Origin of the sequence: Shewanella sp. Isolate8 (genome assembly GCF_022398495.1) — a bacterium.
GTDB classification, from domain to species: domain Bacteria; phylum Pseudomonadota; class Gammaproteobacteria; order Enterobacterales; family Shewanellaceae; genus Shewanella; species Shewanella aquimarina.
Map to the genome: position 1 here is coordinate 980,416 of NZ_JAKEVI010000001.1, position 115,343 is coordinate 1,095,758.

Below are 115,343 nucleotides of genomic sequence, written 5' to 3' on the forward strand. Positions count from 1 at the left end.
ACCAACAACGCCTCTAAGTTGCTGGGTTACGAAGAGGTGCAGCAGCTGATGGATATGCTGGCCAAGCATTCGCCTAAGCTGGTTAGCGGCTTCATTCCCGATGTATTGCCGCTGGGCACAGTGGTCAAGGTGATGCAGAACCTGCTTAATGAAGGCGTCTCCATTCGCGATCTTAAGACAATCGTTCAGACGCTGCTCGAGTACGGGCCTAAGAGTAACGATACCGAGGTGCTCACCGCCGCCGTACGTATTGCGCTTAAACGCATGATTGTACAAGAAATAAGCGGTCCAGAGCCGGAAATTCCTGTCATTACTTTGGCGCCGGAATTGGAACAGATGTTGCATCAGTCTATGCAGGCAACGGGAGGCGAGGGGCCGAATATCGAACCTAGCCTTGCCGAGAGGATGCAAAAGTCGTTACTCGACGCATCCCAGCGTCAGGAGATGGTGGGTCAGCCAGCCATCCTACTGACTTCGGGTATGTTACGTTCGACGCTGTCGCGTTTTGTTAAACATACGATTCCAAATCTAAGGGTGATCTCTTACCAAGAGGTACCCGATGAGAAACAAATTCGCATCGTATCGGCGGTCGGCCAGTAGAGGGTATTTAAGTGAAAATTAAACGTTTTTTGGCAAAAGATATGCGCTCTGCATTGGCCCAGGTAAAAGAGACGCTAGGCTCGGATGCGGTGATCATGTCCAATAAAAAAGTCACCGGTGGCATAGAAATTGTGGCCGCGGTCGACTACGACGAGCCTAAGCCAAGCGTGGCCAAATCAAGCGATGCCGCGCCCCTGTCACCCAGCTTTCTCGATCTGGCCGAAGAGAAGGTGTCTATTGGTCGTCAGCCCATCAAGGCAGAGTCAAAAAAACAGCCATCACCCGTGGCCGATTCGCTGCAAGCGCTGCTCGAGCGTCAACAAAATCGCGTCAGTCAGCAACTAAGCCAATCGAATGAAGCACTCGAGATGCCCGCCTGGGCACAAGGATTGAAGGCGCCAAAAGAGGAGGTCCCTGCAATCAGTCAGCAGGAGAGCCCTGTCCTCAATCGTCCCAAGCGTGAAAAGAGCGGTGCGGCCAGCAGCGAGATTGAATCCATGCGTGAGGAGCTGGCCTCCCTGCGCAACCTGCTGACCCATCAGGTGACCTCACTGCTGACCGAGCAGAAGAGCCGCCTGGATCCTGTGGGTGCCATGTTAGAGAGCCGTCTTCTGGAAGCCGAATTTAGTCCTGAGGTTGCCGCTAAGTTGTCGGCCTTGAGCGAACACTATGTACCGGCGGATCTGGTGAAGGCGCTTCCGCGTAGCCTGGCGAACATGCTCGACAACCAGGGGGACGATATCGTTCGTCAGGGCGGAGTGGTTGCCTTTGTCGGTCCGACCGGTGTCGGCAAGACGACGAGTGTCGCAAAATTAGCCGCTCGATTCGCCGCGCAACATGGTTCAGATCAAGTTGCATTAATTACAACCGATCATTATCGCATTGGAGCCTATGAGCAGCTGGCAACCTATGGCAAAATAATGGGGTGTCCGGTCAAGCAAGCTCATGATCTCAATGAGTTGGAACAAATTCTTTATCAGTTCCGCAATCGCAAGCTAGTATTGATAGATACGGCGGGCATGGGACAAAGAGATGTGAGATTGTTCCAGCAACTTGATAATTTAACTGCAAATAGCAGATTACCTATTCGCAGTTATCTGGTACTGTCATCTACAAGTCAAAGAAGAGTGCTTGAAGATGCCGTCGCGCAGTTTACTCGGATTCCATTATCCGGTGCGATTTTGACCAAATTAGATGAATCGGTGGCCTTGGCGCCGGCATTGAGTGTGTTGATTCAAAGTGGATTACCCTTGAGTTATGTCACCGATGGCCAGCGAGTGCCAGAAGATATGCAAGTGGCCGACACCTTAGCCTTAGCCAACAAGGCCCTGTCGGTACTCGAAAAGAAAGTGCAACCAATACAGAATAACGAAAGGTCATATGAACAGGCCTACGCATTTGAGTAATATAATGAGTCGGGATCAAGCAAGCGGTTTACGTATGATGAATCAACCATATAACGAAAAAGTAAAAGTAATTGCCGTAACCGGTGGTAAAGGTGGCGTAGGTAAAACCAGCGTATCGATCAATACCGCCGTCTCCCTGGCCGAGAAGGGCAAGCGAGTGCTTGTGCTCGATGCCGACTTGGGTCTAGCCAACGTCGATGTCATGTTGGGCCTAAGGGCTGAGCGCAATCTGTCCCACGTATTATCCGGTGAGGCCGACCTTGACGAGATCATCGTTCGTGGTCCAAAGGGTATAGGCATTATTCCAGCCACTTCCGGTACCCAGGCCATGGTGGAGCTGACACCTGCGCAGCATGCCGGCCTAATCCGCGCCTTCAGTGAGATGAAGACCCAGTTTGATATCTTGGTCGTGGATACCGCTGCCGGTATCTCGGACATGGTGCTCAGTTTCTCTCGCGCCTCGCAAGATGTCTTGGTGGTGGTCTGTGATGAGCCGACCTCTATTACCGATGCCTATGCTTTAATTAAGATTCTGAGCCGCGAGCACGGCGTATTCAGATTTAAGATTGTGGCCAACATGGTCAGAAGTTTGCGAGAAGGGATGGAGTTGTTTGCTAAACTTAGCAAGGTAACCGACCGTTTTCTCGATGTGGCCTTGGAGCTGGTTGCGACTATCCCATTCGATGAAAACCTTCGTAAGTCAGTTCGTAAACAAAAGTTGATCGTCGAGGCGTTTCCTAAGTCGCCGGCGTCGATTGCTTATCATGGTTTGGCTAATAAGATCATTAGCTGGCCAGTGCCACAACAGCCGGGCGGCCACCTAGAGTTCTTTGTGGAACGTTTGGTACAACGTCCAGAATATCAAGAGGATCGTACGAGTGAGTAAAGCCGCTGCGTATACTTGTTTAGATAACAAAGCTTCTATTGTCGAACAGTATGCACCGTTGGTTAAAAGGATTGCTCACCATTTACTTGCTCGTCTGCCCGCCTCGGTGCAATTGGATGATCTGTTACAAGCAGGTATGATGGGCCTGCTCGAAGCCTCGGCCAAGTTCGACGGCAGCAAGGGGGCTAAGTTTGAAACCTTTGCCGGAATACGCATTCGTGGCTCTATGCTCGACGAGATCCGCCGTGGCGACTGGGTACCCAGGTCGGTTCACCGCAATCAACGCCGCATAGCACAGGTGATTGACGAGCTAGAACAAGAACTTGGACGTGACGCAAAAGACAATGAAATTGCGGATCGACTTGATATGCCGCTCGATGAGTACCATCATATTCTTAATGATGTTTCAGTCGGGAAAGTAGTTGGAATTGAAGATCTTGGCGTATCGGTCGATGTAGTAAGACAGGAAGATGATCACCAGGACGACGCATTTGAATCTCTGGCAGAGACACAGTTTCATGAGGCCCTCGTGGAAGCGATTAAATTACTGCCAGAAAGAGATGGATTAGTTTTGTCGTTATATTATGACGAAGCATTAAATTTAAAAGAGATCGGTGCCGTACTTGATGTCAGCGAATCCCGAGTAAGCCAGATACACAGCCAGGCGATGCTCAGACTCAAAGCGAAACTCAAGCATTGGACCAAAATATAACGATTACATGAGCAATATAAAAACAGCTCCGCGGAGGAAACCTTGGACAAGAATATGAAGATTCTCGTTGTTGACGATTTCTCAACAATGAGACGCATCATCAAGAACTTGTTGAGAGACTTGGGTTTTAATAACACTCAGGAAGCAGATGACGGTTCGACAGCCTTGCCTATGTTGCAAAAAGGCGATTTTGATTTTGTCGTGACCGATTGGAATATGCCTGGGATGCAGGGGATCGACCTATTAAAGGCTATCCGTGCCGATGACAACCTGAAACACATTCCTGTGTTGATGGTGACTGCGGAAGCGAAAAGGGAACAGATCATCGCAGCGGCCCAGGCCGGCGTGAATGGCTATGTGGTGAAACCTTTTACTGCGGCGACATTGAAAGAGAAGTTAGACAAAATTTTCGAACGACTCGGTTAATCAAGGTTGAGCTATGCAGGCAGAAACTTCAGGGCTGATCAATTTAGCACAGGCCAAGCAACTCGTTGATCTACTCGAGGCTGGCCAACAAGAGCAGGCCGATGAGCTAATTCGCGACATCGCCAGCCCGATTCAGAAAGAGCTGTTTGACGAGGTGGGTCGCCTTACCCGTCAGCTTCACAGTGCGATAGTGGATTTTCAGGTGGACGGTCGCCTCGTGGAGCTGGCCAATAGCGAAATTCCCGATGCCAAAGAGCGCCTCAATTATGTCATCGACATGACGGAGCAGGCGGCAAACAAGACCATGGACGCCGTCGAAGAATCTCTGCCGCTTGCAGATGCGCTAACCGCAAACGTACAGGCCGTAAAGCCTTCCTGGGATCGTCTGATGAGACGCGATATTCAGCTGCACGAATTTAAGGCGCTATGCCATGACGTTCAGCAATTTATCGAGCGCAGCGAGTCCGATTCCAATCGTTTGAAAGAGTTACTCAATAACATATTGCTGGCCCAGGACTTCCAAGATCTGACCGGGCAGATGATCCGCCGGGTGATCGAGCTGGTACGAGAGGTGGAGAGTAACCTGGTCTCCATGTTGACCGTATTTGGCGAGCAGCCTGCAACGGATAAACCCCAAGCATCAGAGAAGTGCGTCGAAGCTGAAGGTCCTATTATGAACGCTGATCAGCGTGATGATGTCGTGACAGGGCAAGATGAAGTCGATGACTTGCTGTCGAGTCTAGGTTTCTAAGTAGGAGTCATATGAATGTCCTTTGATGTTGATGAAGAGATACTGCAGGACTTTTTGATTGAAGCGGGTGAGATCCTTGAGCTTCTCTCTGAACAGCTGGTGGCGTTAGAGAATAACCCCGACGACACCGAACTACTCAATGCCATCTTCCGTGGATTCCACACAGTTAAAGGTGGCGCAGGCTTCTTGAGTCTGACGCCCATGGTGGATGTCTGTCATGAAGCGGAAAATACCTTCGACCTGCTACGCACAGGGAAACGCAGTGTCTCCGCCGAACTGATGGATATCATCCTGCAGGCCGTCGACACCATCAATTCTATGTTTGCCGAGACCCAGGCGGGTGTCGAGCAAAGCCCTGCCGATGATGCCCTGTTGGCTAACCTTAAATTATTGAGCTCTGGTGGCTTATTACCGTCGGAAATGGGCGGCGCTGGCGAGACGCTTGCCTCTGAACAGCCGGATGAAGCGCCTGTTGATGACGGTATCGAGCTGTTTGATACCCCGCTCGATGACAATGTCGAGTTGTTTGACGAGCCGGTAAGCAATGATCCCGTGACCTCCATTGTCGGTGAAGGCGATATCGATGAGATAGATGAGTCTGAATTCGAAGCCCTGCTCGATGCGCTTCACGGCAGTGGAAAAGGGCCTTCTGGTGCCAGCGCTGCGGCTAGCGCACCGGTTCAGGCCAGCGACAGTGACGACATCACCGACGATGAGTTCGAGTCACTCCTCGATGAACTTCACGGTTCGGGTAAATTCCAGGCGCCCTCTGCACCAATTGCCAAGGTGCCAGAGCCTAGCTCGCCGCCGGTGGATGCCGATGAGATCACCGACGATGAATTCGAGAAGCTGCTCGATGAGCTGCATGGCGCCGGTGCCGGTCCTGGCAGCGAGACCAGCAAGCCTGCGACTCCGGCGGCCCCTAAGGCGCCAGAGGTCTCCGCACCTAAAATGGCAGCTCCTGCGCAATCGAGTGTTAAGCCACAGCCCGTGGAGGCGCCTGCGCCTAAACCTGTGGTGAAGGAGAAGGCTGCGGCCAAGGCGCCAGCCACTAACATGCCGCAGGCGGAAACCACAGTACGTGTCGATACCGCGCGTCTCGATCAGATCATGAACATGGTCGGTGAGCTGGTACTGGTGCGTAATCGTCTGCTTAGCCTGGGGATCTCCCGCGATGACGAGGATATGTCTAAGGCCCTCGCCAACCTAGATCTGGTGACCGCCGATCTCCAGGGCGCAGTGATGAAGACCCGCATGCAGCCAATCAAGAAGGTGTTTGGCCGCTTCCCTCGCGTGGTGCGGGATCTGGCGCGCAGCCTGAATAAAGAGATCGATCTTCGCATGATAGGTGAAGATACGGATCTGGATAAGAACCTGGTTGAAGCCCTTGCGGATCCCTTGGTTCACCTGGTGCGTAACTCGGTCGATCATGGTATCGAGATGCCTGACGAGCGTGAAGCTAATGGCAAGTCGCGTACCGGGACTATTACCCTTTCTGCTAGTCAGGAAGGCGACCATATCCTGCTCAAGATTGAAGACGATGGTGCGGGGATGGATCCCGATAAGCTCAAGCAGATCGCCATCACGCGTGGCGTGCTTGATGAAGATGCTGCTGCGCGCATGTCTGATGAAGAGGCCTATAACCTGATCTTCGCCCCGGGCTTCTCTACTAAGGTGGAGATCTCTGATATCTCAGGTCGTGGCGTTGGCATGGACGTGGTGAAGACGCGCATTACTCAGTTAAACGGTACCGTGCATATCGATTCCCTGAAAGGTAAGGGGACTTGCCTGGAGATCAAGGTGCCGCTCACCCTGGCGATTATGCCGACCCTGATGGTGGAAGTTGCACAGCAGGTGTTTGCCCTGCCGCTGTCCAGTGTCAGCGAGATCTTCCATCTGGATCTGACCAAGACCAATATTGTCGATGGCCAGTTAACCGTGATAGTGCGAGAAAAAGCCGTACCGCTCTTCTATCTGGAGCATTGGCTGAGCCGCAAGGCCGCGAGCTTCAAGCATGGCGATAAGCAGCATGGTCACGTGGTGATCGTACAACTCGGCACCATGCAGATAGGTTTCGTGGTTGACTCCTTGATTGGTCAGGAAGAAGTGGTGATCAAGCCGCTGGGCACCCTGCTACATGGTACCCCGGGCATGGCTGGCGCCACGATTACCTCAGATGGTGGCATCGCATTGATATTAGATGTACCCGGCTTATTGAAACATTACGCCAAGAATAAGAAATAGCAGTTAGTGGTACAGCGAGCTAGCGGATAGGCGTGATGCCCAAGGCGTCACGCCTTGTTTCGGCAAGGATCCTGCTGTTGATAGGAATTTGAATGGCCATAAAAGTATTAGTTGTCGATGATTCAAGCTTTTTTCGTCGTCGAGTCAGTGAGATTGTTACCAAGGATGCGGATTTAGAGGTCATAGGCACGGCTTCCAATGGCGCCGAAGCGGTTAAGCTGGCGCAGCAGTTAAAGCCACAGGTGATCACCATGGATATCGAGATGCCTGTGATGGATGGTATCAGTGCCGTGCGTGAGATCATGGCGAAGTGTCCCACACCCATTTTGATGTTCTCATCTCTCACCCATGACGGTGCCAAGGCGACGCTGGATGCCTTGGAGGCCGGTGCATTAGATTTTCTTCCTAAACGATTTGAAGATATCGCCACCAATAAAGATGAGGCGATCTCTTTATTGCAGCAGCGTATCAAGGCATTGGGTCGCCGCCGGGTGTTTCGACCTATACTGCCTCGAAGTGTATCGCCAAAGCCTGCCACCACGACAGGGACGGCACCGTCTAGAGAGAGTGTGCAGCCACAACGTCCGGCTTCACGCCCGAGTGCGCCGCTTCCCAGAGCCAGTGGTAAGAAATATAAGCTGCTGCTGATCGGTACCTCGACCGGTGGCCCGGTTGCGCTGCAACGTATCTTGACTAAGCTACCGGCCAACTATCCTCATCCCATCTTGTTGATCCAGCATATGCCGGCGGCCTTTACTCCAGCTTTCGCGGCTCGCTTAAATGGCCTGTGCGCCATCGAAGTGAAAGAGGCGCAGAATGGCGATCAACTCAGGGCAGGCTGCGCTTATTTGGCGCCCGGCGGCATGCAGATGATGCTTGAACGCGGCGGCAGCTATGGTCGCATCAAGATAGTAGCGGGCAGTGCCGACATGAATTATAAGCCCTGTGTCGACATTACTTTTGCCTCGGCCTCTAAGTTGAGTGGTGGCGAGACACTGGCCGTGGTATTGACCGGCATGGGCGCCGACGGTCGCGAAGGGGCGCGGATGCTTAAGAGCGTAGGTGCAACCATCTGGGCCCAGGATGAAGCCAGCTGTGTGGTTTACGGTATGCCGCAGGCGGTAACCGCCGCCGGGATCTCGAGTCAGTCGATAGCGCTTGATGATATGGCCGAGGCCATCATACGCGAGAGTGGACGTGGCTAGGCAGCGCCAGGGCGTCAGCACCACTGTGCTGTTGCTGTTTTTTCTCTTGTTGGTCAGCTGTCTAGTCACTGGATCACTCTATCTCGACTTGCGGCATAAGAATGGGCTGCTCGAAGATAAGATAGCTCAGCTCGAGAAGACCCAGGTACTCTTGATGGTGCCCGACGAGCAGGCCGAGGCCTTGGCCGATTGGATGGAGAATAATCCTGAATTTACTCAATCTATCATCAAGCAGGCGGAACCTGGCAGCCAGGTGAGGGTGGAGATTGGCCCAGAGGTTCCCGAGTCTATTGCCAGACGTGAGGCGAAAAGCATACCGCTTGATGGCCAGGACGAGTTAACGCCTCTATTACCTGTGGAAGTGCCATCTCAGTCCGAGCAAAAGGTGGCAAGCGCCACAGATAAGGCGCAACAGAGTGGTCAAGGGTCATCTCAAGCGGTTAAGCTGTCAGAAGATAAAGATGGTGTTAAAGTAATAAGCCTGCCCCATGGCGGCATTCGAGTCACGACTCGCGAAGATAATTAAAACAATAGCCTGATGGCGATACGCGCGGCGATTTAAGGGGTTTTACTTGAAGATCTGGACCATAGCAAATCAAAAAGGGGGCGTGGGCAAGACGACCACAGTGGCGAGCCTGGCAGGCGCCATGGCTAAGCGGGGCAAGCGAGTCTTGATGATAGACACTGACCCCCATGCGTCCCTGGGCTACTATCTGGGGATAGATTCCGAAGAGGTGCCCGCCTCACTCTATGATCTGTTTTTGAAGCACAAGAGTCTGACGCAAGAGCAGGTGCTTGCCCATATTGTGCCTACCAAGGTTGAAGGTATCGATTTGCTGCCCGCCACCATGGCCCTGGCGACGCTGGATCGCTCACTCGGCCATCAGGAAGGGATGGGTTTGATCCTTAAGCGCCTGCTTAGCTTAGTCAATGAGCATTATGACGTCGCCCTCATCGATTGCCCGCCGGTATTGGGGGTGCTGATGGTCAATGCGCTTGCCGCCAGCGAACATATTATCATTCCGGTACAGACAGAGTTTTTGGCAATCAAGGGGCTAGACCGTATGGTCAAAACCATGACACTCATGGGACGCTCTAAGAATACCGACTACAGTTACACCATTATCCCGACCATGTATGACAGACGCACCAAGGCGTCGCCAGCCGCGTTACAGCAGCTGGGGGAGGAGTACGGTGACGTGCTTTGGCCTGATGTTATCCCGGTCGACACCAAGTTTCGTGATGCCAGCCTGGCACACCTGCCGGCCTCGCATTATGCCAGCCATTCTCGCGGCGTAAAGGCCTATGACAGATTGCTGGATCATCTGCTGACCAAGGAGTTTGCTCATGTCAAACTCGGCTGACGATGCGGTTTTCGATTATTTTTCGCTGCTGCTCTCGGAACCTGAGCGAGAGGAACCTGAGCAAGAGGAGCTTCAGAAAGAGAGTGCTTCGTCAGATGAGCATGAAGATAAGCGCGGTAAAGTGACGGCTAATCAAGATGGGCTAGCGACTCGCCAAGCTCCCGCAATGCAGCGCCAGACTCAGAATCAGACCCAGGTTCAGGCTCAGCAAGCGCTGTCGCGCCCAGTGATAACCCAGGCCGCGCCGCCACTGAATAAGCTCGCGCTCGAGCAACTGCTGGCGCCGGTAACCGAGATAGAAACAGAAACCGAGGCAGTAACTGAGACTGAGACAAAGCAGGAGCTCAAAACGCTCGAGCAGGTTAAGTCGGCCATTGTTGAGGCCAAGCCTGCGCAGGTTGAAACTGCCACTCAGGCGAAACCTTTGTCGCAAGTTAAGGAAAAAATAGAAGAAAAATTAGAAACTTCGGCTAGTATTAAGCAAGAGGAAGCCGTTGCCGAAAAGGTCGAACTGGCAGCCTCGGTGCAGACTCAAACCGGGGCTACACCGCCCGGGGTGACTGAGCAGTTGATTGAGCAGCTCGACGAAGAGTTTCAGGTGCTGTTTTTCAAGGTGGCAGGGCTTACATTGGCCGTGCCCCTGGTAAGCCTAGGCGGTATCGTTAAGGTGGAGCGAATTAACCATATTATGGGACGACCAGACTGGTATCTGGGCGTTCAAACTCATAGGGACTCGCAGCTCAATGTTGTCGATTCCGGTGCCTGGGTGATGCCGGAAAAATACGACGAGAAGCTGGCGCAATCTGTTGATTACCAATATATTGTACTCTTAGAGAACAGTAATTGGGGCTTGGCCTGTGAGTCTCTGGTGAATTCCGTCAAAATTTTAAAGTCAGAAGTTAATTGGCGTAGCAAAGCGGGTAAACGCCCCTGGCTGGCTGGCGTCGTAAAAGAACAGATGTGCGGCATCTTACATGTGCAGGCACTGATTGAATTATTAAATTTGGGTTTAGGTAGTCAGGACTCTATTGGCTGAGGTTGATATGGCAGATGCAAAAAACGTCGCGGCAGTTGCTGCAGGTAAAGATGATGAAGTGTTGCAGTGGGTAACCTTCCGTTTAGACAATGAAACCTATGGTATCAATGTCATGCAGGTGCAAGAGGTGTTGCGTTACACCGAGATCGCGCCTGTGCCGGGGGCTCCTCATTATGTGTTGGGGATCATTAACCTTCGTGGCAATGTGGTGACAGTGATCGATACCCGTTCGCGTTTTGGTCTGCCTTCTGCCGAGGTGGATGATTCTACCCGTATCGTGATCATCGAAGCGGAGAAGCAAGTGATCGGTATTCTGGTCGACAGCGTCGCCGAGGTGGTCTATCTGCGTGGCTCGGAGATAGATAACGCGCCGAACGTGGGCACAGAAGAGAGCGCCAAGTTTATTCAAGGGGTGAGTAATCGCGATAATGAATTGCTCATTCTGGTGGATCTCGATAAGTTACTCTCAGATGAAGAGTGGATGGAACTGGCTCAGCTTTAAACCCTTAGCCATTGACGATAAAAAGCCGTCGCCTCGTTCGATGGCTTTTTTCGTGGTGGAAAAGAGTTAGATGAGTGTAGGCGTAAAGAATAATGGAGTCGGCATTTATGATAGGCGATGAGATCTTAATCGCGGCGTTACTGTATGTGGTTGCCTGTCTTGGTTTGGTGCTGTATCAGCAGAAAATGACCAACAAACTCAGAGCCAAGATAGACGCCCTGACCTTGCTGGTTAAAGAGAACGATCGACAGCGCGAGGCAGTAAAGCAGGAGCTGCAGGAACTGAGATCCGGCACCATAGGGGTTGGTCGACGCATGCTTGAGCTCGAAAAGCGTGTGACCAAGCAGGAGGCCCGCATCGATGAGACGGTCGCGGATGAACCTCAGGCCAGGCTCTATACCCGAGCGATGAAGATGGTCGAACTCGGCGCCGATATCGACGAGCTGGTGAAGGAGTGTGAGCTGCCTAAAGCCGAGGCTGAGCTTTTGCTACGTCTACATGGTAAACGTTAAGTCTCTTTTTTAAGCTAATTGTTTGGTCCTTACACCTCTTGCATGATCCTCTTATGCATATTGTCCCAGCGCTCAGGAAACTTACCGTCAAGCATATAGACGAAGGCGATGAGTTCTGCGATGAGCAGATATAGCTCTTTGGGGATCTCTTCACCTATCTCCAGTTTTTGCAGAAAGTTACTCAAGTTGGCATCTTGATGTATGTAGATGCCAGCCTCCTTGGCGATGGCAATGATCTCCTCGGCAACTAAGTCTTCCCCCTTGGCGGTGATCTGCGGCGCCGATTTACCGTCGTAGCGCAGGGCGGCCGCCTGAGTGGGCCTGTGTGGGTTATTGTATGAGTTACTGTTTGAGTTATTGCCTGAATTTCCGTGTAACTTGTCTTCTAAATCGTCTGTTGAGCTCATCATTAGGCCTTTATTTTTACCAAATAGTGCTCACCCGGAAGTAAGGAGGCGGGCACCTGTGAGACTTGAGTGCGGATCTTGTTTGGGGTTATACCTATGGCCTGAATCTTCTGTTCGAGTCCCATGAGTCGTTGTTCGATACGGTCGAGCAGGCTCTGATCTTCAGAGGTAAAACCCAGGTTCAGTCGACCATCCTTCACGTCAGCATTGATCAAAAGTCCCGCCTGACTGAGGTTAAACTTAAGCTGTAGCCGCCAATGGGGGGAGCTGTTTTTCTCTTGCTCGTCCTGGCTGAAATGCCCCTCAAGCTCTTCGTGTCTGTGCTCAATCATGTAGGGTAGGGTAAAGTACCAATTTGTCGATTGTGGCGGGTCGCTGCTCACCTGCTGATAGAGGGAAAGATTCGATATTAACTTGCCCAGCGACTCTAGGCCGCCACTCTTTTCGAGCAAACCCAGTAGCTGACTGCCCGAGGCGAGCTGTTGCAGCCCTTGGAGCTGGCTAGATGCTTTGCCGCTCGTTTGCATTTTTACCTGTCTGCCAAGGAGTAGCTGAAACAGCACGCCTATGGTGCCGGCGTGACTCGTGATACTGCCGAGGCTAGCGACAGGCGCTGGGGGGGCAGCGATGCCGGCGAGGCTATCGATAAGCTCTTGTCTCAATGAGCTAGGACTCGCTAACTCGCTAAGGGGTCTGGGAAAGGCTAGTGGCAGAAGTTGCTGTACTAACTGCAGCAAGTTTCGCCCCTGAGCAATGGCTTTTTGTGTCTGTAGGGCTTTATCTGCAATCTGACCGAGTGCGAGGTTGAGGCCTCTATGTCCTGCCTCTCTATGCCCTACATCACTGGATTGGAGTCCATTCGGGGGTAAGCCCCTTGGGGATGACTGCGTTTGGCCTATATCTCTTGCTGCTGGCGAAGTGCCTGTAGCCGAAATTTGCCCCGCTTGTTTCTCTAGTGCCGTCAGCTTAGCCAGTGCGGCGGGGCTGAGCTGTTGTAACTGAGCCGCAGTCTTCGCCATTCCCTGTTCGAGGGGCGTCGCCTCGAGCCTAATTCCCGTTAGCCTGTTATCTGTTAGCCTGAAATCTGCGAGCCTGATATTTGAGAGCATGGCGCTGACGTTTTGATAGAGTCGGCTCTGGGCTATTTCTTTCAACAGCGCCCCTTGGAGATTTTTCGACTCACTGGCCTGCAAGGCATTATCTGGCGTTGGCGTTGAGATGAGTGCTTTACCGAGCTGAGAGCCGAAAATCGCCGCTGTCTTATCGGGTGCCTTGTCAGGCGATTGCGCGCTGGGAAGCGGTATCTGAACCATAAGGTCTCTAGGCAAAGCAGCGTTTGCCGATGTCTTGCCTGGCATGAGAATCGATGAGGAATCAACCGGACGATTTAGTGTGGTGAGCTCTCTGATGATCCCTTTTAACGATTCAGGCGTTAAGGGGGTCTTTGCCAAGGTATTTATTAATTGATGGTAAGCACTGGCTAACTCGGGTTTGCTGATAAGCGCTTGGGATGACGGTGGTGATAGATAGAGTGCGGGTGAATTGGCATTGCTCATCAGCGCATCTTTACCTGTGGGGGTCAGTTGTAGATTGACCTCTGCTAATTTTGGGGTGAGCGTTAGGGTCAATCGTCCATTTTCTATGGCAATTTTTGCTAGGTATTGGCCATCGGCAATGGAGGGACTTGGCAATCTCACAAGCTGCGATTCATTAAAAAACAGCTGATTTGCCGTTATTTTTACCTCCCCGAGGGGATAGCCCTGGGGACGACTGGCGAAGTTGGTGAGCTGTTCCAGACTTATCTGGTTGGCATTGATATAGGCAACCAGCCCCTTGGGTAAGGGGAGGGAAGTTGGCTGCCCCTGAGCCTGCACGCTGGCATTCATCATAGAAGTTGAATTAGCGGCGGCGCTTAATTGGGTCAATACTGTAAGACGGATGGCATCTCGTTTTAGGTTTTGCTGATCTTTAGCGTCAAGGTAGGTGATGGCCAGCTCGCGATGGTTGAACTTGAGCTTATCGCCCTGAGGAGTCGATACAATCTCCACCGGAATATTTTTAGCCTGAGCGCTCTTGTCTGTTTGGGCGAGAGCATCACTGCCAGAAAGAGCTGGGGCGGGCATGTCGATACGGGAATTACTCAAATGTGAACCTCAAATTGATGCGCCATGAATGTCTTATTACAAAATTCAATTTGACCTATCGCTTTTGCTGAGTATCCTTAGCGATCTGAAAAGGAAAACCAAACTGTGTAGTCTAGTATTAACACTTTATCGTCAACAATAGCTGGTGACTTTAGCCGTGTTCAATACTAATTAGGAAACTAATTTATATGAAGTGTAAATGGATTGCGTTGAGTCTGCTATTGGTTGGTGCCCAGGTGATGGCACAGACAGACACAAGCGATGAGAGTGCAACGGATAGCTCAGCCGCAGAAGTGACCATTATCTATAATGATGAGCGTGATCCTCTGGAAGGTTTTAACCGCGCCATGTGGGATTTCAACTATCAGTTTCTCGATAAGTATTTCTATCGCCCTGTGGCCCACGGTTACAACGACATCTTGCCTCGTCCGGTAAAGACGGGGGTTAACAATTTCGTGCTTAACTTCGAAGAACCCAGCTCCATGGTGAACAACGCCCTGCAGGGAAAGTGGGGCTGGGCAGCCAATGCCGGTGGGCGATTTACCATAAATACCACTATAGGTTTGCTTGGGGTTATCGATGTTGCCGACATGATGGGCCTGGCGCGAAAACAGGATCAGTTTAACGAGGTGCTCGGTTACTACGGCGTGCCTAACGGTCCTTATTTCATGGCGCCTTTCTTAGGCCCCTATGTCACCCGTGAAATCGCCTCAGATTGGGTGGACGGGCTTTATTTTCCGCTATCCGAGCTCACCATGTGGCAATCCTTGGCAAAGTGGGGGCTGAAAAACCTCCATAGGCGTGCATCGGCAATTGACCAAGAAAGACTTGTCGATAATGCACTTGACCCCTACACTTTTGTTAAGGAAGCGTATTTTCAGCATCTTGACTATAAAGTGTATGATGGCGACATACCCGTGTCGACTGATGATGACGAATTGCTCGACGAATACATGACAGAGCTTGATTAACATCAGTGTCCCGCATAACCCATTGTTTCATAATAGGCGAAGGAATCAGCGATAAGATGTTGCTTATCTAGGCGTATATGGATGTACTAGATTTTGCGGCTTAGCCAGAGTGCGAGCCTGGGGAAGCTTAATGGCGTTAGAAGATCTAGTGATTTTATTAGTGGAAGATGACCCGGTATTTCGCAGCATTGTGGCCGCCTTCCTGACTAATCGTGGTGCGACCGTTATCGAAGCCGATGACGGTCAGCAGGGATTAGAAAGATTTAGTCAGCATGATTTCGATATCGTACTGGCCGACCTCAGCATGCCTATTCTGGGTGGGCTGGATATGCTCAAGCAGATGATCAAACGTAAGCCTGATACCCTCTCAATCGTGATCTCCGGCAATCAGGTAATGGCCGATGTGGTCGAGGCGCTTAGAGTCGGCGCCAATGATTATCTGGTTAAACCGGTTAATGATCTCTGCCTTATCGAGAATGCGATTCGTCAGTGTGTTGGCGGCTCGAGTCAGCAAGATGTGCAGCTGGAGGATCTCGACGAGTTGTCATACCAAGAGCTAGAAGAGCACCTTAGCCTGCTCGAGCAAAACGCCGAGGCCGCCAAGAGCGTGCAGCAACAGCTATTCCCCCCTTCTGTGATCGACTACCCCAAGGCAAAGATTGACTATAGCCTGTTTAAACATGATGAGGTTAGCGCCTACTTTATCGATAGTGTGAATGTGGGAGAGCGTTACCTCATCATGTATATGGCGCATTTTCAGCCTCAAGACAATCGCTGCGCATTTGCCAGCGTGCTGCTAAAGAGTTTCGTCAATCAGAAGCTTAAGCGTTTTCGTAATGACAATACCGAAACCGTTATCGAACCGTTCAATATGCTGAGTTACCTTAATGAGCGGATGAGCAAGTCGGGCTTGGATATCTATGTTGATATCGTCTATGCGGTCGTTGAATTGACCCATTATCGGGCTTCTATTGCGCAGGCAGGTAAGGGCTTAAGGTGTTATATCCGCAACGAAGAAGGGTTAATGCCGCTGGCAATGCCTGACGCGCTGCAATTGGGGATTTTAGAGTGGGGCCAGCCCAGCACTCAGTTTAGAAATTTAATGCCGGGAGAGAGCCTGTGTGTGGTTTCAAGCAGCGCCGAACATAGGGAGATGTTACTCAATGATGAGTTTGTTGGTTTGAGTTACAGCCCCAAGGTAGCCCCTGGCGGCTATGTGCAGATGAGCTTTTAATTTTCTCTTAAGAATCGTTTCATTTTTACTTAATCCTAGACATAAAAAACGCCACTTAATGTGGCGTTTTTTATGATACTAACTTGCTAGTGATAAGCCATTAGCATTCTTTTCAGGTGATAAACCATTAGCGCTTGATTGCTTCATGCTCTGCAGTAATAGCAATCTCTTCCTCTAAGGCTTCTTCTTCTGTGTGGTGGCTATCTTCGGCGCCATGCATCCAGTCAACCAGTTTATCCGCCATGAAGTAGAGGATAACGCCTGACAGAGCAGCGGTGATAGCGATGCCTGCGAAGATAGACATAGCGTTGGCTAGCTGCTCTTCTTTCTCGCCACCATGGCCGATGAATGAACCGATAATACCGCCAATCTTGTTTGCTGCGGCAACAAACAGGAACCATGCACCCATCATGAGTGATGCGATACGCAGTGGAGCCAGCTTGGTGACCATAGACAGGCCGATTGGAGAGAGACAAAGTTCACCCATGGTGTGGAAGAAATAAGCACCTACTAACCACCACATGCTTGACTTAGCGTTAGCGTCACCGCCCATCTCGAGTACCGCACCGATCATGAACAGGAAGCCTGTTGCAAGCAGCACCAGACCTAAGGCGAATTTCACCGGAGAGTTTGGCTCTCTGTCACCCAGTCGGACCCAGATAGAGGCAACTACAGGGGCGAAGATAACGATGAACATGGCGTTCAGTGATTGGAACCAAGTAGTTGGGACTTCCCAACTGCCAATCATACGGTCGGTGAAGTCGTTGGTGAACAGGTTCATCAGGCCGCCGGCTTGCTCGAAACCAGCCCAGAAGATGATGGTAAACAGGCCCATGATCATGATCACCTTGATGCGATCGCGCTCAACTTTGGTTAGTGGCTCTTTACGGACTTCACCTTTTTCGGCTGCTCTTTGCTTTTCAAGTTGAGCAGCTGGAGTGCGGCCAATATCGCCAAGAAGCTTTTGTGCGAACAGGAATTGGATGATCAGTGAGATGACCATACCTATACCGGCACAGATGAAGCCTGCCTGGAAGTTGCCATCGAAGTAAGCGACGACCGAACCAACAATAATGCCTGAAAGGAAGGCACCAACGTTAATACCCATATAGAAGATGGTGAAGGCACCGTCACGGCGATGATCGCCTTCTTCGTACAGGTCACCTACCATGGTAGAGATGTTTGGCTTGAACAGACCGTTACCTAAGATGAGGACACCTAGGCCGACATAGAAGACTTCTGTTTCCATGCCTTGTACCCATGCATGAGGGGTACCCAGAATAAATTGACCTGCGGCCATTAGGGCGCCACCTATGATGATGGCTTTACGTTGACCTAAGAAGGTATCGGCGAGCCAACCACCGATGAGGGGCGTTAGGTAAACAAGACCTGTGAATGTACCGTAAAGATTTAGGGCGTCGGCCTGGGTCCAACCTAGACCATGACCACCTTGTGATTGGACTGCGTCGACGAGATATAGTACCAGGATGGCTCGCATCGCATAGTAACTGAAACGTTCCCATAACTCAGTTGTAAACAACAGGAACAGTCCCTTAGGATGGCCGAGCATCGTACCTTGGGGTTTTGCTGCACTCATGTAAGTCTTCCACCTTCAGCTTGTGATTGCCTACATAACAAAAACTATGTAGAAAAATGGTTGTTGCTAATATAGCTCGCTTGTTGAATAGAGGCGCTTGATTAGTCTAACTCAATGAAAATGTTGACCAATCGTCCTTGCCGCGTTCTAAGTTTGTTGCGAGAATTTATTATATTTTAATATTTAGGGTATTAAATTTTATCAAACCCACCTTATATACCCTTTTCATCGCCTAAAAGTCAATTTACCTGGGCTAACTGACCAACAAATCATCACTGGTTGGAGGGGCTTAGGGATGACTGATTGCGCCTCTTCGCGATGATCCAAAGATTTAACTGATGATGACGCAGTGGGTAGGTGAAATAGAGGAAAAACGCTCTTTTCTTTGCCCTAGAGTATTTGCTATGATTTCGGCCGTGAATTGGATGTCACCTGAATTATCTCGTTATCTTTGCATTGCGCGTTATTCTAAGCGTCTTGCAAACACAGTAGTTGTGATAGTAAGGCCGCATTGGTGTCAGCCATAGCGGTGATTAAGTGTTAGCTAACGATAAAAATAGGTTCTTAAGGAAATTATGAAGTCTTGGTATCTTGTGTATTGCAAACCTCGCGGCGAAACGCGCGCGCAGCAAAATCTTGCATTGCAACAGATAGAGACTTACCTGCCCACTCTCCCACAACAGATCACCAAGGCCGGCAAGACCAGTGTTAAGCGTCTGCCGCTGTTTCCCTGTTACCTGTTTATCTATTTCGACCCGCTTGAGATTAGCGTTAGTAAGATACATTCGACGCGAGGCGTGTCTCGAATCATAGGTTGTCGTGAGGAGATGACGGCGATAAACGATGCCATAGTGCACTCTATCAAGATGCGTGAGGCTAAGATGCTAAATGCTCTGCAGCTACCAAGTGACACTATGCAAGCGAATAACGGTGAGCAGGCTTTGGTTGTCGGTGACAAGGTGAAGTTCGTCGATGGACCATTTAAGGAACTTGAAGGGATCTTTGAAGAGGAGAGCGGCGATAAGCGTTGTCACATCTTGTTTGAGATCATGGGGCAGCAAAAGAGGGTGTCTGTCTCGAGGGCCAGTATCAAGGGTATTTGAGAAAGGTAGCCGATTGGGTAGCTTCTGATTGGTCAAATAGCTCTTTGAAGCAAAAGCTAGACGTTTATAAGGGATAAGAAGTAGGTCGTTGGCGCTAATCTTTGTAAGAGATCTGCTATAACGCGCGATTTGTTGTTAGATTAATCTTCCCGTTTTGTTGGCATTTTGGTTATTCGGTAACAGATTTTGGTCGTTGAAGGACTGTATTGAGTGATTTTAAGCTGATTGTACTTACCGCATTCGATTGTATTAAACGATTGACGAGTATATGAGCAGTAATTGTCATTTTGTTCCAGTACAATGAATCGCTTTTCTTCAAGATAGCGCAAAAGTACTTTGTTTAATGTGTCATTTTGTAGGGCATCTTAACCAAAGTATTTTAGTAAAGAGTGATTTAAAAGTTAGATTTCGCGTGGCGAAGGGCATGTTGGGAGCCGTAACCTATGGGCGGTAGCGTGCCCGCGGGGCATCGAATGAACACTAAGCATTTTGAGATAGTATTCGTTAAGCGATTGCCGAAGATGATTGTCAGGAACAAGCATTAACAGCTTTAGCTGGCCCAAAGAGTGAAGTATAGGATGTACTGAGTCAGATCGCCGCCACGCGGTCCTGTATCGTGTCCGAATGCCAGTAAATGTCTTAGATTTTATCTGCTTAAGCCGGAACGTTTTATTTAGACCTTGCCTTTATCAATGGAGATTATCGGTGTTACAACGAACCAAAAAAGTCATTATAACAGCGGTTGCCGCACTGTTTTTGGTGGGGACCCAGGTGCAGGCGATCACGCCTTCGCCGCAAATGATAGAGCAGTTTAAAAATCTGCCAGCTTCCGAGCAGCAAAGACTTGCACGTCAGTATGGAATCGATCCTGCGATGCTCGGTGGCGCGAGTGCCTCACAGCAAAACCTCGATAGTCCGCAGGTTGTCCAGCCTCGTGCAACTAATGAAGTGGTTGATCATTCCCACGATGCGGCTAATGAGCTTAATTTCTCACAGGATGAACAGAAGAAGCAGCTAGCACGATTTGGCTACGAGCTTTTTCAAGGAGAGCCGACTACCTTTGCTCCCGTCTCCGACGTACCAGTTCCTGCAGAGTACTTGGTCGGTCCTGGTGACAGGGTTAAGGTGCAACTCTTTGGTAAAGAGAATAAAGAGTATGATTTAGTTATTAATCGAGAGGGAAGTGTTCAATTTCCCGAACTCGGTCCAATCTCGGTCGCTGGATTAAGTTTTGCCGAGCTTAGAGAGTCTCTGAGTCACCGTATTTCTCAGCAGATGATAGGGATTGAATCGAATATCACCATGGGTGAGCTGCGCTCTATTCGTATCTTTATCGCCGGTGATGCCTATAAGCCAGGTTCTTATACCGTCTCGAGTCTGTCTACTATCACCCAGGCGTTATTTGTCGCCGGTGGGGTGAACGAGATCGGTTCACTGCGTAACATTCAGGTCAAGCGTAATGGCAAGCTAGTCGGCAGCATGGATCTGTACGATCTTCTGATGCGAGGTGATGCGTCGGGAGACATACGTTTGCGTTCAGGTGATGTAGTATTTATTCCTCCTGTAGGTGGACTGGTTAGTATTACCGGTGAAGTGCGTCGCCCTGCTATCTACGAGCTAAAACGTAACGAGACAGTTGCCGATATCGTCGCTATGGCAGCAGGCGTAAAGCCTGGTGCTTATCCTAAGAGTAGTAGCATAGAGCGATATAATAGCAATGGCCTTCGCAGTATCGTGAATGTCGATTTAACGTCTGCAAAAGGTAAATCAACAAAGGCCCAGGCCGGTGATTTTATTCGCGTAAAAAGTGCATCTAGTCAGTTTGAGGATGCCATTACCGTAGTTGGTGCTGTTGTTCGACCAGGCAAATATCAATGGTTTGATGGCCAAAAAGTTAGCGATCTTCTGCCATCACTTTGGGGGGATCTTTCGATTTCAGCCGATCTCAATTATGCGATCATTGTGAGAGAGGTGAATCGTTATGGAAAGGTTAAGGTACTTCAATTTTCTCCTAGCCGCGCCATAGCAGAAAAAGATGTCACGCAAGATTTGTTATTAGCACCACGCGATAAGGTCATGCTGTTCAATTATAGCGATGATATTCAAAATCGTTACGAGCTTAATAAGTTGGTTAAACAGAGAGTTAAAAAGGTTACCTCACTTACCGGTGATAGCCTTGTGGGTAACGATCTGTTTAAGGCTGGCTTCTCTCAGCTCGATAAGATGCAACTTTCTGAGCGTACTCAAATCGGTGGTGTCGTTGTCGCTAAAGAAGCGCCTGATGATAAAGAGCAGCTCGTTAAGGGTGAAGTCAACAAGATGCTGGCTAACCTATTTGAGGATAAGGAACTAATAAAGCTCAGTGGGTCTATGAATCGCAGCGAGCTGCTTTATCCAGTTGTTGCACAGCTAGCTGCTCAGGGTAACTCAGATAAAGGCACGCAAGTTGTCGCCATCAGCGGTAAGGTACGTCATCCTGGTGTGTATCCCCTTTCGCAAGGGGCTAAGGTTAGAGACTTAGTCATAGCTGCAGGCGGATTGGTTGAAGGAGCTTATACAGCTCGAGCAGAATTAACGACTACAGTAATAGGTAGCGAAGACTCTAGTGTTAACCATTCAAGTGTTAATTTGGATGATGCATTGGCAGGTATTGATGAATCCAATGTGGCGCTAAGTTCCCGAGATATTCTGACGGTAATGACAACGCCTGACTGGCAGGAAAATAAGGCTGTTGAGATTCGTGGTGAGGTCAAGTTCCCCGGGATGTATAACATTCGTCGTGGTGAAACGCTTGCCGATGTTATAGATCGTGCAGGTGGTTTTACTCAGTATGCCTACCTACCGTCTTCTGTGTTTGTTCGTGAGTCGGTACGTCAGCAAGAGCAGCTTGAAATTAAGAAGCTTGCCGATCAACTACGCCGAGATATTGCTACTCGCGGCGTTTCCAAAGATGGCAATGTGGTGAATTACAGTGATGCACAGATGATGTTAACCGACCTTGAAAACATCAAGGCGGTAGGTCGTTTGGTTGTTGATTTGTCTGCCATATCGATTGGTATCGAACAGGCCGATATTCAGCTTGAAGATCAGGATATTCTTTATGTACCGTCGGTTAAGCAGACGATTGCGGTAATGGGTGAGGTACAGCATGCGGCCACGCATAGGTTTAAAGTAGGCTTAACGTTAGATCAGTATCTTGAGATGTCCGGTGGTGCCAGAGAGCGCGCGGATGAAGATAGAACATACATTATTAAGGCAAATGGTTCAGTGCTCCTGCCAAATCGCTCAATGTGGTTTAGCAGTAATACAGAGCTAAATCCTGGTGACACCATTATTGTACCGTTGGATACAGAGTATAAAGATAACCTTACACTCTGGACCCAGGTTACCGGCATTATTTATAACAGCGCTGTTGCATTGGCCACTATTGCCAAGTTATAGGCTTTAATATGAGCACTTTGATGAGCTTAGTTATCAAAGTGCTTTGTTTCTTTTTAGGATAATGAGACTCAGAGACACAAATTCTATGTCCACCGAGATAAAAAACTATAGCAATGCCCAATTTTCCGATATGCGCGCCCAGGTACGACAAGCTAATGATGAAATAGACCTTAGAGAACTGTTTTCGGTTATCTGGCAAGGTAAATGGCAAATTATTGCGATAACAGCCCTGTTTGCCATAGGCTCAGTTATTTTTGCCATTTTGCAACCTAATATCTATAAATCCGAGGCGCTTTTAGCTCCTGCGAGTGAGGAGCAAGGCGGCGGTTTAAGTGCGCTTGCTTCTCAGTTTGGTGGTTTAGCCAGTATGGCGGGCATTAACCTAGGTGGCGGTGGTGGAGTCGATAAGACTCAGATGGCTATCGAAGTGATGAAATCGCGTCAGTTTGCGAGTGATTTTATTCAAAAGCACAATCTGTTACCTGACTTAATGGCCGCAGAAAAATGGAGCATGGCAGATAACAGCATTGTATATGATAGCGAGTTATATGATGCAGCATCAAAAAAATGGGTAAGAGAATTTAAAGCCCCTTTTAAGCCAGAACCATCAATGCAGGAAGCTTTTAAAGAATTTAGCAAGATAGTTAGCGTCAGTTCAGCAAAGGATACGGGAATGGTAACTGTATCGGTAGAGCATCTGTCGCCTGCGATAGCTCAGCAATGGGTAAATTGGCTAGTAGAAGATATTAACAAGGTGATGAAAGAGCGTGATGTTGCAGAGGCAATTCGCAGCAGCGACTTTTTAAACAGGCAAATTGCACAAACTAATGTTGCTGACATTCGCTCTATTCTTTACAAGCTAATCGAAGAACAAGCTAAAACCATCATGTTTGCTGAAGTACGAGATGAATACGTATTTAAAACGATCGACCCTGCTTTAGTGCCTGAAGAAAAGGCTAAGCCAAAACGTGCACTAATATGCGTATTGGGTACCATGCTAGGTAGTATGTTAGCTGTAATGTTGGTTCTTATAAGACATTTTGTAAGAAAAGAAAGTTAGAGCAAAATTTTTATGGGCCTATGGGAACCACCGCTGTTAAATATAGAGCAGAAAAGCGGTAAAACCTAGGCTCTACAAGGGATAACGAATTTTCGATTGTCTCAAAATGGATAAAAAGTGTCTCAGCTGGGTTTGAAAGTCTGAGATCCTTAAGTGAAATTTATCATTCCTAAATAGCCATTTAGCATGGCTAAACTCATCAAATTTGGTAGTAAAAAATGAAGATTCTAGTCACAGGTGGAGCCGGATTTATCGGCTCTGCGGTCGTTCGTCATATTATCAACAATACACAAGATAGCGTAATTAATGTCGACAAGTTAACTTACGCTGGCAATCTTGAGTCACTCGTAAGCATAGATAAAGATGAAAGATACGCTTTTGAGCAAGTTGATATTTGCGATCGCGCTGAACTAGATAGGCTCTTTAATGAGCACAAGCCAGATGCTGTTATGCACCTAGCTGCTGAGTCTCATGTAGACCGTTCAATTACAGGTCCAGCTGACTTTATTCAAACCAATATCGTTGGTACTTACACCCTTCTTGAAGCGACTCGTGCTTATTGGAACGAGCTATCTGCAGATAAAAAGACAGCCTTTCGTTTTCATCATATTTCTACTGATGAGGTTTATGGTGACTTACCTCATCCAGATGAAGTGCAAAATTCAGACGAGTTACCCTTATTCACTGAAACCACTCCTTATGCTCCTAGTAGTCCGTATTCGGCATCGAAAGCATCTAGTGATCATCTTGTTCGCGCTTGGTTACGCACGTATGGTTTGCCAACAATTGTGACCAATTGCTCAAATAATTATGGTCCTTACCACTTCCCTGAAAAACTTATCCCTCTAGTGATTTTGAATGCATTAGAAGGCAAGTCATTGCCTGTTTATGGCAAAGGTGACCAGATCCGTGATTGGCTATACGTAGAAGATCATGCACGCGCTCTATATAAGGTGGTTACTGAAGGTGTGATTGGTGAAACCTATAACATTGGCGGTCACAATGAAAAACAAAATTTGGAAGTAGTACAAACTATCTGTGCCATTTTAGATGAGTTAATGCCTAAGGATGCCCCTTATGCAGAACAAATTACCTATGTGACAGATCGTCCAGGTCATGACCGTCGTTATGCCATTGATTCCAGCAAAATGAGTAATGAACTGAATTGGTTGCCTGAAGAGACCTTTGAAACAGGACTTCGCAAAACGGTACAGTGGTATCTTGATAATCAGGTTTGGAGCCAACGTGTGCAAGACGGTTCTTATCAAAGAGAACGTTTAGGCGTAATCAGTAGCTCACAGGAAGGGGATAAGTAATGAAAGGGATTGTTTTAGCAGGCGGTTCAGGAACACGCTTATACCCATTGACCCGAGGTGTATCTAAACAGCTTTTACCTGTTTACGATAAACCGATGATTTATTATCCCCTTTCTACGCTTATGCTAGCGGGGATTCGTGATATTCTGATTATTACAACTCCTGAAGATAAGGATAGCTTCGAACGTTTGTTAGGTAATGGCCAAGATTTTGGCATTAACTTGCAATATGCTGTGCAGCCAAGTCCTGACGGCTTGGCACAAGCTTTCTTGATCGGTGAAGATTTTATTGGGGACGACAGCGTTTGCTTAGTGCTGGGTGACAATGTTTTCTACGGCCAGTCATTTAGCCAGCAATTAAAGCGTGCCTGCGAATTTAGTACCCAAGGGGCGGCAACAGTATTTGGCTATCAAGTGAAAGATCCAGAGCGTTTTGGTGTGGTGGAATTCGATGAAAACATGAAGGCGGTATCTATAGAAGAGAAACCACTTGAGCCAAAATCCAACTATGCAGTCACCGGTTTGTATTTTTACGATAACCGAGTAGTGGATATGGCAAAGCAAGTTAAACCTTCTGATCGCGGAGAACTTGAGATCACAACTCTTAATGAAATGTATCTCAATGACGGCTCGCTGAATGTGGAGCTATTAGGTCGTGGTTTTGCATGGCTGGATACCGGTACTCACGAAAGTTTACATGAGGCATCTTCATTTGTGCAAACCATTGAAAATGTACAAGGCCTAAAAGTTGCCTGTTTAGAAGAGATTGCTTGGCGCAATGGCTGGCTATCAAATGACGAGCTAATGACTATTGCCAAGCCGATGCTGAAAAATGCTTATGGTCAGTATTTACAGTCGTTAATTAAGTAGCAGGGCACGTGATGAAAGTATTAATTACCGGGTGTAACGGCCAAGTGGGTCACTGCTTGACAGAGCGTTTAACCAAGCAAGCAGAAGTACTGGCGTTAGATTATGAAGGATTAGACATTACTGATCATGACGCGGTGCTAAATACTGTGGCAGAGTTTCAACCCAATTATATTATTAATGCTGCGGCACACACAGCAGTTGACCGTGCTGAACAAGAGGTTGAGCTTTCGTATGCGATTAACCGCGATGGGCCAAGTTATTTAGCACAAGCGGCAAAAGAGTGTGGCGCGGTGATGCTGCACATTTCTACCGACTATGTGTTTGATGGTATGGGCGATAAGCCTTATCAAGAAAGCGACAGCACCGAACCTCAAGGTATTTATGGGCAAAGCAAACTGGCGGGTGAGCAAGCCGTCGCAGAAAGCTGCCCTGAGCATTTGATTTTACGTACCGCTTGGGTATTTGGTGAACACGGCAATAACTTTGTAAAAACCATGCTGCGCTTAGCACAATGCCGTGATGAACTGAGCATTGTAGGCGACCAGTTCGGCGGCCCTACTTATGCCGGTGATATTGCCGATGCATTGATTGCAATGGTGCAACATCTAGAGCAAGGTAAGCAGGCCAAGTGGGGGGTTTATCACTTTTCTGGTATGCCTTACGCCAGTTGGTTTGATTTTGCCAGCGCAATATTTCAAGCCGCAGAGCAGCGTGAGTTGCTCACCGGGCAACCTAAGCTTTCGGCAATTCCAACCTCATCCTATCCAACCCCGGCCAAACGTCCTGCAAATTCTCGCCTAGATTGCAGAAGAATAGAAAATCAGTTTGGTATTAAGCCAAGTGATTGGAATGCCGCATTAAACAATATTCATGCTTATAAGTAGTTAAAATTATGAAAGTTATTGATACCAAAATTCCTGACGTAAAAATTATTGAGCCAACCGTGTTTGGTGACGAACGTGGTTTCTTTATGGAAACATGGAACCAAAAGCGTTTTGAAGAGTTAGTGACAGGTAAGCCAACTCAATTTGTGCAAGACAACCATTCAAAATCGAAAAAGGGCATCTTGCGAGGGTTGCATTACCAAACTGAAAACACCCAAGGCAAATTGGTCCGTGTGATTTCTGGTGAAGTGTTTGATGTGGCGGTGGACATTCGCAAAGGTTCACCTACTTTTGGTCAATGGGTGGGTGAATACCTTTCAGCAGAAAACAAACGCCAATTATGGGTTCCGGAAGGGTTTGCGCACGGTTTTTATGTCACTAGTGATGAAGCAGAATTTGTTTATAAATGTACGAATTATTATGACCCTAACTCTGAAAGCTCTATCATTTGGAATGACACTAACCTCAATATATCTTGGCCTATAATAGGAACTCCAATTCTTTCAACGAAAGATAAATTGGCTCAACCAATGGACAATGTTAATGGGTTGTAGCATTAAAAGTCTGTCTAGAAACCCTTTTTTTTATCAAATATTGAGTATTATTTTTGCGATAACAAAAGGTTTAGTTTCTATTAAACTACTGGTTTTAATGGGTAATGTTGAGTATGTGGTAGTTACCCAAATAGCAGTCTTCGCGGCAATGTTATATCAAGTATCTATTTTTAGTTTTGATGGGCCATTTGTAAAAAGTGCGATTAACTCTTTAAATTCAGAAATTTATTCTTTCGGTCTAAATATCGTTACATATGTATCTATTTTATTTTTCCTAACTATAGGTTTGCTGGTGCCTGAATTTTATATGTTCAGAATGTGGGGAAGTGAGATCGGTATAATTTATGTGTATTTTTTTATGTTGTATTCAACAGTATATATATTGAGTTGTCGAAATTTAATTTATTTTCAATCACAAGGTGATTTAATTTCTTACGCTAAGTATCAGTTGTTGCAATACTCAGGGCAATTACTTTCAATTATCATAGGATTTGTATATAACTCTTTGGAGTTGGTTCTGGTAATGATGATAATGTTTGAGTTACTATTGTTATTGATAGGCGTGAAATACTCTAGACAAATATTTTATATCAGATCTGTTGTAAAGCCATTGTGTTGGCTACGTGAAAACTTTGAAATGGCTTTGGCGCTAATTTTATCAGTACTTGCAATCTGGCTTATTAATAATAATGGTCGACTTATTATTCCGCACTTAGGAAACTTAGAACAACTAACTGTTTATGGCGTCAGCATGTCAATTGCTTTGTTAGGGGGAGTTTTTATTAATCCATTTTGTGCAATACTTTTTCCAGTACTAGCCAAAAATGACAAAGTAATTAGTAAAAAAAATAAGACATTCATTGGTCTATTTGTTGTAAGTGTTATCACATTTCTATCCACATTATTTATATTGTTTTTTTCTTCTGAATTACAATTGATTATTTCAAAGGCTGAGTTATTTCCTGGATATATTTTTTATTCTTTATCTGCATGTACATTTATCTTGTTAGGTAATTCTAGAGTGTATTCACTTTTTTTTATAACAAATAACAGTGTACGGAAATCATCTGGAATGTATCTGTTAAATGCATCGCTAACATTTTTTTTATGCATTGCTTTATTTCAATATTTTAGTGTTTTAGCTATCCCACTTTCAATGTTGATTGGAGTTGTTCTATCTCAGATTTTTTATTTTAATGAGATAAAATATATTTACTACGAAAACCCCTATAGTAGAATAAGACATTCAGGAAGTATATTAAACTTATTTGTGATTGCTGCTCTATTTTCCCCTCTTCTATTCGATAACGCTAGTTTTATTTTTAAATTGATAGTCTTTATCGGAGTTGTTTTTATTTATTTCACTTTAATTCTTAATGTGTATCATTTTCGTAAATTATCTGAAGATTTTCAGACTGTTTTTTTTAAAAGGTAGAATAATGACTTTAATGAAGTTGGTTAAAATTGTTTTGAGAAAAATAAATAATGATACAAGTATTAAATATAAAAATTTAAGAATAGGTAAGAATTGTCAATACTCCTTAGATAATCTTGACGGAATCGCTCCCCAACTGATAAAGATGGGGGACTCATGTGTGATAGCACCTAAGGCTGTAATATTGACACATGATGCCTGTTTATTACCTAGCACCGGAAAATACATCTTTAAAGAGGTCATTATTGGGAATAGAGTTTTTATCGGTTATGGTGCTGTGATTATGCCAGGTGTAAAAATCGGTGATGATTGTGTTATTGGCTCTAACTCTGTAGTGACCAAAGATGTTCCATCTGCTTGTGTTTACGCAGGAATTCCTGCTAAGCATATTTGTTCGTTAACAGAGTTGCAGGATAAAAACAGTGAAAACTTATCAGTTGCCGCTTTTGATTGGGAAACGGAAATAACTCCTGAAAAGATCGTATTACAACAAGAAAAATTAGGGGTGCATAATAATAATGGAAAATAATGGTAAAGTAAGTATTATTGTAGCAGCTTATAATGCTGAACGCTTCCTAGAGGAATGTATCAAAAGTGTTTTAAATCAAACTTATAATAATTGGGAGTTAATTATTGTCAATGACGGCTCTACTGACTCGACAAAGGAAATTGCAGAAAGCTATTTATCTGAAAAAGTTAAAGTAATCAATCAAAGTAATCAAGGTGCTATAACTGCGAGAAACGTTGGTTTTTATCATGCTGAAGGAGAGTTTTTAGTAATATTGGATGCGGATGATATTATATATAATACTAAACTAGAAAAACAAGTTGATTATATTCGCTCCTTTGATTCATGCGAAAATGTTTCTTTAGTTTTTGGTCGCTCTCATATATGTGATGAGAATCTTCAAATTACTAGGGAGGCAGCTGTGCATATGCCTGATGAAAATTACTCTTATAGGAACAAAATATTTGAAACTAATCTATTTCCAATTCATGCTGCTATGTTTAGAAAAAATAATTTGAAAAAACTACATTCACTTGATGATATTACAATTCCAGATTGGGAACTTTGGCTAGAAGTGATTGAGTATGGAAATTTCAAATTTCATAATGATTTCGTTTGCGCATATAGGCATCATGAGTCTATGTCAGCTAAAAAGGATATGAGTGAATTTCAAATAAAGCAAAGAGAAGGTATTTTAAAAAAAATTGTTGTGTCACCTAGATTTTTAATTGCAGACGATCGGGTTAAATTCAATGTTTATTATAGTACGGCGAGGTCTATTCACAAATTTAGCGGTTTTAATAGAGCAGTGTTCTATTATAAAAGTGCACTAAAATATAATATATTCTCCATAAAGTGTATTGTCGGATTAATTTTTGCATGGTTTAAGTTTAATGTTTAGAGGTTTAGACTATGGTTTAGCAAGATTTTGTTTTACACTTGTTATGTACTTTTCCATAATATTCCCAATTGTATTTCAGTCTGTGAAATTATGCATTCTATTATTGTCATTAATCTGCTTGCTCCTATTTTTTTATCGGAAAAGGTTTAAAGTTTCTTATGCCAAATATAATATATTTTTCACATTGTTTTTTAGCTTTATTGGTCTATTGTGGAGTTATTACGGATTGTTGAGTGGTAACCCTGGTTCACTTCCATTATTATCTGTAATGTTTTTTTATCCAATACTTTTCTTGATTTTTAGTTTTCTATACCAGACAGACCTGAGAGCAGATAATGTTTTGGTTTTTTTCAAAATTTCATCGTGGTCATTGGTCATACTTCAATTGGGTTTCATTCTATCTTTTTTTGGTGCAGATGGTCAGTTATTTTATGATTTCATTCATTCAGTATACAGTGATCTTGCAGTTATAGATGCTGGAGATTCTCATTTAGTTTTCACACTACCCAACGTTAGTAGCCTATTGTTTTTGTTGCCCTTTGTTTTTTCATACTACTTATTTTCTGATAAGTCTAATTCATTGGATCTTTTACTTGTTTGTTTGATGTTTATCATTGTTATCTTGAGTGGGCGAAGAGCATTTTTTGTATCAGTATTTATATCCCTGTGTTTGGTTTTTATTTTAGCAATATGTTTTGGCTTGTATACAAAAAAAATGAATAAAAAATTGTTTATCCTAGCTGCATTTGTCTTATTATGCATTTCTTATGTCTTTATGTTTACAAGTTTTGAACTTAGGACAGTTATTGATAATATTAGTTCAATTATAGACTTCGAAAGTAACGTTGATAATATTGAACGAGTTTTACAGTTTTACTCTTTATTTAATGGCTATGCAGATAACCCTCTTCTTGGTCTTGGTGCGGGTGCGGTAGGGGATTATATAAGATCTCCGGAACAACCTTGGGCTTATGAGTTGTTCTATTTGGCATTTCTTTTTCAGTATGGAACAATTGGTAGTTTAATATTTTTATCTGGTATATGCTATATATTATTCTCACTTACTTTGAAGTTGAAATTAAATTGTATTTCTGTTTTTGATAAAACGATTATCCTTTGTGTTATCGCTGGTGTTGTCAGTTTTCTGATTGCAAATGGAAGTAATCCATATTTAGCAAAGTTTGATTACATGTGGATAGTGTTTTTTCCTTTATACTTTAATATTTATATTTCAAACATACATAATTTTCAGTTAAAAACCTTGGGCAATAAATGATATATTCTATTGTTATACTGTACAATCCTGATGTTAAAGATAACGAATATTACAATATTGTTGATAATAGTGATTACACTTATTTTGTCGACAACTCTATGGATGACAATTTAAATTTATTCAAAGGCTATGACGCTAATAAGTTCGCATATATTGGATTAAAAGATAATCTAGGTATTGCTACAGCGCAAAATGTTGCTTTAATGGAAATTTTGAAAAACTCTACTTGTGATACTGATGAGGTCATTTTTTTTGACCAAGATAGTAGAGTTAACAAAAATTTCATCAATGATTTATCAAAGTCTTATCGTACTCTTAACCATTTAAATATTTGTGCTGGTCTATTAGGTCCTCTACCTTTTAATAAAAATACAGGAGAATCGTATCCTGTAAAGTCTAAAGTAACTGAGAGGGTTATAAATCAATTGCCAAATAATTATATCGCACTTGATTGTTTGATTTCCTCTGGTTCGATTACTAGTGTCGGAGTTATCAAAAAGTGCGGTTTGATGAAAGATGAGTTATTCATTGACTCTGTAGATCATGAATGGTCATGGAGAGTTTTGAGTCATGGCTTTATAAATTTATTAGACACTAACATTTCTATGGGGCATTTATTTGGGGATGGCGATATTCAGTTCTTAGGAATTAATATTAGAAAGGGTAGCCCAATACGATATTACTATTCGTTTCGGAATTGGTTCTATCTTTTCAGATTGGAATATGTACCTTTTAAATATAAAGTTAACACCTTGATTAAGATGCCGTTAAAATTTATTGTGTATTTGTATGTATTTGACAGGAAATTGATTAGGTTTAAGTATATGTCAAAAGGTATTTTTCATGGAATAATTAATCGTTTGGGAAGGTATTAGAGGGTTGTTAATTATGAAAAGGACTGCTTTATTTGTATGTTCATATACACCTTCACTAGTCAACTTTCGAGGAGATTTGATTTCAAAGTTTCTTGATGAAGGCTGGAATGTTGTTTGCTTAGGGCCTTCTGACACTCCAGAGGTAATAGGTAGGGTTAAAGAGTTAGGAGTTGATTTTATACCTGTAAATATTGATCGAAATGGAACGAACCCTCTTAATGATATAACTTTTTTCTTCGATTTATTGTTGAATATTTTAAGGTTGAAGCCTCAGTTATGTATTTCATACACTATTAAACCAGTTATTTATACATCACTCGCGTCGCGGTTGCTTTTAGTGCCAACTCGTCTGAGTATGGTTACTGGATTAGGTGAATCTTTTGCAAGTAACGATGGTGTAAGTTATAGTACGCATATTACTTTTAAAAAGAAGTTAGTATCTTTTTTGGCCCGCAACTTGTTCAAGTTAGGTCTTCACTGCAGCACTCATATTCTTTTTCAAAATAACGATGATCGCTCTATGATTATCAAAAATAGTAGTGTGTCTTCAAATAAAATGGATGTTACAAATGGTAGCGGTGTTAATATGCGCAGTTTTCCATTTAGAGAGCGACACGTTTCAAACTCTTTAAAGTTCGTAATGGTTTCTCGTATTATAAAACCTAAAGGAATATTGCAGTTTTTAGAATGTGCTCGAAGAGTAAGAGAACGTTATAAAAATGCAGAATTTCACTTGGTTGGCTGGTTTGAATCTGGTGGAGATCTCTCTATAAACGATTTGCAATCATATATTTCTAATGGAGACATAATTTTTCATGGGAAATCAAATAATGTTTGCGACATACTGAATGAATGTGATGTATTTGTTTTGCCATCATATTACCCGGAAGGTACTCCTAGGACTATTTTAGAAGCTATGTCATGCGGCATGCCTATTATAACTACTGATTCTGTAGGGTGTCGTGAGACTGTCATTAGTGATTTTAATGGTTATTTAATCCCACCATTATCTACAGATAGCTTAGAAAGTGCTTGTTTGAATTTTATGAACGATTGCTCACTTGTTACAAAGATGGGAAAAAATTCATTTCAACTTGCTTCTGAAAAATATTGCGTCCATAAAGTTAACAATAGTATATTTAAGGCTTTAGGTATTTAAATGTTTAAACGAATATTGGATTTTTTAGTTGCATTATTAATATTGATTGTATTTTCTCCCTTAATGGTTGTAATATATTTTTCTGTTATGATTTTCATGGGGCGGCCAGTAATTTTCAAGCAAGATAGACCTGGTCTTAATGGTTCAATATTTAGTTTGTGCAAATTTCGAACAATGACTGTTGGCAATACACATGATTCTTTACGTTTGACTCCTTTCGGTAAACTATTAAGGCTAACCAGTTTAGATGAATTGCCAGGATTATTTAATGTATTGAAAGGTGATATGAGTTTGGTTGGACCAAGGCCACTACTTGTTGAATATTTACCCCTTTATAATGTTCATCAGGCTCGCAGGCATGAAGTAAGGCCTGGTATTACTGGATGGGCGCAAGTTAATGGAAGAAATGCAATAAGTTGGGAAAAGAAGTTTGAACTTGATGTTTGGTATGTCGATAATCGCAGTTTATGGCTAGATATCAAAATTCTATTGTTGACCGTAAAAAAAGTCTTCGTGAAAGAGGGTATTTCTGCTGAAGGCCATGTAACTGCCGAGCCTTTTAAAGGTAATAGCCATGACTAGGTGTGCAATTATAGGTGCAAGTGGTCATGGTAAAGTGGTAGCCGAACTTGCTGAGTTAAATGGCTATCAAGAGGTCGTTTTTTTTGATGACCGTTGGCCCAAACTCACAGAGATTGAGCACTGGTCGGTAAAAGGTAATTTAGAAAAATTGCTCACAACTGCATCCAGCTTTGATCTTACTGTGGTTGCGATTGGTAATAATAAAGTAAGGTTAGAAAAGCAGAAGAAGCTAAGTTTAGCTGGTGCCAAATTTTCTGTATTGGTGCATCCCAATGCGACTATTAGTAAGTATAGTCAAGTTGGGGGGGGCACGGTTGTGATGGCTAATGCTGTGATAAATTCTTTTGTTAACGTTGGTGAGGCTTGCATTGTTAATACTGCCTCGACAATAGATCATGACTGTCATTTAGCTGATGGCGTACACGTTAGCCCTGGATGTAATCTTGCCGGTGGTGTGACTGTTGGTGAAGGTACTTGGATCGGTATTGGAAGCCAAGTAAAGCAACTTATCTCGATTGGTTCAGGTGTCATGGTAGGGGCAGGTGCAACTGTCGTTAGCAATGTAGCTGACTTACAAACTGTTGTTGGTACGCCTGCGCAGGTAGTAAAAAAATCAAAATAAAATTTTCAAAATAATCTCTATTTAGGTGACATTGTGCTTAATACTCCATTTTCCCCTTGGCCTTCTTTTACTCAAGAAGAAGCCGATGCAGTTAGTCGTGTACTGCTATCAAACAAAGTAAACTATTGGACGGGTAGTGAGTGTCGTGAATTCGAAAAGGAATTTGCAACGTGGGCAGGGTGTTTGCACGCAGTTGCTCTTAGCAATGGCACCCTTGCGCTTGACGTGGCGCTCAAAGCATTAAGTGTTGGTGCTGGGGATGAGGTCATTACTACACCTAGAACGTTTCTTGCTTCAGCTTCTTCGATTGTTACTGCTGGTGCGACCCCTGTTTTTGCCGATGTAGATCTTAATAGTCAAGCTATTACAGCTAAGAGCATCGAAACGGTTTTAACGTCGAAAACCAAAGCTGTCATCGTTGTTCACTTAGCAGGTATGCCTGCAGAAATGGATGCCATTATGGCTCTTTCAGAAAAACATGGCTTTTATGTCATTGAAGATTGTGCGCAGGCGCACGGTGCTAAATATAAAGGCCGTAGTGTTGGTACGATCGGTCACATTGGCGCCTGGTCTTTTTGCCAAGATAAGATTATGACTACAGGCGGTGAAGGCGGCATGGTAACCACTAATGATAAAGATTTGTGGGCTAAAATGTGGTCCTACAAAGATCATGGTAAGAGTTTTGATGCTATTTATAGTCGCGAGCATCCACCAGGCTTTCGTTGGTTACATGAAAGCTTCGGTACGAACTGGCGTATGACTGAGCTACAAGCGGTAATTGGTCGTATACAATTGACTCGAATGCGGCAATGGACGTCACGTCGCCAGGCCAATGCGGCGCAAATTGAAGAAGCTGTTAAAGACTTACCTGTGGTGCGCAGGGTTGAGGTGCCTGAATATAGTGAGCACGCCGAATATAAGCACTATTTGTTTGTTCGCCCTGAAAATTTGGCTGATGGTTGGACAAGGGATAGAATTGTTGAAACTATTGTAGAGAGAGGCGTACCAGCTTATCAAGGTAGTTGTTCAGAGGTTTATCTTGAAAAAGCATTTGATAATACGCCATGGCGTCCAAAAGAGCGTTTAGCAAATGCCGTTGAACTTGGTGAAACCAGTTTAATGTTCTTAGTTCATCCTACATTGACTCAAGCGGAAATAGGTAAAACATGTGACGTTATACGTCGTGTGCTGCTGTCTGCACAAAAGTAGTCCATTGCAGCTTATTTATTATTGGAAGAGACACTGTAATGCCTTGGTTTAGCAACAATGTTGCCGATGCAAATCGGCTCAGTTTGCTATGAAAGAATGATTTAGTGTCTCATGAGCGGAATTCGGTTCCCAAAATCGGTAGCTTTGAGTTTCCTATTCTCCAAGGGGTGTTGCTCGTTATTCCTTGTAGCTTGTATCCTTTCGTAACAAGCTTCAATGGTGATCCCTATGGCATGATTGATGTGATAACATGAGTGTCTTAGCGATTGTATTGTGGTCTAGTCCCGTACTCCCGATTTCAGATAATAACTGCGACACTCATGGAAAGTTGTAGAAGAGGAAGCCAACTGCTGAAAGTGGTACGCTCTTCTTGCCAAAGAAACAAGCAGTACTACCATGAGTTATCAGCTGTTGATCGAGGGCAGAAGATACCAGATTTCTGCCCTTTTGGAACGGGGCATTTCAGTTGTAGCAGTTGCACGCACAGTTAAATGTCATCGTTCAACCATATATCGAGAACTAAGACGAGCAAACCAAGATGGCCACTATTGCTCGAGTGACGCTTCTCAGCGCACTATTCAGCGACGCAAAGGTGCAAGTAAGTACCGGATACTTTGGCAACGCATTGAGTTAGTTTGTTTGCTTTTACAGATGGATTGGAGTCCAGAGCAACTAGCCAACGTGCTAACTCACATCGGTCAAAGTGTTAGTTATGAGTGGATTTGTCGGTGTGTGACGAAAGATAAACGCCAAGGTGGCAAGCTATATCGCCATTTATGACAGGGGCATAAGCGTTATCGTCGAGGCAAGAAAGACAAAGCACCAGCGATTAAATATGCCGTGTCTATCGATGAGCGACAACTGGTGGTCGATGATAAAGCCCGCTTTGGTGATTGGCAAATCGATACCGTGTTAGCCAAACATGGGACAGGCGCGATGTTGACAATTTTAGAGTGAAAAACGCGATTTTATTTGGTCAAGAAAGTGGCCTCTAAATCAGCAGAAGATGTGACTCAAGCGACTATCGCACTACTTGAGCCTTATAAGGATTATGTGCACTCGATTACGGCAGATAATGGACGTGAGTTTGCGGGTCATGAAACAATAGTGGCGGCCTTAGATATCCACGTGTATTTTGCTCATCCACAAAGTTCTTGGGAAGGTGGAGCTAATGAAAACGCCAATGGGCTACTGCGAAAAATATCAAAAAAGGGCACAGATTTAAGGATAGTCAAAGATGAGGATATTGCTTATGCGATGTCGAGGACTAACCACCGCCTAAGGATATGTTTAGAGTTCAAGCAGCCTGCTGTCATATTTAAACAAATGACGATGGATGCTTGATTTGGCGTGTGTCGCCTTTCAGAGTTGAATTCGGGCCTGTATAAATGTAATAGGCTTTGCATTAAACAAATTTATTAGCTTTATTGATTTTAACGGCTAACTTCTTTACGACAGACAACGTCATCCAGATTGTTTTGCTTGACGGTATAATTACTATTCATTGTAGCAGATAACTGTATTTTAAGTATGTATATATAGTTCCTAATGTTTATTGAAGGAAACAAGTTTTGAAAATTGCTATTGCCGGTACGGGTTATGTTGGCTTATCCAACGCAGTTTTGTTAGCGCAGCACCATGAGGTTACTGCTGTTGATATTATAGAAGAAAAAATTGAGCTGATTAATCAAGGTCAATCTCCCATCGCAGATGCTGAAATCGAAGATTTCTTAGCGAACAAAACACTTAATTTGAATGCGACTTTGGATAAGAAGCAGGCTTATTCTGATGCTGAATTTGTCATTATTGCTACGCCTACTGATTACGACCCAAAGACAAATTATTTCAATACCACCTCAGTCGAAGCTGTGATTGCTGATGTCATGGCTATAAACCCAGATGCAGTAATGGTGATTAAATCAACTGTCCCAGTGGGTTATACAGCTAATATTAAGCAAAGGCTGGGTAGTCAAAATATTATTTTCTCTCCGGAGTTTCTTCGTGAAGGGCGTGCGCTGTACGATAATCTTCATCCATCTCGTATTATCGTTGGCGAACAATCAGAGCGTGCCAAACGCTTTGCCAATTTATTGATTGAAGGAGCGATAAAACAAGATATCCCAGTGCTGTTTACTGATTCGACCGAAGCAGAAGCTGTCAAACTGTTCTCGAATACTTATCTTGCACTAAGGGTGTCTTATTTTAATGAGCTTGATTCTTACGCAGAGTCTCACCGGCTTGATGCTAGACAGATTATTGAAGGAGTTGGATTAGATCCTCGTATCGGTACTCATTACAATAATCCATCATTTGGCTACGGTGGCTATTGTTTGCCGAAAGACACCAAGCAGTTATTGGCCAATTATCAGGATGTGCCTAACAATATTATTGGCGCTATTGTTGACGCCAATCGCACGCGCAAAGACTTTATCGCTGACTCAATTTTGAAACGAAATCCTAAGGTGGTTGGGGTTTATCGGCTGATAATGAAAGCGGGCTCGGATAATTTCCGTGCCTCATCAATTCAAGGGATCATGAAACGAATTAAAGCCAAAGGGATTGAGGTGGTAGTGTATGAGCCAGTACTTGCAGAAGATGAATTCTTTCATTCGAAAGTGATTAAAAACTTGCATGTGTTTAAGCAGATGTCCGATGTTATTGTATCTAATCGTATGGTGGATGAACTAAGTGATGTAGCTGATAAAGTCTATACCCGCGATTTGTTTGGCTCAGATTAAACTATTGGAAATATTATGAAGTATTTAGTCACTGGGGCTGCTGGATTTATCGGTAGCGCCGTTGTAGAAAAACTCACGGCGTCAGGAGTTGAGGTTGTCGGTATCGATAATATCAACGATTATTATGATGTTAACTTAAAGCACGCTAGGTTAGCTCGAATTGAACATGATAGCTTTCGTTTTATTGAAATGGACATTGCCGATAGTGCGGCGATGGATAAGCTATTTAAGGATGAAAACTTTGATAAAGTGATCCATCTCGCAGCTCAAGCTGGTGTACGTTACTCTTTGGAAAACCCACATGCTTATGCAGATGCTAATCTTGTCGGACACTTGAACGTGTTGGAAGGTTGCCGCCACACTAAAGTCAAACATTTAGTGTATGCCTCATCCAGTTCGGTATATGGATTAAATGCTAAGACGCCATTTTCAACCAGGGACAGTGTTGATCATCCGGTATCGCTTTATGCGGCGACCAAGAAGTCTAATGAGCTGATGGCCCATAGTTATTCTCATCTTTACGACATTCCAACGACAGGCTTACGATTTTTTACTGTTTATGGCAGTTGGGGCCGCCCAGACATGGCGCCGTTTATTTTTACTAAAAAGATTTTGGATGGCGAGCCGATCCAGATTAATAATAACGGTGATATGTGGCGGGACTTTACTCATGTGACGGATATAATTGAAGGTGTCGTTCGTATTGCGGATGTTATTCCTCACAGGGACAACGACTGGACCGTAGAGTCTGGCTCACCGGCAACAAGTTCAGCACCTTATTCGGTGTATAACATAGGTCACGGTTCTCCAATCAATCTCATGGAGTTTGTCAAAACCATTGAACTCGAGCTTGGAATTGAAGCGAAGAAAAACTTCCGCCCAATGCAGCCTGGTGATGTGTATCAGACTTATGCTGATGTCGAAGATCTATTTGAGGTAACCGGCTATATGCCTAAGGTGTCGGTTAAAGAAGGGGTGGCTGAGTTTGTAAAGTGGTATTGCAAGTTCTATAACAAATAGCGTTGTCTATTAGAAGAGACACTGTATCGTATTGGTTCAGCCACAATGTTCCCGATGCTAATTGTCTTCATCAGCGAGAAAAGCATGATTCAGTGTCTCATTTGGTGTTTTTGAATTCGGCGTACAAAACCGATAGCTTTAGATATTGTGTTCAACAAGGGGGCTGTTCGCTACCACTTAAAGTCTGTATCCTTCTAGTAGCAAGCTTCGATGGTTATCCCTATGGCACAATTGATGTGATAACATTAATGCCTTTGCGATTGTGGCCGAGTTAGGCACTTTAAGATGTAGTACATTATGAATTTTAATTTTTTGGAGCGAAAAATGGACTTTTTGCAAAGCTTGTTTGGTTTGAAACGCACGCAAAAGCGTGTTGTTAGTCTCATCATTGATGCATTATTTCTCAGTTTAGCTTATTGGGCTGCTTTGCTTGTGCGCATCGATGACATTGCTGTGTTGGCCAACTCCCACTACTGGCTACTACTTTTTATCGTAGTTCCCTTGAGCTTAGTGGGGTTTGCAAAGTTTGGGTTATATCGTGCTGTATTGCGGTACATGGGGTTGCAGGCCCTTACGGCGATTGGTTTCGGTGTGATGCTCTCAACCATCATGTTGGTGCTTTTCGCGTTTTATATTGATGCGCAACTGCCGCGAACCGTACCAGTAATTTATGCCGCATTTTCATTAGTGTTTATCGGTGGCACCAGGGCAATTGTTCGTTCTATGGTGGGGGCTGGCATGAAGCGTGTCGGGGAACCCGTCATTATTTATGGCGCGGGTGTCAGTGGCAGACAATTGTTAACTGCTCTAGTACAAAGCCATGAATATTATCCGTTTGCGTTTGTTGATGACGATGAAACGCTTCACGGCACTGTTATCCAAGGGGTTCATGTTCATTCTCCTTCTATCATTCGCAAGTTAATTAAGCAAAAAGCGGCGACTAAAATCTTACTCGCTATTCCAAGTGCGTCTCGCTCACGTCGTCAGGCCATTTTGGAGCAATTAGAGTCGTTAGCCGTGCAAGTGCTGACCTTGCCTGCCATGGCGGATCTGGTTAGTGGCAATAAGCTTTATAGCGACATTAAAGAAGTTGAAATTGACGATTTGCTAGGTCGAGATTGTGTGACGCCTAGAGCTGATCTGTTGGCAGCAAATATTCGTAACAAAGTGGTGATGGTGACCGGGGCCGGCGGGTCAATCGGTTCTGAGTTGTGCAGGCAGATCCTAAAGCAGTCACCTAAGAAATTGGTGTTGTTTGAATTGTCTGAGTTCGGCCTCTATTCTATTGAGCGCGAACTTAATGCCATGGCAAAAGAGTTATCTCTCGATGTGAAGATTTATCCCATGATGGGATCAGTACAACGAGAGAATCGTGTTCAAGCTGTGATGGAAGCGTTTGAGGTGCAAACTGTTTATCACGCAGCAGCCTATAAGCATGTACCTCTTGTCGAGCATAACGTTGTTGAAGGTGTTCGTAACAACGTGTTTGGTACTTTATATACTGCTCGCGCCGCTATTGCTGCTAATGTTGAAACCTTTGTGTTGGTCAGTACTGATAAAGCTGTTAGGCCAACGAATGTGATGGGGACAACGAAGCGTATGGCAGAGTTAGTCCTTCAAGCATTAGCGGCTAAAGGAAGTGCTACTCGTTTTTGTATGGTTCGATTTGGTAATGTTTTGGGCTCTTCCGGGTCTGTTGTGCCGCTATTTAGAAAACAAATAGCAAACGGTGGCCCTGTTACAGTAACACATCCAGAAATTACCCGCTTCTTTATGACCATACCTGAAGCTTCTCAGTTGGTGATTCAAGCCGGAGCAATGGGCAAAGGGGGGGATGTCTTTGTGTTAGATATGGGCAAGTCAGTGAAGATCGTTGATTTGGCCACTAAGATGATTCGTCTGAGTGGTTTTGAAGTCAAAGATGACAATCATCCTGACGGTGATATAGCCATTGAGTTTTCAGGTTTGCGTCCAGGTGAGAAGCTCTATGAAGAATTACTGATTGGCGACGACGTGGCTGGTACTGAGCATGAGCGCATCATGACGGCCAATGAAACCTTTTTAAATTGGGCTCAACTTGAAGCGATCTTGGTACGTTTAGACAAAGCATGTCATGAGTTCCAGCATGAAGTGATAAGAGATATTCTTCTTTCTACACCAACAGGATTTAGTCCGACTGATGGTATATGTGACTTAGTCTGGTTGGAGAAACATCATGATAGCAAGAACAATGACATTAAGGACAACAAAGTCATTCCTCTGGTGTCTTAATTTTTCTCTCAGTCCAATAAAACTCCTCTTATTTTGAGGAGTTTTCTTTTTCGAGTATTTTCTATGAAAGTTGTTATCCCTGTAGCTGGACTTGGTACCCGTATGCTTCCCGCGACCAAGGCTATACCCAAAGAGATGTTGCCGCTTGTTGATAAGCCGCTGATTCAGTATATCGTCAATGAGTGTGTAGCTGCTGGTGTGAAAGAGATAGTTTTGGTGACTCATGCTAGTAAGAATGCTATCGAAAACCACTTTGATACCTCCTATGAGCTTGAGTCGACGCTAGAGAAGCGTGTAAAGCGTCAATTGCTTGATGAGGTGCAATCAATTTGCCCAAAAGACGTGACTATAATGCATGTTCGTCAGGGTGAGGCTAAGGGGCTTGGTCATGCAGTACTCTGTGCTAAACCTTGTATTGGCAACAACCCTTTCGCAGTTGTATTGCCGGATGTGATCTTAGATGAGTACAGTGCCGATCAAAACTCCGAAAACCTGGCGGCGATGATCAAACATTATAAAGCAACTCAAGCTAGCCAGATCATGGTAGCGCCAGTGGCTCTAAATGAAGTAAACAAATACGGGATTGCCGATTGCGGCGGAGTGGATATCGAACCAGGTGAATCATCAGTCATTAAGGCTATGGTCGAAAAGCCGGCCATTGGTGAAGCCCCATCTAATCTTGCTGTTGTGGGTCGTTACGTTTTGTCAGAAAAAATCTGGGATTTGCTGGCTAAAACCCCCGCTGGTGCTGGAGATGAAATCCAGTTGACAGACGCAATCGACATGTTGATTGAATCAGACACTGTCGAAGCCTTCAATATGACCGGGAAGTCGCATGATTGCGGCGACAAGCTCGGTTATATGACGGCTTTTGTTGAATATGGCCTACGTAATGAAAAGCTGGGTAAAGAGTTTCGTCAGCAGTTAGAGAAACTGCTAGCGCAATAATCTTACATCGAGATGTTATGCCCACTTTGGCTTGCTAAAGTGGGCATTTTTCATTTCAGGCTAATGTATTATCTATTGAGAACTTTAAGCTAACACCAAATGAGAGGGATATAGTGAAAGGTATTTTATTAGCCGGTGGTACTGGCACTCGGATGTACCCCATCACACGTGGCGTATCTAAGCAGCTGCTTCCGGTGTATGACAAGCCAATGATCTATTATCCGCTCTCTGTCCTTATGCTGGCGGGGATCCGCGATATTTTGATCATCACGCCCCCTGACGAACAGATGCTGTTTCAGCGCTTACTTGGCGATGGCAGTGATTTTGGTATTTCGCTTTCCTATCAAGTACAGCCAAAACCTGAAGGGATCGCACAAGCCTTTATCATTGCCGAGGAGTTTATTGGTACCGACAGCGTGTGTTTAGTGCTGGGTGATAATGTGTTTTATGGGCAGGGGTTCAGTCTCACACTGAAACAGACAGTAGCTGACCTCAACAATGTAAATTCAGTGGGAGCGATTATCTATACCTATCAGGTAGACCAAGCAGAAAGATTTGGTGTGGTCGAGTTTGATGCTGATTTCTACGCCTTGGTAATCGAAGAAAAGCCAGCTATACCAAAATCTAACTGGGCGGTTACCGGGCTCTATTTTTATGACAATCAAGTTATCGAAATTGCTAAAGGCTTAAAGCCCTCAAAGCGTGGCGAGCTTGAAATTACTGAAATTAATCAATATTATCTCAAGCGCGGTGAACTAAAGGTAGAATTATTGGGACGTGATTTTGCCTGGCTCGATACCGGTACGTTTGATAGTCTGCAGCAGGCTTCATCTTTTGTTCAAACCATAGAAACAGTGCAGGGGCTAAAAGTCGCTTGTCTTGAAGAGATAGCCTGGCGCAATGGCTGGCTAGCCAATGAGCATGTTCATCGTCTTGCCAAGCCTATGCTGAACAATATTATGGACGCTATTTACTCTCTTTGATAAGCGATACAGAGTTTGTGACATAGTAAGAAGATTGAAAGCGCAGGTATCTAGGTATAAAGAGGTTCAGGTGTTGAGCAATGAATAGGATTTTAAACTGCGAGCTGTGTTATGAAGAAGTTGGGTTTAAATAAGTAGACTAGGAACGCTGTAACAGTTCTTATCTTGCTAGGTCACTTACTAACGGAATCGCCGATGAAGTTTCTTGTTGATGTTCATGCACATACCATCGCCTCAACCCATGCTTATAGTACAGTTTACGATTACCTTAGCGTTGCGAGCGAGAAGGGCATCAAGCTGTTTGCCATTACCGATCATGGACCAGACATGGCCGATGCACCTCATTTTTGGCATTTCGTTAACATGCGCGTCTTGCCTCGGATCGTCAATGGTGTCGGCGTGCTTAGAGGCATAGAAGCCAATATCAAGAATGAGAATGGCAATATTGATTTCTTCGGCGATTATCTGCAGACGCTGGATATCGTATTGGCCGGTTTTCACGAGCCTGTTTTTCCACCATCGACTGAAACCATTCATACAAAGGCATTGGTTAACTGCATTGAGAGTGGCAAGGTCGACATCATTAGTCATCCGGGCAATCCTGCCTATCCAATCGACATCAAACGCGTGGCAGAGGCCGCAGCGGCTCACAATGTAGCGCTTGAGATAAATAACTCCTCTTTTTTGACATCACGGCAAGGTAGTTTGAAAAATTGCACGGCCATCGCTAAAGCGGTAAAAGCTGCAGGCGGTGATCTTGTTTTGGGTTCAGATTCCCATGTTGCCTTCAGCTTGGGAGATTTTGATAAAGCCATCGAGGTAATTCAGTCGGTTGCATTTCCGCTTGATCGTATCCTTAACCGCAATCCACAAGCCTTGGTGAACTTTTTAACCTCCCGAGGCCATCAAGGGTTGAGCGAGTATGAGCCGCTGTTTGGCGTTGATCGCTAAGTAGCGAACGAACGGCTAGCTAACCTTTGGTTAACGGTTAACGGTTAACGGTTAACGGTTAAGGATTGTGTTACTCCTTAAAGACTAAAGGTCGCTCAGGAGTGAAGTAGAGTCCGCCAGAGCGATGCGGAGTCCCTATTCTGGTAGAGGATATTAGAATAGGAATTAACCAAAGTACTGTTGACACATCGATAGGTGAGCGTCACGCTGTCGACCCTCGACCCTCGACCCTCGACCCTCGACCCTCGACCCTCGACCCTCGACCCTCGACCCTCGACCCTCGACCCCCTCGATCCTCGACTCCCTCAGCTGCGCCAAGTGCGAACCCGTCTCCACCAACCTTCCAAATTTAAACTTACTTGTTATTTCTTTTTGGTATAAATAAATTGATATTTATAACTTCTAAAACGCTTCCGTGCTGGTATTATCCTGTTTAAGACCATTTTTGGTTAACCACTCTTAGATTTTATGTTGAATGAAATGTAGAGTAGGTTGGCGTGTTGGTTAATAGCAATTTGATAACATTGGAATAAAACGGAAAACCCTATGTCTACACAGCAAACCCATCTTAAACAACTCGAGGCTGAATCGATTCAGATCATGCGGGAAGTTGCCGCAGAGTTTGAAAACCCTGTGATGCTATATTCCGTGGGTAAAGACTCTTCTGTGTTGCTACACCTGGCGCGCAAGGCCTTTTATCCTGGCAAAATTCCGTTTCCTTTGTTGCATGTCGATACCAACTGGAAGTTCAGGGAGATGATCGAATTTCGCGATCGTATGGCCAAGCAGTATGGTTTCGATCTCATCGTGCATAAAAACCCCCGTGGCTTGGAGATGAACATCTCGCCCTTTACCCACGGCAGTGCCAAACATACGGATATCATGAAGACCGAAGGGCTTAAGCAAGCCCTCGACATGCATGGTTTCGACGCCGCCTTCGGTGGCGCGCGCCGCGATGAGGAGAAATCTCGCGCCAAGGAGCGCGTCTACTCGTTCCGTGACAGTAAGCATCGCTGGGATCCTAAGAATCAGCGCCCGGAACTGTGGAACATCTATAACGGTAAGGTCGATAAAGGCGAGAGTATTCGTGTATTCCCGTTGTCTAACTGGACCGAGCTGGATATTTGGCAATATATCTATTTGGAAAATATCGAGATCCCGTCTCTCTATCTTGCCGAGCCGCGTCCCGTGGTGAAGCGCGATGGCACCTTGATCATGGTGGATGATGAGCGTATGGAGATCGAGCCCGGTGAAACCGTAGAGCAGAAGATGGTGCGTTTTAGAACCTTAGGCTGTTATCCGCTGACGGGCGCGGTCGAGTCGCAGGCGACAACCCTGCCGGAAATTATTCAAGAGATGCTGCTTTGTACCACCTCAGAGCGACAGGGGCGGGTGATCGATAACGACTCCGCCGGCTCGATGGAAAAGAAGAAGATGGAAGGTTACTTCTAACTCAAGGGCTAATCCTCAAATCATCGACGATTAATGCATTGGCAGACTTTAGGCCTGGTACGCGGCAGATAACGAATACGAGAAACACCATGACAACTGAAAACACCCTATTACAGACCGACATCGAAGGTTACCTCAAGCTTCACGAAAACAAAGATATGTTGCGTATCTTGACCTGTGGCAGTGTGGATGATGGCAAGTCGACCCTGATCGGACGCCTGCTGTTTGATAGCAAGATGATTTTTGAGGATCAGATGGCCGCCATCGAGAAAGATTCCAAGCGTTTTAACACCACAGATCAGGCGTTTGACTTGGCTCTGTTGGTGGATGGTCTGCAATCGGAGCGCGAGCAGGGGATCACTATCGATGTGGCCTATCGCTACTTTGCCACCGAGCAGCGTAAATTTATCATCGCCGACACCCCGGGCCATGAGCAGTACACCCGCAACATGGCCACAGGAGCCTCCACAGCCGATTTGGCCATTATCCTGATTGATGCCCGTCATGGGGTGCAGGTGCAGACCCGTCGTCACAGCTACATCTGCTCTCAACTGGGCATCAAGCATGTGATCATCGCCATCAACAAGATGGATGCAGTGGACTATGACCAAGGGATCTATCAAGGAATAAAGAAGGCTTACCGCGAGTTTGCCAAGGACCTTGCCTTTACCGACGTGCGCTTCGTGCCGATCTCCGCGCTCAAGGGCGATAACGTGGTAAACGAAAGCGAGAACATGACCTGGTATCCGGGCTCGACCCTGATCAAGCTGCTTAACACGGTTTCTGTCGAGCAAGACAGGAGCGAATCGTTCCGCTTCCAGGTGCAATATGTTAATCGCCCTAACCTAGATTTCAGAGGCTTCTGCGGCACGGTTGGATCGGGTGAGATCCGTGTGGGCGATACCATAGCCGCCTTGCCATCGGGCAAAGAGAGCCGCATCAAGTCAATCGTGACCTTCGACGGCGAGCTCGAAAAAGCGGTGGCAGGGCAGGCGGTAACGCTCACCCTGACCGATGAGATAGACGTCAGCCGCGGCGACATGTTGGTGCGCCCTCACGATAAGCCAAACTCTACCACTCATTTCGAGGCAGACGTGGTGTGGATGACCGAAGAGCCCCTGTGTGTCGACCGAGAATATGCGCTTAAGCTTGGCAGTAAGGCGGTTTACGGTTATGCCGATGCTATCAATTACAAGGTGGATATCAACCATCTGACCCAGCACAGCGCTCAGCAACTTGCGCTCAATGAGATGGGCAACTGTCACTTCTCGGTCACAGAACCCGTGCAGTTTGACGCCTATGAGGAAAATCGTGCCACGGGCGCCTTTATCATCATCGACAGGCTGACCAACGTAACAGTGGGTGCGGGCATGATCCGCAGGGCCATCGACGGCGGCAAGGGGAAAAAACGCGAGATCTCGGCCTTTGAACTTGAGATGAATGCCTTGGTGCGTAAGCATTTTCCACACTGGGGCGTTAAGGATATTTCTAAGGCGTAAGCGACACAAATCTGAGGACCAAGGGCTAACGGGTAGGGCATGTGTAATCGAGTATTATTGCGCTTATCACATCTGTATATACTCGTTAGTCTGAGGCTTAAGAAAGTAAACTATGACATTTAACGCTTATCTCACCATCGCCATCTTCCTCGCGACTATCGTGGGTTTAGTACGCTTTCAAAACCGGCCGGCGCTGGTGTTTGGCGTGACCCTGCTGGTGTTGGTGGCGTTTAACCTGGTGACTAAAGAGCAGCTACTCTCCAGTATGTCGAACCCGGGTTTGGTGACCTTGGTGCTCTTGATCCTCTGCTCTTTTGCTTTGGAGAAGACCCGGCTGCTGCGGGTCATCGTCGCCAAGGTGATCGTCAGTGGTTATCGTACCACCTGGCTGCGTCTGTACGGCATGACGGCGCTGAGCTCGGCTCTGCTTAACAACACCGCCGTAGTGGCAACCCTGTTATCGCCGATTCGCAATAACCCGCACCATGTGGCGAGTAAGTTATTACTACCCCTGTCTTATGCGGCGATACTGGGCGGTACCCTGACCCTAGTGGGCACCTCGACAAACCTTATCGTCAATAGTATGGTGATCGACGCCTCAAACCAGTCGCTCTCTTTCTTCTCCTTTACCGCCATCGGTGCCTTGCTGGTACTGGGCTGTGGTCTGGTGCTGCGTATCGCCTCAAGATGGCTGCCGGATATCGCTCACCAAGAGACCTGCTCCAAGGGCTACTTCATCGATGCCAAGGTGGTGGCCGGCTCTGAGCTGATCGGCCGTTCGGTGGAAGACAATGGCCTCAGGCATCTCGAATCCCTGTTCCTGGTAGAGGTGGTGCGTAATGGCCGCCTCATCAGCCCGGTGACGCCTACCGAGGTGCTGCAGCAAGATGACAGGCTGATCTTCAGTGGCGATATCGCCAAGGTGATGCAGCTCAGCCAGTTCTCAGGCCTTGAGATGTTTGCCGAAAAAAATGGTCTGCTCGACACTAACCTCACCGAGGTGGTGGTGAAGCAGGAGAGCCTGCTGGTGGGTAAGACCATGAAGAAGGCAGGCTTTAGAGCCCTGTTTGATGCCGCCGCTGTGGCCATTCGCCGCGATGGCGAAGAGATCTCGGGTAAGCTCGGCGAGGTGCAGATCAAGGCGGGCGACTTCTTGGTGCTGGCCGTAGGTAAGGACTTCCTTACCCGCCACAACATCAGCAAGAACTTTATCGTCATCAGCGGCGTCGAGCCCGAGACCCGTAACAATGGCAAGAAGGCCTGGATCTCTATCGGCGGTTTCGTGCTGACACTGGTGCTCGCCGCCACCGGTGTGGTGGAGATGCTCCAAGGGATGTTACTGCTGCTGGGCGTGTTGATCTTCACCCAGTGCCTTAACGTCAATGAGGTGGTGCGCCGCTTCCCGGTGGATATCTGGCTAGTGGTGGCCTCGGCCATCTTGCTCTCCCATGCCCTGGTCAACAGCGGCGTGGCAGAGATGGTTGCCAATTGGGTGGAGGGCACGGCGGACAAACAGCACCTGATGCTGGCCCTGCTGCTGGTTTATTTAGCAACTTGGCTGATGACGGAGCTTATTACCAATAACGCGGCCGCGGCGCTGATGTTCCCCATCTCCTACAGCATAGCACAGGGCTTCGGGGTAGATTTCTTACCCTTCGTGATGACGGTTGCTTTTGCCGCGAGTGGCAGCTTCATCAGTCCCTATGGCTATCAGACCAACCTCATGGTGTATAACGCAGGTCGCTATCGCTTGATGGATTTTGTTAAGGTGGGCGTGCCCGTGAGCCTGACCTATGGTGCCATCGTCTTGCTGGCCGTGCCTGTGTTTTTCCCGTTTTAGGCGATAGATGAGATACCGAATCTATGCCAATTGTTTTGCTGTTAACCCGTTAAGGAAAGCCGATGTCCCCCTATAAGACTGTCGATGTTCATGTTAAATCCAGCGATGTTCAGTGGCATCAGGCCAGCGTTTCTCATGAGGAGCGCGAGCAGGCTAACGGCCATCAGGGGGTCGTGCTCTGGTTTACCGGCCTGAGTGGTTCGGGCAAGTCGACTGTGGCCAACGCGGTCGATCGTCTGCTCCATGACAAGGGCTGTAAGACCTATGTGCTCGATGGCGATAATGTGCGCCATGGGCTCAACGGCGATCTGGGGTTTTCCGATGAAGACAGGGTAGAGAATATTCGTCGTATCGGCGAGGTGGCCAAGTTGTTTGTCGATGCCGCTACCCTGGTGTCGACTGCCTTCATCTCGCCATTTGCAGCCGATCGTCAGCTGGTGAGAGATCTCGTGTCAGCTCATCAGTTTGTCGAGGTCTTTGTCGATACGCCGCTGGCGGTGTGTGAACAGCGCGACCCCAAGGGGCTCTACAAGAAGGCGCGCGCCGGTGAGATAAAGCACTTCACAGGCATCGATTCTGCCTATGAGGCGCCAATGAGCCCAGAGGTGCACGTTAAGACCGCCGAGCAGTCTGTGGAGCAGTGCGCGCAGCAGGTGGTGGACTATCTCGTTCAGCAGGGGATATTGTCTATCGCCTAAGTCTTTGGGGCGGCGAGGCAATAAGCCTGGGGCTTTTTTATCCAATGTTCTATGGCGACGAGCCTACTCGGCGCCATAATTATCGACTCTTTTCCCCTATCTAAGCCTCTGCATTAACATAATTTTCGGTTTAGAAGCGCCTCTCCCACAGGGCATACAGGCTGGTGTCCCAGTCGTGACCGCCGCTATGGACAAACTGGCGATAACTCACCGTGCCGCCGAGCTTGAGCGTGCCCTCAAGCCAAGGTCTGTGGTAGCTGGTATCGAACTGATAGACACGCTCATATTCACCGGGGGAGACGGGGTTGCCGCCGGTGTCATTGCTAGTGTCGATACCATCGGTGTTGAGCCTTAGCCAGCGCAGCTTATTGGTGATGCTGTGGCCGTCGCCCAGCTGGGTGATACCACCAAGGACCAAGGTCTCTGAATCATTATCATAGGTGCTGCCCAGACTTCTGCCGTAGTAGCGATAGCCATTCTGGTAGAAGCCATGCTCGTAAAGACAGTTATAGGCATTAGGGTCGATGCCACAGGCCACCTTGGTATCTGCATATTCGATAAAGACTCGTGTGTTAAGTCTTTGAAGCATGAAGTCTATGCCCCCCAAATTGGCCGCATTGATCAGCTTGTTCTTGTCATGGTGATAGTCTTCATGGGTTCGCTCGAAGTAGATGCCATAGGGAATGCCGAAGGCGGTGTCGGACCAGCGAAAGTCATAACCCGCGAGCATATTTTCCTGGCCGTTATCTATCTCGTTTTCTGATTTCCCGCCGTTAAACAGGCCATCCCACCAGTCACTCAGGCTGTTGCCATAACCCTCGCCGCCCCACTGCATGGTCCAGGAGAAGCCGACCTCCAGTTTTGAGATGGGTCTAAGGGTGCCTCGAGCGCCCCAGTGTTTGGTGTCTGGGACATAGCGGTCGCTCTCCATCTGGCTGAAGCTGGTGGTGAAGGTCCAGGGGCCTACCCAGCTGAGCCAAGGTGATTCGAAGGCGGCGCTGTTGTTACGGCTCAAAGTAATGCCCGGCATAGGTCGGGCGTTGGTGGTCTGGATCAGGCCCGTGTCCCAGCCCGGCCCCCAATACTTCTGCTGCGCACCGGCACTAACGATCCAGTTGCCCAGGCTGACGGCGGCGAAGCTGTTATCCAGTCGGCTGTTGTTACCGTCTATGGGGTCTTGATGGTAGCTGGCCGAGAGGCGTCCGCTAAACCACTCCTTGGTGACCTCCAGATCCACCTTGGCTTCTGCCTTATCTCGATAATCATGACCAAAGCCCAAGAAGCGTGCGCTGTCTGTGGCAGCGCCTAGGCCGATACGGGTACTGACGCCTCGATGGTCTCTGGCATAGGCGCTCATGACTCTGTCGTAGGCCGCTCCTTGAGCAGGGGAGAGGTCGGGCAACTGGGCGTTATCGAGATCTTGTTTGAGCCCCGCCCACATCAGGGGATAGGTGGTTACCGGCTGCTTAATCACCCCAGTATCGGCGAGCAGTTGAATGTCGGCGCGCAGGGGCTGGTCGGTCGGTTCTATCCACCAGGCGGCATAGGCCGAATGGCTGCTAATCAGTAGCAGGGGAACGGTTAGGTATCGTTTCATCGGGTCATCTTTATCGGTTGAACTTTTGCGCGAATATTATGATTAATCGGCTAATTAACAAGGGAAATATCGATATGTGCTAAGTAAATCAAGTTGATTGGTTTCTTTGTGTTGCTGAGGTGACTTTTAGGTAACCTAAGGGTGAGTTCAGGGTGATGGATTTGCATGAGTATGAGGGTGAAAGGTTATCGGCTTGTAACGTACTTTTCGGCGTGCTAGTAAGCTTGGAGGACAGTTGAATACGAATGCAAGGCGCGGTGAAAGGCTTTTCACCGCCGCGCCGCTAGCTTAGTATCTTTTACGCAAAGTATGATCAAATTGTTATTAAATTCTTAGGCCCAGAGATGGCATACTAAGGCAATCTAGGGCGAAGAGAATTTATATTGTGAGTCATATATTTAAGCAAGAATGGTTAGGTGAGTTGGTCGAGATTGCCAAGGTCGCGGGCGAGGCCATCATGCAGGTTTATGCCAGCGAACAGATGGACATTCAGGCCAAGGCCGATGATAGCCCCGTGACTGCTGCCGATCTGGCCAGCCACAAGGTGATTGTCGAGGCGCTGGCACGTTTGACTCCGGAGATCCCCGTGATGTCCGAAGAGGCCGCCGATATTCCCTGGGAGACCCGCAAACAGTGGCAGCAATATTGGCTGATCGATCCGCTGGATGGCACCAAGGAGTTCATCAAGCGTAACGGCGAATTTACCGTTAACATCGCCTTTATCGACAAGGGGCGCGCCATGGCCGGCGTGGTTTATGCCCCCATGCTGGACAAGTGTTATTACGGCGCCCTGCATCTCGGTGCCTGGCTGTCCAGTGCCGATGGGGTGACAGATTTGAACCAACTGGCGGTTGTGGCACCGAGCGTTCCCAGAGTTGTCGGCAGCCGTTCCCATGTGAGCCCAGGCCTTTCGGCTTACCTTGAGACCTTGGGCGAGCATGAAATGACCAGCATCGGCAGTTCGTTAAAGTTTTGCCTATTGGCCGAGGGTAAGGCGGATATCTATCCGCGTCTCGGGCTCACCAGTGAGTGGGACACGGCGGCCGCGCAGGCGGTATTGGAGAGTGTCGGTGGCAAGGTGGTGAACGCCGATAACGGCCAGGTGCTGGACTATAACCAGAAAGAAGCGATTTTAAATCCCTATTTTATCGCCACCGCAAAGCATTGGGGCGATAAGCAATAGCATTCACAGTAAGTGAGCAACAATAGCGTAACAAGAACGTTTGAAAACAAGGCAGGTTTTTTCGATAAGTAGTTATTCTACAATCAAAAATACTAACGCAGTTATCGGACGTTTTAACAAGCTAGGATGGTCAGCTATTTACTCGGATTGCTATTAGATAACGAGAAGAAGATTGGAGCAGAGTATGATGAGAATGGGTGTAGACCTGGGGGGCACTAAGATTGAGCTGGTGGCCCTGAGTGAAGCCGGTAAGGAGCTGTTTAGGAAGCGGATCCCCACACCGCGTGAATATAATGCGACCCTGGATGCCATCGAATCGCTCGTCAATGAGGCGGAAACTAGCCTGGGGCAGACAGGCAGTGTGGGCGTAGGTATTCCCGGCGTGATTTCCCCCTTCTCAGGCTTAGTTAAGAATGCCAACTCTACCTGGATCAACGGTCACCCCCTGGATCTGGATCTCGGTGCACGCCTTGAGCGCGAGGTGCGGGTGGCCAATGATGCCAACTGTTTCGCCGTTTCCGAGGCGACAGATGGAGCAGCCGCAGGTAAGGGGGTGGTGTTTGGGGTGATCATAGGCACTGGCTGCGGCGGCGGTATCGCCATCAACGGCAAGGTACATGGTGGTGGCAATGGCATCGGTGGTGAGTGGGGCCATAATCCGCTGCCCTGGATGACGCCCGACGAGTTTAACTCGACCGAATGCTTCTGCGGCAACAAAGACTGCATCGAAACCTTTATCTCCGGCACCGGCTTTGTGCGCGACTATAAGGCCGCCGGTGGCGATGCTCCGAGCGGTATCGAAATCGCCCGTCGTATGGAGGAGGGTGAAGCGTTGGCAACCGCGGCATTTGAGCGCTTTATCGATCGTCTGGCGCGCTCGCTGGCCCACATGATCAACATGCTCGACCCTGACATTATCGTTCTGGGCGGCGGCGTCTCAAATATTGACGCCATCTACCCGAGACTGCCCGAAGTCTTGTCAAAGTACGTGCTCGGCGGTGAATGTCGCACCCCCGTGGTGAAAAACATGTATGGGGGCTCATCTGGGGTTCGCGGCGCTGCCTGGCTCTGGTAACGACTTTCTCTGCTAATGACTTCCTTGCAACCCTAGGTTACACTTGCCCCCACTTTTCATTGGGGGCAAAGCATAGGGGCAAGGATAGCCATGTTCTGGGTAAAAAAACTGATTTCACAACTCTTAATGCCGATCCCGCTGTCGGTATTTTGTCTGTTTATCGCTATTCTGATCCTGCGGCGCCGCAAGTTTGTTAAGGCGCTGATCACTCTCTCTTTTACCCTCTTGTTGCTGCTGAGCAGTCAATGGGGCAGTTATCAATTGACCGCTTCGCTCGAGGGGCAATATCCAGTCAATAACGACCCGATCGAAAACGGCTGCGTGGTGATGGTGCTGGGCAGTGGTCATGACTCGACTATTGCCGATCGCGCCATCTTGCAACTCTCTGCCACGGCGCTGGCTCGTCTCACCGAAGGCTTGAGACAACTCAGCCTAGGCCAGGACTGTCAACTGGTGGTCAGCGGCTGGGGCGGTAGCGACGAAGTGCCGCAGGCCCAGGTGATGGCCAATGCCGCCATCGAGCTCGGGGTGAAACCAGAGCAGATCATCCAGTTTCCGCTGGCCAAGGATACTCTGGAAGAGGCGGAGTTTCTCAAGTGGGAGATAGGCGACAGGCCCTTTAGGCTGGTCACCTCGGCCACTCATCTGCCAAGAGCCATGATGATCTTCCATCTGGCAGGCATGAATCCTCAGGGGGCGCCGGCGGACTTTATCGCGCGGGGCGGCTATTGGTGGCAACTGGATGCCCGCAACCTGTTAGCCTCCCAGCGTTCTATCCATGAATATTTGGGTCAGACCTGGCTTAAGATTAAATTTTCACTGTCTGATTGAACAGCCTTGCTTAGCGAGGCATCAGCACTGAGGCGTTAAGGGCGCCTGGAGAAGTACTTGGAGCGTATGGAGCAAGAATCTATCGTTATTCGCGCGGTAACCAAGCGTAACGCGCGTACCTTTACCCTGATTGGTGCCATCGCCTTGTTGTGTGCCTTAATGATGTTTGTCGCCTCCAGAGCCCTGATGGGACCAGGGATGGTCAGCTTCATCTTCGGCATGATCTTTACCGTTCTCGGGATAGCCAAATGGATGCAACCCGAGGTGAGCATAGAGTTGAGGCCCAGGGGGCTGGTGTATCACCATCATAGGGGGAGTATCTATCTTGAGTGGGATAACATTCAACGGGTCGATATCCCCCGCAGCATTCAGTCGTTTGATAGCCATGACCTGCCCTACATAGGCGTCAGGCTGAAATCCCTGTTGCCGCTTATCGATGATATTCCGCCCAGGCTGGCGACCGGGCTACTGAGTGAGCAGCGTCCGCTGTTGATCTCCTCTCTTAACCTGGATGGTGAACTTGCGGACCTTGAGCACTATCTTAACTCAGAGTTCACGCCAATCACCCTGGAAGGCTGTGACTTGAGTGGGGTGCAGGCAATGTTCGCCCGGCGCTGCATGCAGCTCAACGCCCAGCTTGGCTATCATGTTTACCTGCCGGAAGATTGTTTAGACAGAGCGCCGCGAGAATTTATCGCGCTGGTTCGAGAATATAAAAACAAGGCCACACAATAGTGTGGCCTTGTTAGCTGAACTTTTACCGAAATTAGATGTTACTGTAATCAGATGGGGCTTTACTCATCTGGTCTGCATTAGGCTGATTTAGTTAGCTCTTTAAAATAATTGTCGAGCTGAGACTCGGCCTCAGGCTCGGCATTGGTTTCGGCTTCAGATTTGACGGCAGGTTTGGTACTAGTGTTAATCGCTTGGGTATCTGGTTCGCTGGCAAGTAGGGCGACCTCTTCTCGAACGCGCATACCGATAAACTGACCGCCTTCGAAGATCTCCATCGAGTTACAGGCTATCTCGCCCTCGACGCTGCCGGTGCTGGTGATGTTAAGTTTTTCACACTTCATCTTGCCCTTAAAGGCGCCGGAGACCTTAATTTCCTTACACTGCAGCTCGCCTTCGATATAGCCATCGACCTCGATCGTCAGCTTACCGGTAGCACTGATCTTGCCGTGCAGTTCGCCGCCGATAAGGGCTTCGCCAGCAAAATGTGTTTCCCCTGATAATTTAGTCCCTTGCGCAATGAAAGTGAGACCCGCTCTGTTATTTTTCTTTCCAAACATAATGATTAACTTTTTGCCCGTTTTCCCCAATATTACCCTTAAATTTTGTGTAACAAAACCACTAATATTTGGCGCAGCCTGTCAGTTTTTTGGCAATGGGTTTTACCCCATCAGCTGAGTTTTATCGATTGGTTGGGGCAGGGGGCAACGCAGGCGCCGCAGCCGTTGCATAGCTCGGTATCGACCACAGGTTTTGGCGCCTGACCTATGCTGGCGGTAAAGCTGATGGCTCTGGGATCGCAGGCATCCTTACAGGTCTGGCACCAGATGCCGCTGTTGGCCAGGCAGCTCTGATCGATACTGGCCTTAATCTGCCAGGGCATTTCTTCGATGTCGGTGAATAGTGGTTCGGGACACACCTTGGCACAGTCGCCGCAGAAGGTGCATTCGTCCTGACTGAAGCTGACCTCGGGAAATCCACCATCGCCCCGGGAGAGGATTTTCGTCTCACAGGCATCGATACACTTATCGCAGCGGGTACAGATATCGGTAAATTCGACATCTGTGCGGCTCCAGGGCGGGCGGATCACCTGGCTCTTGCGGCGACTGAAGAGGTTGCGGCGGCTTTGGTTGATTCGATTGCTCATAGATTCACTCTGGACGTAAAGGGGACCATGGCCCCCTGAGGCTGATTTAGGCCTTGTAGCCATTCGGGTTAGAGGACTGCCAGTGCCAGCTGCTGTTGGCCATATCTTCTATGGTGTGGGTGGCTTGCCAGTTCAGTTCTGTCTGCGCCTTGTGCGGGTCGGCGTAGCAGGCGGCGATATCGCCGGGGCGACGCGGCGCTATCTGATAAGCGATGGCATGGCCGCAGGCCTTCTCGAACGCCTTGACCATATCCAGTACGCTATAGCCCTGGCCTGTGCCCAGGTTATAGGTGACCAGTCCAGGTGCTGTGTTGAGTTTTTCAAGCGCTTTTAAGTGGCCCTTGGCCAGATCGACCACATGGATATAGTCGCGTACCCCTGTGCCGTCATGGGTGTCGTAATCGTCACCGAAGACGCTGAGCTTCTCACGCTTACCCACGGCGACCTGTGCGATAAAGGGCATGAGGTTATTGGGAATATCGTTGGGATCTTCGCCGATGAGTCCGCTCTCGTGGGCGCCCACAGGGTTGAAGTAACGCAGTCTGGCGATGTTCCAGCTGCTGTCTGAGTGGTGCAGATCCTTGAGGATATGTTCGACCATCAACTTAGACTGGCCGTAGGGATTCGTGGCGCCTGTGGGGAAGTCTTCCGTAATGGGCAGCGAGGCCGGGTCGCCATAGACAGTAGCCGAAGAGCTAAATACCAGGTTTTTCACATTAAACTCGGCCATTACCTCACATAGCACTAAGGTGCCGGTGACATTGTTTTCATAATAGCGTAGCGGTTGGGCCACTGACTCGCCAACCGCCTTAAGACCGGCAAAATGGATCACTGCGTCTATATCATGGTCGGTAAACACCTTCTGCAGGAAGGCCTTGTTGAGCACATCCCCCTGATAGAAGGTGACCGCTTTGCCTGTGATCTGCTCGACCCGTTTAAGGGCTTCGACGCTGGAGTTGTTTAAATTGTCTATGATGACTACCTGTTGAGCATCATTAAGTAGCTCTACGACAGTATGGCTACCTATGTAGCCTGCACCACCCGTGACTAAAATCGTCATCAGTCTTTATCCTGTTGTAAATCTGATACTAATGCTTTGAGGTAGTTAGCGAAATCCTCGCCCACCTCGTGATGGCGCAGCGCGTATTCCACATTGGCGCGCATGTAGCCTAGTTTATTGCCACAGTCATGGCTCTTACCATGCATGTAATAGGCGTTCACCGTCTGAGTATCCATTAGCATGGCAATTGCGTCGGTGAGTTGTATCTCATCGCCTGCGCCTGCAGGTGTTTTACCCAGTAGCTGCCAGATTTGCTTAGGGAGCACGTAACGACCCACCACTGCCAGGTTGGATGGCGCCTCTTCGACCTTAGGCTTCTCCACCAACTGATTGATGGGTTTAGATTGCCCTACCTCGAGCTGGTGGCCGTTTACATCGGCGATACCATACTGATCGACGCAGCTTTCTGGCACGCCTTCAACCATGATCTGGCCCACTTCTGTTTCGTCGAACAGCTTGACCATCTCTGCCAGGTTATCCTGGGTAAGATCGCAGCTGGCATCGTCTATGATGACGTCTGGTAGCAGGACCGCAAAAGGTTCGTCGCCCACAACCTTCTGTGCACACAAGATGGCATGGCCCAGTCCCTTTGCCTGGGATTGGCGCACGCTGATCACGGTTACATCGCTTGGGCAGATGGCCTGCACCTCAGCCAGTAGCTGACGCTTTACCCGGCGCTCAAGCTGCGCCTCGAGTTCGAAACTGGAGTCGAAATGGTTTTCGATGGAGTTCTTACTGGCGTGGGTAACCAGAACTATCTCGTTGATCCCGGCGGCTATCGCCTCGTTGACCACATATTGGATCAAGGGCCTGTCGACTATGGGCAACATTTCTTTAGGGATTGCCTTGGTTGCCGGAAGCATGCGAGTACCCAGACCCGCGACGGGAATAACGGCCTTGCGAACTTTGTGCTGTTTCATCCTAATCCTAGTTGGCTGCGCAAATGCTCTTTTATTCTAATAAAAAGGATATGAAAAGTCAGGAGATTTAGGCGCTTTGACCGGTGTGTTCTTGGCTCTTGCCCAAAGATTATGGCGTTAGCGATCTGGTGATGAGCAAAAGCGATGCTGATGCTTGCTAGTTTGGGATGCAATAGGTGATGAAAAAGACCTTTACATATTATTGTTCCTGCGGGCTAAACAGATGAAATTGATGTTAAAGTCGGCATTTGTGTCGAGAGTGTTACATGGCGAATTTAAGGTAACTTATTTATTTACCTTGATTTAATTTTTAAGTGTGAGCCTGATGTAAATTTTAGGTTACATCTCGGGCGGCACGGCAGCCAAATTATAAAGTGTGATCCTGTTAACAAAGTCTGGCGTTTAGTCAAATATGGAGGCAGGAGCAGTCAATTGTGTTGTATTTATCATGAGTAAACAAACCAAGTATCAGGCCAGACTGCCTGATAGCCAAGGGGTCATCCAATACCCTGACAATGAACATGAGATCTGGCAAGCGCTGTACGACAGACAGAAGGGCAATTTGCCGCATTATGCCTGTGATGCCTATCTGAAAGGCCTCGAAGATCTTGCCATGCCTACGCATCGTATTCCGCAGCTGAGTGAGATAGATGCCGTGCTCAAGCAGGCAACCGGTTGGAAGACGGCCGCGGTACCGGCACTGATCTCGTTCGAGAAGTTTTTCCAGTTGCTGGCCAACCAGGAGTTTCCGGTTGCCACCTTTATCCGCAGCAAGGAGGAGTTCGATTATCTGCAGGAGCCCGATATCTTCCACGAGATCTTCGGTCACTGCCCGTTGCTGACTAACTCTTCATTTGCCCGTTTCTCTCACGAATACGGTAAGTTGGGTCTAGCCGCCTCGAAAGAGGAGCGTGTCTTTCTCGCCAGACTCTACTGGTTTACCGTGGAGTTTGGTTTGATCCGTCAGGCCAACGATGAGCTGAAGATCTACGGCGGCGGCATATTGAGCTCGCCCGGTGAGACGCTATACGCCATGAGCGATACCCCAGTGGTGAAGCCTTTCGATCTCATTGATATCTTAAGAACCCCTTATCGCATCGATATCATGCAGCCTATTTATTACGCTATTGATTCAATTGATTATTTAGACGAAATCGTCAAAATGGACATCATGGGCGCCGTGACCAAGGCGCGCCAGCTTGGCCTGCATGCCCCCATGTTTGAGCCAAAATCGAAAGCCAGTTAGAGCCAGTTAAAGCCAGTTAAGAAAACAAAAAGGAAGAAGTATGACTGAATTAGCCCAAATGAAATGCGAAGCCTGTCAGGCCGACGCGCCTAAGGTGACCGATGCCGAGTTGGCCGAGCTGATCCGCATGATCCCAGACTGGGGCGTCGAGGTACGTGACGGCATCATGCAGCTTGAGCGTGTCTATAAGTTTAAAAACTTTAAGCTGGCGATGGAATTTACCAATAAATTAGCAGACTTAGCCGAGGAAGAGTTCCATCATCCTGGCATTCTAACCGAATGGGGAAAGGTCACTGTGACCTGGTGGTCTCACTCGATTAAGGGTCTGCACCGCAACGATTTCATCATGGCGGCCAAGACTGACCAGTTATTGGACTAAGTGAAAATTAATTTAAAAACAGCGTCATAGCCTAGCTATGGCGCTGTTTTTTTGGTTGTAGACTCAATCCGCTGTAAACAACTCTTGCCACAAATCTCATTAGGCTCTAACGTATAGGCGTTTTATCGGCATTTCTGCGTGGCGTGTCACACTTTTTCTGGCATGAGACGCAACCATGCTCGCGATAATCCCAAAAACCGTGAAGTAATAAATATAAAAAGGGACGAAAGGGTATGCGCTTAGAAGTAAGTTGCATCGACCGCGTGGGTCTAGCAAAAGACATTCTGGTGATCCTCGAAGGCTATGGCATCAACCTGATAGCCATCGACGCCAGTAATCAGGGATTTCTCTATCTGCAGTTTGCTGAAGTTAACTTCGATGTGCTCAGCGAGCTGCTGCCGTTAATCAGGAAGGTGGAAGGGGTGCACGACGTGCGCACCGTGTCATTCATGCCCTCCGAGCAGGAGCATTACGCGCTCAAGACCTTGTTGAAGACGCTGCCGGATTCTGTCTTCTCCATCGACGTCAAGGGGCGAATTCGCATCGTCAACGAGTCGGCGTTGATGACGGTTAACATGGGCGAGCACGAGGTGCTCGACGAACCGCTGAACCATTGGGTACAAGGCTTTAACTTCAATCGTTGGCTCAGCGAGCCTTTGGTGTTGGCCCAGGCCACCCGGGTCAACATAGGTCAGAGTGAATACCTGGCCGAGATGCTCCCCATCTATCTGCCCGACGAGAACGACAAGACCATCCTGGCCGGCGCCGTAGTCTCCCTCAAGTCGCCGGCGCGGGTCGGCAAGCAATTTAACGCCCTACAGAATCAGACCACAGGCTTTGAGAATGTGCTGGCGGTCAGCGACAAGATGAAAGAGGTGCTGGTGCAGGCCAGACGCATGGCCCAGCTCGATGCGCCTTTGCTGATCACCGGCGAAACCGGCACGGGCAAGGAGCTGATGGCCAGAGCCTGTCACGATGCCAGCATGCGCCGCGAGCATCCCTTTATTGCCATTAACTGCGCCGCCATGCCAGACAGCGCCGCCGAAGAGGAGCTGTTTGGTTACGTCAGCGGCGGCGAGGTGGTCAAGCGCGGTTTCTTCGAGGAGGCCAAGGGCGGCACCGTCTTCCTAGATGAGATCGCCGAGATGTCGAAGGCGGCCCAGGTCAAGCTGCTGCGCCTGCTGCAGGATGGTACCTTCCGCCGGGTGGGCGGCGATGTGGAGGTGCGCTCGGACGTACGCATCATCTGTTCGACCCAGAAGAACCTGGCCGAGCTGTGCCAGACTGGCGAGTTCCGTGAAGATCTCTACTATCGTATCCATGTGCTGAGCTTTCATATGCCCTCGCTTAGAGAGCGCAAGGTAGATGTGATCCCCCTGACCGAGATGTTCCTTGAGCACTACAGCCAGCAGCTGTCGATCCCGATTCGCCGTATCTCGGCCCCATGTCGTGAGCATCTGCTGGGCTATGCCTGGCCGGGTAACGTGCGTCAGCTGAAGAATGCCATCTTCCGTGCGGTGTCCATGTGGGATGGCTCGGCGGAGCTGACGGTGGATCAGCTCAAGCTACCGTCATATGCCGAGGGCTTTGGCTATTTCGATCATCAGTTTGAGGGCAGTCTGGATCAGGCGATGAAGCAGTTTGAGGCGAGTCTGCTAAGACGCCTCTATCCGGCTTATCCGAGCACCCGTCAGCTGGCGAAGAAGCTCGGGGTGTCCCATACGGCCATCGCTAACAAGCTGAGGGAATATAAGATCAGCAAGCAAAAAGGGATGTAAAACCTTATTGCCAGTTGGCTGGCGGTTTTCTAGGCGGAGACAAGGCCGAAACCCCATGGACTTGGGGCTATTTCTGTCTGTAATGAATTATTTACAAAATTGATTATTGAGGGAAGGAGTGTGATTTGTATCACGCTATTCCTATCTTGAGGCGCATAGGGTATTTCTATGCCAAATTGATAGTCCCAGACCCAACGGGTTGCCCCTTGGGTCTGACAAGAGAAGAATTCGATAGGAGTGGGTATGAAGTTAGCAAGTTATAACAACGGCCGTCGCGACGGTCAGCTGATGCTTGTGAGTAAGGATCTAACCAAGGCTGTTGCCGTACCAGCCATAGCACACACCATGCAGCAGCTGCTCGACGCCTGGGATCTGCTTCAGCCGCAACTGCAAGAGCTTTATGAGGCGCTAAACCAAGGCGTGCTCGACAACGCGGTGGATTTTGAGGAGAGCAAGTGTCTGTCGCCGCTACCACGTGCCTACCAATGGGCCGACGGTAGTGCTTATGTTAACCACGTTGAGTTGGTGCGTAAGGCCCGCGGCGCCGAGATGCCAGAGACTTTTTGGACAGATCCTCTGGTTTACCAAGGCGGGTCTGATAGCTTCATCGCGCCTAAGGCCGATATCGAGCTGGCCAGCGAAGAGTGGGGCATAGACTTCGAATCTGAAGTCGCGGTGATCACCGATGACGTGCCTATGGGGATAGACGAGGCGTCGGCAGAGAAGCATATCAAGCTACTGATGCTGGTGAATGACGTGTCGCTGCGTAACCTGATCCCTGCCGAGCTGGCCAAGGGCTTCGGTTTCTTCCAGTCTAAGCCATCGAGCAGCTTCTCGCCTGTGGCCGTGACCCCGGATGAACTGGGTGACAAGTGGCATGAGTCCAAGGTGCACCTACCGCTGATCACTCATCTGAATAACGAACTGTTCGGCAAGCCCAACTGTGGCGTCGATATGACCTTTAACTTCAGTCAGTTGATCGCCCACTTCACCAAGACTCGTCCATTGGGCGCCGGCGCCATCATAGGCTCGGGCACCATCTCTAACTACGACCGCAGCGCAGGCTCTAGCTGCCTGGCCGAGACTCGTATGCTGGAGACCATCAGTGATGGTAAGCCATCGACCTCATTCATGCGTTTCGGCGATCGCGTGCGTATCGAGATGCTGGATGAAAACGATAAATCTATCTTCGGTGCCATCGACCAGCAGGTGGTTGAGTACAAAGGGTAATTATCGGCTTTATTACCGATATCGGGGCAGCCAAGGTTGCCCCGTTTTTGTAACCGCCGTAAGTAAAGGCAGGTTAGTGCCAAGGAAACAGAGGAGTTGTGTGATGAAGTTATTGGGCTACTGGCGCTCCAGCGCCGCTTATCGAGTTCGTATCGCATTGAATTTAAAGGGAATGGATGCGAGTCTCGAGTCTGTGCATCTGGTTAAGAATGGTGGCGAGCAGCACCTGCCAGAGTATGCGGCGCTTAACCCTCAGGAGCTGGTGCCGACCCTTATTGAAGGCGACAACGAATTTGTTCTGTCTCAGTCACTGGCGATCATCGAATACCTCGACGAGCAGTATGGCGGCACCTTGATGTTGCCAAAGGCGCCCAAGGCGAGGGCCGAGGTGCGCGCCATGGCGCTCTCTATCGCCTGTGAGGTTCACCCGCTGAATAACCTCAAGGTGTTGCAGTATCTGACCAATACCCTGGCACTAGACGAGGACGCTAAGAATGCCTGGTACCATCACTGGATCCACCAGGGCTTTAGCGCGTTCGAGAAGCAGCTGGAAAGACACGCCGGCACCTACTGCTATGGTGATGAGGTAACCCTGGCGGATCTCTGCCTGATCCCTCAGGTCTATAACGCCAATCGTTTCAAGGTCGACTTAGGCGCTTATCCCAACATTCGCCGTATCTGGGACAACTGCCATCAGCTAGAGGCCTTCCAGTTGGCGGCGCCCGAGCGCCAGGCGGATGCCATCTAGGTGATTAGGCCCTTAGCATCTTGCTAGGGCCTGTTGATTTTTCAAGTTTAATTTTTGTTCAATCTAAACGCGTTTTGCGCGAGGCGAGAGCCATGAAGCATAGTTACTCTATGTGATAGTTACTCTATGTGATAGTTACTCTATGTGAATGGCGAACAACAAAGAAATCGTCTGGAACGATTTCTAACAGCCTAGCTGACCGCCTGCGGTGAAAGGCAAGAAGCCTTTCTTAAAGTGCAGCGCGCGTTTAGATGAACCCGTTGGGCAGCGTTTGTAGGCCATTTCTACGGTGTTATCGCCAGTTTGTGTAGAGGACTACACGACACAGGCTCTGCCTTGTATAAATCACCTTCAAACTGCTGCAAAAACAAACGGTAAAAATCAACAGGCTCTAAGGGTTATTCATCAAGAACTCGACGAACGCCCTGTCGGCCAGCCCGATGGGGCGTTCTCTATTCCAGGCGATATGCAGGTCCAGATGCACCGCAGGTGAGAAGGGGATGGCGCGGATGGGATCTCTTTCTTCGATCACCATCTCTAGCACACTTGTGATGGCAAAGCCCTGGGCAACCACCTGTTTAATCAGGTTGATTAGGTTGGTCTCGAAGGCGATATTGACCTCGAGATCCAGCGCCTTGGCTTGAGATAGCATCCATTCGCGGTGGAAATAGCCTGGCTTAAACATCACCAGCTCCTGCTCGAAGAACTGCTCCAGGGTGATCCCCGAGTGCTCCGCCAACGGGTGATCTTCACCCACGGCCACCACCATCTGCTCTCTGAGCAGCAGATGGCTGTCGAAGTTAGGTTGCAGGTCTTGCCCCGTGATGATGGCGATATCCACCTCTTCGTTTTGCAACATCCGCAGGCTGTCTCGGGTGCCGCCCTCGAACAGGGAGAGCTTGAGATCCGGATACCTGTGCCTGAAGGCCATCAATCGAGAGGGCAGGTAGTAGGAGCCCAGCATGCCGGGCACCGCGATACGCACCTCGCCCTTGGTGAGATTGGCCATCGATTTAATGTGGGCCTCGGCCTGCTTGACCTGCTTGAGGATCAGCCTGGCGTGTTGCGCCAGTGCCTCGCCTTCGGCGGTGAGGGTGAGGCGGCTGCCATCCTGACCGCGATAATGTTTGTTGCGGTTGACCAGCGTGACCCCGAGGGATTCTTCGAGGCGTTTTATCCCCTGACTCAGGGCGGGCTGGGCGAGGTTGAGCTGTTTGGCCGCCAGGGTAAAGCTGCCCTTGGTTGCCAGCGCCTCGAACTGCCTAAGCTGTTTGATATCCATCTTTCATTCCACCTTCTCGCATTTTTCTATTACGCTGAGTTAGCACCATTGTCTTAAGCGCTTTTTAGCAGATTGTTTTCAAGCATTGGTCATCGGAATTGTCTATAATAAGTTATTATCGATATCATATATATAATCTATTTTTGTTATGTTAGCGCCGGTGCTAGCCTGTGTCTATCTCTCCTTTTGAGCGCGAAATCATGACCGCCAGCCGTGCACTACAACTTCGTCTGATCTGGGGCCTGTCGCTGGCCTCTGTGGTGATCTACATCAACCTGTATATGGTGCAGGGAATGTTGCCGCTGATCGCGACCAGTTTTAGCGTGTCGCCGGCTCATGCCACCCTATTGCTGTCGGTGACCAGCTTCTCCATGGCCTTTGCGTTGCTCTTCTATGCCACTCTGTCGGATAAGCTCGGCAGGCGTAAGCCGCTGCTGTGGAGCCTGGCCTTGTTAGTGTTGGCGGATATCATGTTGATCTGGGTGCAGGATTTCTCGGCGCTGGTGGCGGTGAGGCTATTTCAGGGAGTCTTACTCGCGGCTGTGCCCGCCATCGCCATGGCCTATTTTAAGGATCTGCTCGATACCAGCGTGCTGCTCAAGGCCGGGGCCATCTATATCGGCGCCAACAGCTTAGGCGGCATCGCGGGGCGTCTGCTTGGCGGTCTGATGACTAAGTATCTGAGCTGGGTAGAGGCCATGGGGTTGGTGAGTGTCTTGACCCTTGCTGGGGTGGTGGGCGTGTTACTGTTATTGCCGCGCCTCGACCGGGTGCGGATCCGTCGTCGTCAACACAAGAGTGGCTTCGGACTTGCCGATCTTAAGGGGTTTGGCCTGCATCTTGGCGATGCCACCCTGGTGAAGCTCTATCTTCTCGGCGCGCTGGCCTTCATGGTGATGGTCAATCAGTTCAGCTATATCCAGCTGCATCTGATGCAGGCACCGTTTCACTGGGGCAAGTTTCAGGTGACCCTGATTTTCCTCTGCTATCTGAGCGGCACCTACGCCTCGTTTCGCTCGGCCAAGTGGGTGACGCGCCTGGGCCGCCAGCCGCTGTTTATCCTCTCGGCCGTGATGATGTGTGTCGGCAGCCTAGTTACTTTAGGGGATACCAGCAGCGCCATCGTTATCGGTTTCCTGCTATCGAGCTTCGGCTTCTTTACCTTCCACAGCGTCTGCAATGCCTGGGTGGCGCAGCGCGCCCAGCAGCACAGGGCCAAGGCCACGGCACTCTATCTGTGTAGTTACTATCTGGGAGCGGCGCTCGGCGGGCCTTTCCTGTTGCCGTTCTGGCAGCACTGGGGCTGGAGCGGTGTGGTTGGCGGTAGCCTGACCCTGCTTAGCGGCGTGATTTTTATCGTGGTGATGCTGCAACGCACCCACAGGCCGCGCACGCCGCTATTGGATGCGGCGGGCTAATGGCTTAACGGGCTAATGTGTTTACTGACTTAGTTGATAAAGGTCTTTCGGTTGAGGCCGAACTTCTGCATCTTGTCATAGAGGGTCTTACGTGGCAGCTCCAACTGCTCCATGGTGAGCTTGATGCTGCCCTTGTTGTTGCTCAGGGCCTCTTCGATCAGCAGGCGCTCGAAAAACTCCACCCGCTGTTGCAGCGACATGTTGGCATTGAGTTGACTGCTCTGTCCCAGAGAGGTGGCAAAGGCCGCCTCAGGGCCTAGGAGCACGTAGCGCTCGGCCAGATTACGCAGCTCCCTGACATTGCCGGGCCAGTCGTGGGAGACCAGCTGGGCCGTATATTCCGCCGTCAGAGGGATTAGCGCCTTGTGATAACGCGCCGAGGCGACCCGGGCAAAATGCAGGAACAGCAGGCCAATATCTTCGCGGCGCTCTCTCAGGGCCGGAATAGGCACAGTCACCAGGTTGAGGCGATAGAGGAGATCCTGGCGAAATTCACCTGTGTCACACAGGCCCTTGAGATCCACCTTGGTGGCGGCGATGATGCGAATGTCTAGGTCTATGCTCTTGTTGGAGCCTAGACGCTCCACCTTCCTGTCTTCCAGCACCCTTAGCAGTTTCACCTGCAGGGAGAGTGGCGTGCTCTCGATCTCATCGAGAAACAGGGTGCCGCCATTGGCATACTCGAACTTACCGATACGTGTCTTATCGGCGCCGGTGAAGGCGCCAGATTCGGCGCCAAACAGCTCGCTCTCTATGATGGTCTCGGGGATAGCGCCGCAGTTGATGGCGACGAAGTTGGCCTCGGCTCTAGGGCTGTGGTCGTGCAGGTAGCGGGCGACCAGCTCCTTGCCCGTGCCCGTCTCGCCTTCGATCAATACATCGGCAGGCATATCGATCACCTGATGGATGATGTGGCGCATCTGCTTGATCCCCGGGCTGTGGCCCAAGATACGCGGCCCTGGAGTGCTCTGGGATTCCAGCTCGCGTTTTAGGCTGCGGTTTTCCAGGGTCAGCGCACGTTTCTCCAGCGCGCGCTTGGCGATATCCAGCATATGCTCGTTGTTAAAGGGTTTCTCGATAAAATCATAGGCACCCTGTTTCAGCGCCTGCACCGCCATGGCGATATCGCCGTGTCCAGTCAGCAGTATGATGGGAATGTCCTTGTCCTGGGCCAGCAGGGTGCGCATCAAGGAGAGGCCGTCGATATCCGGCATGTTGACGTCGGAGATCACTATGCCGGGCCAGTTGTCGGGCAGGCCAAGGCCAATCTGTTTGGCGTCGGTGAGGGCCAGGGCGCGGTAGGATTCTAGTTCAAACAGCTGCACCAGCGCCGAGCCAATCAGAGGCTCGTCATCGACGATTAAGATATCGTATTGATTAAAAACTTGATTCTGCATAGTTAGTTTCCTGACGCATGTATGGGCAGTGTGATCTGGAAGATGGCGCCGCCTTGCTCTCGATTGGCAACGCTTATCTTACCCTGCATCGCCTCGACGATACGCCTGGAGATAGAGAGCCCCAGGCCCAGCCCCTGGCGCGAGCTGGTGTAGTAGGGGTCGAAAATCTTCTGCATCTGGCTCTCGTCTATGCCTGTGCCCGTATCTTCTATGGTGACCTCCAGACGATTGCTCACCACGACGCTGATGATCAGCTGTTTCGGGCTGCAGGCGCGCATGGCGACCATGGCATTGCTCATCAGATTGATCAACACCTGCTGCAGCCGGATAGGGTCACCCCAGATGAGCGTCTCACACTCTGTGTTGTTCAGCACGAGATCGATCCCCTGCTTGTCCACCTCTGGCTGGATGATGGTCAAGGCGTCCTTGATGCATTGTGCCACGCTAATCGCCTTGTCGTTGCCCTGGCTCTTACGGGTAAAGCTCTTAAACTGCGAAACTATGGCCGCCAGCCGATCGGTCAGCTCTATGATGGTCATTATGTTGCTGGAGACATCGTCCCACTTGGCGCGTGAGAGCAGTGTCTGGGTGTTCTGTGCATAGCTACGAATCGCCGCCAGCGGCTGGTTGATCTCATGGTTGATGCTGGCCGACAGGCTACCGATCACTGTGAGCTTGGCGGCCTGGATCAACTCATCCTGGGCTTCCTTCAGCTGCTGATGACTGGTTTCCAGCGCCTGGGTGCGCTCCTTGACCCTCTGCTCTAGCTGCTCGTGGGCCTGGCGCATGCGGCGGGTATTCTTACGCTTCTCTATGGCGAACAAGAGTGCCAGCGCGCACAGCAGGTAGAGGGCGCCATAGAGCAGGAGCAGCGGCGGCAGCGAGCGGTAGATGGGCGCCATCGGCGAGAGGATATGCACCTGCCAGCCGGCATCGCTCATGAAGGCGGCGTTATCCATAAACTCGGCGCCGCGCTTGTTATCGCCTATCTGATAGATCTGATAGATCTGATAGTCTGCCGCCAGGGATGGGGCGAAGGGGGGCTCGATCGCCAGCGGACTGATCTCACGGTTGGCGTAGCGTCTCGAGGATTCGATGCGCTGCTTGAGCTGATGAGTCACAGGCGTCAGCGCTGTGAGGCGCCACTCAGGCCGGCTTGAGAGGAAGATAATATGGTCCGGGTCGCTGATAGCGAACTCGTAGTTGCTGCCCCTGGCCATGCCCGTGCTCTGCTGCTCAATCTCGGTGACATCGACCTTCACCACTATGGCCCCTAACACCTTGGCCTCGCCCTGGCTGGGGGTGACCGGATAGCCGTGGCTGTAGATGGGATAGGAGAAGTAGTAGCCGCGTTTGTTGGAGCTGGTGCCGACGGCGAAATAGCGGCCCATCTTGCCCTCGATGGCATCCTTGAAATAGGGTCTGAAGGCGTAATTCTTGCCGATAAAGGAGTAGCTCTGCTGCCAGTTGCTGGCGGCGATGGCATCGCCGTCTATATTGACCAGATAGATATCCAGCGCCTCTGTGATGCTCTGGATCTCCTCCAGATAGCGATTGAGTGGCGTGATGGTATCGGGGTCGTCCTGCTTTAGCAGGGCGCTGGCCAGCAGCGGGTTGGTGGAGAGCACATGGGGGATGCTCTCATAGCGACTTAGAGACCCCGAGAGGAAGCTAAGCAGCTCTTTCATCTGAGCGTTAGATTGTTGCCGCGTCATCTCATAGCCATGTTCCAGATGGAACCAATAGGCGACGCGCAGGGTAAAGGCGAGGCCAAGGAGTATGATGAAGCCGACGCCGAGGTATTTTCTTCTTGTTATCATTTTCGACATAAAAGGCATGTCCAATTGAAAAAGCGAGCCTGAAAGGGAGTTGTTAATGACCCGTTTCAGACTCGCCCAATTGTTAAGCAAAATCAAGTGTTTTAATAACCGTTTAACTTATCAATATATTCAGGCAGGAACAGGGAGATCTGCGGAATATATGTGATCAGCACTAGGAAGAAGAGCAGCAGTGCCAGCCAAGGGATACAAGATTGGATCACCCATCCCATGCTGCGGCCCGTTATCCCCGCGGTGACAAACAGGTTGAGGCCTACGGGCGGCGTTAGCATGCCGATTTCCATGTTGACCACCATGATGATGCCAAGATGGATAGGATCTACCCCCAGCTGAGTGGCGATGGGGAACAAGATAGGCGCCATGATCAGCAAGATGGCCGATGGCTCCATGAAGTTACCCGCGGCCAGTAGCAGCAAGTTGACTATGATGAGGAAACCCCACACCGGCAGTCCCATGCCCACTATGGTCTCGGCGATCAGATGTGGAATGCGCTCTGTAGTTAATACATGGGCGAACAGCATAGCGTTGGCGATGATGAACAGCAGCATGATGCTGACCTTGGCGCCATCGCGCACCACGTGGCGTATCTCCTTGTCGGCCGGGGTCTTGAACACAGCGAGCACCATAAAGCCCAGGTTACGCAGCACGGCTCTTGGCAGCGACTCGCCGCTATCGCGCCAGCTGACGTTTTTCAGTGGGCCTATGTCGCGATAACCAAATACCGCGATGAAATAGGCGTAGACGCAGGCGACGGCTGCCGCCTCGGTCGGGCTGGCGATACCGCCGTAGATGGAGCCCAGTACGATGAGGATCAGTGCAAGGCCACCCATCGCCTTCGCGCTCGATATGGCCAGGGGGCGAAAACCGGGGAAGGGCCTTGAAGGCAGCTTCTTGATGCGGGCCACGATATAGATGGCGAGCATCAACAAGAGGCCCATCATCAGACCGGGGATAAGCCCCGCCATGAACATGCGCGCCGCAGAAACTTCGGTTGCTGCCGCATACACCAGCATGACGATAGAGGGCGGGATCAGGATCCCCAGGGTGCCCGAGGTGGTGATCACCCCAGCGGCAAATTTCTCTGGGTAGCCGGCCCGCACCATGCCGACGATGACGATAGAGCCGATGGCGGCGACCGTGGCGGGCGATGAGCCCGATACCGCGGCAAACAACATGCAGGCCATCACAGAGGCCATGGCGAGGCCACCGCGGATGTGGCCCACGCTGTCCATGGCGAAGTCGATGATACGCCGGGCGACGCCGCCGGTTGACAGGAAGGCCGACGACAGAATGAAGAAGGGGATCGCCAGCAGGGTGTAATGCTCCGAGGTGGATTCATAGAGTTTCAATGCCACCGAGGCCAATGAATCATCGGAGAAGAGCAATATGGTCAGCATACTGGAAAAACCAAGCGCGATGGCGATGGGCATGCCCAGCAGCATACAGATAAACAGGCTGATAAAGAGGGTTGCTATAGTCATTATTTTTCATCTCCAGGCTGTTTGTCGTCGGCCTGAGCCTCTTGATCGATAAGGTGCATGCTCTCCTTGGCCTCATCGGCGAAGGCGAAGCCATCTGTCTTGTCGGTGATGATGGCCAGAGCAAGTTGCAAAAAGCGCCAGGTAAGCAAAATAAAGCCGATAAGCAGTATGCTTTGGGAGATCCACAGGGGTACGGCCGGCTCCTCGACGTCGATGCGCAGGTATTCCCAGGCAAAGTCACCGTCTAATCCGCCGATGAGAAAGTGGGGCAGGTCAATGTCTTCCATCGGCACGCCGATCTGATACATCTTTGCCAGGTATTCCCAGCTGCCGAATAAGAACATGCCGCAGTAGACTAAGCAGATAGTGACGGCCAAGATGGCGGTATACTTACGTCCCCTTCTAGGCAGTTTTTTGACAAAGGCATCGACCCCTATGTGGGCGCCGACCTTGACGCCATAGGACATGCCAAATAGCACGAACCAGCCGCAGATGGTGAGCGTCAGCTCCTGGATCCACAAGAAACCTGTGTTAAAGAAGAAACGAGCGATCACCTCGACAAAGACCAACAGGGTCATTGCGGTGATCAAGGCGTTAAGTACCACCTCTTCGATATGAGAAAAAAAGCGAGACATCATCTCTAGGACTCCTCAAATAGGAAAGAGGCCGAATGCCGTGGAAACGGCCTCAATGCATTCCTATTAAATTAGGGGGTTAGCGCTTATTATTCGTTTGCGGCAACGGCGGCATCGATAAGATCTTTACCTATCTTATCTTCGAACTGTGCCCATACAGGTTTCATGGCGTTGACCCAGGCGGCGCGTTGATCTGGGCTCAGGTAGGTGATCTCAGAGCGTTTAGAGTCGATGATGGCTTGCTTGTCTTTGTTAACCTTGGCGGCGGCGATATCGTTACCGTAGGCAATCGCTTCATCCAGTGATGCCTTGATCACCTTGCGCTTGTCGGCGGGTAGCGACTTCCAGAAGGTATTTGAGGTGACCACCATGTAGTCGAGTACGCCGTGGTTGCTCTCTGTGATGTTGCTCTGTACTTCGTAGAACTTCTTCGAATAGATGTTAGACCAGGTATTTTCCTGTCCATCGATGGCGCGGGTCTGTAGCAGAGTAAAGACTTCCGAGAAGGGCTTCTTCACCGGAATGGCATCGACCGCCTGGAACTGCGCAGCCAAAACGTCTGAGGCCATGATGCGGAACTTCTTACCTTGGGCATCTTCCGGCAAGATCAGCGGGCTACTGGCCGAAAATTGCTTCATACCATTGTGCAGATAACCCAGGCCGACGACACCTTTACGCTTCATCGAATTCAGCAGCAGTTGGCCGGCATCGCTCTGTTGGAAGCGGTTAACGGCGTCCATGTCTTTGAAGAGGAAAGGCAGATCGAATATCTGCAGCTTCTTGGTGTAGCGCTCGAACTTGGACAGCGATGGCGCCACAAATTGCACATCGTTAAGCAACAGGGCGGAGAGCTCGTTGTTGTCACCAAACAGCTGAGAATTTGGGAACACGTTTACCTGATACTCACCGGGTAGACGCTCTTCTACGAGTTGCTTGAACTTCAGTGCCATTTGGCCTTTAGGGGTGTTTTCGGCAACCACATGGGAAAACTTAATTTCCGTTGGTGCCGCCCAGCTGTTCAAGCTGGTTCCCAAAATTGCGGCGATTGAGGCCATCTTGACGATCTGTTTGATAAAGGTACAGGTGTTGAGTCTGGTCATTTTGTTATCCCTATAATTGTTAATCCTTCAGTGCCTTAGGGCGACTGACGGTTCACTATGTGCTTAACTCAAAGAAATTATAGGCAAGGACCAGGCCAATAATGTTTAAATTATGTAAATGGCTTTATATCAATGTGTTGCCGCGCGTTGGTTAAATGGTAAACAGGACGACTTGGGGAGAATGTCGCCCATTGGTTGTAGTCGGATGGGTGGAAACCCACCCATTTAGGCTGGCCGAGTTGTGATGCGTGTCACGCGCTGCGGTTAACTGTGCGCTGGCCAGTATTGTCGCCTGAAGTGACCGTGATATAGGACGGCTCCGGCACCCGCCGCGCACAGGGCGCCGATCAACAGGACGATTTTAACATCGAACACGGCCAACAGTCCGCCGAGAAGTGCTGCCAGCAGGTTACCGACACAGAAGATGGTCACCAGCATGCCCATCAGCTGCCCCTGCGGCCTGTCCTGATAGGCATGGGACAGGTAACTTGGCAGGAAACTGTTATAGATGGCGATGCCCGCACCTATGGTCATGAAGTTGAGCAGATAGCTGGCATTGGTGAGATAAGGAAAGCAGGCCAGAGAGGCGCCAAACAGTGAGATGCCTACCAGACTCGCGCCGGCGTGGGTGAATCTGCGCTGTAACACAGGGGTGAACCAGATGCTGGTGGCGATCATGCAGCCGGTGAGTAGCACAGTGACCCAGCTGATCTGCGCCGGCGTAAAGGCCGCCTGCTGAACCAGATGCAGCGGATAGAATTCATAGTAGAAGTTAACCCCCATGGTCAGTAGCAGATAGAGCAGAAAGAAACGTCTCAGAGCCGGCTCTCTGAGCAGTACCAGGCTAGAGCCTTTCTCTGCGTTGGCCTTGGTTTCGTCGAGCTGACGTGGCAGCAGCCAGTGACTCAGCAGGGCACAGAGGATGCAGGTAACGGCCGCGGCGCCGAATACCATCTCCATCCCCCAATCTATGAGGTAGCCGCCCGCCAAGGGCCCAAGCAGATAACCGCCGTAACCCATGGCGCTGATTAGCGAGAAACTGCGCGTCTTATCGATTTGTGGGTGCAGATCGGCCGCTATCGCCCTGGCAATGGCGATATTGCCCTCGCATATCCCCGTGAGTAAGCGAGCGAGACAGAAGAGGACAAACTGCTCAGAATGGGCGGCGAAGGCAGTGAGCCCATAGCCCATGGCGCTGCCGAGTAGTGTAAGGCTGAGCAGGCGTTTGCGCCCATGAGTGTCAGACAGGCTGCCGATGAAGCTGCCACCTATGATGATCCCCAGCGGATAGATGCCTAAGACTATGCCCATCAAGAATTCGCTGGGCAGCCCCATAAATTGGGTGAGGGGAGAGCTGTTGTCATGAAAAAGTGGTGCCAGTACGGGATAAGGCAGTGCAATGCCTGCCACACTGATCAGGGTTACGATTAAGGTGACGCCGAGAATGCGCTGGGCCGTCTGTTCGGGAGCGGTTTGTACTGAGTCGGTCGCGTTCATGACAGCTTTTAAAAGAATGAATAGATAGCACTACTCTACATCAGCAGTCTTTTAAGTAAAGCATTTTCTTTATTTAATTGAGTAAAGGGAATTGGAGCTTTGTTAACTTATTTATTTTATTGAATTAACGTTAGAGTCATCTTATTTGGGCGGATTGATACGCTTAAGAATAGCCTCACTGGGCAGCAGTTCCAGGTGACCCTGGGCATCGAAATACCAACCCGTGATAAAGCCTTTCTGTCGCATGGTAACCAGATTTTGCATCACCTCCTTGGCTTCGATCATCGCTTCCTGCTCATCGCATTCATGGGTGAGTTTAAGGTACGCGGCAATGCTTGCCAGCGACGCAGATTGAGTGACATCGGCCATGTTCAACCACCTTGAGTAGTACTTGGTTTGAGCAAAGTCTTATACCAATCGTAATAAATAATTAATCATTCTAGCTTGTTAAAACGCTCGATAACTGTATTAGTATTTTTAATTGTAGAATAACTACTTATCTAAAAATCCTGCTTTGTTCTCAAGCGTTTTTCCTGCGCTATTTCTGATCACATATTTACTGTGATTGGTATTAATGAAGAATAGTTGAGGCTAAGGGATTCGCAATAGCGATAAGCGGCGGCAAAGGTTTGCTGCTAGGCTGTTTGATTATAAATAGGGGAGTGAAGCAATGAAGCGGAAATATGGTGGTCGATACTGGGCTCGAACCAGTGACCCCCTCCTTGTAAGGGAGGTGCTCTCCCAGCTGAGCTAATCGACCTGGGACTGTGGTGATTTATCGTTTCATAGCAATGCTATGGTGGTCGATACTGGGCTCGAACCAGTGACCCCCTCCTTGTAAGGGAGGTGCTCTCCCAGCTGAGCTAATCGACCTGGGATAAATACAGCATTTACATATTTTGATAACAATGGTGGTCGATACTGGGCTCGAACCAGTGACCCCCTCCTTGTAAGGGAGGTGCTCTCCCAGCTGAGCTAATCGACCTGGGACATTATTATATTCGACATTCTCTCATGAAGAGATGGTGGTCGATACTGGGCTCGAACCAGTGACCCCCTCCTTGTAAGGGAGGTGCTCTCCCAGCTGAGCTAATCGACCTGGGAATATCTCACAACATTAAACTCGATGCACCACATATTCAATCAAAGATAAAATATGGTGGTCGATACTGGGCTCGAACCAGTGACCCCCTCCTTGTAAGGGAGGTGCTCTCCCAGCTGAGCTAATCGACCTGGGACACATCAAATTTTATTACCATACAGTGTATGGTGGTCGATACTGGGCTCGAACCAGTGACCCCCTCCTTGTAAGGGAGGTGCTCTCCCAGCTGAGCTAATCGACCTCGCTGTGTGGGGCCGTATTATAGGGGGGAACGATCTACTGTCAACGCTTTTTTCGAGAAAATAATGAGTCCGGTTCAAATTTGTTCGGATCGTCTTAATGTTAAACAAATCAGGATGATTTATGATGGCGCCTTGGCGAAAGCCTGTACAGAAGGGGGCTTTCGCTCGCTGGTTCGAGTCAATAATCAGCAGGGGTGAGTAAGGAAAATAGGCAGGAGGGATAAAAATTGTCGTGTAAAGGGACGAACAAAAGAGAAGTTACTCGTCTTTACTGCCTACTTCTTAGTTTGGCTGGGCAAGATGATCTGGCATTAGTACAAGTAAGCTGGCTTTATAAGTAGCGGTAACTCGACGTCTGCATTATCTATAAGTCGATACAGGCCATAAGGGGAGCGAGTCATTTGCCGCTCGCGGATTCTCTACTGCTGGTACATGAGCTTTATACGGCGGTGATTAGGATGATTGCTAATATGTACTTGCTAACAGCCCATGTAAATAGGATTTGCAAATACTTACTTAATATAAGGGAGGCTCACTAGTGTCTTGAATCTGGGGAGGGCCCATAGGCGCATAGTCATCTCTTTTATCTATACTTCTTTTTCTACGCATCTTCTATCCCTACTGCTTTCTATCTTTATAGCTTTCTATCTTTACCGCTTTTATCTTTCGTCGTGCCTATTGATATGGATGAAGCCTGTCGCCTCTTAGTGACAAGGAGGGGGTTAGTTAGGTGGCAGTCTGGCGTGACTAATGAGAGCTCGGCATTTCTCTGCGGTAAGTGACCTAGACGAGCTTGTGCGTTGTGACGGGGCGGTCACCTTTTTTGGTCTCGGGCCGGGTGCTATTGGTCTGGCTATTTTCTCTTATCCCATTTGGCTGTTAGAATAGCGGCCACATTAAATAGCTCAGTCTATATTTAGACATTTCGATAACAGGTTACTGTCCCATTATGACGATTAAGACGCGTTTTGCTCCAAGTCCTACCGGTTTTCTTCACGTAGGTGGTGCTCGTACTGCACTTTATTCATGGCTCTATGCCCGCGCTAACCAAGGTGAGTTTGTGTTACGTATCGAAGATACAGATCTCGAACGTTCAACGCCTGAAGCCTGCGCAGCAATCTTAGAAGGTATGGAGTGGCTTGGACTGAACTGGGATGAGGGTCCGTACTATCAGACCAAGCGCTTCGATCGTTACAACGAGATCATCGCCCAGATGCTAGAGCAGGGCACCGCCTATAAGTGTTACTGTAGCCGCGAACGTATCGAGACGATGCGTGAAGAGCAGGCCGCGAAGGGTGAGCAGCAAAAGTATGATGGTTGCTGCCGTGATAAGGCGCCGCGCGATACCGATGAGCCATTTGTGGTTCGTTTTAAAAACCCAACCGAGGGTAGTGTAGTATTTGACGATCACGTGCGTGGTCGTATCGAGATCTCAAACGACCTACTCGATGACTTGATCATTGCCCGTACTGACGGCACACCGACCTATAACTTCTGCGTGGTGGTCGACGATTGGGATATGGGCATCACCTGTGTGGTACGTGGTGAAGATCATATCAACAACACGCCGCGTCAAATTAACATTCTTAAGGCGCTTAATGCGCCCGTGCCTGAGTACGCTCATGTGGCGATGATCTTAGGTGATGATGGTGCCAAGCTGTCTAAGCGTCATGGCGCTGTCGGTGTGATGCAGTATCGCGACGATGGTTACCTGCCAGAGGCGCTACTTAACTATCTGGTGCGCCTGGGCTGGTCTCATGGCGATCAAGAGGTCTTCTCTATCGATGAGATGAAGCAGCTCTTTAGCCTGGATGATATCAATAAGGCGGCGTCTGCCTTTAATACCGAGAAGCTTATTTGGTTGAACCAGCACTATATGAAGGAGCTGGCGCCTGAACATGTGGCCAAGCATCTCGAGTGGCACATGCAAGATCAAAACATAGACACCTCAAATGGCCCTGCATTGGCCGAAGTGGTCACCGCCCTGGCCGAGCGTGCCAAGACGCTAAAAGAGTTGGCCGCCTCTAGCCGCTACTTCTATGAAGACTTTGCCGAGTTCGATGAAACTGCAGCGAAGAAACATCTGCGTGGCGTGGCGTTAGAGCCGCTACAACTGATACAGAAGAAATTTGCCGAGCTAGAAGAGTGGAATGTTGAAGCAATTCACCAGGCGATCGAAGCCACTGCTGCCGAATTGGAGCTTGGCATGGGTAAGGTGGGTATGCCACTGCGTGTTGCCGTAACTGGTGCCGGTATGTCGCCTGCTGTAGATTTAACCGCTTTCCTCGTTGGAAAGGCCCGTTGTGAGCAAAGAATCTCCAAAGCGATTGAATTTGTAGCAAATAGAATAAATTCCTAAAAAACGAGTTGACACTTTTGGGTGTGCTGCATAGAATGCGCCTCGCAGTTGAGACACAGCCGGCAGATGCTCGCGGTGCACTCAAAGGTGACAAGTTAGGTAAGGGGCCTTAGCTCAGCTGGGAGAGCGCAACACTGGCAGTGTTGAGGTCAGCGGTTCGATCCCGCTAGGCTCCACCATCTAATTTGAAAGCGTTGAAGCAATAGCCTACTGGCTTCAATGAGTATTCACTCGATACGGAGTATAACGTATCAACAGTGTCCCATTCGTCTAGAGGCCTAGGACACCGCCCTTTCACGGCGGTAACAGGGGTTCGAATCCCCTATGGGATACCACTTTCTTGAGTGGTTGACTGCATAAGTTGACGATTCGATAGCGTTGAAGCAATAGCCTACTGGCTTCAATGAGTATTCACTCGATACGGAGTATAACGTATCAACAGTGTCCCATTCGTCTAGAGGCCTAGGACACCGCCCTTTCACGGCGGTAACAGGGGTTCGAATCCCCTATGGGATACCACTTTCTTGAGTGGTTGACTGCATAAGTTGACGATTCGATAGCGTTGAAGCAATAGCCTACTGGCTTCAACGAGTATTCACTCGATACGGAGTATAACGTATCTACAGTGTCCCATTCGTCTAGAGGCCTAGGACACCGCCCACTTTGGTTTATAAAGAGTCGGCGGCAGCAGGGGAGCGAAGCTCCTATGGGGATACCACTTTCTTGAGTGGTTGACTGCGAAGTTGACGATTCGATAGCGTTGAAGCAATAGCCTACTGGCTTCAACGAGTATTCACTCCCTTACGGAGTCTAAATGTAAGACCGGCGTCCCATTCGTCTAGAGGCCTAGGACACCGCCCTTTCACGGCGGTAACAGGGGTTCGAATCCCCTATGGGATACCACTTTCTTGAGTGGTTGACTGCATAAGTTGACGATTCGATAGCGTTGAAGCAATAGCCTACTGGTTTCAACGAGTATTCACTCGATACGGAGTATAACGTATCAACAGTGTCCCATTCGTCTAGAGGCCTAGGACACCGCCCTTTCACGGCGGTAACAGGGGTTCGAATCCCCTATGGGATACCACTTTCTTGAGTGGTTGACTGCATAAGTTGACGATTCGATAGCGTTGAAGCAATAGCCTACTGGCTTCAATGAGTATTCACTCGATACAGAGTATAAGGTATCAACAGTGTCCCATTCGTCTAGAGGCCTAGGACACCGCCCTTTCACGGCGGTAACAGGGGTTCGAATCCCCTATGGGATACCACAACTTATTTTGATAAATTTTGAAATAAGACGTTGTGTTTGTTCAGGTTTTACTGTATAGTCACAATCAGTTTCGGGGCCTTAGCTCAGCTGGGAGAGCGCAACACTGGCAGTGTTGAGGTCAGCGGTTCGATCCCGCTAGGCTCCACCAAATAAGCGTTTAGTTACGCGGAAAAAACCACCCAATAGGGTGGTTTTTTTTCATCTGTCATTTATCTCTATCTTGCTTCTATCTGTTTGCTACGAATACTAAACCGCTGGCTCGGGCAAAGCGTATCTATTGCGTCTACACTGACAAACTAACCATCAGTGCATTTGAGCAACAGAGTGAGTCAGACAATGAAGACATTTCTTTTACTGCTGTTATTAGCATTTTCATCAGTGAGTTTCGCTGAGGAAACCACACCTTTGCCGTCCCATAAGATCGCCTATCCTCAAGGCTGGCACACCTGGTCGAGTATTGCTGTCTCCCATCGCACCGATAACAACACGGTGAGGGCGATCCTGGGTAACGAGATCGCCGTCAATGCCGCCCGCAGTGGTAAGCACTCGCCTTGGCCCGATGGTGTCATCTTGGCCAAGGTAGTGTGGAAGGCTGGTGAATTGAGCCATTGGCCGCAGGCGATAGGACCCAAGGCCTTCGTCCATGCCGAGTTTATGTTTAAAGACTCAGTAAAGTATGCTGATACCTATGGCTGGGGCTGGGCACGTTGGGTTGGCGAGGATCAGACACCCTTTGAGGGCGGCATGCAGGTCTGCATCAGCTGTCACACGCCGGTAAAAGACAATGATTGGGTCTTTACGGAACCGGCCTGGTTTCCGGCTAAGTGAAAGAGCCAGATAAAGTAAAAGTGAAAGACTATTTGTTTTTAGATCAAGTGTATATGAAAAACAGGGCAAGCTCTATGAACTAAGCCGTGCATCGACAGGCACCACGTGCTAACGGCGGCGATGCCTGTCGATGATTGATATGACTCGGTAATTAGGGCTACTCGACGCCGAGGAAACCACCGGTCTGATGGGCCCAGAGCTGAGCGTAGATCCCGCCCTGTTTGATCAGCTGCCGATGTGTGCCTTGCTCGACGATCTTGCCTTGATCCAACACGATCAACCTGTCCATGGCGGCAATGGTCGACAGGCGGTGGGCGATGGCAATCACCGTCTTGCCTTCCATCAACTGATAGAGACTCTCCTGAATGGCGGCCTCGATCTCCGAATCCAGCGCCGATGTGGCCTCGTCCAACAAGAGGATAGGTGCGTTCTTCAACAGCACGCGGGCGATGGCGATGCGCTGACGCTGACCGCCCGACAACTTCACTCCTCGTTCGCCCACCTGGGCATCCAAGCCATGATTGCCTTCGGGATCGCTAAGTCCTTGAATAAAATCGAAGGCCTGGGCCTGGCGGATGGCATTTTCCAGCTCTTCATCGCTCGCATCCGGCTTACCGTAACGTATGTTGTCGCGGATGGAGCGATGCAGCAGGGAGGTATCCTGAGTCACCATGCCTATGTTGGCCCGCAGGGAGTCTTGCGCCACCTCGCGAATGTTCTGTCCATCTATGGTGATGTTGCCTTGCTCTACGTCGTGAAAGCGCATCAAGAGGTTAACCAGGGTGGACTTGCCGGCGCCCGAGCGGCCCACCAGGCCGACCTTCTCGCCGGGTTTTATCTTGAGATCGAGATCTTCTATGACGCCGCTGGCCTCGCCATAGTGGAAGCTGACCCGGTTAAAGGCGATCTCGCCCTTTGATACGGTGAGCTGGCTGGCGTTGTCGCTGTCCTGCACACTGGTGGGGCGCGACAAGGTGTTCATGCCGTCGGCCACTGTACCTATGTTTTCAAACAGTGAGCTTATCTCCCACATGATCCATTGCGACATGCCGTTGAGCCTGAGGGACAGGCTGACCGCCACCGCGATGGCGCCTATGGTGATGGCGTTGTCGCGCCACAGCCAGATGGAGACGGCGGCAACGCTGAAGGCGAGTAAGTAATTAATCACCTGCACGCTGACGTTAATGCCGGTTACCAGACGCATCTGGCGATAAACCGTATCGAGGAAACCCGTCATGCTCTCTTTGGCATATTGAGCCTCTTTCTGGGTGTGGGAAAACAGCTTCACCGTGGCGATGTTAGTGTAGCTGTCGACGATGCGTCCCGTCATGGTCGAGCGGGCATCGGCCTGTTCGGTCGAGACCTGTTTCAGCTTAGGGAGGTAGTAGCATTGCAGCCCCACATAGATCATCAGCCAGACCAGCATGGGCAGCATGAGGCGCAGGTCGGCATCGGCAATGATCACCAGCATGGAGAGGAAATAGACCAGAATATAGACCAAGACATCCAGCAGCTTAGTGACCGTTTCGCGCACCGCCAGTGAGGTCTGCATCACCTTGGTGGCGATGCGCCCGGCAAAATCGTTCTGATAGAAGGCGATGCTCTGTTTAAGCAGATATCGGTGGGCGAGCCAACGGATCGACATGGGGTAGTTACCCAGGAGTCCCTGGTAGATCACCAGGGCGTGCAGCAACACCAGGGCAGGGATCACCACGAGCACCAAGACGGCCATCAGCAGTAACTTGTCACCTTGCTCGGCAAACAAGGTCTCTGGGCTGTGGCTGGCGAGCAGATCCACCAGGTCGCCCATAAACGCAAACAGTGAGACCTCGAGGATCGCCAGCAGCGCAGTCAGTATCGACATTAATGCGAGCGGCAACTCGAAGCCGCGTGTGTAATGCCTGCAAAACTGGTAGATCCCACGGGGTGGCTGTACCGCTTCTTGTTCGGGTAGGGCGGAAACCCATGATTCGAAACGCTTAAACATTTAAGTCCTTATAAAATTTAGGCTTATTAGGATGATAGTCGATCTGATTGCTATCACTCATCATATAGCAGGCGTCATCCGAGTGCGATGAATTGTTGTGGCGATAGTTATTCTCACCATGAGTGCCGTTTTCCGCTAGTATCCAAACCCTGGCTGCATTAGAGTGGCCTTATCAAAGCAAAACGAGTCATCTTCAAGTGAGTCAGCAAACACCAGAGTTTAGTGCTGAAACCAGCAAAGCCATTCAAGTTGAGGCGCAGCATCCCAAGGCGGAGCAGTATCGCATCGCGCGTCTGTCACGAGATGCCAGATTCGATGGCCTGTTCTTCGTCGGTGTCTTCTCCACCGGCATCTATTGTCGTCCTATCTGCCCGGCAGTGCCTGCCAAGGAGGCCAATGTCAGTTATTTCGACGATGCCCTGTCGGCTGCTCAGGCTGGCCTGAGACCCTGTCTGCGTTGTCGTCCCGACAGTGCGCCGGGCTCTAACCCCTGGCTTGGCAAGCAGACCAGCTTGAATCGCGCCATGAGCCTGATCGACGCCGGCGTCTTGTGCGGCCCCCAAGCTATCCCTATGACTGGGCTCGCCGAGCGATTAGGGATCAGCGAGCGTTATCTGAGGCAACTGTTTCACGACAGCCTGGGCACTTCGCCCAAGCAATATGCCCTGTATCAACAGTTGATGTTTGCCAAGCAGCTGTTGCATCAAACCAAGATGCCGATCACTCAGGTGGCCTTCGCCGCCGGTTTTAACAGCGTGAGGCGTTTCAACGAGGTTTTCCGTGAGCAGCTGCAGTTGACTCCGAGTGAGATCCGTAAGGCCACGGGCCAGCCATCGCTGCCAGTCCAGGGCCTGACACTCAAGCTTGCCTATCGCCCGCCCTATGATTGGCAACATCTGCGCAGCTTCTTTGCCCAGCGCGCCGTACCCGAGATGGAGTGGCTAGATGAACAGAGCTATGGCCGCAGCTTCGTGCTCGGCAGTGGTAGTGGCCGTGACTGTGACTGTGACTGTGACTGTGACAGTCACGGCCGCGATAATGCTCGCAGTGCGAAGGGCTATTTCTGCGCAGTCCACAGCGAGCAAGAGGCCTGCTTTCATGTCACCATTCATCTCGCCGAGGCGGACTCACTCAGTCAGCTCAAGGGGATCATCAGCCATATTCGTCGCATCCTGGATCTCGACGCCGATATGCTCACCATAGGCGATAAGCTGCAAGCGCTTGGGCAGGCATTGCCTCAGGTGTCACCTGGCCTGCGTTTGCCCGGCGTCTGGTCGCCTTTCGAGGCGGCTTGTCGCGCCATATTAGGCCAGCAGGTGAGCGTGACCCAGGCGATCAAGCTCTTGGGGCAACTGGTGGCCGATTATGGCGAGACGATTAGCCTAAATGATCGTCAGGTGCGTCTGTTCCCAAGCCCGGAGGCGCTCGTGAATGCCAGCCTGGATGGGCTTAAGATGCCGGGGATCAGAAAAGAGGCGATTCGCGCCCTGGCAGCCTTTGTGATGGCTAACCCCGAGGCGGAGATAGACGACTGGCTGCAGATCAAGGGGATAGGCCCATGGACCCTGGATTATGTGCGCCTGCGGGGGCTGAGCCTGCCAGACGTGCTGCTGGTTGGCGATCTCGTGGTCAAACAGCAACTGCTGGTGAACCTGTCGCCCGAGCCGTCCTGTCATGATGGTGAGCCTGCTGAAGACGAAGATCCCAAGGCGGCAAAGAAGCGGGCGCAGGCACAATATCAGGCGCTCAGCCAAGAGGTACTAGGGCAGGTCGCCCCCTGGGGCAGTTATCTCACCCTGCAGCTCTGGAATCAGCAGTAGGCAGCGTGCCAAGAAATAAACTAATGAATATAGATATAAACTAGGGAATTTAAAATGATCCAAAAGACCAAAGATCTTCAGTACATTCCCCTAAGCCGGGACGCTGGACTAAGCGGCTATCAGGCGCTTGCCGAGCGAGTCATAGACACGCCGCTGGGAAAGGTGAGTCTGGCGGCCAATCAGTTTGGTCTGTCGCACCTGAGCTTTCTGCCTGGGCAAGATGATGATTTTACCGCGCGGCAGGTGACGCTAATTGAATGTAACCAGGAAGCGCAGATTAAGGCTCAGGCGCACCTTGAGCAGGCTGAGGATGAGTTAGCGGCCTATTTCGCCGGTCAGCTTACCGCCTTTAATGTGGCCCTGGCGCCGGTAGGGACAACGTTTCAGCATCAGGTGTGGCAGGCGCTGCTCGCTCACCCCTTTGGCGCTGCGGCAAGCTACTCGGATATCGCTAGCGCGATAGATAATCCCAAGGCGGTGCGGGCGGTGGGCAGCGCTAACGGCGCCAACCGAATCGCCATCATCATTCCCTGTCATCGCATCATAGGCAAGGATGGGGCGTTGACAGGCTATGCCTATGGCCTAGCCATTAAGCAGCAGTTACTGGCATTAGAGGCTAAGGCTGTGGGTCGCCAGGCAGACGCAGAATAAAACCTAGCTCTTATCTCTTAAGGCAAGATTCTCAAGGCGAGAGTCTTGAGTTAAGAGAGTAGCGAAAGATGAGGTGTTTACCCGTAAATTTAGGTACAATGCGCGGCTCTATTTTGTACGGGTAGCTAAATTTAATGACACCATCTGATCAGGCTCCATCTGCTCCGAAACCGACTGCGCCATCGGACCTGCCACTGTCGACCACAGATTTTAATCAGTTAAACCTGGTTAAGGCGTTGCAAGCCAGGCTACATCATCTTGGTTATCAGCAGGCGACGCCGATTCAGGCCGAGGTAATCCCCGCGATATTAGCCGGTCGCGATCTGCTGGCCGGTGCCAAGACGGGCTCGGGTAAGACCGCCGCCTTCGCCTTGCCACTGTTGCAGAAACTGGTGGGCCAGAGAGCCTCCGGCGGCAATCATATCGGCGCCTTAGTGCTGGTGCCAACCCGCGAGCTTGCCCAGCAGGTTGCCGATAGCTTTACCAGCTACGGCGCCGAACTGGCGCCCAGAGCCAAGGTTGTCGCCGTCTTCGGTGGTGTCTCGGTCAATAGTCAGATGCTGGCCCTGCGAGGCGGCGCCGATATATTGGTGGCGACGCCGGGTCGTCTGCTGGATCTGCTTGGCAGCAATGCCGTTAAGCTCTCTCAGCTCAAGGTGCTGGTACTCGATGAAGCCGATCGCATGTTGAACCTGGGCTTTACCGAGGAGCTTGGTGAGATCCTCAAACAGTTACCCACTCAGAAACAGACTTTGCTGTTCTCCGCAACCTTTCCCGAAGAGGTGCTGAGTCTCACGGCCAAGCTGCTGAACGATCCCGTGGAGATCCAACTGCAGGAGGCGCAGAGCGCCGATATCGCCCAGCGCGTCTATACCGTCAATCGTAGTAACAAGACGGCTCTGCTGGCGGAGCTTATCAAGGTGCGTCAGTGGCGTCAGGTATTGGTGTTTGCCAGCGCCAAGCGCAGCTGCGATCACCTGGCGCAGAAGCTGGAGAAGCGCGGCATCACTGCTCAGGTATTCCATGGTGACAAGGCGCAGGGCGCCCGTAGCCGTGTGCTCGAAGGATTCAAGAGCGGTGAGATCACAGTGCTGATCGCTACCGATATCGCGGCGCGCGGTATCGACATCGACAAGCTACCCGTGGTGATCAACTTTGAGTTACCAAGAAGCCCCGCCGATTATCTGCATCGTATCGGTCGTAGCGGCCGCGCAGGTGAGCGCGGCGAGGCGATCTCCCTTATCAGCCACGACGAATATCATCACTTCAAGGTGATAGAGAAGAAGAACAAGTTGCGCCTGCCAAGGGAGCAGTATCCTGGTTTCGAGGCCGACGCTGAGGCGCCGGCCGATTGCCCATCACGTCAGGCGAAGCCTATGGCCAAACCCGAGGGCACGGGCAAGAAAAAGCGTAAAAAGTTACCCAAGATCAATGACGGGATCTGGAAGCGTCCCTCATAGTAGGGTGTTCAACTAACAGAGTGGAAGAGAGATGCAGCAGCTTTTTTGGTTAGTCGAAGGCCAGATCGCAGGTCGTTGTGGCCCCAACCTGGTGCCCTGGGAGCTAAGTGAACTCAAGGGACAAGGGGTCGGTGCCATACTGTCGGTTAATGGCGGCGATCTCTGCGAGCCCGATGAGATGGCACGGTTAGATTTACGCTACGCCTGTATTCCGCTGTCGGGCAACATTCCCCCCATGGAGGGCGACGAGGCGCACTGCGTGGCCCAGCTGCCCAAGGCGCTGGCCTTCATTCGCCAGTGTGAGGCCGATGGCCTGCCTGTGATGATCCACTGCCGCTCAGGCAAAGACAGAACCGGGCTCTTGATGGCCTATTATCTGATGGAGAATGGCGCCGCGCCGCTACATGCGGTCAGCCAGGTGAGAGCGGTGCGAGATATCGCCTTCAGTGCCGAGGGTTGGGATCAATTTGTCTACGACGTCTTGTACGCTTTACAGGAGTAAGCCTAACGCCTATGTTAGGCCTAGGCGCATAAATTCATGGTGTTAGGGCAAGTGATGAACCTCTCTGTGGTACGCAAAAGCATGATGCGATTGGCCTCGAATTTGATGACTCTGGCCTTGACCCTGAGCCTAGTGTCGGCCTGCAGCAGTTTACCGCCGCCCCAGCAACTTATCCCAAGCCACAAGCTGGCTGCCCCGACCGATTCTGGCCTCTATCGTTACCTCGAAGGCGACCTCAAGGCGCATCCAAACAAGACGGGCATACTGCCGCTTTCCTCCGGTGTCGATGCCTTCGTGGCGCGTTTGGCGATAGTGGATGCGGCGAGCCAAAGCATAGATCTGCAATATTATATCTACCACGACGATGAAACCGGCCGGTTGCTGATCTGGCATCTGATCGACGCCGCCGATCGTGGCGTGCGGGTGAGGGTATTGTTAGACGACCTCACCACCAAGACCCTAGACGATGGCCTGATATTGCTGGCCAGCCACCCCAATATCGAGATCCGCCTCTTTAATCCCTCCTATGAGCGCACCTTTCGCAGTTTCGCCATGTTGACCGGGTTTTCCCGCCTCAACCATAGAATGCACAACAAATCCCTCACGGTGGATAATCAGATCACCATAGTGGGCGGGCGCAACATAGGGAATGAATATTTCTCCAAGAACGATGATGTGGATTTTGGGGATTTCGACCTGCTCACCATAGGCGATGTGGTCGATGAGGTGTCCGAACAATTCGACCGTTACTGGAACAGCGAACAGGTGGAGAGCGTGATCAACCTGGTGCCGCCGGCGACCAGTGAGATGTATCAAGCGGCGGCTAAGACCATGGCCAGAAACAAACAGAACTTCCTCCATGACGAGTATCTCAATCGTCTGGAGCTGAGCGAGCTGCTGACACAGATCACCGGTAAGGGACTTTACTGGTATTGGGGCGACGCCCAGCTGCTCTATGACCCGCCACAGAAGGCGAACAGACAGGACCGGCAGGAGTGGTTGCTAACCGACTTAAGTCAGTTTCTGGCCAGGGCCCGCGAGGAGGCGCTGATCGTTTCGCCCTATTTTGTGCCCACCGAAGGCGGTTGTCAGGCCTTAATTGAGGCGGCCAAACAGGGCATTAAGATCACCATAGTCACCAACAGCCTGGCGGCCACAGATGTGTTGGCGGTGCATGCCGGCTACAAGGCTTATCGTGAGCGTCTGCTGGAAAATGGTATCGCCCTGTATGAGGTGAAGGTGGATATCAATAACCGTCCCAGCGCCTGGAAGGGCAGCTCGCGCACCAGCCTGCATGCCAAGACCTTTGTGCTCGACAGAAGCTCAGTGTTTGTCGGCTCCTTTAATTTCGACCCTAGATCGGCCTGGATCAACACCGAGATGGGGCTGATTGTCGACCAGCCCAGATTTGCCGGAGAGATGGTGGATGAGATAGAGGTGTCCCTTAAGCGCAGCAGCTATCGCTTAGGGCTGCAACAGGGAGAGTTGATCTGGCATGATGATTTAAACGGTAAAGTCTATTATGCCGACCCTGATGCCAGCTTCTGGCGGCGTTTCATGGCCGACTTCATCGGTTTGCTGCCCATAGAGTCACAATTGTAGGGGTAATTTATCGGGGCATGAGCATCGTCAATTTAATCTGGCTATGCTAGGGTTAAACTTATCGCTAGTTAAGCATTTATGTGTCGGTAAGAATATGAAAAGTAAGGCGAGCCAATCTCAAGGCCTATTATTGTTCCGCTTGTCCCATACTCAGTTGTTTGCCCTCGGCACGCTCAAGATCCGCGAACTGGTTCCTTTCTCTAAACTCAGCGCCATCCCTCAGTCTCATCCCGCTATTCTGGGCGCCGCGACGGTGAGGGGGCACACCATTCCCATCATCGACATGGCCGCGGCCGTGGGCTATGCGCCTATCACAGAGCAGGAGTTCGCCAACGCCTATATCATCATCACAGACTGCCAGCGCATGGTGATGGGCTTTCTGGTGCGCAGCATAGATAAGATCATCGAGTGCAACTGGCGTGATATCGAGTCGCCGCCGGATAACCTAGGTAAGAATGCCTTCCTGACCGGGGTAACCCGGGTCGATGATAAGCTGGTGCAGCTGCTGGATGTGGAGCTCTTGCTGTCGAAGATATTCCCCGCCAGTCCGGAAAGCACCCGGGCAATTCTGACAGATGTGCAGCGGGAGATCTTAAAACCGCTCAATATCCTGCTGGTGGACGATTCCATGGTGGCACGCAAGCAGCTCAGCGACGCGCTGGACAGCATCAATATTCCCTATCTGGTCACCTCGGACGGTCGGGAGGCGCTCTCCATCATGGAGGAGGCCGCGAAGGAGGGAAGACCCGTGGATCTCCTAGTGAGCGACATCGAGATGCCGGGACTCGACGGCTATGAGCTGGCGTTCGAGGTGAAGAACACACCTGCCTTAGCCGACGCCTACATCATACTGCACACCTCGCTGTCGAGTGAGATCAGCGTGAGCCAGGCCCATCAGGTGGGTGCCAACGAGGCGCTGACCAAGTTCGATGCCCACGAGTTGATCGAGGCCATGCTCAGGGGCGCCAAGCGGCATCAAGCGAGTTAAAAATTAGATTTTTGTTATCTTTATGATGCTAGTGGGTAATAACTAAAGCGAAATCGAGCGGTTTGCTAGACAAGACGGGGGAGTTTCTATAAAACACAGGATGAAGGAAGTTTAACCTTGGGCCGGATCCTGTGTTTGACGTCAGCTTTTACTCTCATCCCTGGTACTTTTAGGCCGTAGTGGCCAAGCGGTATCGTGACGAGAGACGATAAATACCATAAAGAAAGCTGTTCTGCTCAGCGAACGTTGAAGGCGATGAGCAAAGGTTAAATTCAATTAATTATAATGATAGGTCAATCAATGAATCAAAATCGTTCCTTATTTGCCAAGTTGGCAGATGGCAGCTTAGTGCTGCAAATTATCTTGGGGATCATTGCCGGGGTTGCCCTGGCGAGTTTTTCACCTTCCTCGGCAGGGAGTGTTGCCTTCTTAGGGGATCTGTTTGTCGGCGCGTTGAAGGCGATCGCGCCTATTTTGGTATTTATTCTGGTGGCGGCCTCGATTGCCAATCAGAAGAAAAACACCAAGACCAATATGCGACCTATCATAGTGCTCTATCTCTTTGGCACCTTTGCGGCGGCCATTACCGCTGTGACCATGAGCTTCCTCTTTCCAACCACTCTGGTGCTGGTAAGTGGCGCCCAAGGCGCGACGCCACCGGAGGGAATAGGTGAGGTACTCAATACCTTGCTCTTCAAGGTGGTGGATAATCCGGTTAATGCCCTGATGACAGGTAACTACATCGGCATCCTGGCCTGGGGTGTTGGCCTGGGCATCGCTCTGCATCACGCCTCTGAGAACACTAAGACGGTATTTGCCGATGTAAGCCACGGCGTCTCTCAGATGGTGCGCTTCGTGATCCGTCTGGCCCCTATCGGTATCTTCGGCCTAGTGGCTAACACCTTCGCGGCCACAGGCTTCGAGGCGATTGCCGGCTATGCCAAGCTGCTTGCGGTACTCCTGGGCTCCATGTTGATCATCGCCCTGGTGATCAACCCGCTTATCGTCTGGTTTAAAATCCGCCGCAACCCTTATCCTCTGGTGTTAACCTGTTTAAGAGAGAGCGGCGTGACCGCCTTCTTTACCCGCTCGAGTGCGGCAAACATTCCGGTCAACATGGCCCTGTGCGAGAAGCTCGACCTGCATGAAGACACCTACTCGGTATCTATCCCACTGGGCGCGACCATCAACATGGCGGGCGCGGCGATCACTATTACCGTGTTGACCCTTGCGGCCGTGCATACCGAAGGGATCCAGGTCGATATCCTGACCGCTATCCTGCTGAGCGTTGTGGCGGCGGTATCTGCCTGTGGCGCCTCTGGCGTGGCCGGTGGCTCGCTGCTGCTTATTCCGCTGGCCTGTAGCCTGTTTGGTATCTCTAACGATGTTGCCATGCAAGTGGTGGCCGTGGGTTTCATCATAGGGGTGATCCAAGACTCGGCGGAGACGGCGCTTAACAGCTCGACCGACGTGCTCTTCACCGCGGCGGCTTGCGAGGCGGCCGAGCGTCAGGTGGAGATATAAGCCAGCGTTAGCCTGAGTGACAAGTTTTCGAATTGAAAAGGAGCCGATTGGCTCCTTTTTTGTGCCCGGTTTTTATAACAGGATTTCGTGCTGTTACTTTGTGCCTGGATTTGTGTTTGGGCTATTTAGCCCTCATGGCATGAACCGAAGCGGCCGATAAGGTTTAGAGAGTGATGGCTTTGGCGTGTTGAAAAAATTTTGTATTACACTTTACTTAAATAATGCATTAAAAGTGATTTAGATCGCGTTTTTATTTCCGCTCTAGGTTACAATTTCACATAAAGGAGGCGACAAGTTGGTTTAACTTGTTGGTTTATAGTTGCTTTTTTACAATGTTTTAACATTTGCGATAATTTAGAGGTTAAATAAATATGAGTTCTGAGCTTAGGGTAATGTTAGGCAATGCCAGTGCGAATGGTTCACAGTCATTACTTCAAGTTATCGAAATGTCGGTTGTTGAAAAGCGAAAACGTTTACGTTGGCAGGAGCAAGATATGGAAGCACGCGAAATTATTGGCCAGTGGATAGATGAGCGCCCCTCTCTGGGCGACAAGATCACCCTTTATCGTCAAGGCGAAAAGCTGTTTCTAGAGACCTGGTATAACGACGGTTGCCATAGCTTAGATGAGATGCAGGCAACACAGCTCGATAACGGCCTCAAGCTAGAAGACTTAGGTGGCAACCTGTTTGGTGAGTATTTCCTCCTATCTCACGACAATAACCTGCAATTTTGCAACAGCAACGAATGCTTCTATACCGCTAAACGCGCGGCATAAGGGTTAAAAGAAAGGCGCCAGATAGGCGCCTTTTTTGTGTCATGGCGATAAGCCGCAATCTGCACGGCTATCTAGCCTAGAAGGGATGAAGACTCGAGAAACTCAGCCTGGTCTGTTTGTAAGGATGAGTTATGCTTAGGTGCTCGGCGTGCAGGTGTAGACGCGGCGCGGCGGCGATAATGGCGTCGTCGCCATAGAAGTCATCACCCAGTATGGCGTGGCCTAGGGCCTTCATGTGTAACCTGAGCTGGTGGGTTCGGCCGGTGATCGGCTTGAGCTTCACCAGGGTACTGTTGCTGCGTCGCTCCAGCACCTCAAAATAGGTGGTCGCTGCCTTGCCATCGCTGGCAATCATCTGCAGCGGCGGCTGCTCACTGTCTGGCTTCATCGCCAATTCTATCTTACCCCTGTCCTGGCTCATTAGACCCGCAACCTCGGCCACATAATATTTCTCTGTGGTGCGATTTTGAAACTGGGTCTTGAGGTGAGACTCGGCCTTCTTGTTGAGGGCGAACACCATGATGCCAGAGGTGGCGCAGTCTAGCCTGTGCACCAGGATGGCCTCGGGGAATCGCTGTAACAGGCGGTTGATGGCGCAATCATGGGTCTCCTCGGCGCGGCCGGGATTGGACAACAGGCCTGATGGCTTATTGATGATAATGATGTCGCGATCTTGATAGCGAATGTCGAGCCAGGGAATAGCCGGGGGCTGATAACTAAAAATTTTCATCGTCTCTCCTCGGCGGCGATACTAACAAAGAATGCCTGCCGTGCCTATCCTATGAGCCCCTCTTTGCGCCTTGACTGCAACTTTAGTGGCGGTTTACACAGCTCTTTACAGGAGCGGTTAGTTGAATTTTCTTAAGCTTTGCCACAGGCAGGCCGAGTTTGGTTATCATAGGTCAATTCAAACGAACAAAAATGGTTTGGCCGAGGCAGAGAATAAGATGGAAAACGATAATACAGCGAAGCAAGGTTATTGGATTGGCGAGGCGGGTAAGCCATGGGGTGAGGCGGAAAAGACGCAGTGGCGCGCCGCGCAGCAGAAGAAGCGCTCCTACGAGCAGGAGGTGCTGAGCAAGTTCAGCCAGGTCTGCGAGACCTTCGAGGCGCAGCAGTATGGCGAGCTGAACTATGATGAGGGGCTATATCCACTTTATGGTTTTAAATCACGCGACTGGGACCAGGCTAAGCCGACCATTCTGGTCACCGGCGGTGTACACGGCTACGAGACAAGTGGCGTGCAGGGTGCGCTACGTTTCTTAATCGCCAAGGCAAGTGAGTACAGCCAAGATTTCAATATCCTGGTAGCCCCCTGTGTCAGCCCCTGGGGTTACGAGACCATCAATCGCTGGAACCCTGAGGCGATTGACCCTAACCGCTCTTTCTATGCCGATAGCCCGGCTCAGGAGTCCCGCGCGCTGATGCAGTGGGTGGCGAGTTTCAACCAGCCGCTGATGGCGCACATAGATCTGCACGAGACCACTGACACTGACAACAGCGAGTTTCGCCCGGCTCTGGCGGCCAGAGACGCCAAGGTACAGACCAACTGGAATATCCCCGACGGCTTCTACTTGGTGGGCGATAGCGAAAATCCCAACGATGAGATGCAGGCGGCCATCATCGAGGCCGTGGCTAAGGTCACCCATATCGCCCCCGCCGACGAGCAGGGACGATTAATAGGCGAGCCCATCACTCAGTTTGGGGTGATCAACTATGCGACCAAGGCGCTGGGCCTGTGCTGTGGTTTCAGCGATGCCAGATACAACACCACCACAGAGGTCTATCCCGACAGTCCGTTGGTGGACGATGAAAACTGCATTCTGGCACAGGTGATGGCGGTAAGCTCGGCGCTGGATTATATCCGCAGCCTGGGCTGAGCTAGACCCTCACCCGAGTGAGCCCCAGCGCCGCTGTATTGATGGTCGAGGGCTTAACGGGCGAGGGCGCCGGTGAGAATGACCCCGGCGACAAAGATAAAGAGCAATCCGGTCAACAGGTTGATCATTGGGGTTGCTCTTTTCATTTTGAGCTGCATCTTGGGATGAGATAGCACCAGAGCGATCAGGCTAAACCACCCCAGAGAGAGGGCGAACATCATGGCGGTGGCGGCCACTTTAGTGCTTAGTGTTACCTCTGGGGTGATCAGGGTCGAGAACAGTGTGATAAAAAACACCAGCGCCTTGGGGTTGAGTAGGTTAGTCGACACGCCCTGCATGAAGCCCTGTGCCGCGCCGAGACCGCGCCCCGTGATGCTTGCCGCATTCAGATGGGCCTCATCGCGCCAGTGGACGATGGCGGCGCGTATGGCGCCAATGCCCATCCAGCCCAGGTAGCTGGCGCCAATCAACTGCACCGCCATGAAGAGGTTGGGTGAGCCCTTGATGAGCAGGCTAACCCCGGTAAGGCTCAGGAGGGTGTGCAGCGTGATGGCTACCGCCAGTCCCAGCGCGGCGGCGACAGCCGTACGTCTGTGCTCCTGGGCGGCCAGCCTGACCACCAGGGCGAAATCCGGGCCTGGGCTTGCCAGGGCGACCGTGTGTATGACGGCCAAAGAGAAAAGCAGTTGCAGCTGTAATTCCATCGGTATTTAATTCTCGTTCGTTAGCGTTAAGCAGATGTCGCCATAGTAATCCTATCCGCGGCGCCGGGATTGTAAAATATTGCGCGTTTGCTTTTAGGCCAGATGTTTTTGCCTGTGGGCTAACCTATCAGGGCGTGACCCGTTTCTGAAAATGGGCCGGGGTGATCAAAAACGCCCGCTTGAACGCCTTGTTGAAATGGCTCTGATCGAAGAACCCTAAGTCATAGGCGGTGCTGATGGCGCTGTCGCCCCGCATCAGCGCCTTCTTGGCATATTCCAGGCGCAGGCGCTTCAGGTAGGCGTGGGGTGTCATGCCGGTGGCCGCCTTGAATTGACGCAAGAATTGAAACTTACTCAGGCCGATGGAGAGCGCCAGCTGCTCCAGCTCGAACTCCTGATCCAGTCCTTGATGGAACTGCTGCTTGATGTTGTCGAGCTGGGCGCCGCTCAATCTGGCCTGGCTACTCGGCAGATTACGTAGCTTACCATGGCGATAAAACAGCTCGCTGATAAAACCAAGCAGTAGCGTCTCCGCCTCCAGCGGCGTGATGTTGGCCTGATGTAGAGTAAGCTGTCTGTGCAGGTGGATGAAATAGGCCCTCAGCTTAGGGTCGTCTAGGATAGGCGTGCTGAAGTAGAGCTCGCCCTGGTTGAGCGCCTCGCCAACCTGCTGCACATAGCTGGTGGGCAGAGACATCACTAAGGCCTCGTAGCCGTTATCGGCGATGCTCTGGCCGTTATGGCTCTCGTCCGGGTTGAGGGTGGATATGTTGCCCGGCGTCAGGCGGTACTCGCTGCCTCTGTGATGGTAGCGTTGGCCGCCATGGCTGACCACGCCTATGTGGTAGTCCAGATGCACATGTTTCTCGAAGGCAAAATGGGTAAACTGCGCGCGGCTCAGCTCCATCTCTTTCAAGATGCTCGCCTGCCAATAATCGATTCTCTCTACCGCGCTTGTTGCCATCATCCCGTTTCGCTTGACTCCTGACCGGACCGTCCGATCGTCTGATTAGCCAGTGTAGATCAGGGCGTTTTCCCCTGACTAGTAAATAATTGCAGCCTCTCGGCCCATTTATTGGATTGGGGCGAGCTTAGGTCGTGAATTTCCCGATAAATTGGCTCATAATGGTCAGCTTAGAATCATGCTGACAGTTAACCTAAGTGGAGTCGGACCAGTGAAAGGACAGATCATACGTGAAATGAAGGTGCAGCCGCATATTGAGGTGGAATATGAGGTGCAAAGACGTATCGCCTTTATCAAAGCAAAGCTCAAAGAGGCGCGCGCCACCAGTTTAGTGCTGGGGATCAGCGGTGGGGTAGACTCCTCACTGGCGGGTCGTCTGTGCCAGCTGGCGGTGGATGAGCTGAATAGCGAAGGCGAGTATGAAGGCAGCTATCAGTTTATCGCGGTGAGACTGCCCTTTAAGGTGCAAAAGGATGAAGATGAGGCGCAGATGGCCTGTCAGTTCATTCAGCCCAGCAAGCTGGTGACGGTCAACATAGGTGAAGGTGTCGAAGGGATCCATCATCAAACCCTGGCGGGACTTGAAGTGGCCGGCGTCATCTCTCACCCTCACAGCAATGTCGACTTTGTGAAGGGTAACGTCAAGGCCAGAATGCGTATGATCGCCCAGTATGAGATTGCCGGCCTGACTGGTGGCCTGGTGGTGGGCACAGACCACAGTGCCGAGAACATCACCGGCTTCTACACCAAGTGGGGCGACGGTGCCTGCGATCTGGCGCCGCTGTTTGGCCTGAGCAAGCGTCAGGTGCGTCAGCTTGCCGCTGCGCTGGGTGCGCCAGACGTGCTGGTGAACAAGGCGCCGACGGCGGATCTTGAGTGTGACAAGCCACAGCTCGAAGATGAGGTCGCCTTGGGCCTGACCTATGATCAGATTGATGATTTCCTCGAAGGCAAATCGGTAGACGCCGCGGTGGAGGCGCGCTTGATCGCCATCTACAACGCGACCCAACATAAGCGTAAGCCTATCCCGACGTTATACGACTAGCGCCAGCATGACTTATCTAGCTGAATGAGTCGCAGGAAATTGAATCGATAAAGGCGCCTCGGGCGCCTTTTTCTTTGGTGAGATTCGCTCGACCTAATGCAAACCCCTTGCTTATCTCGTTGAGTGCTAAGGGTTGGGTTATCTGGTGAGCGATTCGCGAAGCTCGCGCAACCCCTCTATCAGGGCATTGGGGCACTGGCGATAATCCAGATAGGGTAGCAGGTAGATCTGACTGTTGTTCTCTCGCTGGTGTGTAAAGGTCTTGGGCTCACTTAAAGGTGTTAAGCCCAGCTTGATGGCGCTTTGCTGGCCGCACACATAATGTTCCTTTGCCATGGGTGACAGGGCATCGGCGCCGAAACGTATCTGCTCGTCGGCTTTTAATAGCCTTTTCATGTAGCCGCGCCAGTCTTCATCCGGTGCGCTGAGCTTGGCCATGATCACTAAGATCTTGCGCCAGTTGTTGCCATTGAGGGCGATCAGCTTATCTAGGCTGTCTGGCGTATCAAGCTGCCAGTCGTCGGCTAGTTGAGGAGGCGTAGGCAGATAAAAGCAACGTTTGGCACCATCTTGTCCTAAGGGCTTCACATTATCAGACATATTCTTCATTCCTTGGGCTTTGGGGCTGGAGTTTACGCAATAAAGCCGTGTATGTTAATGATTAACGGACTTGGCGCTCGTTAGCGCACACAGGGAGCCTAGCGGTTATTCGTCATGAAAACATTGCTCATCCACTCGACTAAACATCTTACCATCGCCGTCACCTATGCCTGTCTCGGCATCACTATGGCCGCGCTCGCCTTTGGGATCTGGTTTTTAAATGCCCGTCCCGACCTGTCCATCTGGCATTCGACCATGCTCGAACATCAGTTTCGCCTAGATAGCGAGGTCAAGGATTTCCCCGCCTATCAGGCTTTAGAGGCCAAGCTGTTCGAAGAAGTAGAGCACAAGATCTATCGTCGCACCCAAGGACTAGAGCAGCCGCTCAATCGTTATTGGCATGGCAGCTTTGCCGACCCAGATAATTGGCCCCAGGCCTGGAATCGCAGTTATGAGTGGGCCAATCCTGATGCCGAGTTTGGCGTCTTGCTGCTGCATGGCATGTCAGACTCACCCTATGCCTTGTCTCACTTTGCCGAGCATTTCAGGACGCGGGCTCACCTGCTGGGCCTCAGGTTGCCGGGCCACGGCACCATTCCCTCTGGCCTGGTAGAGCTCAAGTGGCAGGAGATGGCTAGAGCGGTGGAGCTGGCAACCCAGCATCTCAAGCAGCAGTTGGGTGATAAGCCGCTCTATGTGGTGGCCTTCTCAACCGGTGCGGCGCTGGCGTTAAACCATGAGCTTGAGCAGCTAAGTCTGGGGCAGGGGCTTAGCTATCGCGGCATGATCTTCCTCTCGCCGGCCATAGGTCTGTCACCCGTGGCGGCCGGTGCAAAGTGGCAAGACAGGCTAGGGCGCCTGCTGGGGCTGGAAAAGCTGAGCTGGAATTCGATTCAAACTGAGTACGATCCCTTTAAATACAACTCCTTTGCGGTCAATGCCGGCGATGTTGTCTATCAGTTGGCCGAGCGCAATCAACAGCTGATGCAGACGCTGCCCGAGGAGAAGTTGTCGGCACTTGCCGATATCCTGACCTTTCAGTCGGTGGCCGATGGCACTGTCTCGACCCAGGCGGTGGTGAGCGATCTCTATGGGCGCCTGCCCGCAAAGCAGCATCAGCTGGTGCTGTTTGACATCAACCGTCAGCCCCTGAGCCTCGCCTTAGTCGCTAACGACCCGCTGGCCGCCTTGCTGCCCGCTCTCGGTTTGGATGCGCCCAGGTTTGATCTCACCCTAGTGCAAAATCGCAATGCTGAGTTGCAGCAACAGCCGCTATCAGCGCAGAAAGCGGCGTTAAGACGTTTTGATGAGGTGGAGGCCAATCGGTATCGCTCAGGTTATGAGGCTAGCCATCAGCCATTAGGGCTGGCTTGGCCCAAGGGGATCTACTCGCTCTCCCATGTGGCGCTGCCTTATCCGGCGAGCGACAGCCTGTATGGTACGGCGTTTGAGAAGGGCAGACACAGGGTGCAGATTGGCGCCGCGGCCGCCCGAGGGGAGCGCGGCGTGCTTGGGGTCTCGGCAGATGAGGTGCTGCGGCAGAAATGGAACCCCTTCTTTCCCTATGTGCTAGACAGGGTGGATAGGTTTATCGATGCGCGCCAAGGGGCGCAAATCCACTAAGCCGCTATGCGATTAAGCCACTCGCCGCTAAGCCTGCCTAGTCCGGTGCGGGGCTAAGCCCTGTGAGTTAAGCCCTGTGAGTTAAAGCCTGGCGGCTTGTAGCCGATGTTAGCTGAATTGATCGTCGGCCGATAGCAGCGAACAGACCACGCGGTTACGGCCATTTTCCTTAGCCTCGTAGAGGTTAAGGTCGGCCATCTTGAACCAATGATCTATGTCGCTCATATAGCCGGCATTGCTGATCACCGCGCCTATGCTAATGGTCATGCCGATCGCTCGCTGGCCCGGCACCTCAATCTGATAGGCTGCGACCTGCTCTCTAAACTGATTCAGGTGTTGCTCTACCTGCAGGGCGTTGCATTGGGGCAGTACGAGCAAGAACTCTTCACCGCCATAGCGAGAGACGATATCCGTGTCTCGCTTAAAGAACTGCTGCATTAACTCGGCTAGGGCAACTAGGGCTTTATCGCCCATCTGATGGCCATAGGTGTCGTTGATCTTCTTAAAGTGGTCGATATCTATGATGCAGAACGCCAATGCTGCATAGCTGCGCTTGCACATGTCGTGAATATTGGCGAAATGGTTTTCCACATAGCGCCTATTGTAGAGGTGTGTCAATTCGTCACGCTCCGCCAGCGCCTGGAGTTTAAGGTTGGCATCTTCCAGTTCTACCGTGCGTAGTGCCACTTTCTCTTCCAGCTCTAGCTGATAGCTGATCAGCTCCTGTTTACTCTTCTGAATGCTGCTGGAGAGGGCGTAGATCTCCTTGGGGGTGGTGTCAGACATCACCTCATCTTGATGTTGGGTCATGCCCCACTGGCTAAACTTCTTGGCGATGGTCTCTAGCGGTTGGGTCAGACGGTAACTGATCACCTTGATCAGTAATATGGTGATGATAAAGGCGACAAACAGCAGGCTAAAGGTAGTCAGGTATTGCTGCTCCACTTGCTTTATCAGTGGCTCGAAAGGCATCACTACATAGAGTGACCAGCCGTTTTTCAGCACATATTTAGTGTAGGCAAACTCGGGGCTTAGGCTGTCGAGCTTGCGAAAATTGATCATGTTCAGGCTGGTGCGGTAGCGCTGCCCCGAAGTAGCTACCTTAAGTGGCGTCAAGGGAGCCAGTTGCAGCGATTCTGAGGCGTATATCACCAAGTCATTCTCGTCGGTGAGTACCATGGCCTGCTCATGATATTCACGGTTGCGTTCATCTATGCTGGCAAACTTGGTCAGGTTTAATGAGCCTTCGATGATCCCTATGGGCGTGACGTGGTTGTCTCTGGAATAAATCGGCGCACTGATGGCGACGATGGGATCTGAGCCAAAGCCCCGGCCGAGGAAGGCTGGAGAGATAAAGGTCAGCTGATTGTAAAAGGCTTCCTGAAAATAGTGTCTGTCGCGGATGCTGAGGTCTTTGTTCTTAACCACATCCTTGTCCAGTCTAGAGATAGGGCTGGCGGCAGAGATGAGCGCCTCATCATCGGCGATCAGCATAGAGATAAAGAAGGGGTAGCTCTGGTGCAATTTAGACAGCAGGCTTTGCCACTGGGCCGAATCATAGTTAGACAGGCTCAACCAGCGCGCCGCATTATCTATGGCACTGACATGCCCCTGAATAAAGCTCTCGGTGGCCTTGCCAAGGTGCGCCGCCGAGTCTTCCAGGTTGAGTTTTACATCCTTTTGCTGCTGCTCAATGGAGTTGTTGTTGAAGATCAGCGCCGAGACCAGCAGCACTAAGGTCATTACTTGGGTAAAGGTGTAGGTGAGCTGGGCGTTGAAACTCTTACGCTTTTGGTTAATCAGCTTGCCTTGAATATGCAGATGATTAGGTAACATGGTGACGCAGATGGCTCCGATCGCCGTATAGAGCATGCCGTTGATCCCCTGCTTGAGGGTGATAAAGGTCATGTAGCTGTTGGGCATCTGAAACACCAGGTTGGCGTACAGATAGAAGAGCGGCATGCCGAGCAGCAGCCAGAAGGTGATATCGGCATACAGGGTATAAAATTCCTTGCGCCGGGCATAGCCAAGCCACAACGCCTCTAACGGGAACAGCAGGAACATGTGCCAGCTGTCCCAGGCGATATAGAGGCCGGTGGCACACAACAGCGAGGTTAACAGGGCATACCAAGGGCCGAGGAAGATGGCCACGATCACGAAGAAGAGGTTACCAATGATCAGCTGTTGGTTTCCAAACAGGGGAATAGGTGCCAGGTTGACCAGCAAGCCCAGTAGACCCAGTAGCAAGGCAAACCCTAGGTGATTCTTATTGATCAATTACTTTCTTCCCTAATCTTTCATTGACGACGCAGATAACGCTGACAGAACTTTCATAGCGCATGCTCTCTGCCCGAGACCCGAACAGGCTTTCATCGGCCGCTTCTGACCCTTTTTCAAGGCCTGTATCGATACTGACACGCTTAAATAGGAGTGTAAGGGAATCCCAAGTTAAATGCTAACCAAATGTTTCTTATCACTCTTTTGTGGTTGAAGATGCTGCTTGTTCGCGTTAGGGAACGCTTTTATACTACTTGGTGCTGGCGAGAAAATCGCCAGCGTAGCCACTGTGATTTGAGTTTCAGTTGCAGCGTAGACTTCAGGAGCAAAGCTAAGCGTTTCGGAGAACTTAGGTGACTAACAGTTCGCACACTAAAGTGTATTTTTACTTTGCTCGATTCTGGCATGCAGGCAATCTAGAGTGTTTTTGATATGTTCCTGTGATTGAAAGTGGTGATATCTGCGAAGCAGTGAGGCAGCATCCACTAAGTAAGGTAAGGCGTAAAGCTGTGAGTTGGATTGATTTGAATATTCAAGAGTCAACCTGGCAAACTGTAGGAGTTGAATTTCCAATGCTCTGCCTACATTTTGAACTGGATTTGTGGAGTCTGCATGGAACAGAGCATCTAAATGAGATTTCCAATTCTTTGCGAGCATCTCATTGTTTAATATGGCTCGGTAGGTGATAGCATTTTCTCCACCAAAATGAACTGGTGCAGCTAGATATTCATTAATGATGCCTATCTGCACGCCTAATACTCCCCGCAATTCATTGAGCTTTGCTTCTTTCTGTAAGTGAGTGACCTGCGCTTCCATTGCTTGCCGACTCAAAGCGGTTTCCTCTTTGGTCTCCACCAGTTCTTGGCGGGTCAAGGCTAGTTCTTGTCGCGAAAGAGAAAGCTCGTCACGCTGTATCTTAAGTGACCAAATAAGTAGTCCAACAGTAGCAAATCCTAGAACTGGGTTAAGCACTCCCCCAACATAGTCACCGAAAGCGCCAAAGTCAGCTTGATTACCCCAGTCACCATTGAAGTTCATAAAGTAAAAAGCAAGTATGCAAAGTGCCAGCAATGCTAGCCAAATTATCAGCCATTTGAATGATGAATCTTTTTCGGCAGGTTGGATAGTTCTTTGAGTTTGTATCGTAGGACGTGTTGTCATGGCCTTCCCTGGTTGGAGAATATTAAAAACATTGATTTTTCGATGCTGAATAGAGTATATCAAAGTTTAAAATCCCTCAATACGATACAATTTGAGCTTGCAGTTAAGAGGTTATCACAACTCATATTTAACTAAGCTTTGAATTAAGTTATGCTCAAGTTTAGTTTGGTAATTTGGTGACTGATGTATGAAATACTCATTTAATTTGAATTTTTCGATTGAAGAACCGCTAAGTAGGAATATTTGGTTTTGGTTGGCAATTGCAGTGCCTGTGTGCATCGCACTAGTTTTAGCTACTTGGATAGCATTTAGTAATAATTTGAGATTTACAGTAGACTTTACGTTAGAAGCCTTAAATAACTTTTACGTATATCAAAAAATCCCAATGGCAATAGCTGCGCTTGCAATTCCATTTGCGGCTATTGTTGGTCGTCAGCATAGCTCTGCAATTTCCATTAGACAAATAGAAATGGTTGAGCAACAAAATACATTTGCCAATTACCTTAAACATAGAGAAGAGTTTTTTAAGTGTCTTGACCGTATTGAACAAGGACATCACGTAAAATTTGAAAAGAGAAATGAGTTTTATAAGCTAGTTTATCCAAAAAACAGTGTGCAACATGTGAGTTTTGATTCACACAGTGAAGATAATAATGAAGTGTATTTGGAGTCTCTCTGTCGTCGTTTTAATCGTTGTATATCAAACTATGAGAGGACTTTTAAAGCCTTATATTTTAGATACAATGAACAACCTGAAATGGTCAAAGGGAATTTCGTTGAGATAACGAATTTTTATTTGGAAATTCTAAGGCTTTTTGAGCAAGTACTATACCTAACCCCAGAAAACTCAAATCAGTATGATATTATATGGGTAGATGTCAGTCCGGAAATTGATGGGCTTGACTTCCTATTTCCGACCAAAAAAACTGAACCATTATGGTTTTTATGGCAACTACAAGAGGCATTTGCCGAATTGATTACCTTTACAGGACTATCGAGTTCAAAATATTTTTTAAACAGTTTCGCGGATAATGATGCTAGGGACGCATTAAAAATGCAATTCATAGAACTAGTAAATTAATCACTATTCTTTTAAAAATATGTTTGTCATGCCCTTTCTTTAAATGGGACGCTAATATAATTGAGTGTGTACATTGCGTTTAGGTTGCAACACTTTCTTATCATCTAGTCTAAGAAATACCAAACCCCAGACAGCAAAAAGCCAGCTTTTCAGCTGGCTTTTCTAGTATTTGGTCGGTATGAGAGGATTCGAACCTCCGACCCCTGACACCCCATGACAGTGCGTGATTTAATTGTAAGATATTGATTCTCAAGTATTAATCTTGATTTTGATGTGTCTTTATACAGCGGTAATTTGTGTTCTTTTACCATAATTTGCGTTTTCTGCGTTCTTTGCAATCAATAACTTATACCTAGTTTGACCATGCTTATTGTGATGTTCTCCTCCTTTTGCAGCGACTATGATGAGATTAGAAATTTGAAAGTAACTAGACCATTATGTCTATTCAATTGTTCAGTATTGATAGACAAATCCTTAATTAGTCATGACCGTTCAGGTTAAAAGGTTTTGCCTAAGAAGTTCTCTATGAAACAACTCATTCTTTTCCTTCAAACAACAGTCTTCACGTATGATTGCATTTGAGGCAAGTGGCGATTCTCATAATACCGTAGGTAAATATGCTTTTTGGTGACATAACAAAAAACAAAATTCCCGCGCTTATAATGCAAATGTTACAGAGACAAATAAAAAGCGTATTCAGTACAATTTTATGTGTAGTTGGTGGCAACATTCTTTTGGTTGGCAAGGTGATTTGTTAATTTACAATCTCCACTAATCCGCTTTTCAAACCATACTTTTGGTGTTAACTCTGCGACTCAGCATTATTAAATCAACTTGACAACAAATTTGCCTTATCAATCGACCTAACATATGGTTTTGCAGCTCAATTTCACTTTGATTAACCCATAGTCTAGCTAAGGTGAAGATTAGCCGTTCAGCTTGCGTCAACTCTTCCCCTTTGGTGATTTTAACGAACATCAATCGACTAGCAATAAACAGACAATGTAAAATTGACTCACTACCTAGTATTGGCATATCTCCTTGGATGTTTTTCGGTTCACATAGCCACTCAGGCGTCCCCTCACTGTAGACTAAAGCGGCGATAAGGTTAGTTACTGTTTCTAAGTGAGTTGCACCATTAAATACTTGCCTTATTTGGTCACAGTCTCTGAGACTTAACTTCAAGCTGTGGCCGAGCTGAGCTTTATTCCACTGATGTATTAAGGAACGAACAAAAGTCATCCTGTATCTCCCTAACGATATATGGCCAATTTTTTAGGCTCAATATCAAAGGCAACAGATAGATAATTTAAGAAGTCCCGCGCAAGTGTTGAAAAGCCTTTAAAATAGCTAGTATCTGCATGCTCAGAAGCTAGTAATAAGCATCTGTCTGCCCAAGGTAACAGGTGTTCTGCAAGCAATGTATTAATCAGTTTTCTTGTCAAAGTTTCATTGGGCTTCTCACTCAGTTGACCAAGCAAAAATGCTAATACCGCGATGATCAGCCCAATGTGGTCAACGGGTTCGTTACTGGCAATTGTAAGGTTGATGTTATTGTCTCGATAAAACTGTTGTAGTCTTATCGTACTCGCATCGTTGAGTAGCAAGGACGGACTAAGGTAAGCCGATCCCCAAGGAGGTGCGATGGGCGTACCTGGGCCATAAAACAGATTGCCGTAATCCAGTTTAAGACGAATTATCGTCTGTTCATCGTCGTTCCAAGCATCAAGGTAGGCTTTGATCTCAGTTAACCCTACCTGTTCAGCATCGGTTCCCGACAAGCGTGGCCAAATTTCTGCAATGCCTTGCTCTTTAAAGGTCTCCATCAATGTTGTCTCTGGATAGAGGGTTAACACCGAATGAAGCACATTGGCAATGGCTTGCATATCTAGCAGTTGTTCATTTGTCATAGCACACTCATTCGCTTTCGAAATTGAAGGAAAGGGCGAGATAATACTCGCCCGTGGCGATTTAATTAAACTTCTCTGATATTCAAGATGCGTCCATTGCCAGCACCGGATGGTTGTGCTTTTTTGGCCGCTTTAACAATCAAATTAGGTGAAGTTATCGATGGTGAAGGTAATGGGGCAAAGTGGCCATCTCCTTCACCATACTTAGCTCGCAAATTTTCCATAGTGTCAAAATCTAGTGCTCTTAACGGGCACCCTTCGACACAAATTGGTTTTTTGCCTTCCTTTAAGCGATCTAAACAACCATCGCATTTAGTCATGACTTTACGTTCGACATCAATTTGAGGGGCATCGTAAGGGCAGGCTCGAGAACAACTTTCACATCCAATACAAAGCGATTCTTGCACTAATACTAGGCCATCTTCTTTGCGTTTGTGCATTGCCCCTGTCGGGCAGGCCTTTACACAAACGGGTTCAGAACAGTGATTACAGCCAATAGAAGCATAATATGCGAACACATCTTGTTCATAACTGTTATCGCCATTTTGCGCCCACGAGCCACCGCCATATTCATAGACCCTGCGCCAGAGCATACCCGGCAGTGCCGACACGCCAGCTCTTACCACGTCATCTTGACTGCGAGTCTTACCCACCATGCGGTCTTTACAGGCAATATGACAAGTCTTACAACCTGTGCATTTGCTGCTATCAAAATAGAATCCTAATTGTGTTTCCTGTGTCATTTTTAATTACCCCTCTAAGCTTTTACGACCTGAACACGATTGGTGTGTTGTGGATTCCCTTTTGTGACAGGTGAAGGATGATATTTAGTTAAGGTGTTAATACACCCACCAACATCAAGAACATGTCCTGAGGGGCCTTTTTTACCGTTCGTATCGGGTTTATACCAAGCGCCTTGACCTAAGGAGCAAACACCCGGTGTCACTCTTGGCGTTAGTTTTACAGGTAACTCAATTGAGCCTCTGTCGTTATACACATGTACGAGATCACCATCTGCCAATCCCCGAGTAGCGGCATCTTTAGGATTCATCCATACAGCATCTTCTACTGCTTCACGTAACCAAGCCACATTATGATAACTGGAATGAGTGCGTCCTTTAGTGTGGTAACCACATAACTGTAGTGAGAAACCGGCATCGATAGACTCTTGATCTTCAAATCCATCCCAGGTCACAACGTACTGAGGTAGAGGTGTAATTTTATCCCCTTCAGGCAGTGTCCATGTTGCCGCTTTACGGGCTAGCGATAAGGAGAAAATCTCAAACTTACCGGAGATGGTAGGCCTTGGATTAGCATCTGGATCTTGGATAAATGATTGGTAAGCGATAACCGAAGCTGGCATATATTTACGGAATACACCGACTTTTTGCGCCTCTTCGTATGAATCAGGCATCTCCACATCTGGATTCATCGCTTTAGTTTGTTGATAGAGAGTTTCACACCACTGCAGACCTGTCCGGCCTTCAGTGAATTCAGACTCTTTGCCCATCGCCTTAGCAATACCAGCACATATATCATACATAGATTGTGCCTCGCCTAATGGCTTTAACGATGTACTCATAAAGGTAGCATAAGCCATTTGACCGGAAGCATATGAATCGTTGGCATAGTCAACTGATTCCAACCAAGTACTATCGGGAAGCAGATAATCGGCAAATTTCGCTGACGGCGTCATCCAACAATCACTCACAATCACCAGTTCACATTGACTGTCGTCTTGAAGGATCTGCGCCGTCCCATTACTGTCTGAATGTTGGTTAACCAGTGCATTCCCAGCACAGTTAATGATGGCTTTAATGTTGGTGCCCAACGCCGCCGGATTATTATCGACTCGCTCTTGGCTGCCACTAGCCTTGAAGCGCACCCCGTCAGTTGTTCCCGTAAACTCTTTACCGCGCACCACCGCGTCGGACCATGTATACACAGGAATAGTGACATCGACAGGGTTAACTCCAGTAGGCATACCGGCAACGCCAAAACTATAGCTGGTCGGCATAGCACCGCTATTCACTCCCGCTTTGCCTATTTTTCCAGTCATGATAGCTAAGGTATACACAGCTCTTGTTGCCTGATCACCATTAGCATGACGGCTAATTCCTGCTCCTGCAGAAATATATGGTGCTTCAGATGACATAATGGCCGTTGCCAGCTGATTAATTTTGTGTTCAGAAATACCGCAAACACCGGCTGCCCAAGAGGGGGTTTTGGCTCCTTCACTGGCAAATACGCCCTGGCCCATGATGTAGTCAAAATAGTTTTGGTCTGGGTCGACATACTGAGCATGGGAAGCAATATAAGGATCGGCGCTCAACGCTAAAGCTGCTTTAGTATTAATTAACGAATTACGATCGAAACCAACGACATACTTGTCTAAAAATGTTTGTACATTTTGCGTGACCCATCCACTGCTTATCATTTGATAAATGACAGCCTCCACCAACGCTGCATCGGTTCCGGGGCGGATCGCCAACCATTCGTCTTCATTACCGCGCATAGAATCTGTGTAGCGTGGTTCAACCATCCAGACTTTAATGCCCTTGTTATTATTCTCGAGAGCTTTGACAAAGTCATATCCTTCACCACTGCCGCTCATACGAATTTCATTCGGGTTAAAACCAAATCCCACAAATAAATCTGAATTTTCTATCTCGCTTAATGAACTACCACCGATACTGTCCCACTGATCGCCATAGGTGGCCATGCAAGCAGCGTAAACCCCCGCCCAGGAATAGTCCCAATGATGATCTAAAAAGCCACCATTTAAGTTAAGTAGTCGGCCCCAAGTAGCATTATTAGATGAAAAGCCATAATAGGCTCCAGTACCATAGTGCATGTATATCGACTCTGGGCCGTAATTATCTTTAATGCTCTGCAATTTTACGGCGATTTCAGAATAAGCTTGTTCCCAAGTTATCTGCACAAATTTGGCTTCCCCGCGCTTGCCAACTCGTTTCATTGGCGAACGCAACCTGTCAGTAGCGTAAGTCCGTTGTCTTAAAGCACGCCCTCTTGGGCATGCTCTTGCCTGGTGGTTGACGCCATATTGGTCTGTGGTCTCATGGTCCGCTTCAATACGGGTAATGATTCCATCCTTACTGAAAACTTTAATCGGACAATTTGAGCCACAGTTGACAAGACAAGCTGACCAATTTATAGATTCTCCAGTGCTATCTGGCAGTTCAGGCGGTACAACGTCAACATCTTTGGAAGTACTATTACACCCAGATACTGTTGCCGCTGCCCCAATTGCTGCACTCATTTTTAGAAAACTTCTACGTTCCATATCTCTATCCTCGTAGTTCACTGCTTGCGATTAACGCAATTTGTAGCTAAACGACAACATCACTTGGTGTGCGTTATAGTCATGATTGATGTCCCCCAAGGTCACTAAACCTGGAATACTGTTTATATCCGTTACCGCGGCATCGGTGTCGTAGTAACGCTCATACCGATAGCTCAATTTCAACGCCATCAGTGCATTGACCGCATAGTCCGCATACACACTCGCGCTATGGCTATAGCTGTAGTAATCGCCGTAGGGCCGCGTGACCCCTGTTGTCACATAGGTGTCACTCACGGAATTACTAAACAAATAATCCAGCCCCAACATCAGTTTGTTCTGCATCAAACCGCCATAATTCAAGCCTGCACCGATATTGGTAAAGTCATCCTCAATATCTCCATACCAATCAGCCTTACTAAATGATTGACTCCCAGCCTGTGTCGAATTAATCCACTGCTGACCCGCAAAACCATAAGCATTCACATGCTTGTTCAACTGCAAACTCACACTCACTTCATAGCCGTAGTCTTCCGATTCCGTTAAGCCGATTTGTGTCTTGTCATAGTCATCCTTCGCATAACAGGTATTGATATCTAAGCTCATCCAGTGAACCGGGCTATGGTTCACACTCAACTCCACCGCATTACGTTTGCGGTCAGCCAAGTAGTACTTGCGCATCAACGCGTTTTGCTCAGATGAAGTCAGTGCATTTGCTTCATACTCAGAGCCACCTCGATTGGCGTGCTCCGCTTTTAGGTTGATGTTGAAATTGTCAAACGCCCGTACGTTAAACTTCATCCACAAGCTGTCATCATTGGTCTGTTCACGCTCACTGAAGCTGCGCTCCACCTCTTTGCGGTCATAACCAGCTTGAATACGATAACCACTGGCAATGCGATAACTGGCGTTCACCTTGTAGGTGTTACCCTCGTAATCCCTTGGGGTGTTTTGTCTAAAGGCACCAGTAACACTGTTGAAGTTATACTGGGCAAACTCCGCCACTGAGCTTTTGTTATCGCGCTTGCTGTAATCCACACTACCACCTAGACGTAAGCGGTTTGTCAGCATTGACGTGAATGCCAAGCGACCGTCTAAGGTGTCCACTTGTCCATCCCAGCTTTGCAGCGGGTTGCCGCTCATCTGGATAAGGTCATCGTCTTGTATCATCCGGCCGGTCACTAAACGGCCACTCATCACCGTGCGGTTGAGCTGGTATTGACCCGCCAGTGACACTTGGTGAGCTTGGTTATCTGGGCTGGCAGTGAACACATCATTAAGATGCGGTAAGCTCAAGTGATTGATGTTGTTCTCGTAAAAGCTGCCCATGTAGCTCAACTCGGTTATCCAGTTGTCACCTTTAAGCGCTAAGCCTGCATCCCACTGACGGGTCGTTGCATCCACCGGTAAACCAAAGTTCACTGGACTTGGCGTCACAATGCTGCTCGATTGATGCCCCGTTTTGCCTACTTGGCTAAATCTCACTGATGCGCGATAAAAGTCGCGGCCATAATCAAAACCTAGGCCTATCTTTTCCCGCTCAAGGGCTAAATCAAACTGGTTAACACTCACGCTCGGCGTCAACATGCCGTTGTTGTGCCACAGCTGACTTTGCACATTTCCCGCTTGGTAGGTCTTTAAGTTGCTGTAATCAAACGCCAATTCATACAAATCCGCTTTACCGGCACTTAAGCTTAAAAAGCCGTTGTCCATCCCTAACTGATGAGCTTGCAGCTGACCGCGATAACCTGATTCACCTTGGTAACGCACATCACCGCTCACCGCACCAATGGCACCATCTTCTGCAGTGCCTAACGCATTACCAGCATGGATATCACTGATATCGTTGTAGCCCACCGACACACTGACACTGCCTTGGTAACCGTTACTGTCACCGCAGCGTTTACACTCATATTTGCTCTGGTTCACCGATGACAGGTTGGCATTACCCACACCAAAATCGGCGCCCATCGCTGAGCCTGACACCGCCATTATCGACAGCGTGATAACATTCATTTTGAACAACTTCATCTTGTTCTCCGTTAGCGTTGCAGCAAGCTGCCTGAAGGATGGTTAGAACCGTGAATCTGACTGTGACAGTTCAAACAGCTCTTACCGCCACCGAATGCATCACTACCTGGCTCCGGCACCACACGACTCGCATGACCATCATTGGCATGACATTGTTGACAAAGCTGAGGGGCGCGATGTTTCAATAAATCATTGTTCACGCTACCGTGCGGGTTATGACAGGTCACACAGTCTTCTGTTACCGGCGCGTGCTCCCAAAGAAACGGGCCACGTTTTTCCGCATGGCAGCTGTAACAGGTATCGTTAACCGTTGGTTTTGTCAGTGCACTTTCACTCATTGAGCCGTGGGGAGCATGACAGTCAACACAGGTCATCTGGTCCCACTTCAGTGGGTGCGATGAGCGCTTGTTCATGTCCGCTTTCTCTTTGCTGTGGCAGCTGCTACAGGTGTCATTCACAGTCAGCTTGTCCATCACTGGATCTTTGGCGCTGTGCACTTGGTGACAATCACTGCAGGCCACTTCTTCAAGATTGTGGGTCGAGCTGTGCCAACTCATTTGCTGGGCATCGTTATGACAGCCTTGGCAAACACTGTTTTGGGCGCTGGCCGACAGTTTGCTGTCAGGGCCAAAGCTAATCATCGGCTCCTTGCCGCCTTTGTTGTGATTGCCCTGTGGGCCATGACACGCTTCGCATTGCAGACCGGCCATGGGTGACTGGTTGCTGTTACCTTGACCGTGTACACCATCGAAAATGGCCATCACTTTTTCACTGCGGCGGTGACACATTAAGCAAGAGTCTGCCCCTTTAGGAGAGTATTCACCTGCGGCAAACTTCTGTGTTAGCGTCGCTTCAAGCTCATCTGTAGTGAGATCATTCCAAGGTGCAGCATGCAAACTTGGTAGCAAAAGCCCCCCACAACTTATAAAAATGGCAAGCTGTAAGACAAATCGCATGATGAAGTACCTCTATAAATTTATTTACAATGAAGCTTCATTTTTACGTAAGCGGTTAAAAAACATGTATTAACTTTAAAAGACTAATTAATAACACGTTGTCAATTAGAAATAACTTTTAAAGATAAGTTTAATGAACCGCTGACAACCAATAGTGAAGCTATATAAAACTCGGCAATACCACACAGCAATAGATAAGCAATGACAAGAAAATCACAACTATCAAGCCAAATTTCTTACAATCATTAGAGCAAATAACACTCATGAAAACCTTTATACCGATATGTATAATGTAAATATTAGTGTGACCCAGTTAACACTACAGTAAAACAATAAAAACAATCCCTACTGTTTTTTGGTACAAAAGTTCCAAATTGCAATGTGTGATAAATATCTCAAATTAACTTGCGGTAATTTCACATAGTTGTTTATCGATGCGTAAACTTGTAACGTAAACTCGAACATCAACAAAAATAAAGTCTAACAGTAATTTAATTAGGTGTTAAAAATGGCTCAGGCGATCTCGTTAAGTACTGAAATGAAAAGTAAATCAACCATATTTTTTCCTGAAGAGGTTAATGGAGAAATCGTTGAATTCCTAAAAAATAATGGCGAGAGAAAGCAGTTAAAAAAGGGCAGTTCGATATCAAAAAATGTATTATTAAACAACTTTATATACTTAAATGATGGGCTTTTGTTCTATGTAAAGCGTACCAATGACTACACCCGTCCAAAGTTCGTCAATGCTATCATCCCAAAAAGGCTGACTGATTATCATTTACTTCTCGATGATAACTGTACATGTTGTAAAGCAATTACTGTCGCTAGAGATAGTGAAGTAACACTCGTCAATAAGTCACTGATAAAAGGTTTGAACAATACAAATATAGACTTGTTTACAAAATTTATGTTTGATTCTAATTATTTTACAGAAAGGCAAACAGCGTTGGCTATATTTCTGTTGACATCAAGCGCTGAAGATAAACTAATTAAATTCCTGTTTGATATATTGGCTTCATTTAAATCTGACTTCTCCAAGGATTGGCTAGTGATAGATATAAAGCTTACCAGGGAAGAAATAGCCGATATACTACATATTAGTGTAATCAAGTTAGACCTGATGATAGGGGAATTAAAAAAGAAAAAAATGATTAAAAAAGAGAGGGCTAAACTTTGTGTTAATCCAATTTTATTTATGGAGCTTTCCCCTTGCCCACTGGGAAGAGAGGATGCTAAAGGTTGTAAATCAAATAATATGGCTAAGTTTAAAGTGAGCAATATGATTAGTATAAATAACTTATAGAAAGCTATTTATATACTTATAAACCAGAACGTTATGTAGTTTGGTAAGCAAGTAATTTTGGCTAAATTTGGGGGATAGGTCAGTAGCTTTAGGCTGAAAATAATTTAGCTCAAACCGGCCTTGTTGATCAATTCAGTACTAGAAACGTAGTAGCCCCGCGCTATTCTGTGATTTATCCAGCTAGCTGACGAACAGGCATACCTAGCCTACTTATTTTATTCAACGCGGCAACTCCTGCCATGATTTCACCGACTTGAGCGTTGTAATCACGAAGGCTCAGTTTGCCTCTGATGAGTTGCTTATAGCGATACATAGCCGTCTCTGATAGCGACCGCTCATGATAGCCACAATCATGCTTCCATGATGTTAACTGACCCGTTTTAAGCGCATCTACAGCCTCGTTTCGTGGATGCTCACCACGCCAATATCCGGCATTCTTTCTTGGTGGTATGGTGACTGTAATTCCTTTTCGCTGAAGCACTTCGTAGCAGTGCTTTGTATCATAGGCCCCATCGGCAGAGACTTGCTTTATCTTGCGACGAAGTGGATTAATGAGCGTTGGGAGTACTTCACTATCATGTACGTTGTCCAGTGATGCGACCGCGCTCACTATCTGGTGAGTGTCGACATCAACGGCTAAGTGCACCTTGCGCCATATACGCCGCTTCTCCTTACCATGCTTACGGATTTTCCATTCTCCTTCACCGAAGACCTTCAGCCCAGTCGCGTCAATCACAATATGTCTGGCAGGCCCCTTACAGGGTAGGCGGTAGTTGACCTCAACCGTCTTAGCTCGCTTGCTGATACAGCTATAGTCGGGCGACTTAAGGTCAACATCCAACAGCCGAAATATTGAGTTGATAAAACCTTCCAACGCACGCAGAGGTAACTTGAACACACCCTTAATCATAAGCGCTGTACTGATGGCCGAGTCACTGTACGTGTTGCTTCGACCTCTGCGCCCAGAAGGGTGTTGATTGTACCAGTTCTTGATGGCAGCATCGTCCAGCCAAAAGGTTAACGAACCTCTTTGAGTTAAGGCTTGATTGTATTGCTTCCAGTTGGTGATTTTGCCCTTGGCTGTGCTCATGATGCGACCTGATTGTAAGGTTTCACGATCAGATCGCAGATGAGCAAAATGGTTCAATTCGATTTAGGCAACAACGCCGCTCAAACCTAATCTGACGAAGGTTACAGAAAACTGAGCAACTGTCAGTTCAGTTCTGAGCTAGCATATCTGTGAAACACACGTTAGTTAATTTGCCAGCTTTATCTCTGCATGTGGGACTTCGGTCCACTCAAGATGGTTTTCAACATAGAGTTTTGTCGATTGTGAGTCTGTGTGTGCCAAGCGCGCTTGTGGGTCTATACCCATGTCAAAAAACTTTCTTGCTGCGAGCGCGCGGATCTCGTGGAAAGTTGGCCGCTGTTCCATTTCAAGGTGATCAAACAACCCTAGTTCGTCACGAACATCCGAGAAGCTCCGGCTAAGATAATTGGGGTCAACTTGGAAACGGTGATCTGTTAAAGAGCTTTGTTCGTTGTTGCGGTCTGGCACTCGATGAACGACGTACGGACATACGACTCCGTCACGGCTGCGCTCGATGATCTCTTTAAGTACCTGGCCGATAGGGATGGCTACGTGACTCGCTTCCTTATCTTCGACTTTTTGTCTATGGATGAATAGAGTTCCGTATATGCCATCGATAGGTTCTGGCCACCATTGGCAACCACATTGTCCTTCTTTTGGTTTATTAATGCGGTACTTGATGCGCGATGTCTCAAGCCGTCCCTGTGCTGATTGTAAAGCCAACTCCATGGCTATTTGTAACCAGGGTGGAGCAGCTGCATGAATTGCTTGATAAGCGTCAACACTTAGGCGTTGGCGTTGCTTTTCAGCTTTATTGCGTTTCTTCATTTTCCTTTTTGCCGGGTTCTCTAACATCAATGACTGGTCGATGGCATAATTAAACAATTTCTGTAAAAAACTCAACTTGCGGTTGTGGACGTTAGCGCTGGAATTTCCATGGTAGCAATTAAGGTAATCGTGAACGTGTTTAAGAGTAATATCTTGCGTGGCAATATCATTGAAAAATTCTTTCACCCGATTAGCATCGTTCATCATGGTGTCTCGCAACTGCTTGCTGGGAGATTCCTCGGTGATTATGAGCTCGAGCAGTTGATCGACATGTTGAGCAAATGACAGTTGCTCGACCTTGATTTCGCCTGAATGTTTTATTAAGTCATCAACCATTAAGCCAGTTGTTGGGCGCGCAATTCTATTATATTCGATGGCGATCTGAATGGCCTGATCTTTGTTTTTGCCAATCGATTTCCTTTTCCCGTTAATCAGTGTTAATCGATAGGTACGAGTATTCACTTCATATCGCAGGTAAGCTGGCAAGTTCTTATTGGCTTTGTTCTTAGGCCTTACCATTAACACCTCTATCTACTATTACTGATTCGGCGATGAGGCTGCTAACGCAGTCGCTGACTTCCTGTATCATATCGTAGTATTGATCCTCATAAACATAGGTCCTTCTGCCGATCACCTTTCCTTTGATATCGCCGCGTAGTATCCAGTTTTTGATGGTTCGGTTTTGCGGTACCGAATCATTTTCGAACTCC

General features: G+C 49.0%; 97 protein-coding genes, 13 tRNA genes and 2 pseudogenes (2 of these 112 only partly in view). 74 read left to right on the forward strand and 38 right to left on the reverse strand.

Annotation, left to right across the window (positions count from 1 at the left end):
• From flhA to L1D43_RS04310, 13 genes are all read left to right on the forward strand, one after another.
• Positions 1-600 carry the end of a flagellar biosynthesis protein FlhA gene (gene flhA / locus L1D43_RS04250; RefSeq protein ID WP_041510646.1) on the forward strand. 1,500 nt of this gene lie to the left of the window's left edge, so 600 of the gene's 2,100 nt are visible here — the last part of the coding sequence; its start codon lies beyond the left edge, outside the window; it ends in the stop codon at positions 598-600.
• A gap of 11 nt (positions 601-611) precedes the next feature.
• Positions 612-2,006 (forward strand): flagellar biosynthesis protein FlhF, encoded by a 1,395-nt coding sequence (gene flhF, locus L1D43_RS04255; protein ID WP_239850064.1) that lies wholly within the window; start codon positions 612-614, stop codon positions 2,004-2,006.
• A gap of 4 nt (positions 2,007-2,010) precedes the next feature.
• On the forward strand, positions 2,011-2,892 hold the full coding sequence (locus L1D43_RS04260; protein ID WP_041510648.1) for a MinD/ParA family protein: 882 nt from the start codon (positions 2,011-2,013) through the stop codon (positions 2,890-2,892).
• Positions 2,885-3,604: an RNA polymerase sigma factor FliA gene (locus tag L1D43_RS04265; RefSeq protein WP_041510649.1), complete on the forward strand. Its 720-nt coding sequence runs from the start codon at positions 2,885-2,887 to the stop codon at positions 3,602-3,604. Before L1D43_RS04260 ends, L1D43_RS04265 begins: the two co-directional genes overlap by 8 nt.
• A gap of 42 nt (positions 3,605-3,646) precedes the next feature.
• Complete coding sequence (cheY, locus tag L1D43_RS04270) at positions 3,647-4,030, forward strand: chemotaxis response regulator CheY (protein WP_011865185.1); 384 nt, start codon at positions 3,647-3,649, stop codon at positions 4,028-4,030.
• 13 nt (positions 4,031-4,043) lie between these two features.
• Positions 4,044-4,781, forward strand: a complete 738-nt coding sequence (locus tag L1D43_RS04275) for a protein phosphatase CheZ (RefSeq protein WP_239850065.1) — start codon at positions 4,044-4,046, stop codon at positions 4,779-4,781.
• 15 nt (positions 4,782-4,796) lie between these two features.
• The gene (locus L1D43_RS04280; RefSeq protein WP_239850066.1) at positions 4,797-7,025 is read left to right on the forward strand and encodes a chemotaxis protein CheA; all 2,229 of its coding nucleotides are present in this window, start codon (positions 4,797-4,799) and stop codon (positions 7,023-7,025) included.
• Positions 7,026-7,117: 92 nt separating this feature from the next.
• Positions 7,118-8,230 (forward strand): chemotaxis response regulator protein-glutamate methylesterase, encoded by a 1,113-nt coding sequence (locus tag L1D43_RS04285; RefSeq protein WP_239850067.1) that lies wholly within the window; start codon positions 7,118-7,120, stop codon positions 8,228-8,230.
• Entirely contained in the window at positions 8,223-8,756 is a 534-nt protein-coding gene (locus L1D43_RS04290; protein WP_239850068.1) for a membrane anchored protein in chemotaxis locus, read from the forward strand. Before L1D43_RS04285 ends, L1D43_RS04290 begins: the two co-directional genes overlap by 8 nt.
• Before the next feature lie 46 nt (positions 8,757-8,802).
• Positions 8,803-9,594 carry a ParA family protein gene (locus tag L1D43_RS04295; RefSeq protein ID WP_239850069.1) on the forward strand — a complete coding sequence of 264 codons (792 nt, stop codon included), beginning with the start codon at positions 8,803-8,805 and terminating at the stop codon, positions 9,592-9,594.
• A complete protein-coding gene (locus L1D43_RS04300) occupies positions 9,578-10,630 on the forward strand; it encodes a chemotaxis protein CheW (RefSeq protein ID WP_239850070.1) in 1,053 nt (350 codons plus the stop codon). The genes L1D43_RS04295 and L1D43_RS04300 overlap by 17 nt, the downstream gene beginning before the upstream one ends.
• 7 nt (positions 10,631-10,637) lie before the next feature.
• Positions 10,638-11,132: a chemotaxis protein CheW gene (locus L1D43_RS04305; protein ID WP_011865192.1), complete on the forward strand. Its 495-nt coding sequence runs from the start codon at positions 10,638-10,640 to the stop codon at positions 11,130-11,132.
• A 110-nt stretch (positions 11,133-11,242) separates the two neighbouring features.
• On the forward strand, positions 11,243-11,644 hold the full coding sequence (locus L1D43_RS04310) for a DUF2802 domain-containing protein (RefSeq protein ID WP_239851040.1): 402 nt from the start codon (positions 11,243-11,245) through the stop codon (positions 11,642-11,644).
• Between the two features lie 29 nt (positions 11,645-11,673).
• Here L1D43_RS04310 and L1D43_RS19840 read toward each other — a convergent pair whose 3' ends face one another.
• Both L1D43_RS19840 and L1D43_RS04320 read right to left on the reverse strand, forming a co-directional pair.
• The gene (locus L1D43_RS19840; protein ID WP_275659045.1) at positions 11,674-12,054 is read right to left on the reverse strand and encodes an EscU/YscU/HrcU family type III secretion system export apparatus switch protein; all 381 of its coding nucleotides are present in this window, start codon (positions 12,052-12,054) and stop codon (positions 11,674-11,676) included.
• Entirely contained in the window at positions 12,054-14,195 is a 2,142-nt protein-coding gene (locus L1D43_RS04320) for a hypothetical protein (RefSeq protein WP_239850071.1), read from the reverse strand. The genes L1D43_RS19840 and L1D43_RS04320 overlap by 1 nt, the downstream gene beginning before the upstream one ends.
• Positions 14,196-14,383: 188 nt before the next feature.
• On the opposite strand from L1D43_RS04320, the gene L1D43_RS04325 reads away from it, so the two are divergent.
• Both L1D43_RS04325 and L1D43_RS04330 read left to right on the forward strand, forming a co-directional pair.
• A complete protein-coding gene (locus L1D43_RS04325) occupies positions 14,384-15,166 on the forward strand; it encodes a VacJ family lipoprotein (protein WP_239850072.1) in 783 nt (260 codons plus the stop codon).
• Between the two features lie 130 nt (positions 15,167-15,296).
• Entirely contained in the window at positions 15,297-16,400 is a 1,104-nt protein-coding gene (locus L1D43_RS04330; RefSeq protein WP_041510657.1) for a response regulator, read from the forward strand.
• A 127-nt stretch (positions 16,401-16,527) separates the two neighbouring features.
• Here L1D43_RS04330 and L1D43_RS04335 read toward each other — a convergent pair whose 3' ends face one another.
• A complete protein-coding gene (locus L1D43_RS04335; protein WP_239850073.1) occupies positions 16,528-17,997 on the reverse strand; it encodes a peptide MFS transporter in 1,470 nt (489 codons plus the stop codon).
• Between the two features lie 575 nt (positions 17,998-18,572).
• Here L1D43_RS04335 and rfaH point away from each other — a divergent pair.
• The 27 genes and pseudogenes from rfaH (at position 18,573) to cysC (ending at position 50,191) form a co-directional block, all read left to right on the forward strand.
• A complete protein-coding gene (gene rfaH, locus L1D43_RS04340) occupies positions 18,573-19,100 on the forward strand; it encodes a transcription/translation regulatory transformer protein RfaH (RefSeq protein ID WP_239850074.1) in 528 nt (175 codons plus the stop codon).
• Positions 19,101-19,805: 705 nt separating this feature from the next.
• Positions 19,806-22,541 (forward strand): SLBB domain-containing protein, encoded by a 2,736-nt coding sequence (locus tag L1D43_RS04345; RefSeq protein WP_239850075.1) that lies wholly within the window; start codon positions 19,806-19,808, stop codon positions 22,539-22,541.
• Between the two features lie 85 nt (positions 22,542-22,626).
• A complete protein-coding gene (locus L1D43_RS04350) occupies positions 22,627-23,601 on the forward strand; it encodes a Wzz/FepE/Etk N-terminal domain-containing protein (protein WP_239850076.1) in 975 nt (324 codons plus the stop codon).
• 218 nt (positions 23,602-23,819) lie between these two features.
• Positions 23,820-24,917 carry a dTDP-glucose 4,6-dehydratase gene (gene rfbB, locus L1D43_RS04355; protein ID WP_239850077.1) on the forward strand — a complete coding sequence of 366 codons (1,098 nt, stop codon included), beginning with the start codon at positions 23,820-23,822 and terminating at the stop codon, positions 24,915-24,917.
• Complete coding sequence (rfbA, locus tag L1D43_RS04360; RefSeq protein WP_239850078.1) at positions 24,917-25,786, forward strand: glucose-1-phosphate thymidylyltransferase RfbA; 870 nt, start codon at positions 24,917-24,919, stop codon at positions 25,784-25,786. Before rfbB ends, rfbA (L1D43_RS04360) begins: the two co-directional genes overlap by 1 nt.
• A gap of 11 nt (positions 25,787-25,797) precedes the next feature.
• On the forward strand, positions 25,798-26,670 hold the full coding sequence (gene rfbD, locus L1D43_RS04365) for a dTDP-4-dehydrorhamnose reductase (protein ID WP_239850079.1): 873 nt from the start codon (positions 25,798-25,800) through the stop codon (positions 26,668-26,670).
• An 8-nt stretch (positions 26,671-26,678) separates the two neighbouring features.
• Positions 26,679-27,224: a dTDP-4-dehydrorhamnose 3,5-epimerase gene (rfbC, locus tag L1D43_RS04370; RefSeq protein ID WP_239850080.1), complete on the forward strand. Its 546-nt coding sequence runs from the start codon at positions 26,679-26,681 to the stop codon at positions 27,222-27,224.
• Positions 27,214-28,659: a hypothetical protein gene (locus L1D43_RS04375; protein ID WP_239850081.1), complete on the forward strand. Its 1,446-nt coding sequence runs from the start codon at positions 27,214-27,216 to the stop codon at positions 28,657-28,659. The genes rfbC and L1D43_RS04375 overlap by 11 nt, the downstream gene beginning before the upstream one ends.
• A 4-nt stretch (positions 28,660-28,663) precedes the next feature.
• Positions 28,664-29,188 (forward strand): acyltransferase, encoded by a 525-nt coding sequence (locus tag L1D43_RS19845; RefSeq protein ID WP_275659046.1) that lies wholly within the window; start codon positions 28,664-28,666, stop codon positions 29,186-29,188.
• Positions 29,178-30,068: a glycosyltransferase family 2 protein gene (locus L1D43_RS04385; protein ID WP_239850082.1), complete on the forward strand. Its 891-nt coding sequence runs from the start codon at positions 29,178-29,180 to the stop codon at positions 30,066-30,068. The genes L1D43_RS19845 and L1D43_RS04385 overlap by 11 nt, the downstream gene beginning before the upstream one ends.
• 226 nt (positions 30,069-30,294) lie before the next feature.
• Complete coding sequence (locus L1D43_RS04390) at positions 30,295-31,344, forward strand: O-antigen ligase family protein (RefSeq protein ID WP_239850083.1); 1,050 nt, start codon at positions 30,295-30,297, stop codon at positions 31,342-31,344.
• A gap of 98 nt (positions 31,345-31,442) precedes the next feature.
• Positions 31,443-32,219: a hypothetical protein gene (locus tag L1D43_RS04395; RefSeq protein ID WP_239850084.1), complete on the forward strand. Its 777-nt coding sequence runs from the start codon at positions 31,443-31,445 to the stop codon at positions 32,217-32,219.
• Positions 32,220-32,232: 13 nt separating this feature from the next.
• On the forward strand, positions 32,233-33,378 hold the full coding sequence (locus L1D43_RS04400) for a glycosyltransferase family 4 protein (protein WP_239850085.1): 1,146 nt from the start codon (positions 32,233-32,235) through the stop codon (positions 33,376-33,378).
• Positions 33,379-33,960 carry a sugar transferase gene (locus L1D43_RS04405; RefSeq protein ID WP_239850086.1) on the forward strand — a complete coding sequence of 194 codons (582 nt, stop codon included), beginning with the start codon at positions 33,379-33,381 and terminating at the stop codon, positions 33,958-33,960.
• Positions 33,953-34,582 (forward strand): acetyltransferase, encoded by a 630-nt coding sequence (locus L1D43_RS04410; RefSeq protein ID WP_239850087.1) that lies wholly within the window; start codon positions 33,953-33,955, stop codon positions 34,580-34,582. The genes L1D43_RS04405 and L1D43_RS04410 overlap by 8 nt, the downstream gene beginning before the upstream one ends.
• A 33-nt stretch (positions 34,583-34,615) precedes the next feature.
• The gene (locus L1D43_RS04415) at positions 34,616-35,791 is read left to right on the forward strand and encodes a DegT/DnrJ/EryC1/StrS aminotransferase family protein (protein WP_239850088.1); all 1,176 of its coding nucleotides are present in this window, start codon (positions 34,616-34,618) and stop codon (positions 35,789-35,791) included.
• Positions 35,792-36,187: 396 nt separating this feature from the next.
• Positions 36,188-37,135 (forward strand): annotated as a pseudogene (locus tag L1D43_RS04420) (IS30 family transposase).
• 227 nt (positions 37,136-37,362) lie between these two features.
• Positions 37,363-38,529 carry a nucleotide sugar dehydrogenase gene (locus L1D43_RS04425; RefSeq protein WP_239850089.1) on the forward strand — a complete coding sequence of 389 codons (1,167 nt, stop codon included), beginning with the start codon at positions 37,363-37,365 and terminating at the stop codon, positions 38,527-38,529.
• A gap of 15 nt (positions 38,530-38,544) precedes the next feature.
• Positions 38,545-39,549 (forward strand): NAD-dependent epimerase, encoded by a 1,005-nt coding sequence (locus tag L1D43_RS04430; protein ID WP_239850090.1) that lies wholly within the window; start codon positions 38,545-38,547, stop codon positions 39,547-39,549.
• A gap of 324 nt (positions 39,550-39,873) precedes the next feature.
• Positions 39,874-41,820: a nucleoside-diphosphate sugar epimerase/dehydratase gene (locus L1D43_RS04435; RefSeq protein WP_239850091.1), complete on the forward strand. Its 1,947-nt coding sequence runs from the start codon at positions 39,874-39,876 to the stop codon at positions 41,818-41,820.
• Positions 41,821-41,883: 63 nt separating this feature from the next.
• Positions 41,884-42,768, forward strand: a complete 885-nt coding sequence (gene galU / locus L1D43_RS04440; RefSeq protein WP_239850092.1) for a UTP--glucose-1-phosphate uridylyltransferase GalU — start codon at positions 41,884-41,886, stop codon at positions 42,766-42,768.
• Positions 42,769-42,881: 113 nt separating this feature from the next.
• Positions 42,882-43,777, forward strand: a pseudogene (gene rfbA / locus L1D43_RS04445) (glucose-1-phosphate thymidylyltransferase RfbA).
• 169 nt (positions 43,778-43,946) lie between these two features.
• The gene (locus L1D43_RS04450; RefSeq protein ID WP_239850093.1) at positions 43,947-44,702 is read left to right on the forward strand and encodes a phosphatase; all 756 of its coding nucleotides are present in this window, start codon (positions 43,947-43,949) and stop codon (positions 44,700-44,702) included.
• A 546-nt stretch (positions 44,703-45,248) separates the two neighbouring features.
• Entirely contained in the window at positions 45,249-46,154 is a 906-nt protein-coding gene (gene cysD, locus L1D43_RS04455; protein WP_041510690.1) for a sulfate adenylyltransferase subunit CysD, read from the forward strand.
• A gap of 89 nt (positions 46,155-46,243) precedes the next feature.
• On the forward strand, positions 46,244-47,653 hold the full coding sequence (cysN, locus tag L1D43_RS04460; RefSeq protein ID WP_239850094.1) for a sulfate adenylyltransferase subunit CysN: 1,410 nt from the start codon (positions 46,244-46,246) through the stop codon (positions 47,651-47,653).
• Between the two features lie 112 nt (positions 47,654-47,765).
• Positions 47,766-49,493: an SLC13 family permease gene (locus L1D43_RS04465; protein WP_239850095.1), complete on the forward strand. Its 1,728-nt coding sequence runs from the start codon at positions 47,766-47,768 to the stop codon at positions 49,491-49,493.
• 62 nt (positions 49,494-49,555) lie between these two features.
• On the forward strand, positions 49,556-50,191 hold the full coding sequence (cysC, locus tag L1D43_RS04470; protein WP_239850096.1) for an adenylyl-sulfate kinase: 636 nt from the start codon (positions 49,556-49,558) through the stop codon (positions 50,189-50,191).
• Positions 50,192-50,321: 130 nt separating this feature from the next.
• On the opposite strand, the gene L1D43_RS04475 is transcribed toward cysC, so the two are convergent.
• The gene (locus tag L1D43_RS04475) at positions 50,322-51,788 is read right to left on the reverse strand and encodes a capsule assembly Wzi family protein (protein ID WP_239850097.1); all 1,467 of its coding nucleotides are present in this window, start codon (positions 51,786-51,788) and stop codon (positions 50,322-50,324) included.
• A gap of 385 nt (positions 51,789-52,173) precedes the next feature.
• Between L1D43_RS04475 and cysQ the strand changes: the two genes are divergently transcribed.
• From cysQ to L1D43_RS04495, 4 genes are all read left to right on the forward strand, one after another.
• Positions 52,174-52,971 (forward strand): 3'(2'),5'-bisphosphate nucleotidase CysQ, encoded by a 798-nt coding sequence (gene cysQ / locus L1D43_RS04480; protein ID WP_239850098.1) that lies wholly within the window; start codon positions 52,174-52,176, stop codon positions 52,969-52,971.
• Positions 52,972-53,155: 184 nt separating this feature from the next.
• The gene (gene mak, locus L1D43_RS04485) at positions 53,156-54,046 is read left to right on the forward strand and encodes a fructokinase (protein WP_239850099.1); all 891 of its coding nucleotides are present in this window, start codon (positions 53,156-53,158) and stop codon (positions 54,044-54,046) included.
• Between the two features lie 90 nt (positions 54,047-54,136).
• A complete protein-coding gene (locus tag L1D43_RS04490; protein ID WP_239850100.1) occupies positions 54,137-54,877 on the forward strand; it encodes a YdcF family protein in 741 nt (246 codons plus the stop codon).
• A gap of 66 nt (positions 54,878-54,943) precedes the next feature.
• Positions 54,944-55,612: a DUF2982 domain-containing protein gene (locus L1D43_RS04495; RefSeq protein ID WP_239850101.1), complete on the forward strand. Its 669-nt coding sequence runs from the start codon at positions 54,944-54,946 to the stop codon at positions 55,610-55,612.
• Positions 55,613-55,689: 77 nt separating this feature from the next.
• On the opposite strand, the gene L1D43_RS04500 is transcribed toward L1D43_RS04495, so the two are convergent.
• The 4 genes from L1D43_RS04500 to galU (L1D43_RS04515) form a co-directional block, all read right to left on the reverse strand.
• Positions 55,690-56,169 (reverse strand): polymer-forming cytoskeletal protein, encoded by a 480-nt coding sequence (locus tag L1D43_RS04500; RefSeq protein WP_239850102.1) that lies wholly within the window; start codon positions 56,167-56,169, stop codon positions 55,690-55,692.
• A gap of 110 nt (positions 56,170-56,279) precedes the next feature.
• The gene (napF, locus tag L1D43_RS04505) at positions 56,280-56,756 is read right to left on the reverse strand and encodes a ferredoxin-type protein NapF (protein WP_239850103.1); all 477 of its coding nucleotides are present in this window, start codon (positions 56,754-56,756) and stop codon (positions 56,280-56,282) included.
• Positions 56,757-56,802: 46 nt separating this feature from the next.
• Positions 56,803-57,816, reverse strand: a complete 1,014-nt coding sequence (galE, locus tag L1D43_RS04510) for a UDP-glucose 4-epimerase GalE (RefSeq protein ID WP_239850104.1) — start codon at positions 57,814-57,816, stop codon at positions 56,803-56,805.
• Complete coding sequence (galU, locus tag L1D43_RS04515; protein WP_239850105.1) at positions 57,816-58,736, reverse strand: UTP--glucose-1-phosphate uridylyltransferase GalU; 921 nt, start codon at positions 58,734-58,736, stop codon at positions 57,816-57,818. Before galU (L1D43_RS04515) ends, galE begins: the two co-directional genes overlap by 1 nt.
• A 448-nt stretch (positions 58,737-59,184) precedes the next feature.
• On the opposite strand from galU (L1D43_RS04515), the gene phhA reads away from it, so the two are divergent.
• From phhA to maiA, 5 genes are all read left to right on the forward strand, one after another.
• Positions 59,185-59,982, forward strand: a complete 798-nt coding sequence (gene phhA, locus L1D43_RS04520; protein ID WP_239850106.1) for a phenylalanine 4-monooxygenase — start codon at positions 59,185-59,187, stop codon at positions 59,980-59,982.
• A gap of 40 nt (positions 59,983-60,022) precedes the next feature.
• A complete protein-coding gene (locus tag L1D43_RS04525) occupies positions 60,023-60,361 on the forward strand; it encodes a 4a-hydroxytetrahydrobiopterin dehydratase (protein WP_011865235.1) in 339 nt (112 codons plus the stop codon).
• A gap of 233 nt (positions 60,362-60,594) precedes the next feature.
• The gene (gene tyrR / locus L1D43_RS04530) at positions 60,595-62,139 is read left to right on the forward strand and encodes a transcriptional regulator TyrR (protein WP_011865236.1); all 1,545 of its coding nucleotides are present in this window, start codon (positions 60,595-60,597) and stop codon (positions 62,137-62,139) included.
• Between the two features lie 243 nt (positions 62,140-62,382).
• Positions 62,383-63,369 carry a fumarylacetoacetate hydrolase family protein gene (locus L1D43_RS04535; RefSeq protein ID WP_239850107.1) on the forward strand — a complete coding sequence of 329 codons (987 nt, stop codon included), beginning with the start codon at positions 62,383-62,385 and terminating at the stop codon, positions 63,367-63,369.
• Between the two features lie 103 nt (positions 63,370-63,472).
• Positions 63,473-64,117, forward strand: coding sequence for a maleylacetoacetate isomerase (gene maiA, locus L1D43_RS04540; protein ID WP_239851042.1), 645 nt, complete (start codon positions 63,473-63,475; stop codon positions 64,115-64,117).
• A 391-nt stretch (positions 64,118-64,508) separates the two neighbouring features.
• Here maiA and L1D43_RS04545 read toward each other — a convergent pair whose 3' ends face one another.
• On the reverse strand, positions 64,509-65,399 hold the full coding sequence (locus L1D43_RS04545) for a LysR family transcriptional regulator (protein WP_239850108.1): 891 nt from the start codon (positions 65,397-65,399) through the stop codon (positions 64,509-64,511).
• A gap of 170 nt (positions 65,400-65,569) precedes the next feature.
• Here L1D43_RS04545 and L1D43_RS04550 point away from each other — a divergent pair, with 170 nt between their 5' ends.
• Complete coding sequence (locus tag L1D43_RS04550; RefSeq protein ID WP_345773693.1) at positions 65,570-66,817, forward strand: MFS transporter; 1,248 nt, start codon at positions 65,570-65,572, stop codon at positions 66,815-66,817.
• 29 nt (positions 66,818-66,846) lie between these two features.
• Here L1D43_RS04550 and L1D43_RS04555 read toward each other — a convergent pair whose 3' ends face one another.
• The 13 genes from L1D43_RS04555 to L1D43_RS04615 all read right to left on the reverse strand — a co-directional run bounded on the left by L1D43_RS04555 (position 66,847) and on the right by L1D43_RS04615 (position 76,108).
• Positions 66,847-68,214 carry a sigma-54 dependent transcriptional regulator gene (locus L1D43_RS04555; protein WP_239850109.1) on the reverse strand — a complete coding sequence of 456 codons (1,368 nt, stop codon included), beginning with the start codon at positions 68,212-68,214 and terminating at the stop codon, positions 66,847-66,849.
• A 2-nt stretch (positions 68,215-68,216) separates the two neighbouring features.
• Positions 68,217-70,043 (reverse strand): ATP-binding protein, encoded by a 1,827-nt coding sequence (locus L1D43_RS04560; RefSeq protein ID WP_239850110.1) that lies wholly within the window; start codon positions 70,041-70,043, stop codon positions 68,217-68,219.
• A gap of 92 nt (positions 70,044-70,135) precedes the next feature.
• Positions 70,136-71,533: a TRAP transporter large permease subunit gene (locus L1D43_RS04565; protein WP_239850111.1), complete on the reverse strand. Its 1,398-nt coding sequence runs from the start codon at positions 71,531-71,533 to the stop codon at positions 70,136-70,138.
• Entirely contained in the window at positions 71,533-72,171 is a 639-nt protein-coding gene (locus L1D43_RS04570; protein WP_239850112.1) for a TRAP transporter small permease, read from the reverse strand. Before L1D43_RS04570 ends, L1D43_RS04565 begins: the two co-directional genes overlap by 1 nt.
• A gap of 86 nt (positions 72,172-72,257) precedes the next feature.
• On the reverse strand, positions 72,258-73,268 hold the full coding sequence (locus L1D43_RS04575) for a TRAP transporter substrate-binding protein (RefSeq protein WP_041510712.1): 1,011 nt from the start codon (positions 73,266-73,268) through the stop codon (positions 72,258-72,260).
• 264 nt (positions 73,269-73,532) lie between these two features.
• A complete protein-coding gene (locus L1D43_RS04580) occupies positions 73,533-74,765 on the reverse strand; it encodes an MFS transporter (protein WP_239850113.1) in 1,233 nt (410 codons plus the stop codon).
• Between the two features lie 141 nt (positions 74,766-74,906).
• Positions 74,907-75,134: a hypothetical protein gene (locus L1D43_RS04585; protein WP_041510714.1), complete on the reverse strand. Its 228-nt coding sequence runs from the start codon at positions 75,132-75,134 to the stop codon at positions 74,907-74,909.
• 315 nt (positions 75,135-75,449) lie between these two features.
• Positions 75,450-75,525, reverse strand: a tRNA-Val gene (locus tag L1D43_RS04590).
• Between the two features lie 37 nt (positions 75,526-75,562).
• Positions 75,563-75,638, reverse strand: a tRNA-Val gene (locus L1D43_RS04595).
• A 36-nt stretch (positions 75,639-75,674) separates the two neighbouring features.
• A tRNA-Val gene (locus tag L1D43_RS04600) sits at positions 75,675-75,750 on the reverse strand.
• 38 nt (positions 75,751-75,788) lie between these two features.
• Positions 75,789-75,864, reverse strand: a tRNA-Val gene (locus L1D43_RS04605).
• A 58-nt stretch (positions 75,865-75,922) separates the two neighbouring features.
• Positions 75,923-75,998, reverse strand: a tRNA-Val gene (locus L1D43_RS04610).
• A 34-nt stretch (positions 75,999-76,032) separates the two neighbouring features.
• Positions 76,033-76,108, reverse strand: a tRNA-Val gene (locus L1D43_RS04615).
• Positions 76,109-77,058: 950 nt separating this feature from the next.
• Here L1D43_RS04615 and gltX point away from each other — a divergent pair.
• The 9 genes from gltX to L1D43_RS04660 all read left to right on the forward strand — a co-directional run bounded on the left by gltX (position 77,059) and on the right by L1D43_RS04660 (position 80,569).
• Complete coding sequence (gene gltX / locus L1D43_RS04620; protein ID WP_239850114.1) at positions 77,059-78,468, forward strand: glutamate--tRNA ligase; 1,410 nt, start codon at positions 77,059-77,061, stop codon at positions 78,466-78,468.
• Positions 78,469-78,571: 103 nt separating this feature from the next.
• Positions 78,572-78,647, forward strand: a tRNA-Ala gene (locus L1D43_RS04625).
• A gap of 80 nt (positions 78,648-78,727) precedes the next feature.
• Positions 78,728-78,803: transfer RNA gene (locus L1D43_RS04630), tRNA-Glu, on the forward strand.
• Positions 78,804-78,911: 108 nt separating this feature from the next.
• Positions 78,912-78,987, forward strand: a tRNA-Glu gene (locus L1D43_RS04635).
• A gap of 308 nt (positions 78,988-79,295) precedes the next feature.
• A tRNA-Glu gene (locus L1D43_RS04640) sits at positions 79,296-79,371 on the forward strand.
• A gap of 108 nt (positions 79,372-79,479) precedes the next feature.
• Positions 79,480-79,555 (forward strand) — tRNA-Glu (locus tag L1D43_RS04645).
• 108 nt (positions 79,556-79,663) lie between these two features.
• Positions 79,664-79,739, forward strand: a tRNA-Glu gene (locus L1D43_RS04650).
• A 74-nt stretch (positions 79,740-79,813) separates the two neighbouring features.
• Positions 79,814-79,889, forward strand: a tRNA-Ala gene (locus tag L1D43_RS04655).
• Between the two features lie 188 nt (positions 79,890-80,077).
• Positions 80,078-80,569 (forward strand): cytochrome P460 family protein, encoded by a 492-nt coding sequence (locus L1D43_RS04660; protein ID WP_239850115.1) that lies wholly within the window; start codon positions 80,078-80,080, stop codon positions 80,567-80,569.
• A 157-nt stretch (positions 80,570-80,726) separates the two neighbouring features.
• Here L1D43_RS04660 and L1D43_RS04665 read toward each other — a convergent pair whose 3' ends face one another.
• Complete coding sequence (locus L1D43_RS04665; protein WP_239850116.1) at positions 80,727-82,556, reverse strand: ABC transporter ATP-binding protein; 1,830 nt, start codon at positions 82,554-82,556, stop codon at positions 80,727-80,729.
• Positions 82,557-82,753: 197 nt separating this feature from the next.
• Here L1D43_RS04665 and L1D43_RS04670 point away from each other — a divergent pair, with 197 nt between their 5' ends.
• The 8 genes from L1D43_RS04670 (at position 82,754) to L1D43_RS04705 (ending at position 91,879) form a co-directional block, all read left to right on the forward strand.
• The gene (locus L1D43_RS04670; protein WP_345773694.1) at positions 82,754-84,376 is read left to right on the forward strand and encodes an AlkA N-terminal domain-containing protein; all 1,623 of its coding nucleotides are present in this window, start codon (positions 82,754-82,756) and stop codon (positions 84,374-84,376) included.
• Positions 84,377-84,430: 54 nt separating this feature from the next.
• Positions 84,431-85,027, forward strand: coding sequence for a methylated-DNA--[protein]-cysteine S-methyltransferase (locus L1D43_RS04675; protein ID WP_239850117.1), 597 nt, complete (start codon positions 84,431-84,433; stop codon positions 85,025-85,027).
• Between the two features lie 134 nt (positions 85,028-85,161).
• Positions 85,162-86,487 carry a DEAD/DEAH box helicase gene (locus tag L1D43_RS04680; protein ID WP_239850118.1) on the forward strand — a complete coding sequence of 442 codons (1,326 nt, stop codon included), beginning with the start codon at positions 85,162-85,164 and terminating at the stop codon, positions 86,485-86,487.
• 31 nt (positions 86,488-86,518) lie between these two features.
• Positions 86,519-86,989: a dual specificity protein phosphatase family protein gene (locus L1D43_RS04685; RefSeq protein WP_041511740.1), complete on the forward strand. Its 471-nt coding sequence runs from the start codon at positions 86,519-86,521 to the stop codon at positions 86,987-86,989.
• Positions 86,990-87,025: 36 nt separating this feature from the next.
• The gene (locus tag L1D43_RS04690; protein ID WP_239850119.1) at positions 87,026-88,591 is read left to right on the forward strand and encodes a phospholipase D family protein; all 1,566 of its coding nucleotides are present in this window, start codon (positions 87,026-87,028) and stop codon (positions 88,589-88,591) included.
• A gap of 94 nt (positions 88,592-88,685) precedes the next feature.
• Positions 88,686-89,579, forward strand: a complete 894-nt coding sequence (locus L1D43_RS04695; RefSeq protein WP_239850120.1) for a chemotaxis protein CheV — start codon at positions 88,686-88,688, stop codon at positions 89,577-89,579.
• Between the two features lie 300 nt (positions 89,580-89,879).
• The gene (gene sstT, locus L1D43_RS04700) at positions 89,880-91,103 is read left to right on the forward strand and encodes a serine/threonine transporter SstT (RefSeq protein WP_239850121.1); all 1,224 of its coding nucleotides are present in this window, start codon (positions 89,880-89,882) and stop codon (positions 91,101-91,103) included.
• 371 nt (positions 91,104-91,474) lie between these two features.
• The gene (locus L1D43_RS04705; protein WP_239850122.1) at positions 91,475-91,879 is read left to right on the forward strand and encodes a hypothetical protein; all 405 of its coding nucleotides are present in this window, start codon (positions 91,475-91,477) and stop codon (positions 91,877-91,879) included.
• 76 nt (positions 91,880-91,955) lie between these two features.
• On the opposite strand, the gene L1D43_RS04710 is transcribed toward L1D43_RS04705, so the two are convergent.
• A complete protein-coding gene (locus L1D43_RS04710) occupies positions 91,956-92,609 on the reverse strand; it encodes a pseudouridine synthase (RefSeq protein ID WP_239850123.1) in 654 nt (217 codons plus the stop codon).
• Positions 92,610-92,826: 217 nt separating this feature from the next.
• Between L1D43_RS04710 and L1D43_RS04715 the strand changes: the two genes are divergently transcribed.
• Positions 92,827-93,759 carry a M14 family metallocarboxypeptidase gene (locus tag L1D43_RS04715; protein WP_239851046.1) on the forward strand — a complete coding sequence of 311 codons (933 nt, stop codon included), beginning with the start codon at positions 92,827-92,829 and terminating at the stop codon, positions 93,757-93,759.
• A gap of 53 nt (positions 93,760-93,812) precedes the next feature.
• Here the strand turns inward: L1D43_RS04715 and L1D43_RS04720 are convergent, their stop codons facing one another.
• Together L1D43_RS04720 and L1D43_RS04725 are read right to left on the reverse strand one after the other, a co-directional pair.
• Complete coding sequence (locus L1D43_RS04720; protein WP_239850124.1) at positions 93,813-94,463, reverse strand: LysE family transporter; 651 nt, start codon at positions 94,461-94,463, stop codon at positions 93,813-93,815.
• A gap of 127 nt (positions 94,464-94,590) precedes the next feature.
• On the reverse strand, positions 94,591-95,430 hold the full coding sequence (locus L1D43_RS04725) for an AraC family transcriptional regulator (protein WP_239850125.1): 840 nt from the start codon (positions 95,428-95,430) through the stop codon (positions 94,591-94,593).
• 208 nt (positions 95,431-95,638) lie between these two features.
• On the opposite strand from L1D43_RS04725, the gene nadE reads away from it, so the two are divergent.
• Entirely contained in the window at positions 95,639-96,472 is an 834-nt protein-coding gene (nadE, locus tag L1D43_RS04730; RefSeq protein WP_345773695.1) for an ammonia-dependent NAD(+) synthetase, read from the forward strand.
• Between the two features lie 138 nt (positions 96,473-96,610).
• On the opposite strand, the gene L1D43_RS04735 is transcribed toward nadE, so the two are convergent.
• Entirely contained in the window at positions 96,611-97,072 is a 462-nt protein-coding gene (locus L1D43_RS04735) for a hypothetical protein (RefSeq protein WP_239850127.1), read from the reverse strand.
• A 114-nt stretch (positions 97,073-97,186) separates the two neighbouring features.
• On the opposite strand from L1D43_RS04735, the gene L1D43_RS04740 reads away from it, so the two are divergent.
• Positions 97,187-98,695, forward strand: coding sequence for an alpha/beta fold hydrolase (locus L1D43_RS04740; RefSeq protein WP_239850128.1), 1,509 nt, complete (start codon positions 97,187-97,189; stop codon positions 98,693-98,695).
• Between the two features lie 108 nt (positions 98,696-98,803).
• Here L1D43_RS04740 and L1D43_RS04745 read toward each other — a convergent pair whose 3' ends face one another.
• Complete coding sequence (locus L1D43_RS04745) at positions 98,804-100,972, reverse strand: diguanylate cyclase (protein ID WP_239850129.1); 2,169 nt, start codon at positions 100,970-100,972, stop codon at positions 98,804-98,806.
• Positions 100,973-101,344: 372 nt separating this feature from the next.
• Positions 101,345-102,133 carry a hypothetical protein gene (locus tag L1D43_RS04750; RefSeq protein WP_239850130.1) on the reverse strand — a complete coding sequence of 263 codons (789 nt, stop codon included), beginning with the start codon at positions 102,131-102,133 and terminating at the stop codon, positions 101,345-101,347.
• 187 nt (positions 102,134-102,320) lie between these two features.
• On the opposite strand from L1D43_RS04750, the gene L1D43_RS04755 reads away from it, so the two are divergent.
• Complete coding sequence (locus L1D43_RS04755) at positions 102,321-103,214, forward strand: hypothetical protein (protein ID WP_239850131.1); 894 nt, start codon at positions 102,321-102,323, stop codon at positions 103,212-103,214.
• Positions 103,215-103,997: 783 nt separating this feature from the next.
• Here the strand turns inward: L1D43_RS04755 and L1D43_RS04760 are convergent.
• From L1D43_RS04760 to L1D43_RS04785, 6 genes are all read right to left on the reverse strand, one after another.
• Positions 103,998-104,456 carry a hypothetical protein gene (locus tag L1D43_RS04760; protein WP_160796444.1) on the reverse strand — a complete coding sequence of 153 codons (459 nt, stop codon included), beginning with the start codon at positions 104,454-104,456 and terminating at the stop codon, positions 103,998-104,000.
• Between the two features lie 11 nt (positions 104,457-104,467).
• Positions 104,468-105,124 (reverse strand): molecular chaperone TorD family protein, encoded by a 657-nt coding sequence (locus L1D43_RS04765; protein WP_239850132.1) that lies wholly within the window; start codon positions 105,122-105,124, stop codon positions 104,468-104,470.
• 65 nt (positions 105,125-105,189) lie between these two features.
• The gene (locus L1D43_RS04770) at positions 105,190-105,867 is read right to left on the reverse strand and encodes a DMSO/selenate family reductase complex B subunit (RefSeq protein WP_160796433.1); all 678 of its coding nucleotides are present in this window, start codon (positions 105,865-105,867) and stop codon (positions 105,190-105,192) included.
• Positions 105,868-105,881: 14 nt separating this feature from the next.
• On the reverse strand, positions 105,882-108,428 hold the full coding sequence (locus L1D43_RS04775) for a DMSO/selenate family reductase complex A subunit (RefSeq protein WP_160796431.1): 2,547 nt from the start codon (positions 108,426-108,428) through the stop codon (positions 105,882-105,884).
• A 30-nt stretch (positions 108,429-108,458) separates the two neighbouring features.
• Positions 108,459-110,456 (reverse strand): MtrB/PioB family decaheme-associated outer membrane protein, encoded by a 1,998-nt coding sequence (locus L1D43_RS04780; RefSeq protein WP_239850133.1) that lies wholly within the window; start codon positions 110,454-110,456, stop codon positions 108,459-108,461.
• Between the two features lie 11 nt (positions 110,457-110,467).
• Entirely contained in the window at positions 110,468-111,412 is a 945-nt protein-coding gene (locus L1D43_RS04785) for a DmsE family decaheme c-type cytochrome (RefSeq protein WP_160796427.1), read from the reverse strand.
• Positions 111,413-111,920: 508 nt separating this feature from the next.
• On the opposite strand from L1D43_RS04785, the gene L1D43_RS04790 reads away from it, so the two are divergent.
• The gene (locus L1D43_RS04790; RefSeq protein ID WP_160796425.1) at positions 111,921-112,715 is read left to right on the forward strand and encodes a Crp/Fnr family transcriptional regulator; all 795 of its coding nucleotides are present in this window, start codon (positions 111,921-111,923) and stop codon (positions 112,713-112,715) included.
• Between the two features lie 172 nt (positions 112,716-112,887).
• On the opposite strand, the gene L1D43_RS04795 is transcribed toward L1D43_RS04790, so the two are convergent.
• From L1D43_RS04795 to L1D43_RS04805, 3 genes are all read right to left on the reverse strand, one after another.
• On the reverse strand, positions 112,888-113,805 hold the full coding sequence (locus L1D43_RS04795) for an IS5 family transposase (protein ID WP_239850134.1): 918 nt from the start codon (positions 113,803-113,805) through the stop codon (positions 112,888-112,890).
• A gap of 165 nt (positions 113,806-113,970) precedes the next feature.
• Positions 113,971-115,095: a recombinase gene (locus tag L1D43_RS04800; protein ID WP_239850135.1), complete on the reverse strand. Its 1,125-nt coding sequence runs from the start codon at positions 115,093-115,095 to the stop codon at positions 113,971-113,973.
• 43 nt (positions 115,096-115,138) lie between these two features.
• Positions 115,139-115,343: the 3' portion of a hypothetical protein gene (locus tag L1D43_RS04805; RefSeq protein ID WP_160796421.1), read on the reverse strand. The gene runs 59 nt beyond the window's last position; the window shows 205 of its 264 coding nt (coding positions 60-264); its start codon lies beyond the right edge, outside the window; its stop codon occupies positions 115,139-115,141.

Coding starts and splice junctions, on each gene's coding strand:
- L1D43_RS04275 (WP_239850065.1), top strand. CDS start 4,044: ATGCAGGCAGAAACTTCAGGGCTGATCAATTTAGCACAGGCCAAGCAA.
- cysC (WP_239850096.1), top strand. CDS start 49,556: ATGTCCCCCTATAAGACTGTCGATGTTCATGTTAAATCCAGCGATGTT.
- L1D43_RS04285 (WP_239850067.1), top strand. CDS start 7,118: ATGGCCATAAAAGTATTAGTTGTCGATGATTCAAGCTTTTTTCGTCGT.
- L1D43_RS19845 (WP_275659046.1), top strand. CDS start 28,664: ATGACTTTAATGAAGTTGGTTAAAATTGTTTTGAGAAAAATAAATAAT.
- L1D43_RS04500 (WP_239850102.1), bottom strand. CDS start 56,169: ATGTTTGGAAAGAAAAATAACAGAGCGGGTCTCACTTTCATTGCGCAA.
- maiA (WP_239851042.1), top strand. CDS start 63,473: ATGAAGTTATTGGGCTACTGGCGCTCCAGCGCCGCTTATCGAGTTCGT.
- L1D43_RS04760 (WP_160796444.1), bottom strand. CDS start 104,456: ATGACTTTTGTTCGTTCCTTAATACATCAGTGGAATAAAGCTCAGCTC.
- L1D43_RS04755 (WP_239850131.1), top strand. CDS start 102,321: ATGAAATACTCATTTAATTTGAATTTTTCGATTGAAGAACCGCTAAGT.
- L1D43_RS04585 (WP_041510714.1), bottom strand. CDS start 75,134: ATGGCCGATGTCACTCAATCTGCGTCGCTGGCAAGCATTGCCGCGTAC.
- L1D43_RS04395 (WP_239850084.1), top strand. CDS start 31,443: ATGGATGACAATTTAAATTTATTCAAAGGCTATGACGCTAATAAGTTC.
- L1D43_RS04735 (WP_239850127.1), bottom strand. CDS start 97,072: ATGTCTGATAATGTGAAGCCCTTAGGACAAGATGGTGCCAAACGTTGC.
- L1D43_RS19840 (WP_275659045.1), bottom strand. CDS start 12,054: ATGATGAGCTCAACAGACGATTTAGAAGACAAGTTACACGGAAATTCA.
- L1D43_RS04400 (WP_239850085.1), top strand. CDS start 32,233: ATGAAAAGGACTGCTTTATTTGTATGTTCATATACACCTTCACTAGTC.
- cysN (WP_239850094.1), top strand. CDS start 46,244: ATGACAACTGAAAACACCCTATTACAGACCGACATCGAAGGTTACCTC.
- L1D43_RS04430 (WP_239850090.1), top strand. CDS start 38,545: ATGAAGTATTTAGTCACTGGGGCTGCTGGATTTATCGGTAGCGCCGTT.
- L1D43_RS04705 (WP_239850122.1), top strand. CDS start 91,475: ATGAGTTCTGAGCTTAGGGTAATGTTAGGCAATGCCAGTGCGAATGGT.
- rfbD (WP_239850079.1), top strand. CDS start 25,798: ATGAAAGTATTAATTACCGGGTGTAACGGCCAAGTGGGTCACTGCTTG.
- L1D43_RS04695 (WP_239850120.1), top strand. CDS start 88,686: ATGAAAAGTAAGGCGAGCCAATCTCAAGGCCTATTATTGTTCCGCTTG.
- rfaH (WP_239850074.1), top strand. CDS start 18,573: ATGAAGTCTTGGTATCTTGTGTATTGCAAACCTCGCGGCGAAACGCGC.
- tyrR (WP_011865236.1), top strand. CDS start 60,595: ATGCGCTTAGAAGTAAGTTGCATCGACCGCGTGGGTCTAGCAAAAGAC.
- L1D43_RS04720 (WP_239850124.1), bottom strand. CDS start 94,463: ATGGAATTACAGCTGCAACTGCTTTTCTCTTTGGCCGTCATACACACG.
- sstT (WP_239850121.1), top strand. CDS start 89,880: ATGAATCAAAATCGTTCCTTATTTGCCAAGTTGGCAGATGGCAGCTTA.
- rfbC (WP_239850080.1), top strand. CDS start 26,679: ATGAAAGTTATTGATACCAAAATTCCTGACGTAAAAATTATTGAGCCA.
- L1D43_RS04785 (WP_160796427.1), bottom strand. CDS start 111,412: ATGCGATTTGTCTTACAGCTTGCCATTTTTATAAGTTGTGGGGGGCTT.
- L1D43_RS04790 (WP_160796425.1), top strand. CDS start 111,921: ATGGCTCAGGCGATCTCGTTAAGTACTGAAATGAAAAGTAAATCAACC.
- galU (WP_239850092.1), top strand. CDS start 41,884: ATGAAAGTTGTTATCCCTGTAGCTGGACTTGGTACCCGTATGCTTCCC.
- L1D43_RS04685 (WP_041511740.1), top strand. CDS start 86,519: ATGCAGCAGCTTTTTTGGTTAGTCGAAGGCCAGATCGCAGGTCGTTGT.
- L1D43_RS04665 (WP_239850116.1), bottom strand. CDS start 82,556: ATGTTTAAGCGTTTCGAATCATGGGTTTCCGCCCTACCCGAACAAGAA.
- galU (WP_239850105.1), bottom strand. CDS start 58,736: ATGAAACAGCACAAAGTTCGCAAGGCCGTTATTCCCGTCGCGGGTCTG.
- L1D43_RS04465 (WP_239850095.1), top strand. CDS start 47,766: ATGACATTTAACGCTTATCTCACCATCGCCATCTTCCTCGCGACTATC.
- L1D43_RS04305 (WP_011865192.1), top strand. CDS start 10,638: ATGGCAGATGCAAAAAACGTCGCGGCAGTTGCTGCAGGTAAAGATGAT.
- rfbA (WP_239850078.1), top strand. CDS start 24,917: ATGAAAGGGATTGTTTTAGCAGGCGGTTCAGGAACACGCTTATACCCA.
- L1D43_RS04765 (WP_239850132.1), bottom strand. CDS start 105,124: ATGACAAATGAACAACTGCTAGATATGCAAGCCATTGCCAATGTGCTT.
- L1D43_RS04675 (WP_239850117.1), top strand. CDS start 84,431: ATGATCCAAAAGACCAAAGATCTTCAGTACATTCCCCTAAGCCGGGAC.
- L1D43_RS04795 (WP_239850134.1), bottom strand. CDS start 113,805: ATGAGCACAGCCAAGGGCAAAATCACCAACTGGAAGCAATACAATCAA.
- L1D43_RS04660 (WP_239850115.1), top strand. CDS start 80,078: ATGAAGACATTTCTTTTACTGCTGTTATTAGCATTTTCATCAGTGAGT.
- L1D43_RS04775 (WP_160796431.1), bottom strand. CDS start 108,428: ATGGAACGTAGAAGTTTTCTAAAAATGAGTGCAGCAATTGGGGCAGCG.
- L1D43_RS04710 (WP_239850123.1), bottom strand. CDS start 92,609: ATGAAAATTTTTAGTTATCAGCCCCCGGCTATTCCCTGGCTCGACATT.
- L1D43_RS04260 (WP_041510648.1), top strand. CDS start 2,011: ATGAGTCGGGATCAAGCAAGCGGTTTACGTATGATGAATCAACCATAT.
- L1D43_RS04405 (WP_239850086.1), top strand. CDS start 33,379: ATGTTTAAACGAATATTGGATTTTTTAGTTGCATTATTAATATTGATT.
- L1D43_RS04335 (WP_239850073.1), bottom strand. CDS start 17,997: ATGAGTGCAGCAAAACCCCAAGGTACGATGCTCGGCCATCCTAAGGGA.
- L1D43_RS04770 (WP_160796433.1), bottom strand. CDS start 105,867: ATGACACAGGAAACACAATTAGGATTCTATTTTGATAGCAGCAAATGC.
- cysD (WP_041510690.1), top strand. CDS start 45,249: ATGTCTACACAGCAAACCCATCTTAAACAACTCGAGGCTGAATCGATT.
- L1D43_RS04325 (WP_239850072.1), top strand. CDS start 14,384: ATGAAGTGTAAATGGATTGCGTTGAGTCTGCTATTGGTTGGTGCCCAG.
- L1D43_RS04545 (WP_239850108.1), bottom strand. CDS start 65,399: ATGGATATCAAACAGCTTAGGCAGTTCGAGGCGCTGGCAACCAAGGGC.
- L1D43_RS04280 (WP_239850066.1), top strand. CDS start 4,797: ATGTCCTTTGATGTTGATGAAGAGATACTGCAGGACTTTTTGATTGAA.
- L1D43_RS04570 (WP_239850112.1), bottom strand. CDS start 72,171: ATGATGTCTCGCTTTTTTTCTCATATCGAAGAGGTGGTACTTAACGCC.
- gltX (WP_239850114.1), top strand. CDS start 77,059: ATGACGATTAAGACGCGTTTTGCTCCAAGTCCTACCGGTTTTCTTCAC.
- rfbB (WP_239850077.1), top strand. CDS start 23,820: ATGAAGATTCTAGTCACAGGTGGAGCCGGATTTATCGGCTCTGCGGTC.
- phhA (WP_239850106.1), top strand. CDS start 59,185: ATGAGTAAACAAACCAAGTATCAGGCCAGACTGCCTGATAGCCAAGGG.
- L1D43_RS04330 (WP_041510657.1), top strand. CDS start 15,297: ATGGCGTTAGAAGATCTAGTGATTTTATTAGTGGAAGATGACCCGGTA.
- L1D43_RS04495 (WP_239850101.1), top strand. CDS start 54,944: ATGGAGCAAGAATCTATCGTTATTCGCGCGGTAACCAAGCGTAACGCG.
- napF (WP_239850103.1), bottom strand. CDS start 56,756: ATGAGCAATCGAATCAACCAAAGCCGCCGCAACCTCTTCAGTCGCCGC.
- L1D43_RS04740 (WP_239850128.1), top strand. CDS start 97,187: ATGAAAACATTGCTCATCCACTCGACTAAACATCTTACCATCGCCGTC.
- L1D43_RS04750 (WP_239850130.1), bottom strand. CDS start 102,133: ATGACAACACGTCCTACGATACAAACTCAAAGAACTATCCAACCTGCC.
- L1D43_RS04680 (WP_239850118.1), top strand. CDS start 85,162: ATGACACCATCTGATCAGGCTCCATCTGCTCCGAAACCGACTGCGCCA.
- L1D43_RS04350 (WP_239850076.1), top strand. CDS start 22,627: ATGTCCACCGAGATAAAAAACTATAGCAATGCCCAATTTTCCGATATG.
- L1D43_RS04580 (WP_239850113.1), bottom strand. CDS start 74,765: ATGAACGCGACCGACTCAGTACAAACCGCTCCCGAACAGACGGCCCAG.
- mak (WP_239850099.1), top strand. CDS start 53,156: ATGATGAGAATGGGTGTAGACCTGGGGGGCACTAAGATTGAGCTGGTG.
- L1D43_RS04385 (WP_239850082.1), top strand. CDS start 29,178: ATGGAAAATAATGGTAAAGTAAGTATTATTGTAGCAGCTTATAATGCT.
- L1D43_RS04715 (WP_239851046.1), top strand. CDS start 92,827: ATGGAAAACGATAATACAGCGAAGCAAGGTTATTGGATTGGCGAGGCG.
- L1D43_RS04690 (WP_239850119.1), top strand. CDS start 87,026: ATGGTGTTAGGGCAAGTGATGAACCTCTCTGTGGTACGCAAAAGCATG.
- L1D43_RS04435 (WP_239850091.1), top strand. CDS start 39,874: ATGGACTTTTTGCAAAGCTTGTTTGGTTTGAAACGCACGCAAAAGCGT.
- galE (WP_239850104.1), bottom strand. CDS start 57,816: ATGACGATTTTAGTCACGGGTGGTGCAGGCTACATAGGTAGCCATACT.
- L1D43_RS04565 (WP_239850111.1), bottom strand. CDS start 71,533: ATGACTATAGCAACCCTCTTTATCAGCCTGTTTATCTGTATGCTGCTG.
- L1D43_RS04475 (WP_239850097.1), bottom strand. CDS start 51,788: ATGAAACGATACCTAACCGTTCCCCTGCTACTGATTAGCAGCCATTCG.
- L1D43_RS04525 (WP_011865235.1), top strand. CDS start 60,023: ATGACTGAATTAGCCCAAATGAAATGCGAAGCCTGTCAGGCCGACGCG.
- L1D43_RS04575 (WP_041510712.1), bottom strand. CDS start 73,268: ATGACCAGACTCAACACCTGTACCTTTATCAAACAGATCGTCAAGATG.
- L1D43_RS04555 (WP_239850109.1), bottom strand. CDS start 68,214: ATGCAGAATCAAGTTTTTAATCAATACGATATCTTAATCGTCGATGAC.
- L1D43_RS04450 (WP_239850093.1), top strand. CDS start 43,947: ATGAAGTTTCTTGTTGATGTTCATGCACATACCATCGCCTCAACCCAT.
- L1D43_RS04300 (WP_239850070.1), top strand. CDS start 9,578: ATGTCAAACTCGGCTGACGATGCGGTTTTCGATTATTTTTCGCTGCTG.
- L1D43_RS04535 (WP_239850107.1), top strand. CDS start 62,383: ATGAAGTTAGCAAGTTATAACAACGGCCGTCGCGACGGTCAGCTGATG.
- L1D43_RS04490 (WP_239850100.1), top strand. CDS start 54,137: ATGTTCTGGGTAAAAAAACTGATTTCACAACTCTTAATGCCGATCCCG.
- L1D43_RS04560 (WP_239850110.1), bottom strand. CDS start 70,043: ATGTCGAAAATGATAACAAGAAGAAAATACCTCGGCGTCGGCTTCATC.
- L1D43_RS04410 (WP_239850087.1), top strand. CDS start 33,953: ATGACTAGGTGTGCAATTATAGGTGCAAGTGGTCATGGTAAAGTGGTA.
- L1D43_RS04725 (WP_239850125.1), bottom strand. CDS start 95,430: ATGATGGCAACAAGCGCGGTAGAGAGAATCGATTATTGGCAGGCGAGC.
- L1D43_RS04375 (WP_239850081.1), top strand. CDS start 27,214: ATGGGTTGTAGCATTAAAAGTCTGTCTAGAAACCCTTTTTTTTATCAA.
- L1D43_RS04780 (WP_239850133.1), bottom strand. CDS start 110,456: ATGAAGTTGTTCAAAATGAATGTTATCACGCTGTCGATAATGGCGGTG.